Source organism: Dactylosporangium sp. NPDC051541 (assembly GCF_044454505.1).
Taxonomy (GTDB): Bacteria; Actinomycetota; Actinomycetes; order Mycobacteriales; family Micromonosporaceae; genus Dactylosporangium.
Map to the genome: position 1 here is coordinate 466834 of NZ_JBITDU010000003.1, position 104428 is coordinate 571261.

A 104428-nucleotide genomic window follows, 5' to 3' on the forward strand; every position below is an offset into this window, starting at 1 on the left:
CTCAACGGCGCCGCCGTCGCCGCGTCCCCCGACGAGCGGGTCGCCGAGCGGCTCACCGAGATGTGGGCGTCGCCGCAGGCCCGCACCGTCTACGGCGACTCCCTGCCCAAGCAGCTCGGCCGGTTCGCCCGCAACACCCACCTGCACTCACCGGCCCCGCTGCGCCGGATGCTGGAACTGCACCTGGGCGCGGACACCACGTTCGCCGACCTGCGGGTCCCGTTCCAGTGCTGCGCGGCCAGCATCGAACGCGCCGCCGAACACTGGTTCTCGTCCGGCCCGCTGATCGACGCCGTGCTCGCATCCTCCGCCGTGCCGGGGCTGCTCCCGCCAGTACACCTGGGGCAGGAGCATTTCATCGACGGTGGCATCGTCAACTCCGTGCCCGTCGGGCGGGCGGTCGCGCTCGGCGCCCGGACCGTGTTCGTCATGCAGGTCGGCCGGGTCGAGCGGCCCCTGCGCCCGCCGCGCCGCCCCTGGGAGGTCGCCCAGGTCGCCTTCGAGGTCGCGCGCCGGCACCGGTTCGCCCGCGAGCTGCGGGAAACCCCGGACGACGTGACCGTGCACGTCCTGCCCACCGGCGGTGGGTCCGCCAAGGACGACTCCCCGCTCTCCTACCGCAAGATCGAGCTGGCCCGCGGCCGCATCGAACGGGCCTTCGAGGCGACCTGCGCCTACCTCGAGGCGCTGGACTAGGGTCTGGTTTCTTCGATGCCACCCCGCTGGATCCGCCGCCTGATCATCACCCCCGTCGCCCTCGTCGTCATCGTCGCGGTGCTGGTCACGATGCCGGTCTGGCTCCTGCTGGCGGCCGCGCTGAGCCCCCTGGGCTCCGGCCGCCTGCGCGCGCTGCGGGTGACGTGGATGATCGCGGTATACCTCCTCATGGAAGCGGTGGCGCTGGTCGTCCTCTTCGCCCTGTGGGTCGCCAGCGGCTTCGGCTGGCGGCTGCGCGGCCCACGGTTCCAACGCATGCACTACGTCTTCATCGGCACGATCCTGAGGATCCTCTTCCACCAGGCGCGATTCGCGCTGCGGGTCAAGGTCGCCGTCGTCGGCACCGACCCCGACGTCGCCGCCCCCGGCCAGCCCGAGCTCGTCTTCTCCCGCCACGCCGGCCCCGGCGACTCCTTCCTGCTGATCCACGCCCTGGTCAACTGGTTCGACCGCGAGCCCAGAATCGTGCTCAAGGCGACGCTGCAGTGGGACCCGGTGATCGACGTCCTGCTCAACCGCCTCCCCAACCACTTCGTGGCCGTCGCCGCCGGCAGCGAGGAACGCATCGGCGAACTCTCCACCGGCCTCGACGAGAACGACGTCCTCGTCCTCTTCCCGGAGGGCGGCAACTTCACCCCGAGCCGCCGCGTCCGCGCCATCCAACGCCTGCGCGACCTGGGCCTGACCTCAATGGCCGAACGAGCCGAACGGATGCGCCACGTCCTGGCCCCCCGCCCCGGCGGCACCCTGGCCGCCCTGGACGCCGCCCCCGAGGCCGGCGTGATCTGGGTGGCCCACACCGGCCTGGACAATCTCCTGACCGTCGGCGACGTCTGGTCCCACCTACCCCTGGACCTGACGATCACGATGCGCTGGTGGTCGGTCGAACCGGACGAAATCCCGGCCGGCGAAGAGGAACGCGTCGAGTGGCTCTACGAGTGGTGGGCCAGAATCGACGACTGGATCGATCACCACAACCCCTGAACGGGCATCCGCCGGTTTCCGCGGCCCGGTCGGTGATCAGGGCGAACCGGCCGTGGGGGAGAATGGCCCGATGCGATTCGGCGTACTGGGCACGGGACACTGGGCGACGGTCACGCAGGCGGCGGCCCTCGCGACGCACCCGTCGGCGACGCTGGCCGGTGTCTGGGGGCGCAGCGCCGACAAGGCCAAGGACCTGGCCTCGCGCTACGGCGTGCCCGCCTACGCCGACGTCGATGAGCTGTTCAACGAGGTCGACGCGGTCGCGATCGCGTTGCCCCCGGACGTGCAGGCGCCCCTCGCGGTCCGGGCGGCGCGGGCCGGCAAGCACCTGCTGCTGGACAAGCCTGTCGCCCTGGCCCCGGCCGCCGCCGACGAGGTGGTCGCGGCCGCCGAAGCCGCGGGGGTGGCCACCGTCGTGTTCTTCACGAACCGCTTCGTCCCGTCGATCGAACGTTTCCTGAGCACGAACGCCGAGCTCGGCGGCTGGTATGCGGCCCACGGCACCATGTACACGTCGATCTTCCGGCCCGGCAACCCATACGCCGGGTCGGCCTGGCGCAAGCAGCACGGCGGCCTGTGGGATTTGGGCCCGCACGCTCTTTCGGTGATACTCCCACTGCTCGGCCCCGTCATCGACCTCTCCGCCGCCGAGGGCCCCCGCGACACGGCCCACCTGCTGCTGCGTCACGAGAACGGCGCGGCCAGCACCCTCTCCCTGACGATCGACGCCGCGCCGGACGCGTCGAGCTTCGGCTTCGCATACTTCGGCGAGCACGGCGCGACGACCCTTCCGGCCTGGGACGCCAACCAGGTCGAGGCCTTCGGCAGCGCGGTGGACGCCGTGATGGAAGCCGCCGCGACCGGCACGCCGCACGCCTGCGACGCCAAGTTCGGCGCTCGGGTGACCCACATCCTCGCCGCCGCCGAACAGGCCCGCACGACGTCGACGATCGTCCCCGTCTGAACGGGCGGGAGCGCGCCGCACAGCGTTGCCGCGGGCCCTCCGGAAACCGTCACCGCATCCGCCCCATCGCGGCGCGGATCCGGCCGAGGTCGCGGAGCCGCCGCTCGTACGTCACCGCGAAGCCGACGAGCAGCGCCCCGGCCAGGGCGAGCGGGGCCCACCGCGGCAGGTAGTCCCAGAACAGCAGTACCTCGTGCCAGGCGAGCACCGCGAGCACGACGCCGCCGGCCGCGATCGGCGCCTTGAGCCGGAACCGCGCCCCCGCGAGCACCACCGCGACCGCCGCCGCGCCGAGCAGCAGCCGCCGCACGGGCTCCCCGTCGAGCGCCGTGACCAGAGCCAGACTCGGCAGGAAGCCGAACAGCAGCGCCGGCCCGAACGCCACCCAGCTGGTCAGCGTGGCACTGCGCCGGGCCGCGAACCATCCGGCGGCGAGCGCGGCCAGCGCGACCGGCACCGTGTACGCCTCGGTCACCGACACCGCCCGCGACGCCAGCACCAGCTCGTAGGCGACGAGCTCGGCGAGCACCGCGCCCACCGCATAGCCGGTGCGCGGCGGCCCGGACAGGGCCCGGAGCCCGAGCGCGACACCCCAGAGCCCCGCGACACCGGCCCCGGCCGCGAGATCGGCCACGGCCAGCAGGAACGCCACCACGGCGACGGCGTGCGCGACGGCGTCGAGCACCCGCCCCTCGCCCGTGCGGGACATGGCGGCCGGCCGGGACGGTTCGCCGGGGTTGGCCGCGCCGCGCCGCACGAGGTGACCACCGGCGAGCGCGAGCCCGGCCACGGCGAGCACCAGGTACGCCGTGGTCCGCAGCGGCAGGTCCGCCGCCTGCCCGGCCGCGAACGCCAGCCACCCGCCGGCGGCCCCCGCGACCAGCCAGGCGATCACCCGCGCCGCGACCGCCCGCCCGGCGATCCCGACCACGATCCCGGCCGCGACGATGAGGCCGAGGCCGGCGATCGTCGACCAGGACGCGGCCAGGCACCCCGCCAGCCCGGGAACGATGCCGAACCAGCCGGTGACCGCCCCGACCGCGGTGCCCGGCGACGGCTTGCGCAGCCCGGCCCCGAGCGCGGTGACCAGCCCGCCGGCCAGCGTGACGGCCGGCACGACCGGCCACGGCGCCCCGATCGCCACGCACCCGAGCACCGATCCGAGCAGCACCGGCGGCGCGGCCAGCGTCCAGCGCGACCACCCGAACCGCCCGGCGACCAGCACCGCGAGCACCGCCAGCACCGCGAGGGTCACGGCCGAGGCCCCAGCCCCGAGCGCCGGCGGTTGCCGCTCCCACCAGGCCGTGCCGTCCGGCCCCAGCCCGACCCCGCCCGGCGCCCCCGCCCAGACCGACCCGAGCCAGCTCAGCGGCCGCAGCAGCGCCTCGAGCACCGCCGGCAGCAGCGACGCCGCCACGGCCAGCACCGGGACGACCGCGGCGACGACGTGCCTCGTACCGGCTCCGCTGCCCTCAGCCCGCCACCCGGACAAGTCACGGCCCGGCGTCGATGGGCCGGCCGGTGGGCGGAAGGCGCGGGCCGCGAGCCAGGTCGCGAGGAGGACGGCGGCACCGTACGGGCCGAACCAGGTGACCCCGCCGTTGGCCGCCGACTGGGCCAGGGCCGCAATCGTCACGCCGGCACCGGCCGTGGCGGTGGCGATGGTGCCCACGTTCCAGGCCCGGTTGCGCAGGACGATCGCCGCCGTCACGACCAGGGCGAGCCCGGCGGTCGCGCCGGCGAGGGCGGGCGGCAACGGGCCGGAGGTCGCGGTCCCGAGCGACGGCAGCCGGAACGCGGCCGCCCCCAGCACCGGCAGGGACAGCAGCGCCACGACGGCGGCCGGGAGGCTCACACCGCGAACGTCCACCCGGACCGCGACCAACGCCGACAGCGCGCCGAGCACGGCATACGAGACGAGCGTCGCGGCCGGCGTGACCAGGCCGGCGATGGCCAGGTGCGCGCCGACGAGCGGCATGGCCACGAGCGCGATCGCACCGTGGCCGAACGCCGCGGCCGTGGCTGGCGGTGCGGCGTCGACCGGCCGCCGGACCACGACCACGGCCATGACCACCAGGGCGGCGGCGTCCGCGATGACGGCCGTGGCCGGGCTGCTCGCGGTGAAGGCGGCCGGAGCGGCGAACGTCAGGAGCAGCAGTGCCGTCCACGGTACGGCCCGATGGCGCACAGCCAGCCAAAAGGCCACGGCCAGGATGGTCAGGGCGGCCGGCTCCGGCCAGCTGAACAGGCGGCCGGCCGCGGCCGGGACCGGGTGCCACGGCGGCAGAGCGTGCAGGGCGGAGCGGACGGCGGCCAGCAGGGCGAACGCGACGTACGGGGCGGCGAACACCGCGGTCACCACCAGCGCGCCGATCCGGGTGCCGCGGCGGAAACGCTCCGGGATCACGGACGCCGCGGCCACGAACAGCAGCGCCAGCACGGCGAACGCCGCGTAGCGCTGCTGCGGGAACACCTCCGCGACCAGCCGCGCACCGGCCAGGGCCAGGATGCCGGTCGCGACTCCGGCCGCCGGGTGGGTGGTGGCCGGGTGCATCGCCCCGGCCGCTACGACCAGCGCGGCCAGCAGGACCATGACGGCCGCGATCCGCAGCGCGGCCGCCACGCCGTCCACAGTGGCCAGTGCGTGCAGCGCGGGCGGCAGCGTGGCGAGCACGGCGGCGCCGGCGGCGAACCAGGCGACCGGCTCCACGGTGCGGGCCAGCAGCAGGCCGATCGCGGCGACACCGACGAACACCAGCGCCCAGCCGGTCGCGCCGAAACCGCGGTGCAGCGCGAGCAGCGGGAGTACCGGCTGGATCGCGAGGACGGCGGCCAGGCGGGGGGCCCGCAGCCGGGTCAGCGCCGCGTAGGCGCCGGCGATACCGGCGGTGACGGTGAACGTGAGGCCCGCGTAGGTCGTGGGGATCGTGGCGCCCGCGAGCCCGGCGAGGTTGACGTACCAGGCGGCGTATCCGTCCAGGGCGACCAGCAGGATGCCGAGCGCGGCGAACGTCTCCGCCGTGGCCCGCAGCCCGCGGCGCTGCACCAGCGGCGGCACGGCCAGGGTCAGCAGCGTGATGACGGCGAGGATGGCCGCCCGCCCGAGCACACCGAAGCTGGCCCACGCGACCGCGGTGAACACGATCGCCGCCGCGCCGAGCAGCAGACCGCCGAGAATGAACAGCAGGTTCTGCACGGTCCGCGGCTCCGCCTCCGGCCGCCGCTCAAAACCACCGTCCACCGGCATCGCGGCCGGCGTCGCCACCGGCACCGCTACGGCCGGCACCGGCACCGCCACCGGCATCGCGGCCTGGCCGGGTGCGGGGGTGGACGGTGTCGGGGGAGGGAGCGCTGGGGTGCGGGTGGCGGCGGTGGCGACCGCCGCCTTGATGCGGGCGGCGAGCAGGTTGCGCCTCGACACGGCCTCGTTGTAGCGCAGCACCGCGGAGCCGAGGCGGGTGCGGGCCGCTTCGACCTCGGAGTACAGCTGCCGGGTCTCCCCGTTGAGGCGGACGACCTCGGCGGCGTCGGGGAAGGGCGGCCGCCCGCAGCCGCCGCAGCCGGACTCCAGCCCGGCCGGCGCGCCGCAGAACGGACACGGATAGCTCACCATGCCAGTCAGCTTGCGGCACCGCGCCGCGCGGCGAATCGGGTTCGCTACTCAATCCGCGTCTGAGTATCCGGCCGTGTGGCCGGTGGGCCAGGGGCGGTGGCGCACCCCTCGCTTTGTCTTCCGGGCCGGGGACGGCATGCTGACCGGATGCGCTTGCTGAGCGAGGTCGAGTACAAGGCCACGATGGAGGCGGAACCGGTCCCGCTCGGGCCCGACGCCGATCCTCCGTTCGACTTCTGGCCCTACTTCGACCAGATTCCGGAAGGCGACCTGCAAGGGCACGACTTTTCCGAGGGTACGGTGACCTACGCCTGGCACATGCCGCTGGGCAACCTGCAGCACGTCCTGGTCAACTGCGAGCAGTCGACGGTGTTTCTGGTGCTGGTCCTGGACCTCACCCGCGGGCGGGTCCTCGGGCACTACCTGCTGGACATCCTGCGGGTCTGAGGAGCGCTACGCGTCCAGGCCGCGCTCGATGGCGTAGCGGACCAGGTCCACCCGGCTGTGCAGCTGCAACTTGCCCAGGGTGTTTTGCACGTGGTTCTGCACGGTGCGGTGGGAGAGGACCAGGCGTTCGGCGATCTCCTTGTAGGTCACGCCCTTCGCGACCAGGCGCAGCACTTCGGTCTCGCGCTCGGTCAGGCGGGGCGCGTCCGGGTCCTCGGCCCGCGTGACGCTGGCCAGCCGGCGGAACTCGCCCAGCACCAGACCCGCCAGGCCCGGCGTGAACACGGCGTCGCCCTGGGCGGTGCGCCGCACGGCGGCCAGGAACTCCTCGCGGGCGGCGGACTTCACCAGGTAGCCGGTCGCGCCGGCCTTCACCGCGTCGAGCACGTCCTGCTGCTCACCGCTGGCCGACAGCATCAGGATGCGGGCACCGGGGCAGGTCGCGAGAATCCCTTGAATGACCTCGACCCCCGAGGAGTCCGGCAGCTGCAGGTCGAGGACCACGACGTCGGGCCGCACCGACGGGGCGATCCGCACCGCCTGCGCGCCCTCACCGACCGCGGCCACCACCTCGTATCCGGCCTCGGCGAGATCCCGCGCGACCCCCTCGCGCCACATCGGATGGTCATCGACGACCATGACCCGCAACTTCGCCCCGCTCTCCACCCAAGCACCCTAAATCTTCGAGCGGGGCACGGTCAGTTCCACTTCAGTACCGGTTCCCGCGGTGGACGTCACGCTCACGGTCCCACCGAGATCGCGAATCCGGCCCTGGATCGACTGAGCCACTCCCAGCCGCCCATCTCGCTCGGCTTCGGCCAGCCGTCCGGCCGGGATGCCGCCCCCGTTGTCGCGGACCGAGACGGTGACCTGGTCGTCGAGGTCCTCGAGCAGGATCCAGGCCCGGGCGTCGGCACCGGCGTGCCGCTCGACGTTGTCCAGGGCCGCCCCGACCGCCGCCGCCACCTCGCCCGCGACCGACGACGGCAGCCGGACGGGTGTGGCCGGGGCGGCGAACGTCACCGTGGCCGAGGCGTAGGCGGACAGGAGCGGCCGGACGTCGACGAAGGCGTCCGCGGCGGCGACCGGCGGGGTGTTGGTGGCGACCAGGGCGCGCAGCACCGACTCCTGCTCGCCGGCCAGCCGGCCCAGCTCGGCCGCCTCGCCGCCGAGCTCGGCCCCGCGCCGCTGGACCAGGGCCAGGACCTGCAGGACCGAGTCGTGGATGCCGCGGGCCAGGCGCTCCCGCTCGCGGGTGGCCGCCTCGACCTCCATGGCCTGCTGGAGCCGGGTCTCGGCGTCGATGGCGAGCCGGGCGATGTGCCCGACGCCGATGCCGGCCAGGATCATCAGGACCGGGCCGTTGGCGGTGGCCTGGCTGAACCCGTCGCGCACGACCACGTCGGCCACGCTGAGCAGGATCGCGGCGATCGCGCCCCGGCGGCGGCCGCCGGAGATGGCCCAGGCCACGACCGGGCCGGCGACCCAGGCCATCGGCAGGGTCGGCGCGCCGACGCCGAGGCCGGCGGGGTGGACGATCCAGCGGGAGGCGAGCAGGCAGGCGGCGGCGACGGCCAGGTCGGCGCCGAGCAGAGGCCAGCCGCGCCGCTCGGGCCGCGCATAGGCCAGGCTGCTCACCACCGTCCAGACGGTCATCACCGCGATGATCAGCCAGCCGCCGAGCGGCCAGGCGTAGTCGCGGAAGTTGTTGACCATCAGGACGGCGGCGTAGCCGAGCGCGGTGATCCGGAACACGAGCAGCGCCCGCCACAGCGGCCACTCGAGACCCGGAAGCCCACGCTCACCCATCGAGCTACACCCAGTGCACCGGCGGCAGGCCGGCCTCGGCGAGGGCGGCGTCGACCTGGCTGAACGGCCGGGAGCCGAGGAAGCCGGCCGGGTTCATGGGGGAGGGGTGCCCGGCCTCGATGATCACGTGCTGCGGGTTGGTGACCAGCTCGGCCTTCTTGCGGGCGTAGCTGCCCCAGAGCACGAACACGACCCGCCGGTCGAACGCGTTGAGCGCGTGGATCGCCGCGTCCGTGAACTGCTCCCAGCCCTTTTTCGCGTGGGTGCCCGCCTTGCCGGCCCGGACGGTCATGATCGCGTTGAGCAGGAGCACGCCGTCGGCCGCCCACGGGGTCAGGTCGCCGTTGGCCGGCGGGGTCACGCCCAGGTCCTCGCGCAGCTCCTTGTAGACGTTGCGCAGCGACGGCGGGACGGAGACGCCCGGGCGCACCGAGAAGCTCAGCCCGTGGGCCTGGCCGGCCTTGAAGTAGGGGTCCTGGCCCAGGATGAGGACCCGGGCCTGCTCGGGCGGGCACAGCCGGAACGCGGTGAACAGGTCCTCCTGCGGGGGGAACACCGTCTCGGTCGCGTACTCCTGCTCGACGAACGTCTGCAGGCGCTGCACGACGTCGAGGTCGAGATAGGGCTTCATCACGTCACGCCAGCCGGCGGGGAGCAGCTCCAGCAGATCCAAGGACATGCCCGGCACTCTACGAGCCGGGTGCGACATTTTTAGTACCGGCTGTAATGCGGATTTATCCGGATAAAATCGGACTATGACGCAGGTGGGACCCGTGGGCGGCAACGGTGAGCCGCTGACCGTGCTGTGGTCCTGGCGGCAGCGGCTCGACAAAGGTGACGAAAAGCCGAAAACGAACCAACCCCCGCAACGACCCCCCAAAACCCCGGCGCCAAAGGACAGTGTTGCACAGGGCGGGCCGGTCGACGGGCCGAAACAGGGCGATCAGGGGTACCTCGCCCAGCTGCAGTCGCGGCTGCGCGACGCGATCGGGGACGTCCACGGTGCGATGCGCATCCTGTCGGCAGTACCACCGGAAAAGCGCACTGTTCTGCACACGGCGGTGGCCGAGGACCCCTCGGCGGCCGAGCGGGGCCTGGTGTGGTTGATCGAGCACTTCGACCAGCCCAGCACCGTCGTACCGGCCCTCGGCCGGCTCGCACCGGCCCTCGACGCGCTGATCGGGACCCGGGCCCGCCAGCTCGACCTGTTCGGCGACGCGCTGAGCGAGGCGATGCGCGCGGTGCGGGGTGAGCGCTGGACGGACGAGGACGCCGGAGCCTGGCGCGACGCCTGGCGGTTCGCGGTCGGCTGGCTGCGCCAGGGCGCCCAGCTGCACCACGGCGAGACCCCGTACTGGACCGGCACGATCGTCGCCCACGACCGGCGCCGCGACGACGTGGCCGTGCTGACCGTGCTGACCGACCTGCCGTACCCGTTCCGCGCCGGGCAGCGCGCGATCGTCGAGTGCCACGAGGTGCCGGGGGCGTGGCGGGCCTGCTGGATCGGCGACCCGCCGGCCGAGGACCACCACATCGAGATCCACGTCCAGGCGCTGCCCGGGGACAGGGCCACCGGCGCCCTCGTGCGCGACGGCGGGGTCGGCGACCCGATCCGCCTGCACCGGGCCGAGGGCGACTTCAAGATCGAGCCGGGCCGGGCCGGCGCGGTGCTCATCGTGGCCGAGGACGTGCACGTCACCCCGGTCAAGGCGCTGCTGAGCGAGCTCGCCGCGCACGACGACGACCGGGTCGTGCACCTGTTCTGGGGGGTGTCGACCCGCGACGACCTCTACGACCTGGAGTCGCTGCGCGAGCACGCCTCCCGCTGCGCGCACGCGTTCGTGCACGCGGTGGTGGCCCGCGGCCCGGCCCACCCGTACGAGAGCGGCTCGCTGCCGCAGGTCGTCGTCGACTTCGGCGAGTGGACGTCGCACGACGTGTACCTCAGCGGCAGCCCGCTCGCCGTCGGCGTGATGCGCAACATGTTGATGCAACGCAATGTCGATCCCCGCCGTATCCACACCGTCACGCTGGAGCCGATCAGCGCGCCGTGAAGTCATTCCGGCGGCGGCCGGGAAGTGTCGTTCGGGCGGCGGCCGGAAGTCATGAACAAGAGATGGTTCGGTGGCGACCTCTCTGCGACGATGGATTTTCGGGCGCGAACGGATGTCACGAGTAGGAAATATCGCAGTGACGCGCCCCGCCGCAGGGTGGGACGGGTGGATCTGTAATCCTGCGCGGAGGCGCCATAAGCGCCGGTCGCGGGCAATGAGGGTCGCGGCCAGGAGCCGGACTGCGGGACGAGACGGGAACGACGCGCATGAGTGAGTACAACATCACATACCCCGACGGCGAGCTCGAGCTCAAGGTACGCAAGGCGACCGAGGGCCCGGGCGGCCTGGAGATCGGCTCGCTGCTGAAGGAGACCGGCCAGGTCACCCTCGACACCGGTTTCGTCAACACCGCCTCCTGCGTCTCGTCGATCACCTACATCGACGGCGACGAGGGCATCCTGCGCTACCGCGGCTACCCGATCGAGCAGCTGGCCGAGGGCTCGACCTTCCTGGAGAGCTCCTACCTGCTCATTCACGGCGAGCTGCCGAGCGCGTCGCAGCTCGAGGAGTTCACCGGCAAGATCCAGCACCACACGCTCCTGCACGAGGAGATGCGCCGCTTCTTCGACGGCTTCCCGCGCGACGCGCACCCCATGGCGGTGCTGTCCTCCGCGGTCAGCGCGCTGTCCACCTTCTACCAGGACAGCCTCAACCCGTTCGACAAGGAGCAGGTGGAGATCTCCACCATCCGGCTCATGGCGAAGGTGCCGACGATCGCGTCGTATGCCTACAAGAAGGCCATCGGGCAGCCGATGCTGTACCCCGACAACTCCCTCGGCTACGTCGAGAACTTCCTGCGCATGACCTTCGGCGTGCCCGCCACGCCGTATGAGGTCGACCCGGTCGCGGTCAAGGTCCTCGACATGCTCCTGCTCCTGCACGCCGACCACGAGCAGAACTGTTCCACCTCGACGGTCCGCCTGGTCGGCTCCAGCCAGGCCAACCTCTTCGCCTCGGTCTCGGCCGGCGTCAACGCCCTGTTCGGCCCGCTGCACGGCGGCGCCAACCAGGCCGTCCTGGAGATGCTGCAGGAGATCCACGCCGACGGCGGCGACGTCCAGTCGTTCGTGCGCAAGGTCAAGAACAAGGAGGCCGGGGTCCGTCTCATGGGCTTCGGGCACCGCGTGTACAAGAACTACGACCCCCGCGCCGCGCTGGTCAAGAAGGCCGCGCAGGAGGTTCTCGGCCGGATGGCCACGCCGGACCCGCTGCTCGACCTCGCGATGCAGCTCGAGGAGATCGCCCTGGCCGACGACTTCTTCGTGTCGCGCAAGCTCTACCCGAACGTCGACTTCTACACCGGCCTGATCTACAAGGCCATGGGCTTCCCGACGACGATGTTCACGGTCCTGTTCGCCCTCGGCCGGCTTCCGGGCTGGATCGCACAGTGGCGCGAGATGATCAACGACCCGGAGACGAAGATCGGCCGCCCGCGCCAGGTCTACACCGGCTACGGCGCCCGGGATTACACGCCGATTGCCGCTCGGTAAAGACCCGCAGCGCCGAGTGCTGCTGGCTCGTTTGCCTACTTGACGGAGATCGACCCCGGCTGTCTCATACATGGGTCCGTCTGGGGCCGTCTGGGGTCGTTATCCGTTTTTGGGCATTTGAGCACATGGAGCGAACATGAGCGCGCCAACGTTGTCGCCGCTGTTAACCGCGGCAGTGCATGACCGCACGTCAGGTGCCACCGGCGTGGCCCGGCAGGTCCTGGACGGCCTCGCCGAGTTCGTGTCCGATCCGCAGGCGCTGCGCGCGATGGTGGCCCCGCTGCCGGGGCTGCTCCCGGGGTACGCCTCCATGTGGCACATCGCCCGGGCGGCCAACAGCGCCGACCCCGGCCCGGCCCTGCGCGCGATCCGCGAGCAGCTGGACCGCGACGTGGACCGCTCCGTCACCCTGGCCACCCGGCTGCTCGAGCAGCGCGGCGGCTGGGTTCGCACCGCCCCCAGCAGCGCCCTGGTCAAGGCCACCGTGGCCGGCCTGCCCGCCGGCACCGTCGACGCGCCCGGCACCGAGGGCCTGGAGCCGGTCACCGGCCTCGCGGGCGCGGACGCGATCAGCCCCACCCGGGTCCTCAACATCAAGGGCACGCTCGACCTGGCCCGGGCGATCCCCACGATCGTGGTCACCACCTCGCTGAAGCTGGTGCCCGAGGACGTCTTCGAGGGCCTGGGCTCGCCGCTGTTCGAGCGGATTCCGCTGGACGCCTTCTGGGCCGTCGTGCTCGACGGTGAGCTGCTCACCCCGGCCGAGGCGGGCCGCCGGGCCGCGCAGCTGGCCTGACGATCGACGGTGGGCCACGGATTCCTTGCCGCGGGCTCCGGCTTGATCAAATAGGCCGCGGCCGATCCGTGGGAGCGCTCCTGTCCTGCGGATGCTCGCCAGTCCGAGCCGCATCGTCTCCGGTGAATGTGTGTATCCCGGCAACATTCAGGAATCCTCAGCGAAGATCGACAACGGATTCCGAAGCCAGGTAACGGATGCGCGACTGTGTTCCACATTGGACAGTCGGGAAGACGGCACAGTTTGGGGCTGTGCAGAAGGTCTGCGGCGGAGTACATTTCGTGCAACCCAAGGACAGCCGGGGCCGCCGCTTCCCCCGTGGCGGCGGCCCCGGTCTTGGGTTTGTTTCGTTTCCAGACCAATGAGCGGCCCATTCGGGTCCGACCAATCAAGATCATCCAGGTTGCCCCGGGTCGATGTTTGCCCGCGTGAGCACCGGGAGACCAAAACCCCATGGCTTCCGTCGATACCAGGCCCAACGGGACGACGCCCGCCCCATCCGGGCCGCCACCCCGCACGGTCTACCTGGTCGGCGGCGTCATCCTCGTCGCGCTCGTCGTGGTCGCGGCCATAGCCGCCGTCGTCTGGCCCCAGATGCACGGCGGTGGCGCCGGCGACACCGCGCACACCGTCACCGGGGCGGTCGGCGGCCGCGACCACGCCACCCTCGACCTCGTCACCGGGGCCGCCTCCGTCAACATGCAGGCCGCCGACCTCGGCGACACCCTCTACCGGGTCGACACCCCGCAGACGGCCGCCGTCCACGACACCGGCGACCGGGTCGAGGTCCAGGTCACCGACGGCAACGCCGAAGTCACGATCCAGCTCAACCGCGACGTCACCTGGGCCGTGCGCTTCACCGGCGGCGCCCAGAGCAACACCGCCGACCTGCGCGCGCTCAACCACCTGGCGAGCATCGAATACGTCGGCGGGGTCTCCGCCATCGAACTGAGCCTCCCCGTCCCCAGCGGCACCGTCCCGGTCCGCATCGACGGAGGCGCGAGCGCTGTGCGGATCACCGCCCCCAGCGGCACCCCCGTGCGCGTCCAGGCGGCCGGGGGCGCGGGCCGCGTCACCGTCGACGGGGCCGACCACAACGGCGTCGGCGCCGGCAGCGCCTTCCCGTCCAACGGCTGGGAGGCGGCCCAGAACCGCTACGACGCGGTGGCCGCGGGCGGTGTATCAACCTTTACTGTCGAGCACGCCTAGACCGGTCGGTGCCCCGGACGTCGGCGCGTCCTCGGGGAGGTCGGGCAGGCCGAACAGCTCGGTCAGGCCGGTGATCTGCAGCAGCCGGTGCACGAACGGCGACGGGCTGCGGACCTCCATGCGGCCGCCGGCCTCCCGCACCTTGTTGTTCGCCGTCACCAGCGCCCCGATGCCGATCGAATCCATGAACGGCACCCGCCGCAGGTCCACCGCCAGCAGCTGCGGCCGGTACGTCTCCACGGTGTCCAGCACCACGGAGCGCAGCGCCCCCACGGTGGCGGCCTCGAGCGGGCCGAGCACCTCCACCACGACCGTGCCGCCGGGTACCTCGCCGGACTGGTGGGTCCGGACCATCGCGTCGCCCATTCAGACCGCGTACCCAGCCCGGGAAACCGGAAACGTCGGGCGCCACGCGCGGGTGGCCAGGTCAGGCGTTCGCGGAGATCAACAGCGGCAGCATGAGACCGTATGCGCACAGCAGCACGCAAGCCTCCGGCCGGGTGATCCGATTGCCGCGCTTCAGCAGCAGCCACGCCAGGACCCCGGCCAGGACCATCGCCGTCACCGCCAGAAACCCGAACGGCGCGATCCGCTCCGAGCCGGCCGCCAGCCCCACCACCGCGCCGCCGATCAGGCTGTTGAACAGGTTCGAGCCGAGCAGGTTGCCGACCATCAGATCGCCCCACCCGCGCCGCTGCGCCTGCACCGACGTCATCAGCTCCGGCAGTGACGTCCCGACCGCGACCAGCGTGAACCCGATGACGGTGTCGCTGACCCCCCACCGGTGCGCGAGCGTCGACGCGTTGGCCACCAGCAGCTGCGCGCCCCCGAGCGTCGCCGCCAGCCCGACCACGCACCGCGCCGCCTCCACCCACCAGCGGCCCGGGTCGGGTCGCGGCTCCACGAACGCGGCCACGTCATCGGGCAGAGGATCGTCCGGGGGTACCCTCGAAAGCCGCACCAGAAGCCACAACGCACCCAGACTCAGCAGGGCCAGCAGGACCCCGGCGATGAACTTGAGCCCGACCAGCGCGAACGCCCCGAACACGCTGACCCCGGCCACCATGAGCGGCGCCTCCCGCACCGGCACCGACGACCGGACCAGCACCGGCGAGACGACGGCGACGACACCCAGGATCAGCGTCACGTTCAAGATGTTGGAACCGACCAGGTTCCCCAGCGCCAGCCCGGCGTTCCCGCGCACCGCCGCCGTCCCCGACACCACGAACTCCGGCGCGCTCGTCCCCAGCCCGATCACCACCACGCCGACGATCACCGGCGCCACCCGCAGCACCGTCGCCAGCCGCCCGGCCCCGACCACCAGCTGATCGGCCCCGACGGTGAGCAGCACCAGGCCGACCAGGCCGAGGCCGGCCACCAACAGGGTCGACATCCGCCTCCTCCCAGCGCCGCCTGGCACGACACCCTACCGGTACGCCATCACACCCCCGCGCCTCAGGCACGGCGAACCGAAACCGGTTCCGGCGGATTGCCGCCCTCCACCCGCTGGCGCAAAAGCGCGGAGCACTCTACAGTTTTCATCGAGACCGGCGTCTTCCCCCGTGGATGCCGGTCTCACCACTTTTCCGGGGGCTGCTCCAAAGTGGACCGCCACCATAAACTGAGCCTCGCCGGCGGAGGGAGCAGTCAGGTGCGTTGTCCACGATGCGGGGCCGAGGGCGTCGACCCGGCCGGCTACTGCGTGCAGTGCAAGCTGTTCCGGGGCCAGGTCGCCCCGCCACCGCAGCAGCCGCAGCCGCAGCCGCAGGCCTTCTATCCCGTGGCCCCGCCACCGCCGCCGAAGTACCGCAACCCGCTGCTGATCCCCGGCATCATTTTCGGCGTCATCGCCCTGCTCCTCGCCGGCGGTGTCATCGTCTACGCCGCGACGTCCGGCGGCGACGACCCCGGCGACCAGGACCTCACCGGCGGCACCAACCCCGTCGTCGCCCCCAGCATCACCGCGACCGAAGCCGGCCCCACGCCGACCCCGGGCGCCACGCTCGGCGGCAACCCCGGCCCCAGCTCCTCCGCCTCCGCTTCGGCCAGCCCCACCGGCGCCCCGTCCTGCATCCTCGGCGTGTTCCTCGAAGAGCAGCACAACGAACAGGTGACCGTCCTCAACACCGGCACCTTCCCGTTCACCGGCAGCGGCGCCTACCACCGCTACAACGAGCGCGGCATCGTCACCATCGACTACGGCGACGGGATGCACCTGCGCGGCAGCAACGGCGCCAACCAGTACGAGTACATCTTCGAAGGCTTCATCTCCTACGTGTTCAAGTACGAGAACGGCGTCGTCACCTACTCCGCGCCGCGCCCCGACTCCACCGGCACCGAGACCTTCATCCGCAACGGCAACGTCGACTTCAAGGGCAAGCTCGAGGCCCGCATCCCCCCGCCGATGAAGGTCAACTGCGGCCCGGTCGCCATGAGCCTCACCAACCAGATCACCACGATCCAGCTCAAGCGCACCAGTAAGGCCCCCTGACCTCAGCGGTTGCTTTGCTCAGGTGAGCGGCGGGCGTGCCGATCATGCACGGCGGAGGAGGAGCCTGCATGGACAACACGCTCGCCATGGTCATCGACGACTCGCGCGCGATGAGGGGCATCCTGAAACGGATTCTGATACCCCTCGGCTTCGAGACGCGCGAGGCCACCAACGGCAAGGACGCGCTCGACCAGATCTGGGACCACGACCTGAAGCCGGCGCTCGCCCTCATCGACTGGAACATGCCGGAGATGAACGGCCTCGAGTTCGTCATGGCGGTACGCAAGCAGAAGCACCTGCGCCAGATGACGCTCATGATGGTCACCACCGAGAGCGAACACGGCCAGATCGTGCGCGCCCTCGCCGCCGGGGCCCACGAGTATGTGATCAAGCCGTTCACGTCGGAAGCGATCGTCGACAAACTGACCTACCTGGGGCTCGTCCCGCTGGCCGGGGCCGAGGCCGCGGTGAGTGCCTGATCTGGGGGTTGACCTGAAAGGCACGGCTCTGGGTCCGATAGGCGACGGAAGAACCCCAGGCGCCGAACTACCGTGCGACACATGACGATCGACTTCCCGCACGGCTGGTGGGGCACGGACCTGGGCGCCGCCCGGGCGAGCATCGGAACCTACGAGCTCTACTCCACCGAGAGCCTGCCGGCGGTGGACGAGTCACGCTCCGACGGCAGCTTCGCCTGGCTCGTCCCCGGCGCCCCGCACGATCCCCTCCGGGCCATGGAGGTCGCCGCCCTCGCCGAGCACATCGAGCTGCCGGTGCCGTTCGCCCGGTTCATGAGCAGCCAGGCGCTGATGGACGCCATCCCGTCCTGCACCGGCTGCGACTTCGACCTCGCCCCGCGCCCCGTCCCCAGCCCCGTCGAACCCGCGGCGCAGCTGGTGCGGTTCCTGCGCGACCAGCAGGATGCCGTCATCTGGTACCTCTACCTGCGCCCCGGCGCCGAGCCGTTCGTGATCGCCTCACCGTGGCTGCTGGAGATCGTCGGCCTCGAGGACGTCGACCGGACCACCCTCATCGCCAACATGGTCCACGTCGCCGACTCGTTCGAGCAGTTCGTCCACCGCTTCTGGCTGGAGAACGCGCTGTGGTTCAGCGTCAACGAAGGCGACGAGTCCACCGACGAGATGAACCTGTACCTCGCGCATTACACGGCCGCCATTTAATCTCTTGCGCGGGTGGCGGACCGGGCCTATCTTTGAATACGAAGACGAGAAACGAGCAGAGGAGATCGGAAGATGAACGGGCATCGCGAGCTACGACTGGAAGCGCCCAGCGCGGCCAGCGCCGCCGCGCGACGCTCTGCCAACGGCGGCGCAGGGCACCGTGCCGGCGGCCGGTCAGTGCTGCTCAGTGGCTTGTCGACGGGCTCGGGCAGGTGGTTTGACTAGAGGATCCCCTCGCGTCACACCAACCGCCCGCGCGTTTCGCCGGGCGGTTTCTTTATGCCCTAATGCATTTACCTCTATCAATTAAGCCGTGGTGGCCCAAAGGAAGAGGCGTCCCCCTCAAAAAGGGAATGGTGCGGGTTCGACTCCCGCTCACGGTACGCAAGGTCGTTTGGTAACCAGGCAGTGCAGATGAAGGAAGGAGGCCCGGTGACCGCAGTATTGGTGCTCAACGCCGACCTCGGACCCCTGCACCGGGTCTCAATCCGCCACGCCATCCGCATGATCCTGCGCGAGGTGGCCGTGATCCACGAGGCGGAGCCGGACCGGTTGATCGGGGTCTACCCGCTCCCGCGGGTCGTGCGGCTCGTGTCCTACGTCGTCACCCGCTGGCGCTTCACCGGCGGACCGGCCTGGTCCCGCGCCGGCGTCCACGCCCGCGACGGCCGCCGCTGCGGCTACTGCGGCACCGAGGCGACCACCATCGATCACATCCTGCCCCGCTCCCGCGGCGGCCGGAACACGTGGAAGAACACCGTTGCCGCCTGCACCGGCTGCAACCAGCGCAAGGGCGACCGCACCCCCGCCGAAGCGGGCATGGTGCTGCGCATCCAGCCGTCGACTCCGACCTGGGGCGCACTCGTCCGGCGCTGACACAGGACCCCGGCGGCGGGCACCTTCGCTACCGCCCGCCGCCGGGGTCACACAAAGCGTCACCAAGGGCCTCATAGCTCATCAGGTAGAGCGCCGCTCTTGCAAAGCGGAGGTGGCCGGTTCGAGACCGGCTGGGTCCACGCCCGGGTAGCCCAACGGAAGAGGCGTCTGGTTCAGAGCCAGGAGGTTGGAGGTTCGAATCCTCTGCCGGGTACGCGAAGCAAGGCTTGTTGGAAGGTTGGCCGAGAGGTAAGGCTGCGGCTTGCTAAGCCGTCGACGGGGGCGACCCCGCGGGGGTTCGATCCCCTCACTTTCCGCGACCGGCCCGCCACCCCCGTGGTGGCGGGTCAGCACGGCCTGGGAAGGCCAGCCGATAGGTGCCGGCACCCGTCTCGAAAACGGCGTTGGGTTAACGCCCGTGTGGGTTCGACTCCCACCCTTCCCGCCATCCCCTACGAGTACGCAAGCGACGGCCGTGAATGAGCCGCTGGGCGGTTTTCGCCAGCCGGCCTAGGCCCGCATCTACCTCGGACCGCTCCTGGGCGCTGAGCGCCCGCTCGTGCCACATCGGCAACATCTCGCGACTCCCTCGTCGACGTCCTTGTACCAAGACGACGAACGGGGACGCCGGAACCGGACAGCTCAGCGGGCCCGGCCGAACGCGTATTTCGTGAGCACCCGGACACTCTGCGGGCTGCGCTGCTTCGCCGCGGCCGGCAACATCGTGAGCGCGTGGATCCGCGACGACAGGTGCCAGCGGGCAGCCTTCGCGGCCCGCGGCCAGCCGTGCGCGTCCATCCGGTCGGCGGCCGCCAGGAAGAACGCCCGGGCCTCGCTGAACCGGTTGCCGGTCACCGCCGTGGACGCCGACAGACTCTCGTTGTGCCGCCGATACTGGAAGACGGTCGCGTCATCGGCGACCAGAGCACCGCCCCGCACGACAAGCTCCAGAATCAGCTTGAGGTCCTGGATCACCGACAGTTCAAGATCAAAACCAACGGCCTGGACTTCGGGGGTACTCCACACGAGCGACGGAAAATACAGCCAGTTCCCGCGCAGGAGGGACACCGCCAGCGCCTCACCCGAGAGCCGCACGGTGCCGTCGACCTTGGGGGAGTACACCCGTCGCTTCGTCGTATCGGCAAGTGTCTTGACGACCGCCCCGTCGGACCCGATGACCTCGACGCCCGGCTGGATCAGCACCGCGTCCGGGTGCCGCTCGATGAGGGCGTGCACGCGCTCGACATAGCCCGGCAGCATCACGTCGTCGCAGCCCATCATGCTCAGGAACGGCGCCTCGGCCCGCTCGACGCACTGCTGGAAGTTGCGGGTGATACCCAGGTTCTGGGGATTACGCTCGTACCGCACCGCCGGATGTCCGAGCGCCGCGAAGTACTCCGGCACCCCGGTCACCCGCTCCGCGGGATTGTCGTCGAACACCGTGAGCCGCCACCGATCGTCGGTCTGCGCCAGCACGCTCTCCACCGCGATCTTGAGCAGCGGCAGCTCACCGTAGTGCGGCAGCATGATGTCGAGCACCGGCCGATCCTAGCCGCGCCGCCCCGCCTTCCCCGACGCACGCCCGTCCCCACGGCGTTGCTCGGGCAGCGATATGTCGGGCGTTGCTCGGGCAGCGATATGTCGGGCGCTGGCGGGCAGCGATATGTCGGGCGCTGGCGGGCAGCGATATGTCGGGCGCTGGCGGGCAGCGATATGTCGGATTTTTCGCCCGACAGGGTATTCGCCGGATTTCGAGGCGCCTGGTCGCTGCACCGGAGGAGGAGATCGGGCGGGCGGCCGAAGTCGGCGGCGGCCGAAGTCGGCGGCGGGCGAAAAAAACCGGCCCGCTCGTGACAACGAGCGGGCCGGTCGGACGCGTTTACTTCAGTGCCGGGCGCGCCGCCGACCGGCCGGGGGCTGGCCCGCCGCGGCGCGCTTGGACGCCTGCTCGTCGGGGGCGGGGGAGTCCTCGTCCCACGCCTTCGCCTTGCGGATCTCGTCGAAGAAGCCGAGCAGCCGGTCGAGCTCCTGCGTGCTCGTCTTGTCGTCGGCCCGCACGGTCTTGCCCTTTTTGTTGTGCGAGCGGATCTCGCGGCCGGTGGCCATCGATCCGGTGTCGTCGCCTTCGCTCTCGTCGGACATCGGGGCCCGCGGCGCCGGCATGCGGCCCGTCGGGTCCTCGAAGTGCCGGTTGGGCGGCGGCGAGACCGGCTCGAAGTGGTGGTTGTCGTAGTCGGGGGCGTCGAAGCTGTACCCCTGCTGCGGTCCGGCCGGGTGCAGCGGCTGGTCCTCGCGGTGGAACGCGTGCGGGGGCGCGACGTGCACGTCCGGGTGCATGGGCAGCTGGCCGTTGAAGCCGCCGTTGTACCCGTTCGGCTGCGGCTGCCCGTTGAACCCCGCGGGCGCGGCGCCGTATCCGTTCCCCGGACGCTGCCCGTTGACGGGACCGTGCCCGTTCGTGTTGCCGTGCCCGTTGACCGGCGCGTGCCCGTTCGCCGAACCGTGTCCGTTGACCGGCCCGTGTCCGTTGACCGGCCCGTGTCCGTTCGCGGCACCGTGGCCGTTGACCGGTGCGTGGCCGTTGACCGGCGCGTGCCCGTTCACCGGTGCGTGGCCGTTGGCCGGGTGCTGCGGGCCCGGTACGACCGGCACCATCGGGGTCGTCGCGTCCGGTGCGCCATTGCGGAACGCCGCCGCCGGGAACGAACCCGTGGTCTCACCCGGCCGCTGTCGGGGCTGCTGCGGGGCCATCGGCGGCTCGGCCTGGTAGCCACCGGGCCGTCCGGGCCGCGCCGAGCCGCTGGGCGGCAGCGGGGCGAAGGAGCCCGTCGGCTCGCCGACCGCCGGGAACGCGCCCGTGTGGTGGGCACCGTTGCGCTGCGAAGGCTGCTGGGCGTGCGACGGCGCCGCGGCCGGCCGGTCGAACGCCGCGGTCGGCGGCTGCTGGGCGTGCGACGGCGGCTGCTGGGGCTGGGCGTGCGACGGCGGCGCCGACCGGTCGAACGCCGTGGTCGGCGCGTCGGCCGGCGGGAACGCCGGGAACGATCCGGTCCGGGAGCCGGCGCGGTCGGAGTAGCCGCGCTCGTAGTCCTGCTCCGGTGCGTTCGAGCGGGGGACCGTCGGGTGGGCACCGGACGGGTGCCCGTTGGCGGGCCGGCCGTCGACGAGGAACGGGCCGTTCGCGTCGCCGTGCCGCCCGTGCCGCGGTGCGTCGGACGCGGCCGGCGTGACCGCCGGGAACGAGCCGCTGGTCGTCGGCGTCGCCGGCGACACCAGCTCGACCTCGCCCGGCTCCGGCAGCGAGTCGAGCAGGCCGGTGGCGAGGATGAACACGTTGGGGGCGGCGCCGCGCGGCACGGCGATGTAGGCCCGCTTCCGCGCGTCGATCGGCAGCTTCTCGAGGACCTCGGCGATGCGGTGGGCCGGCGGCGGGATCTCGGCCGCGTTGGGCGCGCCCACGATCACCGCGCAGCGGTTGACGTCGACGGGCAGGCCGCGGACCCAGTCGGCCGGGTCGTTGAGGTGCTGCGGGCGGACCCACAGGCCGGCCTGCACGACCTCGAGCACCCAGCCGGAGCTGAGGTCGAAGATGGCCTGGCCGGCGGCCTCGCCGAGCACGTCGGGGCAGGGGTTGATCCAGTCGACCGGGCGGGGCGCGCCGGTGCGGGGCGCGTGCCACAGCTCGCGGGCGAAGGTCCGCCACCGGGGCAGGCCCTTGTGGTCGATGGTGACGACGGCCCGCTGGCCGGCGGGCGCGCACAGCGGCAGGCCGGTGCGCACGTGCACGGCCCGGCCGAGCACGTCGGCGACGACCGGGCCGACCTGGCCCTCGGCGATCGGGTTCTGCCCGTAGGGCGTGAAGACGCAGCGGTCCGCGGCGAGCGTCGGCACCGACGAGACGGCCCGGGCCAGCTCCTCGCGGTGCAGCGGCTCGTCGCCGGGGTGCCCGAGGATCATCGCCGGGTGCTCGTGGTCGGTCGGCACGGAGTAGGCCAGGTCGGTCACGCTGCCGACGCGGCGGCGGTGCAGCCACAGGCCGGCCGGGATCTGGTCGAGGACCAGGTCGCCGGGGAGCTCGGGGATCTCGCTGCACAGGTCCGACTCCCACGCGGGGGCCGGGAAGCGCCAGCCGACCCGGACCGCGGGCGCGCCGGTGCGGAACCGCCAGAAGCCGCCGGGTCGCTGCTCGCCCCGCCCGACCGGGGCGAAGAGGGAGCCGCCGGGCACGCCCAGCAGCGGGCCGGCCGCGGCGATGACGTCGATCCCGAGGCGCATGGCGATCATGTGGGCGGCGGCGGGTCGCTCGTTCGTGGCGCAGGCGCCGTCCCAGGCGACGAAGCGCATCGCGGCGAACCCGCGGGGCAGGCCGTTGGCCAGGACCTCGGCCAGCTCCTCGATCATCGCCGGCTGCAGCTTCACCGTGTGGGAGCTGATGACCACCGCGCACTCGGCCGACCCGTGCGGCGCGACGACCAGCGCCGCCGCGCCCGGGCTGGGCTCGTCACCGGAGTGGACGACCGCACCGGCACCGAGCCAGGAGACCTTCATCCCGGGCCAGTGACGCAGCCGCACCTGCATCGCCGTGCTCATGCGGACCTCTCAGCGCTATGGAGCCGTGCCCCGGAGAGGGCGGCTGCCGGCCGCGCGACCACCGTCCGAGCCGCCGGCCGCGAACGGCCCGGCGCGAACGGTGTGCAAGCTGCAAGCGGGCAGCAACGAGACAAGATTGCCCTCCGTCGGGTGTGCCACGGGCGGTGCGATGTGGAGGGGGTTCCACACCGATCACCGCACGGCGACTCTGCCGGATCGTACCGCGCTGAGTGACGGACGCAACCATCTCGTTTGTCCGCGAACGGGCTAGGAAACCCGAACCGACGGGAGGATTGCGCCCGATTTGCTAGGCTTGGTGGCGACTTCTCCGGAGAGTTGCTCATGCTTCGAGCTGCAGTCCGCCGAATACTGGCTGTCACCGTCGGCCTCCGTCGGCGTAGTGCCGTGATGGTCATCGGGATCGTGCTGGTCATCGCCGCCGCGTCGTCGCTGAGCGCCTGCAAAACCTCTCCAATCGGTACTTCCGGGACGGACCCGTCGCCGGGCCGTTCTCCTGCATACCCGGCAACCGGGGTCCTCGTCCTGTATGACACGACCGGGCAATACGGCTCGCTGGGCGAGCTGTATGCGGTCCAAGCAGGGAATCTGGCCTCCCACTTCGGATCATGGGACGCCGTGCCAGTGACGAAGTACACGCCTGGTTCTACCCGGAAGTACCGGTTGACTATCTACATCGGATCGACGTATGACGAGCCGCTCCCGGACGCGTTCCTGGCCGACGTGGCCGCCGGTGCCGAGGTGTTGTGGCTCGGCGGCAACCTGTGGCAACTGATCCGGAAGTACCCCGGAATGGGATTTCAGGCAGCGACCATCGACGATGCCGTCCCGTCCGGCGTCCGATACCGCGGCACCGACCTGACCCGCAGCGCGAGCGCCGGCGGTCTCGTTTCCACAACCTTGAGCCCCGGGGTGTACTCCAAGACGCTCGCCGAGGCCACGATGCCGGACGGCAGCTCACGCCCGTGGGCGGTGCGGGTCGGCGCCGTCACGTACATCGCCGAGGTGCCGTTCACGTACGTTTCCTTCGACGACCGCTACCTGGCCCTGGCCGATCTCCTGTTTGACCTGCTCGCGCCGCAAACGGCGGAACGGCACCGGGCCCTAGTCCGCATCGAGGACGTCGGGCCCCACTCGGATCCGGCCAAACTCCGCGAGATCGCCGATTATCTGCATTCACGTAATGTCCCGTTCGCCGCAGCGGTTTTCCCCGTTTACGACGACCCGGCCGGCGTGTATTCCGGCGGCGCCCCCGTGCACAGGACGCTGAGCGAATCCCCGCAGGTGGTGGACGCCTTGCGATACATGCAGCAGCAGGGCGGAACGCTGATCATGCACGGCTACACCCACGCCTTCGCGGGCGGCCCGAATCCGTACGGCGTGAGCGCCGAGGACTATGAGTTCTACCGCGCCCACGTCGACGGCACCGGCGCGGTGGTCCTGGACGGCCCCGTCCCGGAAGACTCGCCATCCTGGGCGCTGTCCCGCCTGGAGGGTGCCCGGGCGGAGTGGACGAAGGCCGGTCTCACGCCCCCTGACATCTGGGAGTTTCCGCACTACACGGCCAGTGCGACGGACTACCGCGCGATAGCCGGCGCCCCGGGCATCCGGGCCCGCTACGAGCAGGTCCTGTACTTCAACGGCATCCTGGGCGGAACGGGTACACGCTCAGTGAGCCAATATTTCCCATACGTCGTGAAAGACGCATACGGGACACCGGTCATCCCGGAATCTCTTGGAAACGTTGCAACACAAAGATTTAACCAGCACGGCGTCCGCCTGGCCCCCGACCTTCTCGCCTCGGCCAAGCGTCAACTGGCCGTCCGCGACAACGTGGCGAGCTTCTTCTACCACCCGTTCCTGGGTCTGGAGTATCTCCCGCAGTTGATCGAGGGCCTCCAGGCGATGGGCTACACCTTCGTGTCGGCTCCAACCCTCCTGCAGCCGTAGCGCAATCCGAAAAATGGATCAGTTCAAGTCTTTCCGTTTTAACTGACGACCATCGCTTCCCACCCCGCATCGCCGCACTCCAGAGCAGTCCGTAACCACCCCATCACGGAACCCGTCGCAGCGGAAGAGCGCTTTCCGGAGTCGACGCGGCGGCCACCCCCGGCCGCGGGATCAGGACGTGGCGGCGGTCGCCGGTTCCTGGGGTGCGGCCAGGGACGGGGACGCGGCCGGGGTGTCCAGGTGGCGGAACAAGAGCAGGACACCGGCGGCCAGGGCACCCACCAGGCCGACCGCCGCGAACCCCCACGCCGGCGAGCCCAGGTCGATCGCCCAGCCGGCTAGCGGGGAGCCGATCGCCAGCCCGACCGTCAGCGACGAGCCGTGCCAGCCCATCGCCTCGCCCCGCGCGGACGCCGGGACCAGGCGGCTCACCAGGTCGGCGCTCGCGCTCAGCGTCGGCGCGCACAGGGCGCCCGCCGGCAGCAGGGTCAGGAACAGCAGCGGCCAGGCGTCGCCGACCAGGCCCGCCGGGATCGTGCACACGGCCAGCGCGCCCAGCAGGGCGACCAGGGGCACGGCCCGGGGGAGGGCGCCGTAGACGAAGCCGCCGATCAGGGAGTAGACGGCCCACGCGGCCAGCAGGGTGCCGACGAGCTCGACCCGGCCCGCCTCGCGCAGCATGGCCACGATGCCCAGGTCGGTGCCGGCCAGGACCATGGTGGTGGCGGCGGTCGCGGCGCAGACGGCGACGAACCGCGGGGTCAGCCAGTCGCGGCGGCGGACCGGCTCGGCGGCGGCCGCGGCCGCGATTTCGGTGGCGGCGGCGACGGGCGGGTTGACGATGAAGAGGGCGAGGCCGGCCAGGACCAGAGCGCCGCCGATCGACCACAGCGCGGCGCGGCCCGACAGGGTGCTGGTGAGCAGGACGGCCAGGGGCGGCCCGGCCATGAAGCTGAGCTCGACCGACATCGAGTCGAGGGCGTAGGCCTGCCGGCGCTGGTCGTCGGGGACCAGGGCGGCGATCGACTGGCGGATGACGGAGAAGACCGGGAGCGAGAGGACGCCGGCGACCAGGGCGCCGACGAGCAGTACACCAAAAGGCAGGAACGGTGCGAAGGCCCAGAAGGCGGCCTCGGCCACGGTCGTGACGACGAGCATCGGGCGCAGGCCGCGGCGGTCCACGAAGCGGCCGTTGAGCGGGCCGCCCAGCGCCGTGCCGACCGTCAGGGCCGCACCGACCAGTCCCGCCGCGCCCCAGCCCCGGTGGAGGTCCTGAGCGACGTGCAGGGTCATGGTCACGCCGATGGCCGTGATGGGTATCCGGGCCAGCAGGGCGAGGACCATGAGGGGCCGCACGCCCGGTAGGGCGAGGACGCGGCGGTAGGGCTCGAGACGCATGCCGACATCATGGCGCGGGGGTACGACAAGAAATCGGCGCCCGGGCGGGTGACAATGCCGGGGAACCGATCGGCGTGCGCCGCAGTCCAATGAGCAAGACCTATGGATGGAGCTGAACCATGAAGTCCCGGATCATCGTTGCCGCCCTGCTCACGCTCACCCTGGCCGCCTGTTCGGACGAAGCCGGCACGGCCGACGCGGGCGCCAGCGGGGCCGCCACGACCGGTGGGGTGCCCGCGAGCAGCAGCAGCGCGGGGGCGGACGCCGGCAGCAGCGCCGGGGCCGGCACCAGCGCCGGGGCGCAGACGGACCCGAGCTCGAAGGCCAACTCGGGCGGCAACCAGACGGCCACGGACACGCTTGTGACGTTCACCCGGACCGGCGGGCTGGCCGGCAACAACGACTCGCTGGCCGTGCGGCCGGACGGTTCATACACCATCCAGACGAAGCAGGCCAAGAAGGACGGCAAGCTGACCGACGAGGAGCTGGGCGCGCTCAAGGCGGCCCTGGCCGCGACGGACTTCAACAAGCTGCCGACGAACAACGACAACGGCGCGGTGGCCGACGCCTACACCTACACGATCACCTACGCCGGGAAGCAGATCACGGCCAAGGACGGGTCGATCCCGCCCGCCCTCCAGCCGGTGATCAGCGCGCTAGGCGCCTTCCTCAGCAAGTAGCCCGTCGATTCGGGCCAGCTCCTCGGGGGCGAGGGCCAGGTTCTCGAGGGCCCCGAGGTTGTCCAGCAGCTGCTGGACGCTCGACGCCCCGATGATCAGCGAGGTGACCCGCGGGTCGCGCAGCGCCCAGGCCAGCGCCAGCTGGGCCAGGCTCTGGCCGCGCTCGCGGGCCACCGCGTCCAGGCCCCGGATCAGCCGGAGCCGGGCCGGGGTCAGGTCGCTCTCGTTCAGGAAGCGGCTGGTGCGCACCCGCGAATCGTCGGGAATGCCGTCGAGGTACCGGTTGGTCAGCAGCCCCTGCGCCAGGGGCGAGAACGGGATGCAGCCGGCCCCGGCCTCCTCCAGCGCGCCGAGCAGGTCGGCCTCGATCCAGCGGTCGAGCATCGAGTATCGCGGCTGGTGGATCAGCAGCGGCGTGCCGAGCTCGCGCAGGATGCGGGCGGCGGCGAGGGTCTGCTCGGCGCTGTAGTTGGAGATGCCGACGTAGAGCGCCTTGCCCGCGCGGACCGCCGCGTCGAGGGCGCCCATCGTCTCCTCGAGCGGGGTGTCGGGGTCGGGGCGGTGCGAGTAGAAGATGTCGACGTACTCGAGGCCCATCCGGGTCAGCGACTGGTCGAGGGAGGCGAGGACGTACTTGCGCGACCCCCACTCGCCGTAGGGCCCGGGCCACATGTCGTAGCCGGCCTTCGTGGAGATGATCAGCTCGTCGCGGTAGGGCCGCAGGTCCTCGGCGAGGATGCGCCCGAAGTTCTCCTCGGCCGACCCGGGCGGCGGCCCGTAGTTGTTCGCCAGGTCGAAGTGGGTGACGCCCTCGTCGAACGCGCGCCGCACGATGGCCCGCTGGGTGTCGAGCGGCCGCTCGTGGCCGAAGTTGTGCCAGAGCCCGAGCGAGATGGCCGGGAGCTTGAGCCCGCTGCGGCCGCTGCGCCGGTAGAGCATGTCCTGGTATCGGCTCGAAGCCGCCTCATACACCACGCCTTGATCCTAAACTGGCCGGATGGACGAGGAGCCCGTAGCGGAGCCCGCCGAAGCACCGCCCGAGCAGCCCCCGACGGTCGCGTCGATCCTGGTGGCCGAGGACGACGCCGACATCCGTGACCTCTTCACGATGGCCCTGCAAGGAGCGGGCGTCGCGGTCACCGCGGTCGAGAACGGCGAGGCGGCCCTGGCCGAGCTGGCGAGCAACACCTTCGACATGCTCGTCACCGACATGTGGATGCCCAGGGTGTCGGGCCTCGACCTGTGCAAGAAGCTGCGGGCGACCCCGGCGACGCACGACATGCCCGTGCTCATGCTCAGCGCCTACGGCCGCCTGCGCGGCCGGGAGGAAGCCAAGATGGCCGGGGCGAGCGATTATCTGATGAAACCGCTGCGCCCCAGCCAACTGATCAGCAAGGTCGACGCCATGCTCGGCGGCCGACTGGTGATGCGAACCTGAAAACCTGAGCGATCGGGAAACCTAGGCGATCGGCTCCGCGAACGGGTCCTCGGCCGTGTCGACCGGGATCTCGGCCGCCGCCGCCCGGGCCTGCTGCGCACCGCGGGCCGAGCGCTCCTCGTCGGTGATCGGGAAGTGGCAGGCCACCGTCTGCCCCGGCAGGAGCTCGCGCAGCAGCGGCTCCTCCTGGGCGCACAGGTCCTGCGCCTTCCAGCACCGGGTCCGGAACCGGCAGCCCGACGGCGGGTCGATCGGGCTCGGCACGTCGCCGGTGAGCAGGATCCGCTCCCGCTGAGCCTTGTCCCGCCGGCCCGGGTCCGGCACCGGCACCGCGGAGAGCAGGGCGAAGGTGTAGGGGTGCAGCGGCGTGGCGTAGAGCCCGTCGCGCCCGCCGACCTCGACGACCTTGCCCAGGTACATCACCGCGACCCGGTCCGAGATGTGCCGGACCACCGACAGGTCGTGAGCGATGAACACGTAGGTCAGGTTGAACTCGCGCTGCAGGTCGTCGAGCAGGTTGACGACCTGGGCCTGGATCGACACGTCCAGAGCCGAGACGGGCTCGTCGGCGATGATGAGCTTCGGCTGCAGGGCCAGGGCCCGGGCGATGCCGATGCGCTGGCGCTGGCCGCCGGAGAACTCGTGCGGGTAGCGGTTGTAGTGCTCCGGGTTGAGGCCGACCAGCTCCAGCAGGCGCTGGACCTCACGCTTCTGCCCGTGCGCGGTCTTGATGTTCTGGACCTGCAGCGGCGCGCCGACGATCGAGCCGACCGTGTGCCGGGGGTTCAGCGACGAGTACGGGTCCTGGAAGATCATCTGGACCTCGCGCCGCAGCGGGCGCATCTGGCCCACGTTGAGGTGCGAGATGTCCCGCCCCTCGAGCACCACCTGCCCGGCGGTCGGCTCCAGCAGGCGGGTCATCAGCCGCCCGGTGGTGGACTTGCCGCAGCCGGACTCGCCGACCAGGCCGAGCGTCTCGCCGGCCTTGACGGTCAGGTCGATGCCGTCGACCGCGCGGACCGCGCCGACCTTCCGCTTGATGAAGGCGCCCCGCATGATCGGGAAGTGTTTCTCCAGGCCTCGCACCTCGAGGAGGTTCTCGCCGCCGCGCTCGGGCGCCGCCGCCGGCTGGGGTTGGGTCGTCGTCGACACTGTCGTGCTCCTCAGAGGTTCGGGGCGATGTCCGACTTGAAGATGGCCAGCCGCTCCGCGGGCGGGATGTGGCAGGCGACGCCGTGCTCGGGCGTGCCCTCCGCCAGGGTCGGCTCGACCGTCTTGCAAGGGATGCCGTTGCGCTCCACGTAGGGGCAGCGCGGGTGGAAGGAGCAGCCGCTCGGGAGGTTGATCAGCGACGGCGGGTTGCCCTTGATGGGCACCAGCCGGTCGCGCACCTCCCGGTCGACGCGGGGCATCGACGAGAGCAGGCCCCAGGCGTACGGGTGCTCGGGGCGGCGGAAGATGGTCTCCGCGGTGGCGTGCTCGACGCACTTGCCGCCGTACATCACCAGGATGTCGTCGGCCACCTCGGCCACCACACCCAGGTCGTGGGTGATGATGATGACCGCGGAGTTGAACTCCGACTGCAGGTCGCGGATCAGGTCCAGGATCTGCGCCTGGACCGTCACGTCGAGCGCCGTGGTGGGCTCGTCGGCGATGAGCAGCTGCGGGTTGTTCACCAGCGACATGGCGATCATGGCGCGCTGGCGCATGCCGCCGGAGAACTGGTGCGGGTAGTCGTCCACGCGCCGCGCGGGCTGCGGGATGCCGACCCGGTCGAGCATCTCGATCGCGCGCTTGCGGGCGTCGTTCTTGGAGACCTTGTTGTGCACCCGGTAGGCCTCGACGATCTGGGCGCCGACCGTGTAGTAGGGGTGCATCGCGGTCAGCGGGTCCTGGAAGATCATCGCCATCTTGTTGCCGCGCAGCAGGCGGACCCGCTCGGGCGCGGCGCCGATGAGCTCCTCGCCGTCGAGCCAGACCTCGCCCGAGATCTTCGCCGAGCCCCGCCGGTGCAGGCCGAGGATGCCCAGGCTGGTGACGGACTTGCCGGAGCCGGACTCGCCGACGATGCCGAGGGTCTCGCCCCGCTCCAGCTGGAAGTTGAGCCCGTCCACGGCCCTGACCACGCCGTCGTCGGTGTTGAAGTGGATCCGCAGGTCCCGCACGTCGAGGAACGACGATGCGGTCTGCGGCCCGGGCCCGCTGGGGCTCGGGGTGCCGTCGGTGAGCAGGCTGCTGGACATGCTCACTCCTTTCCAGGAATGCCGTGGTGCCCGGTGACGGGCGTGGACCGGGGGGCGGGCCGGGTCATCCGAGCCGGACCCGCGGGTCGATCACGGCGTAGAGCACGTCCACGATCAGGTTGGCCATGACGATGAAGAACGAGGCGAACAGCGTGGCGCCCAGGATGATCGGGAGGTCCTTCTGGGTCACCGCGTCGACGCTGAGCTTGCCGATGCCGGGCAGGCTGAAGACCCGCTCGGTGAGGATCGCGCCGCCGAGCAGCGTGCCGAGGTCGAGGCCGAAGATCGTCACGATCGGTGTCAGCACCGCACGCATGGCGTGCTTGCCGACGACGACCCGTTCCTTCAGACCCTTGGCGCGGGCGGTGCGGATGTAGTCCTCACCCATGGTCTCGAGCATCTGGGCCCGCGTCAGCCGCGCGTAGGTGGCGGCGAACAGCAGGGCGAGGCTCACCCAGGCGAGGAACAGCTTGTTGGCCCAGCCCAGGGGGTCATCGACGAAGTTGATGTACTCGCCACCCTGGAAGATCTTCCACTGGTGGACGAACAGGGACTGGAAGACGAGGCCCGTGAAGTACACGGGGAGTGAGACGCCGGCCAGGGCGATGAACATGACAGTCCGGTCGGCGATCGTCCCGCGTTTCAGCGCGGATATGACGCCACCGGCCACACCGCCGAACAACCAGAGGATGGCGGCGCCGATGGCGAGGGAGATGGTGACCGGGAGGCGGTCCAGCAGCAGGGGCCAGACCTCGCGGTCGGTGCGGAACGAGTAGCCGAAGCAGGGGGCCGAGCAGTGGGTGACCGACGGGCCGCTGTTGTAGTCGCGGCCGGCGACGATGCCCTTCACGAACAGGCCGTACTGCTGGTAGATCGGCTTGTCGAGGCCGAGCTTGATCCGGGTCTGGGCCACGGCCTCCGGGGTCGCCGTCTTGCCGACGTACATCTCGGCGGGATCGGCGTGCGCCGCCTTCGGGATCAGGAAGAAGATCGCGAAGGTGACCATCGAGACGGCCACGATGAGCAGTGCCGCGGTGACCAGGCGGCGCAGGATGTAGTTGATCACGTGTGCGGCCTGACGCCGGCCGGTGTGACGGGGTTCCCGTCGCACCGGCCGGCGCCGTGGCCCTCACCTGCCTTCTGTACTCGTGAAGGGCGGGTTACCGGCTGTTCAGGCTGTGGCTGCTTCGGTGCTGGAGCGAGGGTCCGGACCCGGAGGTCAGGACGTGACGCCCATGCTGCCGAAGTCGTACATGCCGTAGTACTCCGTCACGAACACGTTCGAGACGCGGGGGTTGCGGTAGTTGAGCGCCTTGTCGTAGACGAACGGCACCATGACCGCCTGGTCCATGACCTTGTGGTTGATGTTCGTCCAGATGTCGGCGGCCTTCTTCGGGTCGCTCTCCGCCTTCGCCTGGTCGATCAGGCCGTTGATCTCCGGGTCGTTCAGCTCGGCGTAGTTGTTGTTGCCCGACGCCGAGATGTTGCGGCCGTCGACCAGCACCTGCAGGAAGCCGAAACCGGTCGGGAAGTCCGCGCCCCAGCCGGCGAACATCAGGCCGTAGCCCTTGGCCGCCACGTTCGACGGCGCACCGATGATCGAGCGGAAGTAGAGCGAGGGCTCCTGCGGGTCGATGCGGGCGTTGATGCCCACGTTCTTCAGCGCGGCCTGCAGGGCCTCGGCCGACTTGGCCTCCTTGCCCTGGTTACGCGAGGCGATGACGGTGTCGAAGCCGTTAGGCTTGCCACACGCGGCCAGCTCTTCCTTCGCCTTGTCGATCTGCGGCTTGCCCGACTTGGTGTTGTACGGGTCGTAGTCGTCGTGACCCGCGATGTTCGGGGGCAGCATGTTGGTGGCGATGTCGCCACCGGCCTCGGCGCCACCACGCGAGGTCTGCAGCGTGACCTTGTCGGTCGCGTACTGCACGGCCTTGCGGCAGTGGATGTTGTCGAACGGCGCGACCTTGGTGCTGATCGAGAAGTAGCGGATGAAGCCCGTGTTCGGGGTGTCCGCGTTCTTCTTCTTCTCCGGGTCGAGCAGGATCTTCGGCTGCGAGCCCTGCTGGACACCGGTCTGCGCGGTGTCGATGTCGACCTCGCCGCCGAGCAGCTGGTTGTCGATCTCCTCGACCGCGGTGCCGATGGTCAGGTCGATCTGGTCCGGCAGCGCCTTGCGCACGGTGTCGGTCTTCGGGTCCCACTGGTCGTTGCGGACCAGGACGGCCTTCTTGCCCTGGTCGTACGACTGGAACTTGTAGGGGCCGGTCGAGACGGGCTTCTCACCGTACTTGTCGCCGGTGTCCTTGGCCTGCGGGACCGGGCTGGCCGACGGCATGGCGAGCAGGTAGGAGAAGTCCGCGAGGGGCTCCTTCAGCTTGAAGACGATGGTGCTGTCGTCAGGCGTCGTGACGCTCTTGAGGCCCTGCTTGGCCGGGTCGGTGTCCTTGTACGGGCCGGGGTACTTCTGGCCCTGGTCCAGGACGTCCACCAGGTACGGCGGGCCACCGGAGAGGACGTCGGTGGCGAAGTTGCGCTCGATGCCGTACTTGACGTCCTTCGAGGTGATCGGCGAGCCGTCCTCGAACTTGACGCCCGACTTGAGCTTGAAGGTGTAGGTCTTGCCGCCGTCGGTGATCTCGGGCAGCGCCTGCGCCAGGTCGGGAACCAGCTTGAGCCCGTCCTCGCCCGGCTTCGCCTCGTTGGTCAGCAGCGAGCGGACGTAGAAGCCCTTCTGGAAGTTCCACACCCACGCGTAGTACGCGCGCACCGGGTCGAACGAGTCCGGGTCGGAGCTGTTGACGAGCTTGAGCGTGCCGCCCTTCTTGTCCGACGGGTTGACAACGCCCTTGGTGGCGGCGTTGAAGCCGGACACGCCCTGGGCGCCGCCGCTCTCGTTCGTCTTCGGGCTGTCACTGCCTGAGCCACAGGCGGACAGCACCAGGGCGACAGCGGCCGAACCGGCCACCAATGCCCCTGTCCTCATTCTCACTGGGTTTCCCTCCTTGTTTGGCGCGACCCGCCGAGGGACGGGCCGTCCGAGCTGTGCTGTCGTGCGAGTGAAGCTGGTGGTGTGCACAGGGGTGCCGACCGGGCTGCTGTCAGCCGGCCGCTCGACGCGATCGAGACGGGGCGACAGGCCGGGCGGTGGTGCCTGTGGTGCGTGACGGCCGAAGGCCACCGGTGTCCCTCGCGGGCTACCGGTTGGCCTTCGGGTCCAGGGCGTCACGCAGGCCGTCGCCGAACAGGTTGAAGGCGAGGACCATGAGGAAGATCGCGATGCCGGGCACGAACATGTACATCGGGTCGTACTCGTAGTACTGCACGGCATCCGAGAGCAGCCGGCCCCACGAGGGAGTGGGCGGCAGCACGCCGACGCCGAGGAACGACAAGGCCGCCTCGAAGAGGATGTTCGTCGGGATGATCAGCGTCGCGTAGACCAGGATCGGCGCCACGAGGTTGGGCAGCAGCTCACGGAAGAGGATGCGGGGCGCGCCCGCGCCGACGCTGCGTGCCGCCTCGACGAATTCGCGTTCTCGCAGGGAGAGAGTCTGGCCGCGGACGATACGCCCGATGTACGGCCAGCTGAAGAACGCGATCACCGCGATCACCACGCCGACCCGCCAGCCGGTGCTGGCCGGCACGACGGAGATCAGCGCGATGGAGAAGAGCAGATACGGGAACGCCAGGATCAGGTCCATCAGGCGGCTGATCGCGCTGTCGACCCAGCCACCGAAGTAGCCGGAGACCACGCCGAGGACCACGCCGATGGCCACCGCGACAATCGTGGCGGACAGCGCCACGAGCAGCGAGACCTGGGCACCGTAGATGATCTGGGAGAACAGGTCCCGGCCGGTGACGGGCTGGACGCCGAGCAGGAAGTCCTTGCTGACGCCGCCCCAGGTGCCGACGGGCGGGATGCCGCCCAGCAATGGGTCGATCTTGTCTTGGTGGAACTCGTTGACCGGGTGTCCCCACACCTTGTTGATGAGTGGGGCGAACACCGCGACCAGCACCAGGAAAATGATGAACCCGCCTCCAAAAAGCGCGACCTTGTCGCGCTTGAGCCGGGTCCACGCAATCTGACTGAGCGAACGGCCTTCGATGGCCTTCGCGGGAACACCGGCAGGCGTGGCGGTCGCCTCTTCGACCGTCGGCACCTGCTCGTCGCTCTTCGACGTGACGGGTCCCATAGTCATGGGCGTGGTGCCCCTCTCCCCGGCCGCCTGCCCGCCTTACGAAAGCCGCCAGCGATGGCCGTCGCACCGTGAAGCGAGCATGCGTCGGCCAGACCGGGGCCCGTCGCAGTCAGCAGCCGATCGGCTGTGTCTTCGTGGACTCCTGGTGCCCTATCCGCAGGTTCGGTCCACGGGCAGAGCGTGCACGAAGCCGACGGGTGTTGTCGCCTTCGTTGGACGAACCCTGTCTCCCGTTCGGCCGATCGTCAAGGGTCACCCCCTGTCCTGTAACCAAGTCCACGCCGCGCCGTGATGAGGGCGTGATCCAAGCACAACGACTTTTGGATCATACACCCCCTAATCGGGCGAATCTCTGGCGAATCGTAACGGTGTGGTCACGCTACGTAGTGGAAAGATGGCGCCAAGAACGGCGAGAACGGGCTATCCAGGACGATCGTTGATCGTTTCACACTTAACAGTACGGTCCGGTCAGGGCCCATCGTGACACAGCGTACTCAAATATCGAAATCAATAACGACCGGAGCGTGGTCAGAGGGCCCTTTGCCCTTCCTGGCCTCGCGGTCGATGTAGGCACCCTTGACCGCACCCGCGATTGCCGCGCTGACCAAGGCCAGGTCGATCCGCTTGCCCTTGTCCTGGTGGAACATACCGGCCCGATAGTCCCAATAGGTGAACGGATTCGGGCCTTTCATCGGCTTCGGGACGATGTCCGACAACCCGGCCGCCACCAGGGCCGCGACGGCGTCCCGCTCCGGCTCGGTCACGTGGGTCGAGCCGATGAACGCGGCCGGGTCGAACACGTCGGAGTCGGCCGGCGCCACGTTGAAGTCGCCGCACACGGCCACCGGACCACCACCGGCCAGGTCGGCCGCGACCGCCAGACGCAGAGCCTCGAGCCAGGTGAGCTTGTATCCGTAGTGCGCCGACTCCGGCGTCCGGCCATTGGGCACATAGACCGACCAGATCCGCACCCCGGCACAGACGGCCGAGATGGCGCGCGCCTCGGCGACGGGCTCGGGAAGAACCGGGTCCTCGCCGGCCCATCCTGGATCACCGGTGAACCCGCGGCGCACATCGTCCAGCCCCACCCGGGAGAGCAGGGCGACACCGTTCCAGCGCCCTTCGCCGTGGTGGGCGGTGTCGTACCCCAGCGCCTTGACCTCGTCCGCGGGGAACGCGTCGGTGGCCAGCTTCGTCTCCTGCAGGCACAGCACGTCGGGCGCCGACTGCTCCAGCCATTCCAGGAGCCGGGGCAGCCGGGCCTTGACCGAGTTCACGTTCCAGGTAGCAAGCCTCACGTCTGCCACCTTGCCACTTTCACGCCGATTCGCGCTTCACCAACTCGGTGGGCAGTAGCAGGACGGGCTCGATCTTCTCGCCGGACGCCATCCGCAGGACCTGGCGGGCCGCCATCCGGCCGAGGTCGGTGATCGGCTGGCGGACGGTGGTCAGCGGGGGTTCGGTGTCGCGGGCAAAGTCCATGTCGTCGAAGCCGACGACGGCCACGTCGTCGGGGACCCGCCGGCCGGCCTGGCGCAGGGCCCGCAGCGCGCCCTCGGCCATCGCGTCGGAGGCGGCGAAGACGGCGTCGAGGTCGGGGTCGTCGCCGAGCAACTGGCTCATCGCGAGGGCGCCGGACTGCCGGGTGAAGTCGCCGACGGCCACGATCGAGCGGCGGCCGCTGTCCTGCATCGCGGCCCGGTAGCCCTTCAGCCGGTCGATGCCCGCGCTCATGTCCTGCGGCCCGGCGATGGTGGCGACCCGCCGCCGGCCGGTGTCGAGCAGGTGGCGCACGGCGGCCCGGGCCGCGTCCTCGTTGTCGACGTCGACGTAGGGCACCGAGGACTGGATCAGCAGCCGCCCGTTGCACACGACCGGCACCCCGGCCCGGCTGAGCCGCTCCGGCAGCGGGTCGGCGCCGTGCATGGAGAAGATGATGGCCCCGTCGACGTGCCCGCCGGTGCAGTAGCGCTCGACCCGGTCGTGGCTGGGCCCGCTCGGCCCGACCATCATCAGCACGAGCTGCTTGTCGACGGCCTCGAGCTCCAGGCTGACCCCGCGGATGATGCTGGAGAAGAACGGGTCGTCGGAGAAGACGCGGCTGGCGGTCTCGGAGGCGACCAGCGCGATGGAGTCGGTCCGCTGGGTGACGAGGCTGCGGGCGGCCTGATTGGGCACGTAGCCAAGCGCTTCGACGGCGCTCAGCACTTTGTCGCGGATGTGCGGCGCGACGGACGTCGACCCGTTGACCACGCGCGAGGCCGTGGCGCGCGACACCCCCGCGCGCTGCGCGACGTTTTCGAGCGTGGGCCGGTCCCGCCCCGACATCACCATTGTGGCGCCCCCATATCTGTTCGCCGGACCATCATGACTGAAGTTCAGCAATGTGTATCGCACAAACAATGACGGGCGATGGAGCATGTCGCTCCATCGCCCGTCGCACCCTCACACCGGTTACACCCTGATCACGATTCGCCGTGCGCGATACGCCGGTCACCCAAGCCGCCGTCTCGGCCGGAGAGCGCTCTCAGAACTGCAATCAGACTGGCCCATGACTAGCCCGATGTCAATCACAGAATCGGTTGAGAGCGCTCTCCGGAATATGTTGTGGGAAACGCCAAAACCCGGTTAGACCAAACCGGCGGCCCCGGCCAGGGGAGGGCCGGAGCCGCCGGAAGCAGCGGGAGTGTGGCGCAAGTCGCGTTCAAGCCGCCTGACGTCGGCGGCAGGCCTCGAGATGGGCCGCGATCACCGGGGCATTGCCCGACCGCACGCACGCGTCGGCGCCGGCCTCGAGCACGTCGACCACGGCCTGGTGATCGCTGTACGGGCTGAGGATCGCCACGATCGAGGCGGCCGGGTGTCGCAGGCAGGCCGCCGTCACCGAGCGGGGCCCGGGGTCGTCCAGCAGCACGATGTCGGGCTCCCGGCACCCGGCCGGCATCTCGGCCCGGCGGGTGACCACCCAGTGTTCGGGCAGATGGCGGTCCAGGTCGGCCAGGCGATGGGCGGGGGCGATCAGCAGGACGTCGATCTGCTCGGCGGTGCCGGCGGCGGGGGAGCGAAGCGGCATGGTCACAATCGTCATGCCTCTTTTATCCCGTGCGGGGCTGGCATCCGGCTCGGTCCCACCTGCGAGAATCCTGGAAGCCCGTAGCCGCGAACGCCGGGAGGCTCCAGTGATCGTCTGGCTCAACGGCCCCTCGGGCGTCGGCAAGGCCACCGTGACGGCTGAACTCTGCCGCCGGGCGCCCCGGGCCAGGGCCTTCGACGCCGAACGCATCGGCTGGGTGCTGCAGCGCACGGCCGGTCTGCTGCGCCCGGCGCTGCCGTCGAAATCCGGGGTGCGCCCCGGGGACTACCGTGACCTGCCCGCCTGGCGTGCGGCCACGGTCGCCGCGGCGGCCCGGCAGGCCCGCGGGGCCGACCCGCTGCTGGTGCCGATGACGATGCTGCGCCGCGGGCACCTGGAGGAGATCCTGGGCGCGCTGCGCGACCGCGGCCACGAGGTGCGCCACGTGCTGCTGGACGTCTCGGCCCCGGCGCTGGTCGAGCGGGTCGAGGCCGACGACGGCCCGGACGCGCGGGGCTGGCGCCTGGAGGACCTGGGGGCCTACCTCACCGCCCGCCGCGACCTGCGCCCCCTCGGCGCGGTCATCGACACCGACGAGCTCTACCCGGACGAGGTCGCGGACGCGCTGGAAGACCTGATCAAGGGCTGGCGAGCACCATCCGGAACATGAATTGACCCGGGGCGGCCGGGTACGAAATTCTGGTCGCCATGCTCTCGTGGGGGCGCTTGCGGCGGTCGGCGCCGGATCTCGCCGCGGCCGGCCGCGCGCTGCTCTACCGCAGCGGCGTCGGCCTGGCCTACCTGGGCACCGTCCGCGCCGACGGCGGCCCGCGGGTGCACCCGATCAGCCCCCTGCTCGTCGAGGACGGCCTGTTCACGCTGCTCATGGTGTCGCCGAAGCTGGAGGACCTGCTCCGCGACAGCCGGTTCGCGCTGCACACGTTCCCGATGGAGGCCGGCGAGGAGGCGTTCTACCTCACCGGCCGGGCCGTGTTCCCCCGTGACCAGGCGCTGCGCCGCTCGGTCGCGGCCGCGTTCACCGCCGAGCGTTCCCTGGCCGCGCCGCCGCCCGGCTTCAGCCAGCACGTGCTCGTCGAGCTCCTGGTCGCCACCTGCGTGCTGAACCGGGCCGGGCAGTACATCACGTGGGCGGCCGCCGAGCTGCCCGCGAACGAGCTCCCCGGCGGCCGCCACCGCGCCACGATCTGACTAACTCCGGTAGATCTCGAACTCGTAGAGCGAGTAGCCGTAGGACGTGGCCCGGGCGACCCCGGCCATGCGCACGTACCGGGCCGTGACCGGCGCGAACGTGACCGTGTCGACCCCGCCGTTACCCGCGTCGACGGTCGCCGCCGTCGTCCACGTGCTGTTGTTCGACGACACCTCGATCCGGTAGCGCGTCGCGTACGCCGCCTCCCAGCGCAGGATCACCCGCCGGACGGACTGGGCCGACCCGAGGTCCACGGTGATCGACTGGCTGTCCGACCACCCGCTGGCCCACCGGCTGGTCGGGTTCCCGTCGACGGCGGCCCCGGTGGAGTAGCCGAGCTGCGTCGAGCTGGCGCTCACGCCGCGGCCCTGCGCCAGGTTCGTGAGGTCGTCGCCGCGCTTGGCCGGGAACGACACCACCTGCTGGTACGTCGGCCGGTTCTGCCACGAGATCTTGTCGTGGGTGATCCCGCCGAGCGGCGACTGGATGATCGTGTCCGCGCACCACTGGTCCCCGGCCGAGCAGTTCGCGTCACCCGGATAGGTGGTGTTCGCGGGCTCGGCGGCGGCCGTGGTCAGGGTCGCGGCCACGACCTGCTTGCACGCGGCGAGGGTTCCGTCGCCGCAGTACGTCTTGCCCAGGCCGCCGCTGACCGGGTCGCCGAGCACGGTGCGGAGGTCCTTGTCGAGGTACCCCCACCACCCGTACTGGAACGAGGACCCCTTGTGTGCCTGGTTCTGGTTCAGGGACCCGGCGTTCGTCGGCCCGGTGTATCCGGACGGCGACTCGTCGACCTGCAACGCCCTGGTCAGCGCCGCGTACACGTCGTCGCCGAGGCCGGGCCGGAACGTACCGTCGACGAGCTTGGGCCACCACGCGTCGAACAGCCGGATCGCCGTGGCGTGCTGATACACGTGCGACCCGGGGCTGGTCTCGACCCGCTTGGCGCCGGCGGCGAGCCAGTTGCGAAGCGCGACGACATTGGCATCGGTACTGCCCCCGCCCGGGTCGAGGATCCGCAGGAGCTCGGGCAGCAGGTTCTCGGCCCGCAGGTCGGTCACGGCGGCGTCCTCGACGATCCGCACCACCCCGGCCCGATCGACCTTGTTCCCGCCGCTCAGTGCCGCCTTCACCCTTTTGTCGAGCAGGTCCGCCCGCTGCACGGCACCGAAACTGAAGTTGCCGTCGGCCGCCGAGAAGTCCTTACTTTGCTTGTTATTCCAAGAGACGAAATAATCCTGTCCGGTCGACTGCGGATGCTGGGCCACCGCAATGTAGTCGGCCGTATTCGTATCCGCATTCCAGCCGGACCATTCATAGGCCGGCTCCGCCTTCGTCGGCAGATTCGGGTTGGCGCCGCTCTTGCGCACCGGGTCGCTGCCCGAGTTGAAGTACGCGGTGTCGGTCGCGTTGACGTAGAACCAGTTGAACGCGTAGCCGACGGCCGAGGCCGAGGCGATGAACTGGGCCGGGTTCGCCATCGCCGCGGGGTCGTTGAACGCCTGGAACCCGATGGCGGAGTCGGCCTCGTGGCGGTACGTCGACCGCAGCTGCGTGAACGCTGTCGGCTGCCCGCCCACCGTCCCGCGGTACCCCAGGAGCCCGAATTTTGTCCTGTATGTCACGAGTTGATAGGAGCCGGCCGCGGTGCCGTCGGCGACGGTGGGGGTCCAGGCGTTGGTCTGGGTCAGCGCCTCCATCGGCGTGCAGGTGCCGTGGAAGAGGTACGCCGTGGACTGCGGCGTCGCCGGTGACCCGTTGGTGTTGCACAGTGGCACCGCGTAGGTGTCGGTGATGTCCTGCTCGGCCGAGGTGGCGCTCCACGCGTAGTCCTGGCCGCGGCCGAGCAGCACGTAGAGGTTGAGTCCGGCGAACGCGACGCCGTGCGCGCTGATGCCCGGGCCCTGCAGCTCCTGCAGCATGAGCAGCTGTGGCGAGAAGTACCCGGTCTGCGGCCCGAACACCGCGATCGGATGCCCGGTCGCCGAGTGGGCGGCGTCGATGACGACCGCGTTGGACATCCCGCGCTTGGCGGCGCCGGCCGGGGCGATGCCGGCGGTGGTGGTCGCCGACCCGGTCGGGTTGTAGACGACCGGCTGCGCGACGACGCTGCCCTGGTCCGGCCACGCGACCCCGGCGGCGTCGGGGTCGGCCGCGCCGTACGGGAACGACTGGCCGTTGTGCAGCGTCAGGACGGTCTCCGGGTCGTTCTGCTCCCGGAACGCGGCCCACAGCCGGTCTCCCTCGGTGGCGCCGTAGCGGGCCCGCGCGGTGACCCGGACCAGCGCCGACTCCATCTCACCGCCCCCGCCGCCGCCGAAGAGGCCGCCGACGACCCCGGCGATCGCGATCAGGTCGGTCATCTGGAACGGCTCCGGCCCGCCCGCGTTGGTGATCGCGTCGAGATGTCCGGTGAGGACATACTCGCCCGGGCAGTTGCGCCCGTTCATGCACGCGGTGATGTAGGCGTTGATCCCGGCGACATAACTCTGCACGTCGTCGTACAGCTGGGCCCCGCGGGTGCCCTTGGTGCGCAGCGCGGCGACCTGGGTCTGCAGGTCGGCCTCGGTGTAGGGGGCCTGCCGCCAGATGCTCTGCTCCAGCTCCCGGTTGCCCGGCGCGCCGCCCGCGAACGGGGTCAGCTTCCCGCGCCCGACCCGCCGGAGCAGGTCCATCACGAACAGCCGGTCCTCGGCCCCGGCGTACCCGGCGCCGAACATCGTCCCGGTCCGGGTCGTGCCGGTCACGTGCGGGACGCCGAGCCGCTTGTCGCGCACGATCGTCACGTCGGCGCGGGGACTGTAGGCGCGGTCGACCTGCCCGGCCGGCACCCCGAACGACGCGTCGTTGTAGAAGTTCGCGATCTGCTCCTCGGTCAGCCCGGTGTAGGCCGAGACGAGGTTCGCGTAGGGGGCGAGCTGGTCGGCGGAGTGCGCCGGGCGGAAGCCCAGCGCCTTGTGGGCCAGGATGTCGGCGAGGGTGGCGTTGCCGTTCTGGCCCGGCGGCAGGATGTCGTCGCACTGGCCGAGGCAGTAGTCGTTGGGGGCGAGGACGGCCGCCTCGGCCGGCGTGGCGAGCGCGGGCGCGACGAGGACGGCGGCGGTGAGGAGTAACGCGCTCAGGGCGCGCCGGACGACGGGCAGGGACATTGGCGGATCCCCTCCGGTGGCGAGTCAATATGAAAATGACTCGGATTACCGGATCGTAACAACGACGACCTTCACTGAACAGAGGTGTCGCACCGTCGATACGCTGGGACTCCACTACGCTGCACCGGTGCTCGTGGTCCATGCGCTGTGGATTGAGGGCCGGGTCGGCCTCTGGGCTTCCGACGCCGGCACGCTCCTCGCGGGCCTCAACCTGGACGGCGACACCGGCATCGCGGCCGAGCGCACGCTGCTCCTCCCGACCCGCGGCCGCAAGCTCGAACCCTGGCCGGCGGTCACCGAGAAGGCGGCCCTGAAGCCCTGGACCGTCGCCACCGTCGAGTACACGCCCGACGAGGCTCTCGGTCTGCTGCCCGGACTGTGCGCACTGGCGGGCGACGACATCACCCTCGCGCAGTCCACCGAATGGTTCATCTCGCTCACCGGGTTCGCCGGTTCGCTGGTCGCCCGCGGCCGGATGCTCCCCGCGATCACCGGCGGCCGCCCCCGCTGGGCGCCCGTCCTCACCGGCCGCGACGCCGCCTACGCCCGGGCCCTCGCCCTCGCCCTGCCGACCGCCGCGATCCAGGGCCTGACCAGGGCCGCGGTCGTCACCGAGGCCCTCGACGCGTTCGTCGACGCCGCCGCCCGGGCCGACCTGCCCGCGGACGCGCAGACCTGGCTGGACGGCATCGCCGGTGTGGCCCCCGAGCGCCTCGCCGCCTGGGAGGCCGACGCCGTCGGGGGTGCCGTCCGGGCCTGCTTCCGCCTGGTCGAGCCGCCCGAACCCGAGATCGGCGAGGAGCCCGCCCCCGACCCGCACTGGACCCTGGAGTTCGCGCTGCAGGCGGCCGACGAGCCGACCCTCGTCGTCGACGCCGACCGGGTCTGGCGCTCCCGCGGCGCGCTCAAGGCCCTGCAGCGGCACATTCCGGCCCCGCAGGAGACGCTCCTCGCCGAGCTCGGCCGGGCCAGCCGCCTCTACCCGGCCCTCGAGGGCGCCCTGCGTGAGGCCCGCCCCGTCGCCCTGCCCCTGGACACGGACGGCGCCCACCGCCTGCTGAGCGAGGGCGCCCCGCTGCTGGCCGCGGCCGGGTTCGGCGTCGTGCTCCCCGGCTGGTGGCGCAAGGCCTCGGCCCGGCTGGGTGCCCGTCTGAAGATCAAAGACGGCTCCGGGGGTACCGCTCCCGGCACCGTCAACACCGACAGCGGACTCGGCCTGGGCGCCGTCGTCGACTACAACTGGGAGCTGGCGCTGGGTGACGAGCCGCTCACCGAGGACGAGCTGCGCCGCCTCACCGGCCTCAAGGCGCCCCTCATCCGGCTGCGCGGCCAGTGGGTCGAGCTGGACCCGCGCCGCCTCGCCGCGGGCCTGTCGTTCCTGGAGCGGCAGCGCGATCCCCTCACCGTCGCCGATCTCCTGCATCTCGCGGGCGGCACCGAAGAAGGCCCGGGCGGGCTCCCCGTCGTGGAAGTCGTCGCCGACGGCTGGCTCGGCGACCTGCTCAGCGGCGAGGCCGACCTGCGGCTCGGCGACGCCGACGCGCCGGCCGGGTTCCAGGGCACGCTGCGGCCGTACCAACGCCGGGGTTTGAACTGGCTCCGCTTTTTGGAGCAGGCCGGGCTCGGGGGCATCCTGGCCGACGACATGGGCCTGGGCAAGACCGTCCAGCTCCTCGCCCTGCTCTGCGGGGACGCGCCCGGGCCCACCCTGCTGATCTGTCCCATGTCGCTGGTCGGCAACTGGCAGCGGGAGGCGGCCAAGTTCGCGCCGTCCCTGCGCGTGCACGTCCACCACGGCGCCGAGCGTTTGCGTTCGCTCGATGCGTCTGCCTTCGACCTGGTGGTGACGACCTACTCCGTCGTGGCCCGGGACGGCGCGGTGTTGGGGGCCGTTCCCTGGCACCGAGTGGTGCTGGACGAGGCTCAGGCCGTGAAGAACGCGGCGACCAAACAAGCTTCGGCGGTACGGCAGCTGCCGGCCCGCCACCGCATCGCGGTCACCGGCACCCCCGTCGAGAACCGCCTCGCCGACCTCTGGTCGATCATGGAGTTCGCCAACCCGGGCCTGCTCGGCAGCGCGACGAAGTTCAAGGAGCGCTTCGCCGAACCCATCGAACGCGACGCCGACGCCGACGCCGCCGCCCGCCTGCGCCGCATCACCCAGCCGTTCGTCCTGCGCCGGGTCAAGACCGACCGGACGATCATCTCCGACCTGCCGGAGAAGCTGGAGATGGACGTCGTGTGCAGCCTGACCCCGGAGCAGGCCAGCCTCTACCAGGCCGTCGTCGACGACATGCTGGCCCGCATCGAGAGCAGCGAGGGCATCGAACGCCGCGGCCTGGTCCTGGCCACGATGACCAGGCTCAAACAGATCTGCAACCACCCGGCCCTGGCCCTGCGCGACGGCTCCCGCCTGCCCGGCCGCAGCGGCAAACTCGCCCGCCTGGAAGAGATCACCGAGGAGATCCTGGCCGCGGGGGAGCGGGCGCTCATCTTCACGCAGTACGCGGAGTTCGGTTCCATGCTGCGCAATGCCCTGTCCGCCCGCTTCGGCCGGGAGGTGGCGTTCCTGCACGGCGGCGTGCAGAAGGCGGGGCGGGACGCGATGGTGGCCCGCTTCCAGGAGGCGTCGCCGTCGTCCCCACCGCTGTTCGTCCTGTCCTTGAAGGCCGGCGGCACGGGCCTGACCCTGACCGCCGCGAACCACGTCATCCACGCCGACCGCTGGTGGAACCCGGCCGTCGAGGACCAGGCGACGGACCGCGCCTTCCGCATCGGCCAGCGCCGCGCCGTCCAGGTCCGCAAGTTCGTCACCGCGGGCACGGTCGAGGAGAAGATCGCCGCCCTGATCACCGACAAGCGCGGCCTGGCCCAGAAAATCGTCGGCACCGGCGAGTCCTGGCTGACCGAACTCTCCACCGCCGACCTCCGCACCCTCCTGACCTTGGACCCGACCGCGGCGGCGGTCTCCCCATGACCCCACCACGACACACCACCCCCGCCCTCCCGCCGCCCACATGTCCTTCCCGGTCCGCCGCTCTCCCTCCGACGGCATCTCTCCTTCCGGCGGCACCTCTTCCCCCGCGGGCCGCACCTCTTCCCCCGCCGGCCGCACCTCTTTCCCGGTCCGCACCTCCTCTTCCCGCCGCACCTCCGCTCTGTCCGCACCTCTCTCCTAAGGCTGCATCTCCTCCGAAGCCGACCGCCGAGGTGCACGGATGAGCGCACGATTATGCGTGTTCGTATGCCTAGTAGCCGACCCGACGATGCCCACGCGCGAGGAGTTGCACTGGCGCCTGCACGACGCGATCGAACAGGCAGCCGCACGAGCCGGAATCAACTTCCCGGACGTACAGCTCCAGATGCTCGGCGACGGAGCCTTGGCCGTCTACCCACCGGACGCGAATGAGCCAAGAGCCTTCGCCGCCCTGGTCCGAGTCTTCCGCGCCGGCCTACCACCCCCGGACCAGACCCCGGTCCGCATCCGACTGGCCGCCGCCGTGGGCCCGCCGTCGGTAGCGACGATGGAGGTAACCCGCCTGGTAGACGGCCCCGACCAGGGCGCGATCCTGCACGTAGTCCTGGGCCGCGAGGGCCTAGGCACCTAGCCGATTCCCAGCACCAGCTTCAGGCTTTCCCGTCGCCCCGTCGCCCCGTCGCCCCGTCGCCCCGTCGCGCGTTGCGTTGCGTGCTCACGGCGTTGCGTGCTCACGGCGTTGCGTGCTCACGGCGTTGCGTGCTCACGGCGTTGCGCGCTCACGGCGTTGCGCGCTCACGGCGTTGCGCGTTCGCGGCCTTGCGCGTTTGCGCGTTTACGGCGTTGCGCGCTGCGTGCTCACGGCGTTGCACGTTCACGGCGTTGCGCGTTGCGCGTTGCGCGCGCCTACGGCGTTGCGCGTTGCGTGCTCACGGCGTTGCACGTTCACGGCGTTGCGCGTTGCGCGTTGCGCGCGCCTACGGCGTTGCGCGTTGCGTGCTCACGGCGTTGCGCGGTTGCGGCGTTGCCCCGTTACCCAGTTGCGCAGGTCGCGCGTTGCCGGTCGCGTGTTGCGCGGTTGCAGCGTTGCGTGTTGCGCAGTTGCGGCTTGGCGTTGTGCGGTTGCGCTAGGCCGGGAGCGGGTTGGTGCCCAGCCCTTTGAGCGACTTGTGCAAGGTTTTCGCAGTGGACACGTTCAGGAAGCAGTGCGCGACCCGATCGCCGAGCTGCCACTGCGCCTGCGTGAGCCCGTCCCAGAACGTGTAGATGTCCTTTCGCTCAAACAGCTGCAGTTCACTCAGCCCGAGAAACCCGGCGACGAGCGTAAAGCACGCTTTCGAAACGGTAGCGTTGAGCGCTTGTGCATCCACCGGAAACGCCCCGGCGGGCGCCGTCCACACCCCGACGAACTCGGTGTCATGCGCCTCCGAACACCCAACCGGCATCACCGCGTCGACACTCTTGTAGAACCCGTCCGCCGTGAGCTCCCCGCCGTCGAGGTCAACACAAGTGAGCGCCATCGGCCCCGCATCTTTGAGCGACCCCTGCAAACTGCCAGTCCGCTCCTTGGGGGCGAACAGATCATCACTGGCCTCAGCCACCCCGCAGACGTACGTCCGCGCACCCCCGCTCCAAGCCGACGAGCTAGGCAACGTCAGGAACGGAAACACCTTCCCGGCATGCCAGTCCCCACCCACAAACTCCCCGACCCGCTGACTGCAAACCGCAAACGCGGCCCGCACAGCATCCGAGTCCCAACCAGGCAGCCCCCCGCCGCCCTGCCCAAGACCCCCGCCACCGCCCGGCTGCCCACCAACCCCGCCGCTCGGCTGCTCGCTCGCTCCGCCGCCCGGCTGCCCGCTCAACCCGTTGCCGCTCGATTGTCCGTTCGGCTGTCCACTCGCGTCGGCGCCGGGCTGTCCACTCGCCCCGTTGCCGTTCGCTTGTCCGTTCGCCCCGCCGCCGGGCTGTCCGCTCGACCCGCTGTCCCCGTTCGCGGTGGTAGCCAACGTGCCGGTCGCCACGACTTCGATCGTGTGCGCGTTCGTGCAGTTGGTCTCGACGAGTACGGCCTTGTCCGGCCGCTCGAACGCGCTGAACGGCCCGCCGGCGAGACACTGTCCCACGTCCGGCGGTTGGAAGGCCGCGGACGGCAGCATCGGCCACCCGTTGGTCAGATCCCGATCGGTCCCCGAGGGCGCGCTGCAGGCCGCCGCCGTGAGGGCGACGGCCAGAAGTAACGGCAGCCCTTTAGTCCGCAAGCCCATTGCTGCAAGGGGTTCCCGGCTCGAGGCTCGCGGTTTCGCGATACTTCTTGATGAACTGATCCACCCGCGGGTCGTCGGCTTTGTCGACTCGCAACTGGTACCCCCACGCCTGCAACGAAATCGCACTGGGCTGCCCGTCGTATGGGCTCATGAGCATGAAGTCGTTGTTGCGCACCTTCGCTGCGAGTTTGTCGACGTCGCTCTTGGCCAGGCTCGGCTGGTAGGTGATCCACACCGCCCCGTGCTCGAGGCTGTGCACGGCCCGCCCTTCGGAGACCGGCTCGGCGTACACGTCTCCGAGGCACCGCTGCCAGTTCCCGTAATGCCGCCCACCAGCCGCCGGTACCATCTGATATTGCGGCTTCTCGGTGTCCGCGAGGTGCTCCCGCTCCAGCCACTCGGGGTGCGTGGTCCGGTAGTCGATCAGCCCACTGATCTCCCCGGCCGTATCAGGCGACTGGGCCTGGTGCTCCTGGTCGACCAGGTAGAAGATCGAGACGATCCCAAGCACACACATGAGCCCGAGCACCCCGACGATGCTGACCGCGATGATGACACCACGGTTGCTCTTCTGCGCCGGAGGCTGCCCCCCACCCAGGTACGGCGGCGCCGGATACCCTCCCACCCCCGGATACCCAGAACCCCCTTGCACCGGCGGCGGCTGCGGTGCTCCATACGCAAAACCCGTTTGCGCAGGCGGCGGGATGCTCTCGCCCGGCGGCGGCTGCGGTGCTCCATGTGCAAAACCCGCTTGCCCGGGTGGCGGGAAGCTTTCGCCCGGCGGCGGCTGCGGCGCCCCGTATTGCACCCCCGGTTGCGCAGGCGGCGGAAAACCACCGTCACCCGACACGCCCGGCGCATAGGGCGTCACCGGAGGAGGCTGCTGCCCGTACGGTTGCGGCGCGCCGAACGGCGGCGGCTCAGGGTATGCGCCGGTCATGCCGCCGACATTACCGGAATGCGCGCATGCGCCCGCCAGCACCGTTTCCCGAAAGGAGCACACACCCGCAGCCACGACGCCCGACCCGCACAATGGCCACGTCTTGAAGCTCGCAGCCCACCCCAGCCGCGCACCCCGAACATGAAACAGACAAGCCACGCCAGGCCAGCGCTGCGCGTTGTGGAGCGCTCGCACGAGGGGCCACACCTCTCAGCCAGCAGCTCGTGACGCCGGCCGCGCACCGCCGAACACGACACCGACGATCGCCGCCCCGAGCTCCCGCTGCGCGTTGCCGATAAGACGGGCGCTTCGCGCCGCGACTTATCGATTTATCCGGCGTCGGGGTATATGCCGCTTTCGAGAGGTTCCCGCCCCCCTGTGGTGTGCTGCGGCGTTCAACAACGCGCGATAGGGTCGGCCGCATGGCGGCCGAGTGTGCGATCGATGGATGCGCGGTCCTCGCGATCGGGCGGTGCCGGGAGTGCGGACGCGCGTTCTGCATGTCGCACCAGGCCCACAATGAGATCACCGGCGAGGGGTACGCCGCGCTCTGCATCCAATGCCTCCAGCGCCGGCAGCGCGTGTCCGGTGGCAGCGATGCCCGGGCCGACGCGCGGGAGGCGCTCGAGCGCAACTGGGTGACGTCCGGCCAGGCCGCCATGGATTTGTACGCCGCCGGGATCGCGCCGCTCCCGGTGGTCGAGCGCCGCTCGCGATTCGTCAAGCAGCGGTTCGGCCGCCCCCGGGAGGAGATCGACGAGATCGAGGTCGGGGCCCTCTGGGTGATCGGCCGGTTCGAATGGACCGAAATGCAGGAGATCCCCGAGACCCGCGAGTGGACCACCGGCCTGCTCGTGCGCCCGTCCGGCGGCTATCCGGTCGCGATGGTCGCCCGGGCCGTGGCCCGCTGCAAGGTCACCGACGGCCTGGCCACCCTGATCCGCGACGCCCGCTACGGTGACAGCTTCACCCAGCTGGAACGCCGCGAAATCCCGCGCATCATCGCCGCGATCCGCGCCCTGGCCCGCTCAACAACGGGCGACGTCCCCGCACAATAGCTCCCCGTCGAGCGCCTGCCGCACAGCCTGCTGCCCGTTTCCCGCAAGCTTTGGTGCTCGTTTCCCGCGCGTCCGTGTTCTCAGTCTGCCGCGCTGCACTGCGGACTGTCGCTGCTGCGCGTCGGCCGCTGCTGGGGCGAGCGCATGTTCGTTTGCTGCGTGCGCGTGTGTTCGTTTGCTGCGTGCGTAGCGTGTTCGTCTGCCGCGTGCGCGAGTGTTCGTCTGCTCGCGCTGCACCGCGGACTGTCGCTGCTGCGCGTCGGCCGCTGCTGGGGCGAGCGCGTGTTCGTTTGCTGCGTGCGCGTGTTCGTCTGCCGCGTGCGCGAGTGTTCGTCTGCTCGCGCTGCACCGCGGACTGTCGCTGCTGCGCGTTGACTGCTCTCGGGGCGTGCGGGTGTTCGTTTGCCGCGTGCGCGGGTGTTCGTCGACGGCGCAATCTGGTGTTCGTTTATCGCGGCGAGCCGAGTCCGGCCAGTGCGTCGAGGTAGCGCGGCGGCACGACGTTCGGGCTGTCGCCCCTGAAAGCGGCTTCCACCTCGGCGTCGGTCGGCAGCACCGATACCTCCGCGGCCAAGGCCTTCACGATGGGGGAGTCGCGCCAATCCGGGTGCTCGGTCAGCAGCCGCAGCGCCACCAGCGACTCCTCGATCTCGCCCACGCACTCGAACGGCTTGTGCGCGGTCAGGCCCATCAGCTCGCGGTACCCCTCGAGCTGGGTCAGGTCCGTGAACACGTCCGTGCCGAAAATGTGCACCAAACGCTCACGGCCGGTGAACGGGGCGAGCGCCAGGAACACGAACCGGCACTTCGGGCAGTGCCCGCACCAGCGCTCGCTCGCATCGCGCAGTTTGAACGCGGCGTTGCAACTCGTCACGACATCGTCATAGGTCGTGTGCTTGGCGAACAGCCCCGCGATGTGCAGTTCGGACAGTCCGCGCAGCAGCGAGAAGTACGCATCTTGCAAACCGGCGTGCCCGAGCAGCGCGTCGCGCAGGTGCCGCTCGGCCGGCAGCCCCTTGGACCACTGGTGGTTGATGTCGCGGCCGAGCCAGCTGAGGTTCGGCACCGACGCCGAGCTTTCGTTCGACATCACGACCGGCCCGAGGCCGTGCATGAGCGAGGTGGCCACGGCAATGAGCGAGTTGATCGCGGTCACCGGAATGTGCCCGTTGTAGGCGCCCGCCTCGTTCAACTCGCGCATGCGCGGATCGAGCTGCCGGCGCACCGTGCGCACGGGCTGCGGCGAAACCGCCATCACCGAACGGATGATTGCGTTCGGGTTGACCGCGAACAGAACCGGATCGAGCCCCGCGAGCTGCAGCGCTTCCATGGTCACGATCGAGTCCTTGCCGCCACCGACGGCAGCCAGCGGCGCTCCGGAAGGCGTTCGCACAAGAGCCGGAGATTCCGCGTGTACTGCGGCATCGATCGGCAGTTCCAGGACGTACTCGAGCTTGTTCCGATACGCGAACTCGCCCAGCCCCTCGTGGAAGAGCGCCCGCACCCACGGCAAGGCCCCCTCGGCCAGCGCAAGCTCTCCGAGGTCCACCCGCCGCGGCGCCGCGATCTTGTAATACGAGGTGGATGCGGCGACATACAGCAGGTCGAGCACCCGATCGAGCGTCTGGCTCGGCGCTACCGAGGCCGGCCCGAAGTCGACGGTTTCGGTCAGCACGAGGTCACCGAGCGCATAGTGGAAGCGCGCCACCCCGGTCGCAGGATCGAACTCCCGCCCAGGGAACCGCAGCGCCTCAACCTGCTCCCACGCGTTCACAACCGCTCCGTCCTGACCGTCCGTCTACGACACCGCCGCGCAATGGTAGCCCGCACGTTCGAACACGACAGTTTGCAACCAGTACCCACATACAGGTTTACCGTTTGCATATGCCGCAACCACTTACCGGCCTGCGCTCGGGCGAGGTCGCCGAACGAGCCGGTGTCAACATCCAGACGCTGCGGTATTACGAGCGCCGCGGCCTGCTCGCCGACCCGCTGCGCAGCCCGGGCGGGCACCGCCTGTACCCGCCCGACACCGTGGCGCTGCTCACCGCGATCAAGGCCGCTCAGCGCCTGGGCTTCACGCTCGACGAGGTCGCGGACCTGCTGAGCCGCCACCGCCGGACCGGTGGCGGCCTGCAACTGCGCGCGGCCGACAAGCTGGCCGAGATCGACCGCCGGATCGCTGACCTGACCGACGTCCGCGACACCCTGGCCCGGGTCGTCGTGGCCGGCTGCGACAGCTTGACCAACTGCACGTGTCCGGACTGTCCGCTGCCCGATCCGCGCAAGATCCGCTGACGAACCGGTCAACCAAGCAGAACCGCACAGCAGGTGGGCGCCCGCACCAGGTCCGACGAAGCCAGACGGTCAAGTTCGCGTCCAATGCCGGTGCGGTGCGCGCCGCCGGCTTCGACCCGGCCCGTCCGGCGTCACGACCCGGCCCCAACACCGGCTGCGAGCGACGATCCAGCTCAGCGTCGGGCGCGAGCGAGGATCGGGCTCACCGTCGAGCGCGAGCGAAGATCCGGCTCAGCGCGGGGCCGGAGCGGCGATCGGCCTCGACACGGAGCGCTAGCGACGATCCGGCTCAGCGCCCGGGCCAGCTCAGCGCGGGGGCGGGAGCGGCGATCCGGCTCGACGTCGGATGTGGTGACGGTCCGGGTCAACGTCAGGTGCGGTGACGGATTCGCCACAGCATCAGTGCCCCGATCAGTGCCGTGAGCAGCAGATACAGCCCAGTCTCCAGATACTGGAAGGTCCAGAACCGCCCGTTGGGCTGGTACTCGATGTCCAGATGCAGATCGTGTGACTCCAGGCACGGGGACGAGTCGCCGAAAGTACCCGTGGCGCCCGTTTTTGGAGCTCGCATCAGGCAGTCGTCGAAGATCTTCGGGTCCAGCGGCCGGCCGTCGGCGGTCAGCAGTTCACTCACCGACGTCACCCAAACGCCGGGGATCTCGATGCCTTTGAGCACCGGCGCGCTGCCGAGCGTGCCCAAACCGTGCGCTTGATCGATCGCGGCCGCGGTCATCTTGCGCGACTCGTGGTGGGCGGGCATGAGGTGGGGTCGGATTGCGTTCGGCATCACGAAGAGTGCGACAAGTACGAGCAGTCCGGTGACCGCCATCGCCGGCAGGGTCCGCCGTGTGAACAGTCCGATCGCGGCGCCGGCGGCTGCGGCCAGTGCGGCCTGCCCAATGGGTGACAAACCACGGGCGCCGAAATTGACGGTACTGAAACGATCCTGCGCAATCGCATCGACCGGCGCGGCCGCCCAGCTCAGCAGCCAGCTCGAACAGGCCGCAACCACGATCGCGGCCAGCACCACCGTGGCCAGCCGCACCGCGAGCCATCGCCGCCGGCTGACACTCTGGTTCCAGACGAGGCGGTGGGTGCCCGCTTCCAGTTCCCGGGCGACGAGCGGCGCACCCCAGAACATGCCGATCAGCACCGGGACCAGGCCGAACACCCCGGCCAGGAGCAGCAGCCGGGTCCGGTAGTCCCCGACGAAGCGGATCATCGCCCCGGCGCAGTCGCCGGTGGCCTGGCATTGCGCGAGGTACCCGGCGTGCGCGTCGCGGATGTCGAACCCGGTCATGACGAGGTACGCCGCGAGGGCCCCGACCACCAGCCCGCCCACGAGCGCCTGGGTCCGGAACTGCCGCCAGCTCATCCAGATCATGACGCGGCCCGCCCGAGGTAGGCCAGCACCAGCTCCTCGAGCTCGACCGGAGCCGCACCGGCCGGAGCGACCGCCGCCCGCACAACATCACCGTGAATTCGCTCAACTTCACCCGGATCCGGATGCGCGGATGCACGATCCCGGGGCCGGCGGAAGTGCGTGGCGAGCAGTTCGGTGACGTCGCCGGACAGCTGGATCTGGGCGCCGGCCAGCACGATCAGGTAGTCGCAGACCCGTTCGACGTCGGCGAGAAGATGCGAGCTGAGGATCGCGCTCGCCCCGATCGCGGCCACGGACTCGAGGAGGCTGCGCAGGAACGTGTCGCGTGCGAGCGGGTCCAGCGCGGCGGCCGGCTCGTCCAGGATCAGCAGATCCGGCCGTTTCGCCGCGGCGAGGGTGAGGGCGAGCTGCGCACGCTGGCCGCCGGAGAGCCGACCGGCCCGTTGCGTGAGCGGCAGTGCGGCCTGTGCGACGCGGTCGCGGGCCAGCTCGTCGTCCCAGCCCGGGTTCAGCTTCGCGCCCATCCGGAGGTGCTCGGCGACCGTCAGGCCGGAGTACACCGGGGCGTCCTGCGCCACGAATCCGACCCGCGCCAGGTGCGCCGCGTCCGCCGCGGGCCGCGCCCCGAGCACCGTCAACGTCCCGGCACTCGGCTCGATCAGTCCGCACGCCAGCTGCAGCAGCGTCGATTTGCCGGCCCCGTTGGGCCCGACGAGCCCGATGATCCGCTGCGCCGGCACGTCGAGTTCGACTGCGCGCAACGCGCACCGGCGACCGTATCGCTTGTCCAGTGCGGTCGCCCGCAGCACCGCTTCTGTTTTCGCCATGTCCAAATGCTCAGCGCCGCGCGTCGTGTGAACATCGTGCCGAAGCAGGGCCGCACTCGTACTTCTGACCGGTTCGCGCACCCCGGTCCGTTCCTACCTTCGAGTCCATGAAGCTCATCGACCTCGCCCTGGCCGCGGTGTGCGCGGCCGCGCTGGCCGTCACCGCGTACATGCTCGCCGACAGCTGGGGCGGCACGTCCTGGCTCCTCGACACCGCCGCCGGCGCAGCCGTGCTGATCCTGGTCCTGCTCCGCCGCCGCTGGAGATCGGCTTCCGCCGCGGCCCTGGCCGTCGCCCTGGCCGCCACGGTCATCGCCCGCCTGACCGACAGCCCCCAGTTCCCCGGCCCGGGCACCGCCCTGGCGCTGGCCGCGCTGGTCGCGTGGTCGGTACCGCGATCCGCCTACTGGATCCCCGTGTGCGCCCTGTGCATCGTCCTTGCAACGTGGGCAACCGCTTGGCCGGATGACAACGGATTCACCGCCGTCACCGTCATCAACGCCGTCACCTGGACCGCCGGCCTGGTAGCCGGTCTGGCCGCCCGCTACGCGACCCCTCGTCCGGCGGCTTGAGCAGCGAGAACCCGGCCGATCAGGACTGTGCGCGGTACCAGCGGCGGAGGCGGCGCAGGGTTTCGGCGCCGCCCAGCTCCGGCGGGGGTGGCGGGAGCTGACGTAGCAGCAGGTCGCGCTCGGTGGCGAAGGACGGGGCCGGGTCCGTCAGCGGGACCGGGGACAGCCAGAATCGTTCGATCTCCACGTCCGGCTCGGGGAGGCTGGCCAGCGCACCGGCAGTACCAATGGGGGATGGCACTTCTGCTGCGGCCGGCTCCGGCTCCTCGGGCTCGAACAGCGAACCGGCCCGTAAAGTGCGCAGTGCGGACAGCAAAGCGTCACGGGATCGGCCGCGCCACAGGAGGATGTCGAACGGGTCGGCGTCGAAACGCTCGGCGAGCAGGTAGCACGTCGCGGCCAAATGCTTGCACGGAATTGCCTGATCCGGACAACTGCAGCGCATGGAAAGATCGGCCAGGCGGGCCGGGAACAGCGGTGCGCCGGCGGCCAGGCAGACGTCCTCCACGTGCGGCGGGAGCTCGCCGGCCAGCATTTTCGCGGCGCCCAGCGCTTCGGCGGCGAGGGCCTGCTCGATCGCGGACCAGGCCGGGTCCGAGAAAACGGACAGTGCGATCGTGACCTCGTACGGGCGTGGACGCGAACCCTGCACAGATGCGCGCACCGTGCCCGGCGCGATGTCGAGGCTGAGCACCTGGCCGGCGCGCGCGTAGTTGCGGCCCCGGGTCAGGCGCGTGCCCAGAGCGAACGATTCGAGCACGGCCAGGAAGCGTTTCGACCACCACGACTCGCCGATCGCGCCACGCGTGCTGCGCGCACGGATGCCGCCCTCCACGCGCACGGTGCGGGCGCCCCAGAATTCCGGTGTGGTCACCCCTGCAGGCGCTCCAGCCCGGCGGCGACCCGGCGCGGCGCGAACTCCACGATCTGGTACTCGGCCAGGCCCTTCTGCTGGAACGGGTCCAGCGCGAGCCGGGCCTCCAGCTCCGATCGCGGCAGGCCGGCGGCCAGAATGACACCACCCTCGCGCGGGATCATGGCACCGGATGCCACGAACACCCCGTCGTCGTACTGCCCGTCGACCCACTCGGTGTGCGCCTGGAGCGCGTCATCGATTTTGTCGATTTCGGCGGTGTACCGCAGCGTGATGACGAACATGCCGCGCAGTCTACGTCAGTCCCGGAACGCCGCGATGACCTGCGACATGGGCTCCATGCAGTCCGGATGCGCCAAACGAACCATCACTTCCTGCACGCCGCTGTCCGCCAGCGCGCGAAATCGTCCGATGTGGTCACCGACGGTCCCGGCGTGGACGGCCGCCGCGTACGTGTCGCGGGGCCGGCGGCCGCGGCCGGCCTCGACCAGCGCGTCGAGCGTCCGGTCATCCGAGGAGACCAACGCGGTGGTGAGGTGGGTGAGAGCGGTTTGGGAGTTGTACTCCCTGAGGACCGACGCTTTACGCCGAACGGTTTCCAGGTCGCCCATGACGTTGGCGGCGTCGGCGTACTGCGCGGCCAGGCGCAGTGTGTGCCGCTCACCGTTGCCGCCGACGATGATCGGGATGCGCGGCTGCACCGGGCGCGGGTAGCACATCGCCTCCGGGACGGTGAGCACCTGGCCCTGAAAACTCGGACTGCCCTTGCCCCACAACAGCGGCAGAAGCTGCAGGGCGTCTTCCAACAACGCGTAGCGTTCGCGCACATTCGGGAAGTCCCAGCCGTACGCCTTGTGCTCGTCTTTGAACCACGCGAGCCCGAGGCCACAGACGGCCCGCCCACCGGACAGGACGTCGAGGGTGGCGACGATCTTGCCGAGATGGGCGACGTTTCGGTACGTCACCCCGCTCACGAGCGTGCCGAGCCGGACACGTTCCGTGCAGGCCGCGAGGTACGCGAGGGTCGTCCAGCTCTCCAGAAAATCGTCCCAGGCCCGGCCGAGCTGCGGAATCTGGCGGAAGTGGTCCATCACGTAGATCGCGTCGAAGCCGGCCGCTTCGGCCGCCTGCGCGGTTGCGCGCACGTCGACGCCCTTGAACTCGCCGATGTGCAGGCCGAATCGCAGCCTGGTGGTCGGCTCGTCGGCCTGGCGCTGCACGGCGTTCGCCGACTCGGCGAACGCAGCGGGCGCGGTCCGGACGGCTGTTTCATGCAGTACCAGCGAAAAGCCTTCGGTTTGTAACAGGTCCCGGGTGCGTGTCCATTCGCGCAGCTGCCGGGTGAGGGCTTCGGCCGGGATGCGCTTGTGCGTGCGGGCTCGGTTGCGGGCCCGGCACTCGGCCGCGGGCGTGTCGAACCCGACAGCTACGCATGGGAGATTGTGCTCGCGGGCCAGCGCGATCCAGCGCCGCCGCCGTTCGGTGTCGAGGCCGAGCGTGTCGATGACGGTGGTGAGCCGCCGCCGTACCCGGCGCTCGACAACCATTTCCAGAATCTCGAACGCGTCGGCGCTGGCCGCGAGGTCGTCCTCACCCGCTCCGGCCAGTGCGCGCAACGCGTCGGACGACACGATCCGGTCACCCCGGAAGTGCGCGGCCGCCCAGGTCGACTTCCCGGCCGCCCCGGGCCCGACGAGCACGACCAGGCACGGCTCCGGCAACGTCAGCACCCCGCCATTGTGGCCCGCGATGCCTGAAACCACGCTCACCACGCGTAGGCTCACCGTACGAACGAGCACGATCACGACCTTGCACCGGACGCGTGCCGCGAACGAGCACTGCCCCGACCTGCATTGCGCGTCTTGCAAGCGAGCACCGCCGCGACTTGCGTTGCGCGCGTCTTGCGAATGAGCACTGTCACGATCCGCACTGCGCGCGTCTTGCAAGCGAGCACTGCCATGACTTGCGTTGCGTGCGTCTTGCGAATGAGCATTGCGACGATCCGCATTGCACGCGTCTTGCGTGTGCGCATGGTTCGGTGCGCGACGTCTGCGGACGGGTGTGTGCACGGACGCGCGCTGTGCAGCTGAGCGCGCGCATCCGTGCACCGTCCGCAGAATCTGCGTGCAGGCAGTCGTCGGTCAGTGCGCGGCCGCCATCCGGCCGCGGCCGGTGCGCTGGTGGGTGAGCTGGTACGCGGCGATGAGCAGGAGGACGCCGCTGACGATGGCGTACACGCCGATGGCCCAGGCGATGGCCAGGGCACCCGCGGCCGGGCGGATCATGATGAACAGGCCGGCCACGATCGCCAGGGCGCCGATCAGGGCCAGGGACCAGCCGCCGTGCTGACGCGTCGCCAGCCACAGGTCGGACAGGCCGGTGACGACCGCCCAGACCCCGACCAGAATGGCCAGGACCACCGCCGTCACCCCCGGCCACACGACCGCCATGACGCCGACGACCAGCCCGGCGAAGCCCGCCACGCCGCGCGCGATCCTCGGGCCCGTGCCGTCCGCGAAACCGGTGACCGGGTTCGACGGGCCGGGGGACGGGCGGATCGCGTGCACGAGTTGTTCGATTCCGGTGACGATGGCGAAGATGCCGAACAGCAGCGCCAGCGCGATCACGGTCACGTCGGGCCAGATGACCGCGAGGATGCCGAAGACGACGGCGAGTACGCCGCGAATGCCCAGCAGCCACGCTTCCCTTTTGAGCATGTGATCCCCTCTCCTGTGCTCACTTCTTGCGAGGGTTGAAAGCCGACTCTCGGGCGAGCGACACGAACAGCGCCCGCTCGCCGTCGGTGAGCCGATCGGGTATGACGATTCGCAACTCGGCGAACAGATCTCCGGGCGTACCGCGCGGATTCGGCAGGCCGTATCCCGGTAGGCGCAAGCGTCTTCCTGAAGGCGAGCCGGCCGGCACGTCGAGTTGCAAGTCACCACCGGGCAGACCCACCGCAACGACCGCGCCGAGAGCCGCTTCCCACGGACTGACAGGTACCGCGATCCGCACGTCGCGACCGGACACCTTGAGGTGGGGATGGGGAGCCAGGTGCACCTCAAGTACCAGGTCCCCCGCCGCACCGCCGCGGACCCCCGGCTCGCCGCGCCCCGGTAGCCGCAGTCGTTCCCCGTCAGCCACCCCGGCCGGCACGGCCACGTCGTACTGCCGCGGCCGCCCGGCCGGACCGGCGACGGTGACGATCTGCCGCCCACCGGCGTACGCGACGTCGACCCCGACCGTGACCTCGGCCCGGACATCGGCCCCGCGCGCAGCCCGGAACAGCCCGCCGACCAGATCCGGCCCACCCGATCGATCCGCGGCGGTTGAGCGGTCCGCCTCAGCTGAGCGATCCGCGCCGGTTGAGCGGTCTGTTTCCGGTGAGCGATCCGTCTCGGTCGAGCGATTCGCGTCAGTCGAACGGTCCGCATCGGTTGAGCGTTCTGACTCGGCTGAACGGTGGGCCTCGGCTGCGTGGAAGGTTTCGGCTGAGCGTTCCGCGCGGGTCGAGTGATCGAATCCGGTTGCGCGATCCGCTCCATCCGCTCCACCCGCTCCACTTGCGCTGGCTGAGCGTTCCGGACCGGCTGAGTGATCTGGCCCGGTTGCGCGATCCGATCTGGCTGAAGTTGAGCGATCCGTTCTGGTTGAGCGATCCGCTCGGCCCGCCCAGTTCGAGTTCGTCCCGGCGGAACGATCCGGACCGGTCGAGCGTTTCCGAGCCCGCGCCACGAGCACGCGGTACGCCGTGCTGATCTCCTTGAACCGCTCTTCCGCGCCCGCCTCGGCGCTGACATCGGGGTGGAACCGGCGGGCCAGGCGCCGGAAGGCGCGCTGCACCTCTTCCCGCCCCGCGCCCCGATGCAGGCCGAGTACCTCGTACGGGTCGCGGCCCACGGCGCTCATCGCCGGCCGTCCCGGCGCCCGGTAGCCCGGGTCCGCCTCAGGCCGTCGCGCTCCGGCCGACCTGCCCGGTGCTGCCGACCCCGGACGCCCCGGCCTGCTGACTCGCCGGTCCCGGCCGCGACTGCCCGTCCTTCATCTGCTTGGCCTGCGCCGCCGGCGTATCCGGAGCACCGGGCCGCACATTCGGAACGCCGGACTGAGCACCAGACGCCCGGGACTGAGGACCAGACGTGCTTGGCTGAGCACCAGATGCCTCGGACTGAGCACCAGATGCCCCGGACTGAACACCAGACGTGCTGGACTGAGCACTCGAAGCCCCGGAATGAGCACCCGAAGCCGCAGCCGAAGTACCGGAAGCCGTCGTAGAAGTGTCGGAAGCTGCAGCCGGAGCACCAGAAGCTGCAGCTGGTGGGCGCGAAGCTGCAGCCGGAGTGCCCGAAGCCGTCGTCGGGGTGCCCGAAGCTGCGGCCGGAGTGCTCGAAGTCGCAGCTGAACCGGCCGACACAGTGGCCGGAGTGTCCGAGCGGCCACCGATCGCGATCCGCCGAGCCGTCTGCTCGCGCAGTTTCGGCGCCATGATCGTGAGCACACCGCCATCGAGTGACGCTGAGACGGTGTCGGCGTCCACATCGCCGGGCAGTGCCACGAGGTACTCGAACTCGCCCGTACGCCGTGCGTGATGCCGCAGTGTCCCGTCCCGCTGTCGCTCCTTGAACGAGCCGCACACCCGCAGCTCACTGTCCCGCAATTCGATGTCCACGTCGCCCGGGTCAACGCCCGGCAGGTCCAGCTCGATCCGGAACGCCTCGCTCGTCTCCTCGATGTCGACGGGCGCGCCGCTCGTGACGGGCAGGCCCAGCGCCGGATACATGGCCAGTGACCGGCGGGGACGGGTGACCAGCAGTGTCATGGTTGCGCCTCCCAGAAGTGCGGGGCTGCCTGTGGTACTCCCCAATGCTGGGCGAGCATCGGGTGAGCCGGTTTCACCCGCAGGGGATGGCCGTCGGTGCGCTCGTTGCTTTGGAGTGATGGCCCTTCACCTCGGCCGCGGGCAGCGTTCAGCGCATGTACGAAGATGTGTTCATCGCGGAGGTACGCGACAAGACCGGCATCACCGACCCCGATCGTGCTCGCCGGGCCCTGCGCGGCGTCCTGCACGCCCTGGCGACCAGGCTGCCCGACGGCTGGGTCCACCAGCTGGCCGCGGAACTGCCGCCGACCCTCGCCGAGCCCCTGTGGTCCCACCAGCACCTGTACGACCAGGAGGTCCACCTCGACTTCCTCGCCGACGTCGCCGCCCGCGCCGCTGTGCCGCCGGCCGACGCGGAACGCCTGGCCCGGGCCGTCTTCGCCGCCGTGGCGAGCGCATGCGACCCGGCCCTGCTGCGCCGCGTCTACCAGCCACTGACCAGCGACGTCCTGGCGCTGACGGAGTCCCACTCGGCGCTGCTGCCGGCCTGACGGGATAGACCACCAACATCGTTCGGGTCCGAAAACTCGGGCGCCGCGCCACGCTGGCGCCCCAATTTCCGCCATATACCCTGTCGGGCGAAAAATCCGATATGTCGAGCGAAGCGTGGCGCGAAGCGCCCGACATATCGGCAAAGCCCCAGCTCAGCAGGCCAGAGTCCAGCCAGAGCAGAGTTCAGTGGAAACAGAGTTCAGCAACCCAAAGGTCAGAACTCAGAGCGCCGGGAGCTCACCAAGCCGAGAGCTCAGCAGGCGGGGAGCTCAGCCAGCCCCAATCGGCCAAGCGGCGGCTGGCCGTTGGGGCAGCTGAGCGAACCCGACTGCTGAGCACCTCAGCAGCGCAGTTAAGCGGCGGCCGCGGCCTGCAGTTCCGAGATGAGCGAAGGGCCGACCGGATTCCAGCCGAGGCCTCGAGCCTTGGCCCCGGAGGCCTGCTGATCGAGCAGCAACGCATCGGCGAACAACGAACCGAGCCGTCCCCGGGTCTCGTCCACGGTCTCAGCCACGACTCCGGCCTCACCTGAGACCGCGGCGGCCAGTTCGGCGACCGTCGGGTTGACGCCGGAGGCGGCCAGGACGCGGCCGAGCGGCGAGCCGAGTTCGAGCACGATTCGGTACAGCGAAGCTACGTCGTCGACGTGCACGGACGTCCAGTGTTGCGTGCCGTCTCCGATCAGCCGCACCCGGCCCTGCGCGTCGCGTGCAGGAGCGAGCACACCCGCGGGGATTCCGCCGCCGTGCCCGTACACGATGCCGGGCGCGATGATCGTCGACGTGATCGGCGCGTCGAGGAGGGTCTGCTCTACCGGCACGCGCCACTGGGTGAGAACCGGCGGCTGCAGCGGCGACTCCTCGGTGATGTCGGCGTTGTCGCCCCAGAGCCAGATGCCACTCGTGTGGACGAACTGTTTGGGGGTACCGCCGAACGCCCGCACCGCCGCCCCGACGATCGTCTTGTCGAAGTCGGCCGTGTCGGGGCCCCCGGTCGCCGCGAGGTGCGCGGCCGCGTCGCCCTCGGCGAAGCGGGCGGCGGTCCAGTCACCGTCGAACAGGTCGCCGACCACCGGTTCCGCACCGTGCTTGCGCGCCTTGGCGGCCGCCTCGTCGCTACGGACAAGCGCGGTGACGGCATGCCCGCCCGCGACAAGTTCACGCACGACAGCCGACCCGATGTACCCGGTTCCCCCGGTCAACACGATCCTCATGCGCTCACGCTAGTTCCCGCACCACCCCGCGCGCTCCGTGTGCAACACCATGCGCACAGTGGAAATAAGCCACCACGCAAACGAGTTGCAAAGCCGCCGCCCGACCGAATCACCGCGAGCTCGAACACAAAACGGGCACCCACCGCCGAGCCCCCGAGCGACACGAACACGAGCACGAAGCCGAGCGATACGAGCACGAAGCCGAGCGCGAAGCTGAGCGAACACGAGCACGAAGCCGAGCCCGAGCGAACATGAGCACGAGCACGAACACGAGCGACACGAGCACGAACACGAGCGCGAAGTTGAGCGAAAACGTAAACGCACACGCACACGAGGCCGAGCGAACACGAGCACGCACACGCCGCACACGCACACGCACACGCACACGAGCAGGAGCACGAAGACGAGCAGGAGCACGAAGACGAGCAGGAGCAGGAGCACGGGGAGCGTGAGCACGATCCTGAAACTGGCGCGCACGAACCGGACTTGTTCGTGCACCTCCGGCCGACGAGGCCTGTGTCGCCGGACAGCCCTTCTGCGAGGATGCGCACCGTGGACATCACGCGCAGGCTCGCGCGCGCCGGCCTGATCGCCGCGGGCGTCGCTGTGCTCGCCGGAGGTCTGGCGGGGTTGCTGGTGCGGGGGAGTGTCGAGGCCGCGTACGAGCTCGCGTACAGCGGCGGGGGCGGGACCTCCCGGGCCCGCACCGCGGTCGTCGCCGGAGTGCTGCTCGGGGGCGCGGCCGCCGGGTGCTGCCTCTACGCGGCCGGGCGGCTGCGTACGGCCCAGGGCGGGCGTGGGGTCGTGTGGCTGGTGTGCGCGCTGGTCGTGGGCGGGCTGAGCCCGGCGCTGTTCGGCGGGGGCACGATCATCGCGCCGCGGATCGTCGGGGCGGGCGCGTCGGCGGCTGAGATCGGGGCGGACATCGCGGCGGTCACGCCCCGCTGGTATGTGCCGGTCCTCGCGGTCCTGTCCATGCTCACCGTCTGTGTGGTGATTCTTGTCGCCATGCTGCTGATCGTTCCTGCACAGCGGGGCGACGATTCCGGATAGCGGCGTGGCAGAATCGCGCACGTGCAAATCGGGATTCTCGGGCCGTTCGAGGTGCGCACGGCCGCCGGCGAGGTGGCCGAGGTGCCGGGCGCGCGGCTGCGCGCACTGCTGGTGGCGCTCGCGCTCAGTCCCGGACACGTGGTCTCCAAGGCCGGGCTCGTCGACTGGATCTGGGACGAGCACCCGCCCGCCGACGCGACGAACGCCCTGCAGCGCCTCGTCTCCCGGCTGCGCAAGGCATTGCCGGACGGCGCGATCGAAGGGCAGACCGACGGGTACCGTCTGATGGTCCCGGCCGACGCCGTCGACGCTGTGCGGTTTGAGCGACTGCTGCAGGCCGGGCATGTCGCCGACGCGCTCGAACTGTGGCGTGGCGCCGCCCTCGAGGACGTCGGGCTGCAGGACAGCGCGGCGTTCGACGCGGCCGTCACCCGGCTCGAGGGGCTGCGGCTGACCGCGCGGGAGCAGCGGTTCGAGGCCGACATCGAGCGCGGGCGCGGCGCCGAACTGGTCGCCGAGCTGACCGACCTTGTCGCTGCGAACCCCCTGCGGGAGCGGCTCGTCGGCGCGCTCATGCGGGCCCTGGTGGCCGCCGGACGCAGCAGTGACGCGCTCCTGGTGTACCAGTCCACCCGCGAATCCCTCGCCGACGCCCTCGGCGTGGACCCGTCGGCGGAGCTGTCCGCGCTGCACACGGCGCTGCTGCGGGGCGAGGTCGGGCGCGGCGACGACGGGCCGCGCAAGACGAACCTGCGCGAGGAGCTGACCAGCTTCGTCGGCCGGGACGCCGAGGTCGCCGCCGTCCGGGCGCTCGTCACCGGGCACCGGCTCACGACGCTGACCGGGCCGGGCGGGGCCGGCAAGACCCGCCTCGCCACCGAGACCGCGCGGGCCATGCTCGTCGATGTGCCCGACGGCGCGTGGCTGGTCGAGCTGGCCGCCGTCGGCGCCGGCGGTGACGTCGCCCCGGCGGCCCTGTCCGGCCTCGGCCTGCGCGACGAACTGCTCGGCACCGCGTCCAACGCCGACCCCGTCGACCGGCTCATCGCCGCGATCCGTGAGCGCGACGCACTGTTGATCCTGGACAACTGTGAGCATGTGATCGAGCAAGCGGCCGCGTTCGCGCACCGGGTGCTCGGCGAATGCCGGCGGCTGCGCATCCTCGCGACCAGCCGGGAGCCGCTCGGGATCACCGGCGAGGCCCTGTGGCAGGTCGAACCTTTGGCGTCTCCCGCGGGCGATGCCAGTACCCCCCAAATCGAAAATGCGCCGGCCGTCCGACTCTTGCGCGACCGTGCGGGTGCGGTCCGCAGTGACCTCCTGGCCGATGTGCACACGCTCGCCACGATGGCGCGAATCTGCCGGGTCCTGGACGGGATGCCGCTCGCGATCGAGCTGGCCGCCGCCCGGCTGCGCACATTGACCGTCGAGCAGTTGGCCAACCGCCTCGACGACCGGTTCCGGCTGCTGACCGGTGGGAGCCGCACCGCCCTGCCCCGGCACCGCACGCTGCGCGCGATGGTCGACTGGAGCTGGGAACTGCTCAGCGACGCCGAACGCGTGGTCCTGCGGCGACTCTCCGTGTTCGCGGGCGGGGCGAGTCTGGAGGCGGCTGAGCGAGTGTGCGCGGGCGGCGTCGTCGAACCGCACGATGTGCTCGAACTGCTCACCGCGCTCACCGAGAAGTCGCTGCTGCGCACAACCGCCGGCGGCACGCCCCGCTACCGGATGCTCGGCACGATCAAGGAGTACGCCGCCGAACGGCTCGCCGAGGCCGGCGAGGAAGAGCAAATTCGCAAGACGCATCTGTGGTACTTCACCGCGTTCGCCGAAACCGCGGAGCCACACCTGCGCCGGGCCGAACAGCTCGAATGGCTCGCGGCGTACAAGGCTGAACACGACGAGATCGGCGCGGCACTGCGCGGTGCGCTCACCGCCGGTGAAGCGGACGCGGCGATGCGGCTCGCGGCCGGCGCCGGCTGGTACTGGTGGCTCGCCGGCTACAAGGCCGAGGGCCTCGAACTGCTCGTGGCCGCCACCGAACTGCCCGGCGACGTGCCCGCCGAGATCCGGGCTGTCGTCTACGGCATCGTCTCCATGTACGTGACGTCCGGGCGCTCCGGCGAACAGCAGGCCGCGGACTGGATCCTGCGGGCCGCCGAGGCCGACCGGGCCAGCCGGACCCACCATCCGCTGACCGTGCTCATCGCCCCGCTCGAACGGATGCTGGCCGCGCCCGACGACAGCCTGCCCGCGTTCGAGTCGTTGCTGGACACCGCGGACCCGTGGGCCCGCGCCCTGGCCCGGCTGCAGCTCGGCAAGATGCGGATCATGCTCGGTGTCGGCGGCGAGGACGCCGACACCTACCTCACGACCGCACTGAGCGAATTCCGCGGCATCGGTGAGCGGTTCGGCATTTCGTTCGCGCTGACCGAGCTGGCCGATCGCATCGCCATGCGCGGCGAGCTCGACCGGGCGTGCGACTACTACCGCGAGGCCATCGCCGTCATCGCCGAGATCGGGGCCAGCGAGGACACCATCCGAGTGCGGGCGCGGCAGGCGAAACTGTACTGGCTGCTCGGCGACCACGAGTCGGCCGCGGCCGCCGTCGCCGATTCCGACCGCGCCGCGGAGCGCGTGACCTGGCCCGACGCCCTGGCCGACCTGGCCCTGACGAAGGCCGACCTGGCGCGCTGGGCCGGCGACGCCGCCGAGGCCCGCCGCCAGCTCGCCGTCGCGACGGGCCTGGTGGGCGCCGATGCGGAGGAGGCCCACAACCGCCTGGCCGCCCACGACCTGCTCGGCTACCTCGCCGAGGACGTCGACGAGGCCCGGGCCCACCACGCGGCGGCGTGGCAGGCGGCGGAGGAGCTCGGGTACGGCCCCATGGTCGGCCTGGCTCTGCTCGGCGTCGCGGACCTGGCCGTGCGCCGCGGCCGGTTTCAGGCGGCGGCGCGGCTGCTCGGGGCGGTCGTGGCCGTGCGTGGGCTGCCGGACCGCTCGAACCCGGACGAAACCCGGATCGAGGCGGAAACACGACGCCGCCTCGGCGAGGACTTCACCGAGGCGGCGCGCGAGGGTGCGGAGGCGGACTGGTCGGAGCTGGTAGCGGCCGCGCTAGCCGCCTGACTTTCTGTCGCCAACCTGTGCCGGGCCCTGCTGGCTTCCGTGAGCGCTGTTCGCGGAACATGTCTGGTTGTTCAGTGTGTTCGTGGGCCACGCGCGGTGTTCGCGGGTCACGCGCGCCGGTTGAATGTCGACGACGCCCACAGGTAGCCGGTCAGGCCGATCCCCGCGCACCAGCAGACCGCCGCGATCGCGCTGCCCGTCGGCACCGAGCCGGCCAGGAGCCCGCGGAGGGTTTCGATGATCGGCGTGAACGGCTGGTACTCCGCGAACTGCCGCACCCCCGGCCCCATCTTCTCGGCCGGCACGATCGCGCTGCTGAAGAACGGCAGCATGACCAGCGGCACCCCGGCCATCCCGGCCGACTCCGGCGTCTTGGCGGCCAGGCCGAGCGCGATCGTGAACCAGCTGATCGTGAAACTGAGCAGCAGTACGAGCCCGATTACGCCCAGCCAGTCGGCAAAGCTCGCCGATGGCCGGAAACCCAGCGCGAAAGCCGTCCCGAAGATGCCCGCGATCGCGATGACATTCCCGAGCATGCTGGTGATGACGTGTCCGGTCAGCACGGCGCCCCGGGACACGTCCATGACCTTGAACCGGTTGATGATGCCCTTCGTCATGTCCGAGTTCACGGCGACGGCGGTCGAGCTGAGCCCGTAGCAGACCGCGAGCAGCACCATGCCCGGCGTGGCGTAGTCGACGTAGTCGGCGCCGACGCTGAACGCGTCTCCGAGGACATAAACGAACATCAGCATGATGATCACGGGGAACAGCAGCCCGTTGAACACTGCAACCGGGTTGCGCAAAACGTGCTTGAAGTTGCGGCGCAGCATGATCGTCGCGTTGGCGCTCACTGTGCGATTCCTTCCGTGCTGACGTTCGTGTTGGCGTTATCGGTCTGGGCGCTGGCGTGGCCGGTCAGGGCGAGGAAGACGTCGTCGAGGTCGGGGGTGTGCGTGGAGACCTCGAGGGCGTGGAGGTGGTGTTCGTCCAGGCGGTTCAGCAGGGCGTGGAGTGACTTGGAGTCCCCGTCGCCGGGCACCCGCAGGGCGAGGGCGGCGTTGTCGCGGGTGGCTCCGGCCAGGGTCCGGGCCGCCGCTTCGAGAGTCGCGGGGTCGGCGAAGCGCAGCCGGATGTGGCTGCCGGGGATCTGCCGTTTGAGCTCGTCCGGCGTGCCGTGGGCGACCAGGAGCCCCTGGTCGAGCACCGCGATCTGGTCGGCCAGCTGGTCGGCCTCGTCGAGGTACTGCGTGGTCAGGAAGATCGTCACCCCACCGGCGACGAGGTCCCGGATGATGTCCCACATGGTGCGCCGGCTGCGCGGGTCGAGGCCCGTGGTCGGCTCGTCGAGGAAGATGATCCGAGGGTCTCCGACCAGCGTCATCGCCAGATCGAGCTTGCGCCGCATACCGCCGGAGTAGGTCGAGACGGGTTTGCCCGCCGCTTCGGAGAGCTCGAACCGTTCGAGGAGCCCGTTCACCAGCCGCCCGCCGTCCCGTACCCGCTTGAGGTCGGCCATGAGCTGCAGGTTCTCCTGCCCGGTGAGCAGGTCGTCGACCGCCGCGAACTGCCCGGTGACCCCGATGGCGGCCCGCACCTTCTTGGTCTCGGCGGCGACGTCGTACCCGGCGACCCGCACCGTCCCGCCGTCCGCCTTCATCAGCGTGGTCAGCACGTTGACGGTGGTCGTCTTCCCGGCGCCGTTGGGTCCGAGCATCGAGAAGATCGAGCCCGCCCGCACATCGAAGTCGATGCCGCCGAGCACCACTTTGTCCTTGAATGATTTCCGCAGTCCCGAAACCGCGATCGCCGAACTCGTCATGCCGACAACGATCGCGACCGCCCCGAACACCGCCCTGTCACGGCGCTGACACGGCTATCCACCCATGTCAGCGAACCCCGCCCCGCCCACCGCGCACCCACGCACACTTACTCGCTCATCCGCGACGTCGCCCGGAAATGCATGGACGTTCGTTCGCTCGTCCGTGGCGCCGCCCAGGGATGTGCGGATGCTCGTTTGCTCGTCCGTGCGCTGTTCGGGGATGTGCGGATGCTCGTTTGCTCATTCGTGGCGCCGCCCAGGGATGTGCGGATGCTTGTTCGCTCGTCCGTGGCGTTATTCGGGATGTGCGGATGCTTGTTCGCTCAGTCGCATGTCGCTGCGTGCACGGGCATGGCGTCGGGCGGTGTCGATGTTCAGTGGGAGACGTGGGCGTGCACGATTCGCCAGCCTTCCGGGAAGCGGACCCAGGTCTGGGACTGTCGTCCGGGTCGGTCCGGGGACTGCGGGTAGTCGAACAGGGTCGTCACGGTGGCCAGGTCGGAGCCGAACGTCGTCACGTGCGTTTCGAACAGTCGTCGGCCGGGTGGGAGCGGCGGTTGGGCTGACCGCCAGGCGTGCAGTTCAGCGGCTCCGGTCTGACGATCGGCGATGCCGAACCTGGTTACCGCGGGCGAGTTCCAGAACCAGGAACCGAGCGCCCCGACGTCGTTGGCCACGAGCGCCTTCTCGTAGTCGTGGAACGCGGCCGTCACTTCGGCCACGACATCGGGGCGGTCGATATCCACAGTTCGTCCTCCGGGCGGTGGTGGACTCGGCGTCGTGTACCGGCGCCGAGCCCCGGCTGATTATGACGTCGTCGCTGGTCCGGATGCGGTGGCCGGTTGGGAGACGCTGACCGGTTCGGGCGTAGGTGCCGCGTCGGAGACGGAGACCGGGTCAGGCGTGGGTGCCGGGTGGGAGACGCTGACCGGCTCCGGCGTGCTGGGCGGCTCGGCGGTGGTGGTTGGTGCTCCGCTGTGCAGGCGATCCAGTTCTAGTTCGTCCGGGTCGAGTTCGCGGGGGGTGGGGCGGGTCAAAGCGAACAGGCCGCAGACGACCGCGATGAACAGGTAGCCGAGGGCCACCGGGCCGCTGGCGTTCCAGGCGATCTGCTCGGCGTGGATCAGGCCGACGAACGACAGTATCGACCCGCACGCGGCGAAGATGGCCGCGTGGACGAAGCGTTTGTCGATGATGAACGCGACGATCGAACCGAACACCAGGCCGGCCAGGATCGCGCCCTGGCCCAGTGTGAGCAGGCCCGAGTACACCACCCCGTTGCCCTCCAGCGCGGACTCGCCGACCTTGGCCGCGGTCGTGCCCGCGGCGGCGAGCGAATTGTCGATCTGGCCGGTCGCCCACTGGGCTATGTTCGGTACGAGCGCCGCGATGACCGCCGCTGCGTGCGCTCGCGGGGTGAACTGGAAGGCCTGTGCACCGATGAGCAGTCCGATGTACAGCAGGATCGGCACGATCGCCGGCATCGGCAACAGGGCGCCGAGCAAACCGAACATGCTCAGGAAACACAGGATGGCGATGACGATGCCGGTCGCCATGGAATACCCGTTGCGGCCACCGGCCTTCTTCCAGCCGGGGTGGCCGACGTAGACGGCCGGCGGGAACGGTGAGCCGAGCGCGGAGCCGATGATCGCTCCGGCCCCGTCGGCGAGCAGGACGCTGCGCAGGTTGTAGTTGTCGCCCGCGGCCGCGGCACTCTCCACGTTGGACATTCCCTCGGTGAAGTTGTAGACGCCGAGCGGAATGGCGGTGGCGAGCAGCGGTGCGACGTCGGAAAGACCGGAGAACAGCAGATTCAGGTGTACTCCCGGCAGCGCGAAGCCGATCTCGTGGACGGCTGTGCTCACGGCGTTGCCGTCCATGGCGCCCCCGATCCAGCCGATCGCGGTGCCCAGGAGCAGCGCCGCGAGGCCGATTGGGAAGTTGCCGGGCAGTTTCGTGTCCGTGAGCAGGCCGATGAGCAGCAGTGCGAACACCGGCAGCGCGACCCAGGCCAGGTCCCACATCCGGGCCGCGGGCAGCATCGAGATGAACGTGATCGAAATGCCCGCGAGGGTGCCCAAGAGTGCGGCCCGCGGTGCGTGTTTGCGGATATACGGGCCGACGAACGCGCCGATCAGGACAATGACGCCGATGATGAACGCCCACGCCAGGCCGGCTTTCCACGCTTTGGTGGCGTCCTGCGTCTTGAGGTACACCGGCAGCATGATGACGAAAATGACGATGAACATGTGCGGCACGCTCGGGCCGTATGGCAGCGCCGTGACGTCGGTGCGGTTCTCGCGCCGGGCCAGGCGGCGGGCCAGGAAGGTGTAGTAGACGTTGCCGGCCACGAGCGCGATGCCCAGGGCCGGCAGGATCGCGTGGAACACGTCGCGTTCGCTGAGCTTGACCACGCCCAGGCACAGTGCGGTCAGGGTGAGCACGTTGACCAGGACGTTCACGCCGAAGCCGAAGAACGCGTTGGTGTCGCCGCGGACCCACCACGGGATTTTCAGGGCTGAGGTTTCGGTTGCCATGTCGTCACGTCCTTTGCAGCGACGTCTGAAGAGCGGCGATGAACGCCGGGGACTCGGCGACCCAGCCGAAGATGCCGCCCTGCGCGGCGATCATCTGCAGGCCGGCCGCCTGAAACTCCGGGAAGTAGGAGCCGACGCAGTCGGCGAGCACGAGACACTCGTACCCGCGGTCGTTGGCTTCCCGGACCGTGGTGTGCACGCACACTTCCGTTGTGACGCCGGTGACGACCAGGCTGCGCACATTGTTCGCCGCGAGCAGGTCGCCGAGCCCGGTCGCGTAGAACGCGCCCTTCCCTGGCTTGTCGATGACTGTTTCGCCCGGGGCCGGGGCGAGTTCGTCGATGATGTCGTGGCCGCGTTCGCCGCGGATGAGGATGCGGCCCATCGGCCCGGGCGCGCCGATGCGCATGCTCGGATCGCCGCGGTTGAGCTTGGCCGGCGGGCAGTCCGACAGGTCGGGCAGGTGCCCCTCGCGGGTGTGGATGATCGGCAGCCCGGCCGCGCGGCAGGCCGTGAGCAGGGCCGCGGTCGGCGCGATGGTCCGGCGCAGCTGCTCGACGTCGTTGCCGAGGGTCTCGCCGAAGCCGCCGGGTTCGAGGAAGTCGCGCTGCATGTCGATGACGAGCAGCGCCGTGGAGTCCGGCTCGAAGGAGTACGGTACCGGTGCCGCCGGAAGAGTGGCCATTGTGGACGCTCCTAGCCGGCCGTCGCCGCGATCACGTCCTGCGACGTGGCGACACAGCCGAAGACGCCGCCCTGCATGGTGACCATGTGCAGCGCGGCCGCGTGGTTGCCGGGGTCGGTGGCGCCGGTGCAGTCCGACAGGATCAGGCACTCGAAGCCGCGGTCGTTCGCCTCGCGCATCGTGGTGTGCACGCAGACGTCGGTGGTGATGCCGGTCAGGATCAGGTGCGTGATCCCGTGGGTACGCAGGATCAGGTCGAGGTTGGTGGCGTAGAAGGCACCCTTGCCGGGCTTGTCGACGACGACCTCACCCGGCGCCGGCGCGACCTCGGGCACGATCTCCCAGCCCGGCTCGCCCTTGATCAGGATTCGCCCGCACGGCCCGGCCGAGCCGATCTCGGCGCCGATCTGAGCCGAGCGCCAGCGCTTGTTCGGTGGCAGGTCGGACAGGTCCGGGTCGTGCCCCTCGCGGGTGTGCACGACGAGCATGCCGAGGTCGCGGACGTGGTCGAGGAGTTTGGCGGTGGCCGGCAGACCGGCCCGGGTGAGCTCGATGTCGTACCCCATGCTGTCGACGTAGCCGCCGGGTCCGCAGAAGTCGGTCTGCCAGTCGATGCACAGCAGCGCCGTGCGCTCGACCGGGACGCGGCCGTCGTAGGGCCAGGCGTACGGCCGAGCGCCGACAACCGGGCCGATGCTTGCTCCGCTGGTCATGCTGTCGATTGTCGACAATCCTGTTACAGCAACGGCCGCGCTGTGTAACGCATTGATGTCCGGACGTTTCCAGCCTTTGTCGATGCACGAGCGAACAAGGTGCGCGTGCACGGGCGAGCGCACACTGTCCATATGCGCGCACGAGCGTGCACAGCGCTTGTTCGCGAGCGATCGTGCATGGTGTTCATGGATGTGCGCGCAAGTGTGCATGGTGCTCGTTGCTGAGTGAACGCGCACGGTGCGGCGGGGTGGGATGCGAGCGGGCACTGTGCGATGCGATGCGATGGTGAGCACGGTGCGGTGCGGTGCCGGCGTGCGCGGTGCGAGCGTGCGCGGTGGGGTGGGGTGCGAGCGTGCGCGGTGCCGGCGTGCGCGGTGCGAGCGTGCGCGGTGGGGTGCGGTGCGAGCGTGCGCGGTGCGGTGCGGTGCCGGCGTGCGCGGTGCGAGCGTGCGCGGTGGGGTGGGGTGGGGTGGGGTGCGAGCGTGCGCGGTGGGGTGCGAGCGTGCGCGCGGTGGGTGCACAGTGCGTGGGGTGCGCGCACAGTGCGTGTGTGCGGGCGTGTGCGGTGCGGGGCCGGCGTGCGGTGCGGTGGGGTCAGTTGTCGGGGAGGTAGGAGCGGGCTCCGTGTTCGGCCAGGGCGGCCAGGACCGTTTTGGAGTCGCGGGTGGCGAGGGCTTCGTGCAGGCGCTCGTGGCGGTGTACGCCGTCGTGCGGGCGGGCTATCTCGGCCTCGCGGCGCAGGTTGAGAGCCATGTACAGCTGGATCTTGAGTAGGACCGACTCGTAGACCGAAGTCAGCTGCCGGTTGCCGGCCAGGGCTACCACCGCCACGTGGAAGTCGCGGTGGGCGGTGGCCACGTCGAACTGGTCGCCTCGGGCGTCGGCTTCCTCGAGTGCTTTCATCGCGGCCGTGATGCCGGTCAGGTCCGCGTCCGGGGGAGTGGCGGTGACGGCGTGCTGTTCCAGGACGTCGCGGACCGTGTACAGCTCCCGGATGTCGGTGTCGGACAGGATCGCCACCCGGACGCCCCGGCGCGGCATGTGCTCGACCAGGCCCTGCTGCGCCAGCAGCCGTAGCGCCTCCCGCAGCGGCGCCCGGCTGATCCCGAACCGCTTCGTGAGCTGCTCCTCGACCAGGCGCTCGCCGGGTTCGGTGCCGCCGCCCAGGATCTCCCGGGTGAGGCGGAGCACCGCGAGCTCGACCAGGCTGGCGCTGGTCAGCTCCTCGGAGTCCCTCATCGCACCAGTCTCGCAGACGCGTCCACACGGACCGGCAGCCCGCCGAGCGCAGAACTGGCGAGCACGAAAGAACAGCCGACCGCACGAACAGGCGAGCACGAAAAAACAGCCGACCGCAAGAACAGCCGAGCACGAAAAAACAGCCGAGCGCACGAACAGGCGAGCACCAAACAGCCGAGCAGAAGAGAACAGCCCGATTTACACCGACTGCAGGCCGTGCAGGCGGGCGAAGAGGCCACCGGCGGCCAGGAGTTCCGCGTGCGTGCCGACCTCCGCCAGACGGCCGCCGGCCAGGACCACGATGCGGTCGGCGTTGCGGATCGTGGCCAGGCGGTGGGCGACGACGAACGTGGTGCGGCCGCGCATGAGCCGGGCCAGGGCCTGCTGCACCAGCGTTTCGGACTCGCTGTCCAGCGCCGACGTCGCCTCGTCGAGCAGCAGCACCCGCGGGTCGCGGACCAGGGCGCGGGCGATGGCCAGGCGTTGGCGCTGACCGCCGGAGAGCAGCGCGCCGCGCTCGCCGACCAGGGTGTCCCAGCCGTGCGGGAGGGCCTCGACGAAGCCGAGCGCGTTGGCGTCGCGCAGGGCCGCGGTGACCGTCTCCTCGGTGAGGTCCCGGCGGCCGTAAGTGACGTTATCCCAGATCGTCCCGTCGAAGAGGACGGGCTCTTGCGGTACCACCGAAACCGCTTGTCGAAATGAACGGAGGTCCAGATCCTCCATGTCGCGGCCGTCGAGGCGGATCCGGCCCTCGGTCGGGCGGATGAACCCGATCAGCAGGTTCAGCATGGTCGATTTGCCCGATCCGGAGGGGCCGACGAACGCGATCGTCTCGCCCGCCACCACGGTCAGGTCGACGCCGGTCACGGCCGGGGCGGCGGCCTCGGGGTAGTGGTAGCCGACGCCCTCGAGCGCGATCTCGCCCCGCACCCGCGTGATGCGCTGCTTGCCCTCGTTGCGCTCGAGGTCGGGCGCCGACAGTACCTCCCCGATCGAACGGATCGACTCGAGTCCCCTGGTCACGATCGGGGCGAGGCCGAACAGGCCGATGACCGAGCTGGTGAGGACCGCGAAGTAGGTGCTCAGCAGCACCACGTCACCGGCGCTGACCGGCGCGAACCCGGTCCACGCGGCCCAGCCCGCGGCGATCAGGCAGGCCGCGCCGAGCAGTTGGTACGTCACCCACGACATCGCCCCGAACCGCCCGTTGACCAGGTCGAGCCGCAGACCCGCGGCCCGGACCTCCTCGACCGTCCCGCGCATGCGGTGCACGGCCTCCTGCTCGAGGGCGTGCGCGCGGGTGATCGGCATCAGGTGCGCCATCTCGTCCACCCGCGCGGAGAGTGCTTCGACCCGCCGCCGGAACTCCTCGTTGCGCGCCCCCGACCGCCGCCGCACGGCCGCCACGAGCGCCGCCGTGCACGGGACGACCAGCAGGAACAGCGGTACGAACGCGGGCACGCGGATCGCGGTGAGCGTGAGCGCGCCCAGGAGCGTCAGGATCGCGGAGGTTCCGCTCGCGGCGACCTGCTGCAGCATCATCTCGACGTTCTCGACGTCGCGGACCAGTTTCGTCTGCAACAGGCCGGCACCGGCGCGCGTGTGGAACGCGATCGACAACTGCTGCAGCCGCCCGGCCAGGTCGGAGCGCAGGTCGGTGCCGAGGTGCCGCACGATGTGGCTCATCTGCCGCACCCACAGCATGTGCATCGGGACGTTCTGCAGCAGGATCGCCGCGAGCACGGCCGCGTTGAGCCACAGCTGCACGATCGGGCGGTGCTGGACGACGACGTCGATGATATTGGCCGTGAGCAGCGGCAGCAGCCAGATCGGGCTGTCCTTGACGGCGAACGCGAGCGCCGCCAGGACCAGGCGCCACTTCGACGGTGCGAGCAGGTGGAGGATCGTGCGCACCGGGCGCCGCCCGTCGAAGTCCATGCCGATCATTCTTTACCGTGCAAGCGGTCAGGCGGATTGCCGACTGCATCACACCCGGAACGGGGGCGAAATTGGTGGGATGCGCGTTGTAGCCTGCACGTCATGACGCAGCCACCGTATGGAACCCCCAATCCGTATGGGCAGCCGGATCCGTACGGGCAGCAGCCGCAATACGGACAGCAGCCCGCGTACGGCGGGCAGCCGGTGCCCTATGGCCAGTCCGACCCGTACGGCCAGCCGGCACTGCCGCCGCCCATGTCCAGCCCGCCGGCCTCGAGCCCGCCGTCGTCCGGTCAGCCCTACGCGGCGCCGTACCAGATGCCCCCGGTCTCCGGCGCGCCCGCGTCCGGCGGTGCCTACGACCCCTACGGCCAGGCCGCCTACGCCCAGCAGGCCGCATACGGCCAGCCCGTGGGCTACCCGGTCGTCCAGCAGGCGTACGACCCGCTGACGGGCCAGCCGTACTCCGACAAGAACAAGCTCGCCGCGGGCCTGCTGCAGCTGCTCCCAGGCCTGTTCTTCGCCCTCGGCGGCATCGGCCGACTCTACGCCGGCAACGTCGCCCTCGGCGTGACCCAGCTGATCCTGAGCGTCGTCGTCGGCTGGAGCTCCGTCTTCTGCGGCCTGTTCTTCCTGGGCATCCCGTGGCTGATCACCGCCGGGCTGTGGCTCTGGTTCATCATCGACGGCATCATGATGCTCGCCGGCCGCCCGGTCGACGGCCAGGGCCGCCCGCTGCGCCCCAACTGACGATGGGCCTGTTCAAACGCGCACCGGGGCCTCGCCAGGGGCCCCGGTCGCCGTTGTCGGACCTGATCGACGCGCACGCCGACCGGCCGGACCCGGCGCTCTACGAGCGGTTCCTGACCCTGTTCCGCGACTCGGTGATCGGCGTCGTCGCCGAGGGCACCCCGGTCACCACGCCCGACGGCCGGACCGTCTCCGGCTCGGACATGCGCGTCGGCAACACGACGCACGGCGACGGCCGCTCCCGCATCCTGGCCTGGGCCGACCCGGAGGCCGCGCGGGCCAACTTCGGGCCCCGGTTCAACGCCGGCATCGCGGGCGCGACCCTGCTGGAGATGGCGGGCGGCTCGGAGGGCTGCGCGGGCATCCTGGTCAACAGCGCCACCCGCGAGGTCAGCCTCATCATCTCGGCCGAGACCGCCGCGGAGCTCACCGCGTAGGGCGTCGTCGGTGCACCAGGATTTCCGTCGGGTCGAAGAACCGGTGCCCGGCCGAGACCGCCGCGGAGCTCACCGCGTAGGGCGTCGTCGGTGCACCAGGATTTCCGTCGGGCCGAAGAACCGGTGTCCGACCACGCACCGCAGATGCACATGTTCGATCGGGCCGGACGTGCTGTCGAGGCGCCCGCCGCTGCGGCGCGTGGCGGGCAGGCCGCATTCGGGGCAGTCCACCAGGGAAGTCGTCTCCATGTCAGCGCCCCACGCACCCCGGCCCGGCCCCGGCTCACCACCGTCGCCAACCCGACGGAACCCGGCCGCGGACGATGGTCGATACGGTGCCCGCATGGACATCATCGAGCGGCTGATCGCGCATCCACGGCTCGCGCTCGTGGCCGGGCTGGACGCGGTAACGCCGGCGGTGCACATCTGGGACTGCGCGAACGGACAGCCGCGGCCGATCGGCGTGCTCGGTGTGCGTTCGCGGCTGTCCGTGGCCTGGCATCCCACGGACGCCGTGCTGGCGGTGGCCACCGAGGCCGGCGTCGTGCGCTGGACGCCGGACGGGACCACGACGCAACCAGGGAGCACCCACCGCTGCATCGCGTTCAGCCCCGGCGGTCGTGCACTGTGGACCGACGCCGGCCGGCTGGACCTCACCACCGGCGAGCTCGACGCCGGGCCGGAGTGGGACACGGGACTGGTCGTCCATCCGTCCGGCCTGGTCGCGGCCGCGTTGCGCAGCGATCAGGGTGCGACGCTCGTGCTGTTCACGCGGTACGCCACGGACCAGCCGGAGCTGCGGTTCCGGAGCCGGGCGCTGATCATCACCGCCGACGGGTACCAGGCGCCGGTGTTCAACGCGGACGGGCGGCGCTTCGCGATCCGCGGCAACAACTACGAGAACTCGATCGACGTCTACGCGTTCCCGTCGCTCGAACACGTGCTCGCCGTGCCGCTCGGCGAGCCCGCCGCGGCCTGGAACGCACCGGAGCACGACGCGTGGTACGAGGAGTACCGGTCGTGGTCGCCGCACAACCTCGCGTTCGGGACGCGGCCCGCGGTCCTCTACGTCGGCACCCCGGCCGGGACGCTCGCCGCCATCGATGTGGAACGCGGCGAGCTGACCGAGCACCCCGCGCTCGACGGCTCCCGGGTCACGGCCCTGGCCGCCCTCGCCACCGGCGGGCTCGTCGTGGCCGGCAGCCGCGGTGAGCTGCGGCTGCTCGCGGACGCGGCGTGCGTGACGGTGCCGGATGCCGAAGGTGCCACAGCATTGCTCGGGGGTACTGCCCTGATGCCGGACGACGCCGACGAGCCGGACGAACTCACCGACGGCGTGCGCGGCTGGACCCAGGACGACCTGGACACCGTCACCGCGGCCGAGCCCACCGACCCGCCCTGGCTGCGGATCCAGGCGGCGATGAACACCTACCGGCCGCAGGCGCGGGAACAGTCAGGGGCGGACGCCGCGGATTGAGGCGTCCAGGACCTCGGCCGTGTGAGCCAGGCGGATCGTCGCGCCGGCTCGCTGTACCCCCGCCGAAATCTGCATCAGGCAGCCCGGATTCGCGGTCACGAGCAGCGACGCCCCGGTCGACAGGACATCGCGCGCCTTGCGGTCGCCCAGCTCCGCGGCCGGCCCGGGGTTGAGGACGTTCCAGATGCCGGCCGAGCCGCAGCAGATCTCGCCGTCCGGGATCTCGCGCAGGTCCAGGCCGGGAATCGCCCGCAGCAGCGCGCGGGGCTGGGCGCGGATGCCCTGGGCGTGGGCCAGGTGGCAGGCGTCGTGGTAGGCGGCGGTGACCGGCACCGGATGGCGGGGCGCGATCGGGCCCAGGTCGGCCAGGAACTCGGTGAGGTCGACCGCCCGGCCGGCGAACGGGCCGGCGGCCTCCTTGAGCGACGAGCCGCAGCCGGCCGCGTTCACGACCAGCGCGTCGACGCCGGCGAACGAGCGCCGCAACGCGGCGGCGAACCGGTCGGCCTCTTCCGCCCGGCCGCTGTGCCGGCTCAGGGCGCCGCAGCAGCCCTGGTCCTCGGGGATCACGACCTCGCACCCCTCGGCGGCCAGGACCCGGGCCGTGGCCGCGTTCACGCCGGGGAAGAACGCGTGCTGGACACAGCCGGTGAGCATCCCGACCCGGGCCCGGCGCCGGCCGATGGCGGGGACGACCGCGGGCAGCGCGACGGCGCGTCCGGCCGGTGGCGCCAGATCGAGCAGCGTGCGCAGCGTGGCCGGCAGCTGCCGTTTGAACGGCGTCCCCAGCATCCGGTACCCCCGCAGCGGTGCCTTGGCCAGGGAAAGCCGGCGCCGGTAGGGGAACAGGGCGAACACCGCGGCCCGCAGCGCGCGACCGGCCGGCGGGCGGACCTCCTCGACCATGGCCCGGGTCTCGGTGATGAGCTCGTCGTACTGGACCCCGGACGGGCACGCGGTCACGCAGGCCATGCAGCCCAGGCAGGCGTCGAAGTGCCCGGCCATGGTGGGCGTCAGCGGCTCGCCCTGCGTCTGCTGCAGCATGAGCTGGATGCGCCCGCGCGGGGAGTCCATCTCCTCGCCCCACAGCACGTACGTCGGGCAGGTCGTCAGGCAGAACCCGCAGTGCACGCAGTCCCCGATGAGCGCGCGACGGTCCCGGCCGGGCTGGGCGGTCATCAGATACCCCCTACGAAACGGCCCGGCGCGAGGGTGCCCTCCGGGTCGAACTGGTCCTTCACGCGGCGCATGAGGTCGAGCCCGTCGACGTGGCCCCACACGTCGACGCGGGCGCGGACCGGGGGCGGGGCGGTCAGCACCACGCAGTGCCCGGCGCCGGCCCGGGTCGCGGCCCGCAGGTCGCTGATCACGCCGGCGACGACGCCGGGGTCGGTGCCGCCCGGCAGGCCCGCGTAGAGGACGCCGGTGCCGGCCGAGCCGCGCACGCGCAGCGGGACGTCGTGCAGGCGCGCGGTCACGCCGGCCGCGGTGAGCAGGTAGGGGACCCGCGACAGCGCGCAGGTCAGCTTGATGCCGACGTCGCCGCGCACCCACGGGTAGGCGCCCCACGACGGCGGCGGCGCGATCGCCTGCTCGGCCTCGTCGCCGAGGAGCTTCTCCAGGTCCGCGGCCCGCCGTTCGACGCCCGCGGGGACGCCCTCGACCAGGGCCGTGACCGTGAGCGGGCCGTCGCGGGCGGCCAGGTCGACCTCCAGGGCGCTCGGCACGACCTGGGCCGCGAGGACGGCGGCGATCGCGCGGCCGGCCGCGTCCGGGCTGTCGGCGCGGGCCGACACGTAGCGGGCGGCGCCCGGCAGCGGGTGCAGGCGGAACGCGCACTCGGTGATGACGCCGAGGGTGCCGTAGGAGCCGGCGATGAGCTTGCCGAGGTCGTATCCGGCGACGTTCTTGACGACCTTCCCGCCGGCCCGGGCCACGACACCGTCGGCCCGCACGACGGTGACGCCGATCAGCAGGTCGCGGACGGTGCCGTAGAGCATCCGGCGGGGGCCCGAGGCGTTGGTGGCGACGGTACCGCCGATCGTCGCACCGGGGATGGGCTCGTCGAGCGCCAGCTGTTGCCCCGCCGGGCGGAGCGCGTCCTGCACCTCGCGCAGGGGCGTGCCGGCCCGCACGATCGCCACGAGGTCACCGGCGGCGTGCTCGACGATGCCGCACACGCCGCGCATCTCCAGGATCAGGTCGAGCCGCTGCGGCGGCAGCGCCCAGTCCTGCCGCGTGCCGGCGCCGCGCACGACGACGGCCAGCCCGTCACGAGCCGCGGCCCGCATGGTGTCCGCGACCTGCCCGGTCGAGGCCGGCGTGGCCACCCGCGAGGCCGGCATCCCGGCAATGTCATCGACGACCGTCACCGTCAGAACACCTCCACGCCCCGCTCGTGCCAGGGATTCGGGCCCCGATGGCGGCCGGGGACCTCGCCGCACAGCCGCGGGGTCGGAAACACCTTGCCGGGATTGGCCAGGCCCCGCGGGTCGAACGCACAGCGCAGCAACTGCATGGTGTCGAGGTCGGCTTCGGAGTACATCCGCGGCATGAATCTGGCTTTGTCCATGCCGACGCCGTGTTCCCCGGTGATCGATCCGCCGTGCTCGACGCAGATCTCGAGGATCCGGCCCGAGACCGTCTCGGCCCGCTCGGCCTGCCCGGGTACCGCCTCGTCGAACAGGACCAGCGGATGGAGGTTGCCGTCCCCGGCGTGGAAGACGTTGGCCACCCGGACCCCGTGCTCGCGGGCGATCTCGCCGATGCGGTGCAGCACCTGGGGCAGCGCGGTGCGCGGAATGACGCCGTCCTGCACGATGTAGTCGGGGGAGATCCGCCCGACCGCCGCGAACGCCGACTTGCGGCCCTTCCAGAACAGCGCCCGCTCGGCGTCGTCGGCGGCGATGCGGATCTCGAACGCGCCGTGCGCCCGGCACAGCTCCTCGACCGCGCCGAACTGCGCGTCGACCTCGGCCGCGGGCCCGTCGAGCTCGACGATCAGCACCGCGCCCGCGCCGCCGGGGTAGCCGCAGTGCACCGCCGCCTCGGCCGCCTCGATGGCCAGGGCGTCCATCATCTCGACGGCCGCCGGCACCACCCCGGCCGCGATGATCGCCGACGTCGCCGCACCGGCCTGATCGGGCCCGGCGAACGCCGCGAGCAGCGTGCTGACCGTCTCCGGCAGGCGGACCAGCCGGACCGTCACCTCGGTCGCGATCCCGAGCGTCCCCTCGGACCCGACGAACGCCCCGAGCAGGTCGTAGCCGGGCGCGTCCGGCGCCCGCCCGCCCAGGCGGACCAGGTCACCGTCGGGGGTGACGATCTGCACGCCGGTGACGTGGTTGGCGGTGAAGCCGTACTTGAGACAGTGCGCGCCACCGGAGTTCTCGGCCACGTTGCCGCCGATCGAGCAGATCTGCTGGCTGGACGGGTCGGGCGCGTAGTAGTACCCATGCGGGACCGAGGCTTTTGAGACCTGCTGATTGATCACTCCGGGCTCCAGGACGGCCCGCTCGTCCTGGGGTGCGACCTCGCGGATCGCCCGCAGCTGCGAGGTGACGATGAGCGCGCCGTCGGCGTGGGGCAGCGCCCCGCCGGACAGGCCGGTCCCGGAGCCGCGGGCCACGAACGGCACCCCGTGCTCGACGCAGGCCCGGACCGCGGCCGCGCACTCCTCGGCGGTGCGGGGCAGCACCACGATGCCGGGCACGACCCTGTACAAGGCCAGACCGTCGCATTCGTACGTCCTGAGCTGGGCCCGGTCCGTGATGATCTGGTCTTTTGCGAAGAGTGACCGCATCGTTGCGGCGAGCGCATTGATGCTCATGGCATCCGTTCGTAGGCGGGGATGGTCAGGAACTCCACGAAATCGTCCGCCACGGCCACCTCCATGAACAAGTCTTTCGCAGCGGTGAGGTCTCCGTCCAGCTTCGCCAGCTCCTCCGCGGTCACTCTTTGCACGAGCTCCTTCGTCACGAGCTCGCCGGTGTCGTCCAGCACGACGCCGTTGTGCAGCCACTGCCAGACCTGGGAGCGGGAGATCTCGGCGGTCGCCGCGTCCTCCATGAGGTTGTTGATGGCCACGGCGCCGGTACCGCGCAGCCAGGCATCGAGATACTGCACGCCCACGCTCACCGCCGAACGCAGCCCCGCCTCCGTGCGCCGGCCCGGCGTGGCGGCCACGTTGAGCAGGTCGTCCGCGGTCACGTGGACGTCGGCGCGGAGCCGGTCGAGCTGGTTGGGCCGGTCCCGCAGCACCCCGTCGAAAATTTCGCGGCACACCGGCACCAGATCGGGGTGCGCGACCCATGATCCGTCGAAGCCGTCACCGGCCTCGCGCGTCTTGTCCGCGGAAACTTTCTCGAACGCCGCCTTGTTGACGGCCGGGTCCCGGCGGCTGGGAATGAACGCCGCCATGCCGCCGATCGCGTGCGCGCCGCGCTTGTGACAGGTCCGCACCAGCAGCTCCGTGTAGGCCCGCATGAACGGCACCGTCATCGTCACCGAGTCGCGGTCGGGCAGCAGGAACTCGCGGCCGCGGGTGCGAAACTTCTTGATGACGCTGAACATGTAGTCCCAGCGCCCGGCGTTGAGGCCCGCGGAGTGCTCCCGCAGCTCGTAGAGGATCTCCTCCATCTCGAACGCGGCCGGGAACGTCTCGATGAGCACCGTGGCCCGGATCGTGCCGGTCGGGCGGCCGAAGCGCTCCTCGGCGAACGCGAACACCTCGTTCCACAGCCGGGCCTCGAGATGGGACTCCATCTTCGGCAGGTAGAAGTAGGGCCGGGTGGCGAGATGGTTGTGGAAGAAGTACAGGCCGAAGTCGGTCAGCGAGCCGGACGTCGGCCGCCCGTCGACCAGGATGTGCTTCTCCGGCAGGTGCCAGCCCCGCGGCCGCACCACGATCGTCGGCCGCGGCCCGTCGCTCAGCTGATACGTCTTGTTCTCCGGTGACGTGAACCTGAGGGTGCCGGCCACCGCGTCCCGCAGGTTGAGCTGCCCCTGCACGACGTTCTCCCACAGCGGGGTATTGGCGTCCTCGTGGTCGGCCAGCCACACCTTCGCACCCGAGTTCAGCGCGTTGATGGTCATCTTCGCGTCGGTCGGCCCGGTGATCTCGACCCGCCGATCCTCCAGCCCGGGCGCCGGTTCGGCCACCCGCCAGTCGCCCTCCCGCACCTCGCGCGTCTCCGGCAGGAACCCGAGCGAGCCGCCGGCCTGCAGGTCGGCCTGCCGCTCCCGGCGCCGCTCCAGGAGCTCCAGGCGCCTTTCGTCGAAGGTGCGGTGCAGTTCTGCCAGGAAACTCAGAGCTTCTTCGGTGAGGATCTCGGCGAAGCGGTCGCCGAGCGGTCCGGTAATCTCGACGCCCGTAGCGTTGCCCATACGACCGACCTTAGGGCATATCACGGCCCCTACCCCGGTGCTCGGCGCTGGGCGTGTGGTATGGGAAGCTCTGGCGAACGAAACTCAGGTCCGTCTGTGTGCGGGGCCTTCCACCAGGGGAGTCGACGAATCGTGAGCGATCGGGGCAGGAACCGCCGCCCGGCAAGGTCGACCAAGGCCACTCCGCCTTCCGCGGCGGCTTCGTCTTCGTCGGAGGCCTCGACCGGGGCCTCGTCCTCGGCCTCGTCCTCGGCTTCGCCGGCGGACGATGTGGTGGAGGCTTCGGCCACGCCTGCGGCCACCGACTCGTCGGCCACCGACTCGTCGGGCGTCGGCACGTCGGGCGCTGATTCGTCGGGTGCTGGCACGTCTAGCGCCGGCTCGTCGAGTGCCGACTTCGTTGCTTCCGCTAGCCGGCTCGGCGTTTCCGACAAGTCGGATTTGTCGGACGTCTCCGCTTCTTCCGCGGACGTCTCTGCGGCTTCCGAGGACGTCGACGGGGACGCTGTTGCGGATTCGGACGCCGCTGCGGCCGACGCCGACGCCGACGCCGCCGCCGAGCCCGCACCGGCCGCCCGGAAGTCGCGGTCCGCACGCAAGCCAGCCGGCCCGGCCAAGCCCGTCACCGCGGCCAAGACGGAGACCGACGCGGACGCCGAGGCCGATGCCGACGCGGACGCCAAGGCCGACGCGGACGCCGATCTCGACGCCGACGCGAGTGACCCCGATGCGAGCGACCCCGACGACGGCGACGAGCCCGGCGAGGGCGATGACGACGACGCCGACAAGCCGGCCGAGAAGAAGGTCAAGAGCAAGGGCCCGGCCCCGCTGACCAAGGCCGAGAAGCGCGCCGCCGCCCGGGTCGCCGCCCACCGCGCCGCCCGCCGCAAGCGCGTCGGCCAGGCCATCGCCGGCACGGTCATCGTCCTGCTGGCCATCGGCGGCGCCTTCGCCGGCGTCTGGTACTTCGGTGACCGCGCCGAGCAGCAGAAGACCGAGTGCAAGAAGGCGGACCAGAGCTCCTACCCGCCGTTGCTGGGCGGCTTCGACAAGCGCCTGGCCGAGGAGCCCAAGACCGAGGCCGGCAAGGAGCAGAGCGTCCCCGTCCGCCAGGTCACCACCCTGATCCAGGGCAAGTGCAAGACCGTCAAGGCCGGCGACACGGTCGTCGTCAACTACATCGGTCTGACCTACAAGGACGGCAAGAAGTTCGACTCGTCCTGGGACCACAAGCAGACGTTCCCGGTACCGGTCGGCATGCTGGAGGAGAAGCAGCAGGCGCAGGTCATCGAGGGCTGGGACCGGGGCCTGGTCGGCCTGAAGGTCGGCAGCCGGGTCATCCTCGACATCCCGGTCAAGGAGGCCTACAACAACGCCGAGGGCTACCCCCAGGGCGACCTCCGCTTCTACGTCGACATCCTGGACATCCAGGACCCCAACGCGAGCGGCGGCCTGCAGGTCCCTGGCAACTGATCCCCGACCGTCCAGAAGCCAAAGCAACAACAAAGCCAAAGCAAGCGCAAGAGGATTCCGAGGCCGCTTCGCTCCCGCCCCGGGCAGGGGGCTCACGCCCCCTGCACCCCTGCGACGCACAACTTGCAGCAATCCGCACAACGGCCCCGATTGCCTGATCGGGGCCGTTCTGCCGTCACCGCCCCCAGCCGCACCAACCCCAATCCGAACGCGCAACGCCAATCCACGTGCCGAACGGTTTCCAGGCCCCACGTAGCCGGGCCGTGCCGAACGGTTTCAGTCCCCACGTAGCCGGGCCATTCCGCACCGACCCCACCCGTTCGCCACCCGATCGTCCGAATGCGCAACGGAAGCCACTCGCAGAAGCGGTTGCAGCCCGTGCGGTCCGGCTTGTTCACATCGAGCCCGCCCGCTCGCCACCCGGCTCAGGCGTTCCCGGTTGCGAGTCGCTGGTCCCCGGTCGCCGGTCTCCGATCGAGCTATGTTGCGGAGATGAGCGAAGTACTCCTGACCGGCGCCACCTCAGGCCTGGGCCGCTGGCTGGCCCCAAGACTCGGCAAGTCCGGCCTGACCGTCCTGCTGCACGGCCGCGACCAGGCCAAGGTCGATCGCGGTGTGGCCGAGGTGGAGGCGTCCGGCGGCCGAGCGGAGGGTTTCGTAGCCGACCTGGCCAGCCTCACGGACGTGGACCGGCTGGCCGCAGCCGTACGCAACCGCCCACTGACCCATCTCGTCAACAACGCCGGCGTGGGCTTCGGCGAGCGAGGCGGCCCCCGCGAGCTCTCCGCCGACGGCTACGAGCTGCGCTGGGCCGTCAACCTCCTGGCCCCCGTCCACCTGACCCGAGCCCTGCTACCGACACTCAAAGCCAACTCGCCGGCACGAATCGTGAACGTAGGCTCACTGGGCCAGGAGCCGATCGACTTCGACGATCTGCAACTCGAGTCGAACTACGACGGCATACGCGCCTACCGCCGCAGCAAACTAGCCCTGGCCGCCTGGACCTTCACGCTGGCCGAGGACCTGGCCGGCACCGGCGTAACCGCAAACTGCCTGCACCCAGCGACGTTCATGGACACCGAAATGGTCCGCCAGGCCGGCCAGCGCCCCTTCTCCACGGTGGACGAGGGCGGCGAGGCAACCTTGCGCCTGATCCTCGACGAACCCCGCACCGGCCTCTTCTTCGACGGCATGCGAGTAGCCGACCCCCACCCCGACGCCAAGAACCCCGCCGTACAGTCCCGCCTCCGCGCGACCCTCTGACCCCCCACAGCACCGCCGTCCCCAGCTCCGCCCCGCACTGCTCGCGAGCCGCACGACGGCAACGCTTCAGCCGTAGCCGCGATCACGCGTCCAGGGCGCCGGTCATGCTGCAGGCGCTCCCGCAACCCTGCTGCAAAGCTCGCGCCGGTCGTGCTGCAGGCCCCCCGCCATGAAGCTCCCCGATGCTGTAGCAGCGCGCTTCAGGGCTTCCCGGCAACTTTCCGCAGTCGCTCCACTACACCCGGATGAGGCCAGGTCCGCAGCCGATATCGTTCGGGCGTCAACTCAGGCTCCGGCTCCAGGTCGACCTCGCGGGCCACGTCGTCCCAAGCCACGAAGAACGGCTCAGCATCATCCGACGGGAACGCCACGTAGTCGGCCCGCGGCAGCAGCGTGTCAACACCCTCGGCCCAACTCGCCACCGTGAACACCGTGCCGTCCTGGCGCTGCGCACTCGTGCACGAAGCGACAAAAGCGTCCGTCTCCAAATGCGCGGCCTGCGCGGCGTACTCGGACGACGCGATGATGACCTCACTGCGATGCGTGATCTCGTACATCGGATGCTCCCGCGGCACCACGAACGGCACGACAGCGCCGGAGTCGTCGACCGTGAACGCCATCGGCGAGATGGGGCGGGCCGCTTCCCGATACTCCTGTTCCACGAGCTCGAACACCTTCCCGAGGCTCTCGGGGGTGTCGCCTTCACCGCGGCCGACGAGCAGCATGCCGGTCGTGTCGGGGATGAACGCGAGGGGCGGCCCGCCGAGCTGCGGCTGCTGTGCGGCGAGCCAGCCGTCGACGAGCAGGTGCGAGGCCCAGTACGCGTCGCCGTCCTCGACCATGCGGACCAGCGCACGCCGTCCGGGCGCGCCGGTCGTGTCCGTCCCGACCTTGGCCAGGCCGCTCATGTTGCGCCGGGCCCGGTCGAAGATGCTGTTCTCGGTGACGCCCCACTCCTGGGCCTGCTTCTCGGTGACGTACATGACCGACGTGGGCTGGTCGATGACGACGAACTCGGCCAGGTACGCCCAGGCCGGCCGCCGCAGCGGGCGCGGCGCGGCGGCGGGCATCCCGGCACCGAACGTGACCGTGCGCAGGAGCGGCCGCAGCAGCGGTGCAACGTCTTCCCAGTGCGTCGGCGCCCCCGGGTTGAACACAACAGCACTCAGGAACGACGCAATCCGCTCGCGCCGCTCATTGCGCCCGGAACGCTCACATTCGCGAAAAATATTGCCGAGGTACGCGATGGCCGGCTGCCCCTGCGCCGAGTCCCGGCGAACCTCGATCGCGAACTGTTCGGGCAGATACCGTGCCGACGCCACACCCGCGTCACGCATCGCGGTGAGCACCCGCCGCGCGAAGCGCTCCTGCGGCGTCCCGCGGAACCGTTCGAGCATCCCCATGCGGCCGTACGGTACCCGATACGGACCAGCACATCCTCGCACCATGCAACCCAAACACCCGCCACCCGCACCCCGCACGTCCAGTGCCCGCAGCCGCACGTTTCGCAACGAACGCAGCCCGCCCGTCCGGTGCACCCAGCCCGCACGTTTCGCAGTGCATTCAGCCCGCACGTTTCGCAGTGCGCGCAGCCCGCCCGTCCGGTGCGCGCAGCCCGCCCGTTTGCATGGCCGGCGCCCGCACGTCCGGTGTACGCAGTTCGCTCAGCAATGCGCGCAGCTCGCACGTCCGGTACGCGCAGCCCGCACGTCCGTGTTGCCCAGCCCGCACGTCTTGCAACGGCCGGTCCGGATGTTCGACGCCCGACGGGATGTTTTGACGCCCTTATTCCGGCAAAGCGACTGGTATGTCCATTCGGACTATGGGTGACGCGTCTATCGCGCAGCCGGCCGCCCGGTGCGCCGACCGGGTTCTCGGCGGCGGTGGCGACGGCCGCTGCGCACACGTGTGACCGGCCCTGAGCTTCGATCCGGTCCGTCACGACAGGAAGGGACGACGCCGATGCGCTCCCAGCGCCGAAGTGCCCGCGGAACCGTCGGGCACCCGTACTCCGCCCTGAACCTTCGCCTGGTCCTGGCCGTTTTCGGCTTCTTCACCAGCGCCGTGCTGGGCGCCCTGGCCCTGGCGGCCGGTTTCACCTGGCTGGCCGTGATCCTGTGGGTCCTGGCGGCGACAGCGCTGGTCGACTCGGTGGTGGTGGAGCTGCGCCGCCGCGCCCGCATCCGCGAGGGCGGCGGGCGCGGTTCGCTGTTCGAATGAGAAACCGCGGCCAGAGTCTGCCGACCGTCACGCAGCCGCCCAACCGCCCGTTGCGAGCAATGTCGCTTGTCGTATTCCCAGTGCGATGCCTGCCCGTTTCGCCACCGATGCGCTCACCCAACTCGGTAACGCGCCAACACAGCTCGCACAACGCCCGCCCGCTCGCGATGCGCTCAGGCAGCTCCCGACGCTGACCCAGCTCGCGACGCTGACCAGCTCGTAATGCTGACCAGCTCGTGACGCTGACCAGCTCGTGATGCGCTTGCTCGGCTGGTGATGTGCTCGGCCCGCAATGTGCTTGCCCGGCCGGTCAGGTGTGGGGCCCGAGCACACCGGCGCCAGCTGCGGTGCCGACATTCACTGCCGGCTCCTCATGGGTATGCCCGGCGCCAGATTCGCTTGCCCAGCTCGTACTGCCCTTGCCCGGCCGGTCAGGTTTGGGGCCCGAGCACACCGGCACCGGCTGCGGCGCCGCCGTTCGGTGCCGGCTCCTTGAGCTCGACGAAGATGGTGTGCGTCGGCGTATCGCCCACGTTGTGGCCGGCGTGTTCCTGTGCGCCGACCCAGCGCACGGCACCGGCTGGGATGTCGACGTCGACGGCCCGGTCGCCGTTCGTGATGCGACGGCGGAAGGCGGTCAGGGTGTACATCACGCTGTCCGGATGGCGGTGCGAGTGGGTCTGGTCGCCGGGGCTGTCGCGGTACTCCAGCACGCGGACCCGCTCATTCTCGAAGATCACTGCGTAGTGCTCGGGATCGGTGACGGCTGGATCGTCGCCGACTTCGTGGGACTCCAGTACCATGGGATTACGGTACCATGATGGTGATGCCAGTACCATATGAGGCGACCGGGCGCACGCAGCAGAAGTCGCGAACCCGTCAGGCCCTCGTCGACGCCACCCGTGAGCTGCTGGCCGAGGGAATGACCCCACGGGTCGAGGACGCGGCAGTGCACGCGGGCATCTCCCGGACGACGGCGTACCGGTACTTCACCAACCAGCGCTCCCTGCTCCTGGCCGCACAGCCGCAGATTCAGCCGGACTCGCTCCTGGGACCTGACGCGCCGACCGATCCCCAGGCTCGGCTCGACGCGTTCATGACGGCCTTCACGCAGTACAACCGGGAATGGGAACCACAATTGCGCTCCGCGTTGCGCCTTTCGCTGGAGGAGCAGCCGGAGCGCCCGCTCCTGCGCCGTGGCCGGGCCATCGGTTGGGTGGAGGACGCCCTGGCACCGCTGGAACGAACCCATCCCGGCCTCGACCGGCGCGCCCTGGCCGTGGCGATCCGCTCAGCGACCGGCATCGAGGCGCTGATCTGGCTCCTGGACATCGCGAACCAAACCTGGCCCGAAGCTGCCGAAACGGTACGCCGCACCGCCCAAGCAATCCTCGCCGCCGCGCTACGCGAACACACCGACCCCCACCCCGCCCGAACACGCTGAGGTCCACATGACGCACGACCACGCAGGGCGATGCATGCGCGAACGTGCACCCGAGCGCCGTGCGCGAACCTGCACCCGAGCGCCGTGCGCGAACGTGCACCCGAGCGCCGTGCGGTTCACATTCAACGGACACGTTCGGCGAAGCGTTGCGAACGTGCACCGGAGCGCGGCAGTTGCCCGGCACCAAAGGCACGCTGCCCGGCGCACTGCACGAACATGCACCGGAGAGCGGCGCGGATCGCGTTCAACGAACACATCGGGCGGTGCGTTGCTCAACCGTGCACGTGAGCGCGATGAGGCCGCACTCAATGAACACGTTCGGCGGTGCCTTGTTCAACCGTGCTCCTGAGCAGGCGGGGCACACGCGCCGACACGCGCGACCGTCCACTCGTGCACGATGAGGGCGGCCCTCTGCCGGCGTGCTGAGGGCCACCCTCTTCAGGCACGTGACGGCCGCGCGACGTGAGCACGGCTGCGCGACGTGAGCACGGCTGCGCGACGTGAGCACGGCTGCGCGACGTGAGCACGGCTGCGCGACGTGAGCACGGCTGCGCGACGTGAGCACGACCGCGCTACGTGAACACGCTGACGAACAGGATGAGCACTATCGAGACGACGGAGATGATGGTTTCCATGGCCGACCAGGTTTTGAACGTCTGGCCGACGGTCATCCCGAAGTACTCCTTCACCAGCCAGAAACCGGCGTCGTTGACGTGCGACAGGAACAGCGAGCCGGAGCCGATCGCCAGCGCCAGCAGCGCCGTGTTCGTGCCCGGCAGTTGGGCCAGCAGCGGCGCCATCAGGCCCGCCGCGGTCACCGTGGCCACCGTGGCCGAGCCCGTCGCCAGCCGGATGCCGACCGCGATCAGCCAGCCGAGCAGCAGCGCCGAGATGCCGCTGGCCGCGGCCGCTTTGCCGATCGCATCGCCGATGCCGATGCCGACCAGGACCTGCTTGAAGCCGCCGCCCGCGCCGATGATGAACACGATGCCCGCGATCGGCAACAAACTTCCGGCGACCATGTCGCTCACCCGGGCGCGGGAGAAGCCGCGCAGATAGCCGAAGGTGAACAGCGCCAGGAGTACCGCCAGCAGCAGCGCCACGAACGGGTCGCCGATCGAGTCGAACACCTTGCGCACCGGGTTGCCCTTGTCGTCCGTGGCGACGTCGGAGATCGCCTTGCCGAGCATGAGCGCGACGGGCAGGAGCACGGTGACGAGCGTGAGCACGAATCCGGGCCGGGTCGTGGCCCGGGCTTGGACGCCGCTCTCCACAGACTCGCCATCGCCGGTGCGAGTTCGGGCATCGCCTTCCACAGACGTGCGGCCAGCGGTGCGCGTCTGGACGCCGTCCTCCGCGAATGTGCCGTCGGTGGTGCGCGTCTGGGCATCGCCTTGCACGGACGTACCGTCGGTGGTGCGCGTCTGGACATCGTCTTCCGCGGACGAGCTGTCGGTCGTGCGCGTCCGGGCATCGCCTTGCGCGGACACGCCACTGGTGGTGCGTGTTTGAGCATCGCGTTGCAGCGGCGCGCCGTTCGCCGGTCGTTGCCGGGTGTCGCCTTCTGCGGGTGTGCCGTCGGCGGGTGTGCCGTCGGCGGCGGCCTCGCCGGCGGTCCGGGCCGAGGCGCCCTCGAACTCGGCGATCAGGCGGGCGGGCGGTTCGGGGGAGACGAAGCGAGCGATCCAGATGCCGTACAGCGGACCGGCGATGATGACCGTCGGGATCGCGACGATCAGGCCGAACGCCAGAGTCTGGCCCAGATCGGCGTGCAGCGCGTCGATGGCGATCAATGGCCCCGGGTGTGGCGGGACCAGGCCGTGCATGACCGAAAGGCCGGCCAGCGCCGGAATGCCGACCCGCACAATCGACGTCTTCGCGCGCCGAGCGACCAGGAAAATCACCGGGATCAGCAGTACGACGCCGACTTCAAAGAACAGGGGAATGCCGATGATCATGGCGATCAAGGCCATTGCCCACGGCAGGCGCGCGCGCCCGGACCGGCCAACGATTGTGTCCACCACCTGGTCGGCACCACCGGAGTCGGCCAGCAACTTGCCGAGAATGGTGCCGAGGGCGACAAGAATGCCGACTCCGCCCAGGGTGGTACCAAATCCGGATTCAAAACTGCTGATTGATTTCCCGGCGCCGAGCCCCGCGCCCAGTCCGACGACGGCACTGCCGAGGATTAAAGCCAAGAACGGGTGGATTTTGTACCGTGTGATGAGGACGACGACCACCGCGATCGCGACAGCGGTCCAGATCACCAGCGCCGTGTCGTGCAACGTCCAGTGCATTGACGGGCTCCTCTCCGAGGGCGCCCGGCGGCCGGCTCACACGTCGGGATGCGCCCGCAGGATTTCCGCGACGATCACGCCGGGCGGCGGCTCGACCGACACCACGGTCGCGCCCTCGTCCGGCGTCGGCGGTTCCAGGTCAGCGAACTGGCTGTCGAGCATTTCCACGCGCATGAAATGACCGTGGCGGGTCGCGAGCCGGCGCGTGATCAGCTCGCGGGATCCTTCGAGGAACACCATGCGCACTTGTGGCCGGCCGCGGCGGAGCTGGTCGCGGTATGCGCGTTTGAGCCCCGAGCACGTCACGACCCCGGACTCGCCGGCCGCCCCGCGCTCGTCGATCCACTGTCCGATCGCCGTCAGCCAGGGTTCGCGGTCGGCGTCGGTGAGCGGAATGCCCGCACTCATCTTCTCGACGTTCGCGGGCGGATGAAAATCGTCGGCCTCCGCGTATTGCCAGCCCAGCCGCCCGGCCAGCATCCCGCCCACGGTGGTCTTCCCGGTCCCCGCGACTCCCATGATCAGGAAAACCGGCGGCGCGTCTGACATGGCCACACGGTACCCCTGCAACACCGCCACCACACTTCGTGACAGCGGTTCCGCTCGCGAACCGGTCGCGCAGTGCACTGCGTCGCCGCGAAACTCCCCGCCGACCTGGAGCCGGCCGCCGGCCGAGCAGCAAGGAACGGCCGATGTCGAGCGGGAGGAGTTGCTTCCACCATCACCGGCGCGACCGGTTCGCTCGGCCGCCGACGCCGACGTGGTCCTCGGGTCGCAGTACGTGAAGGGCGGCAAGACGATCCAGGCCAGGTTGACGGTGGCGGCGTTGTCGAGGTCCTTGTTGATGTTCCAAACGTTCGGATCGCAACGGCCGTTTGAGAGCGATAGGTGCAGCGAAATGCGCGTTTGTTGCAGGCGACGGGGGTACTGGGTGTTCGCTGCGGGCAGGCCGTTGCGCGAGCGGTGCGGACGTTACCGTACTGGGTGTTCGCTGCGGGCAAGCCGTTGCGCGAGCGGTGCGGACGTTACCGTACTGGGTGTTCGCTGCGGGCAAGCCGTTGCGCGAGCGGTGCGGACGTTACGGTTCCGGGCATGATGGTGCGCGCGGTCGACGACGCTGACCGGACCTGGATGCGTGAACTGCTGATCGAAAGGTGGGGCGAGAGCCGGGTCGTGGTCGGCGGGGTCGCGCGGGACGCGGCCGCGCTCCCGGCGCTCATGGCGGTCGGGGGCGATGGGCGGCCGGCCGGACTGCTGACGTACGACACGGGACCCGCCGGGCTGGAAGTCGTCTCCTTGGATGCGCTCGAACGCGGCGGCGGCGTGGGTACCGCGCTGCTGGCCGCGGCCCGTGAGGTCGCGGCCGCGCTGGGGCTGCGCCGCGTCTGGCTCATCACGACCAACGACAACGTCGACGCGCTGCGGTTCTACCAGCGGCGGGGGATGCACATCACGGCCGTGCACCCGGGCGCCGCGGACCGCGGGCGGCTGATCAAGCCGGCGATCCCGGTCGAAGGGGAGTATCGAATCGACATCCACGATGAGATCGAGCTTGCGCTGTCCGCAGCCCCCGTGCGCATTCGGACGGGCGGTTTGCGCGATATCCCGGTGGTGCTCGCCCTATTGGACGCCGCGACCGCCTGGCTCGCCGCGCGCGGCCGGACCGGGCAGTGGGGCACCGAGCCGCACTCCACCAATCCGCGCCGACTGGCCGCACTGGCCGCCTGGGTACCGCAAGGTCATCTGCACATCGCCGACCTCGACGGCCGCCCGGTCGGCGCGCTCGTGGTCGGTGCCGCACCGGACCACGTGCCGGCGGCATCCGGCCCCGAGCTCTACGTCAATCTCCTGGTCACCAGCCGCACTCACACCGGAAAGGGCCTGGGCGGCGCGCTGCTCGACCACGCCCGTTCACTGGCACTGCACCGCGGACTGCCGCTGCTGCGCGTCGACTGCTATCGCGGCGACGACCGAGCGCTGGTCGGATGGTACGAGCGGCAGGGCTTCACGGCCACCGCCCCCTTCACCGTCACGCTGCCCGACGGTGCCGAATGGCCGGGCCAGGTCCTCGAACAGGATCTGACCTCGCGCGTTTGAGCACCGACGCTCGCCCGGGCAGTCGTCGCTGTCGCTGTCGCCGTCCGCTGTCCACGTCCGCTGTGCGCTGTCCACGTCCGCTGTCCACGTCCGCTGTCCGCTGTCCACGTCGGCTGTCGCTGTTCGCGTCTGCCGTCGCCGTCCGCTGCCGCTGTTGTGTAGTTGTCCCTGCTGCAGCTTCGCGCGTCCAAATGCAGCCGAACGCCAATGCACGTTCGGTCGATGCGCGCGGTGCACGGTGCATGAAATGCGCAGGGCGCGCGGTTAGGGATGTGGTGGTAGCGCGGCGTGGGCGGCGTGCATGGGCGAGGGTGCGGGCGGTGCAGGCGGTGCGGGGTGCGTGGTTGTGCTTTGCGTGGTTTGGGTGCGGTGGTCGCGCGGCGCGGGCGGCCGAGCTGGCGAGTATGAGTGAGGTGTGCGGTGGGGTTGTGTTCAGTCGTGCAGTCCCAGCAGGTCGGCCTTGTCGGTTACGTGGCGGATTTTGCTCACTGCGGTCATCGGCAAATGGGAGTACAAATGCGGAAATGTCCCGTGGTTGTTGGTTTCCCATTTGAGCGACTCGCCGAACGGTTCCGGGTCGATGGACAGCACGATGAGGTCGGGCTCGTCGGCGAAGAAGCGTGTCGCCGTGCGGTGGACTTGTTCGCTCGTTGACAGGTGTACGAATCCGTCGGCTTGGTCGAGCGGCGAGCCCGCGAATGAGCCGGTCGCCTCGAACGCGGCCCACTCGGCCGGCAGCAGGATCTTGTAGATCGGCGAGGGCATGGGTGCTACCGGTCGCCGCGGATTCGGCCATAAACGAGCACGTCGCGCCAGGCGCCGTCGCGGAAGTCGGCTGAGCGCAGGATGCCCTCGCTCAGAAAACCGACCTTTTCGAGCGCTTTCTGCTCGGCGATGTTTTCCGGCTGGATGCGCGCCTCGATGCGCTGCGTGGGGGTGCTGGCGAACAGGTAGTCGCACAGTAGTGTTTGCGCCCGCCAGCCGACCCCGCGGCCGCGCCACTCGGGGAGCAGGACGATGCCGATGCCCCAGTACTGCGCCAGGCCCGAGCCGATCGCGAACCACTGCACGAATCCGGCCGCGGTCTCGTCGGCCTCGACCATGAGCCGGCCGTCCTCGGCGCCGAGGTACCCGTCGCTGGCGAACCGGCGCGCCGGCCCGTTCGGCTCCTGGTAGCCCGTCCACGCCGAGCCGGCCAGCCCCGGCTCGGTCGCGAACCGGCGGAACATGGCGAGGTCCCCCTCGACCACCGGCCGCAGCCGCACCCAGGTCTTGTTGTTCACACGCCCCCACCTCTCGACCGCAAGATCGCCAGCCATCTTCGCCGAAGATGACGCCCCACGCCATCCGGCGTCACGCCGTCAATCGCGTGACGCTACCGCGCGCCGCCATGCCCGTCGATGTCCCGCCCCGCGCGCCGCCGCACGTTTCCCGGCAAGTCACGTTCGGCGGCTGCAAGTCACCGTCAGCGGCCTGCGCGTCACGTTCAGCGCGCCGCGCGTCATGTTCGGCGGGCTGCGCGTTACGTGCGGCTCGCTGCAGGTCGCGTTCGGCTGGCTGCGGGTTATGTGCGACTCGCTGCGCGTCATGTTCGACCTGCTGCAGGTCGCGTACGGCGCGCTGCACGCCATGCTCGACTTGCTGCGCGTCATGTGCAACGGGCTGCACGTCATGTTCAGCGCGCTGCGGGAGACGTTTAGCGCGCTGAACATCACGCCCAGCGGGCTGCGGGACATGTTCGGCGGCTGCACGTTATGTTCGGCGGGCTGCGGGTCGCGTTCGGCGCGCTGCACGTATGCCCAGCGGGGGCTGCAGGTTGCGTTCGGCGGCTGCATGTTACGACCGGATGATGGAAGATCACTTGCTCAGGGCGGGAGCGACTTCCTTGCGAATGAGCTCGAACGATCGGGCCCGGGCGTCGATGTCGTACACCATGCACGTCAGCATGAATTCGTCGGCCTGTGTAGCCGCGAGCAGGTCGCTGAGCTGCTGCCGGACGGTCGACGGCGAGCCGAGCGCCTGGCCTTCGCGGCGGGAGAGGACGAACTCGCGTTCGCGGTCGCTGTACTGGTACGCGGCCGCCTCCTCAGGGGTGGCCATCGGCTCGGGGCGCCCGGAGCGCAGGCGCAGGAACGACAGCGCGCTCGGCCCGGACAGGAACTCGGCCTCTTCGTCGGTCTCGGCGGCGATCGCACTCACCGCGACCATCGCGTACGGCTCCTGCAGCCACTGTGAAGGGCGGAAGTTCTGGCGGTACAAACCGAGCGCCGGCAGCGTGTTCTGAGCGCTGAAATGGTGCGCGAATGCGAACGGTAGCCCGAGCAAGCCGGCCAGTTGTGCACTGAATCCGCTCGAGCCGAGCAGCCAGACGTCGGGTTTGGAGCCTTTGCCGGGGGAGGCGAGGATGCGGGTGCCGCCCTCGAAGTAGGCGATGAGGTCCTGCAGCTCCTCGGGGAAGTTTTCGGCGGAGAGCCCTTCCATGGAGCGGCGCAGGGCGAGCGCGGTGTACTGGTCGGTGCCGGGTGCGCGGCCGATGCCCAGATCGATGCGGCCCGGGTGCAGCGCTTCGAGGGTGCCGAACTGCTCGGCGACGACCAGCGGAGCATGGTTGGGCAGCATGACGCCGCCGGACCCGACGCGGATCGTGGAGGTGGCGGCGGCGAGGTGGGCGAGCAGGACGGCCGGCGACGAACTGGCGATGGCGGGCATGTTGTGGTGCTCGGCCACCCAGAACCGGCGGTACCCCAGCGCCTCGACCCGGCGGGCGAGCTCGGTGGTGTTCCGCAGCGCCTCCCCGGTCGATCCATTGACGGCCACGGGCGCGACATCGAGCACTGAAAGCGGAATTTCACTCACAGACCAAGGTCAACACGCGTTTTCGCAAAGATATTCCCATGGAAGATGCAACTAGGATCCTAGGACGCATTGGGTGCGGTTGTCCGGCATGGACTACCGCACATCGACAACGTAAACGCACAGAACGTTGCAGACACGAACTGACGCTGCTGCGCGCCGGACTCGTCTTGCAGGTTACGGGCTGCGACGATGCGGCCGGAGCCGGAGCCGGAGCCGGAGCCGGAGCCGGAGCCGGAGCCGGAGCCGGAGCCGTGGCCGTGGCCGTGGCCGGAACGGAGCCGTGGCCGGGGCTGGAGCCGGAACGGAGCCGTGGCCGGGGCTGGAACGGAGCCAAGCCGGAACTGGAGTTGAGCTGGAGCTCGGACGGAGCTTGGACCGGAGTCGGTTCCGGAGCGTCGGCCCGGCTCAGAGGCGAGATCACCGCAATGGCCGACTGCGGCATCCACCCGGCTCGGCGGGCAGAATCGGCGTAGATCGCTCACGACGTTGACCGTTCAGACGTACACGCTCACGACGTCGACCGCCCCGACGTGACCGAGTGACACCGGACTGCGACTCCGACATGAGCGAGCGACATCGAGCGATACGAGCGACACAGAACGACACCGAGCGACACCGGACTGCCCGCTCCGATGACAGTGCCGTGCAACTGGTGACAAGCCGGCCTGCGCGTTTGTACCCTGCTCAACGTGACAGCTGACCCCACTGTGTGGCGGGTCAAGGGCATGCCGTTGGCGCCGGCCACCGGGCATGGGGCGCTGGACGGCGTGCGGCTCGCGGTCAAAGACCTGTTCGCGGTGACCGGTTTCGCCGTCGGCGCCGGGAATCCGGCCTGGCTGGCCGAGGCCCTTCCGGTCGCCGAGGACGCGCCGGCCGTCGCCCGGCTGCGCGCCGCGGGTGCGGTCGTGCAAGGTATTGCGCACACCGACGAATTCGCGTACTCACTGTCCGGCGCGAACGTCCACTATGGTGCGCCGCCCAATCCGGCCGCTCCGGACCTCGTCACGGGCGGGTCCTCGAGCGGCCCCGCGTCGGCCGTCGCCACCGGTCACGCCGATGTCGGCCTGGGCACGGACACGAGCGGATCGATCCGGGTCCCGGCCTCGTGCTGCGGACTGTTCGGGTTTCGCCCAACGCACGGCGCCGTGTCCGCGGATGGGGTGATGCCGCTCGCGCCGTCGTTCGACACTGTCGGGTGGATCACCCGCGATGCGCAAACGCTCACCGCGGTGGGTGACGTGCTCCTGCCTCCGGAAACGCCGACGATTCCCAAATCTTTTCTTGCCCTCGGGGGTACTGCGCAAGCCGTCTCCCAGTTCCGCCGGCCGGTCCGCGAGATCAGCCTGTCCACGTGGGACGATCCCGATCCGTTGCTGCTGGCGTTCCGCCGGGTGCAGGCGGCCGAGTCCTGGCGGGCCCACGGGTGGTGGGTCGAAACCCATCCGCGCAGCCTTGCCGGTGACGTCGAGGCCCGGTTCCGTTTCGGTGCACAAGTGAGCGCGGACGAGGAAGCGGACGCACGTTCGCGCATCGCGGCCTGGCGCGGCGAACTGCTGGACTTGCTCGGCGACGACTCCTGGCTGGTACTGCCCGCCGGTGGCCCCGGCCACGCGCGCAACCTGGGGCTGGCCGGCCGCGACCAGTGGCGGCGGGAGACGCTGCGGTGTTCCGTGCCGGCGAGCGCGTACGGCCTGCCGAGTGTCTCCGTCCCCACCGGCTCCACGCCGCCGGCCGGGATCGCCCTGGTCGCCCCACCGGGCCGTGACCGGGCACTTTTGGACCTCGTCGCCAGCGCTTTCCCGGCGGCCTGACCCTCGATCCCGATGACTTGGCGGTGTCGGCTCGTGCTCGGTGCGGCTGGCCGAGTACACGAACGCGCGGCGGTGGACGGTGCGCTCGACGACACTCGGGCGTCAGCTCGCGCTCGTAACGGCCGGTCGAGTGCACGAACCCGCAGCGGCGGTTGACGTGTTCGACGAAGCCGTGCTGCTCAGGCGGCCGACCGCGCGTAGCGACGTTCGAGTCGGCCGAACCCTGCGCGAGGCGGCGACGTCCAGCCGGCCCAACCCTGCGCGAGGCGACGTTCGAGTCGGCCCAACCCTGCTCGAAGCCTGCGCAGCCTGCGCGCCGGATGGTCAGGGTGTGAACGCGGCGCGCACCGCCGCGGCCGGCGTGGTGAGCGAACCGTGCACGAGGTCCGTGCGATGCACCAGGCGGGGCTCGGTCACCGGGACGCCGCGCAGGCCCGGGGTCAAAGCCGGCTCCGGCACCAGCGCCAACCCGGCACCGGCCGCGATCAATGCCCAGAAGACCGCAGCATCGGTACCAGGATAGGCGAGCCCGTTCCGGAAACCTTCCGCCCGTGCAAGCGCCCGCAACTGTGCCGGCGGCGTGGCGACCTCGGGTGCGTCCAGCCACACCGCATCGGCCAGATCGGCCAGCCGGAGCCCACGCCGGCCCGCGAGGGGGTGGGACACCGGCAGCGCGACGACGGCCGGTCGTTCACCGACGACCACAGTGGACAACTGCCCGGTGTCCGGCAGGGACAGCGGGTCGCTCGGTGCGGTGACCCCGTCCACGAGGCCCAGGTCCAGCGTGCCCACGGCGACGCGGGTGGCGATGTCCGAACGACCAGCGACGTGCAGCGTGAATGACACCCGCGGCATCGCCCGCTGCACGGCGACCAGTGCGGTGACGTCCACACCGGACAGCGGGGTCGCTCCCAGTACCACTGCCGCCGGTGGGGGACCGGACAACCGGGCGACGTCGGCCCGGGCCGCGGCCAGCCGCAGCAGGATCGGGCCGGTGTGTTCCAGCAGCCGGGACCCCGCGTCGGTGAGGGCGACTGGGCGGCGGCGCAGCAGGGCGGCCCCGACGTCCTGCTCGAGCGCGGCGATTTGTTGCGACACGGCCGATTGCGTGTACCCGAGTTCGTCCGCGGCCGCCGAGAACGAACCGAGGCGGGCGACGGCGGCGAACGTGCGCAGCAGATGGGGTTCCACGACATCATCGTTCCTTATGTCAGTACCATAAACAGTCGTTGGACTTATTTCATGTGCACATCGCAAGCTCTTTGCATGACGACGACTCGCACCGCCCGGATCGCACTTGTCGGCGACCGGTCCTCGCATGTCCGTTCCCATGTCCGCATCCCCGGCCTCATCGAGGTGCTCCGCGAGCAGCACGGGCTCGCGCTCGACGCGTACTGGATTCCATCCGAGGATGTCGATCCCGCGGCACTGGCCGGGTTTGACGGGATCTGGCTGATTCCGGGTTCGCCGTATCGCTCGGAGGTCGGCGCGCTCGCCGCCGTCCGCGCGGCCCGGGAGTATCGTGTCGCGTTCCTCGGCACCTGCGGCGGCTTCCAGCACCTGATGCTGGAGATGATCCGCGACGTCGCCGGGGTCCGCGACGCGGCTCACGCGGAGAACGAACCGGACGCCGAGCGGCCCGTCATCGTGCCGTTGTCCTGCTCGCTCGTCGGTCATGAAGGTGCGGTACACCTGCGCAAAGGCAGTCTGGCTGAGCGTATCTTCGGCGTCGAGCGTTCAGTCGAGCGGTACCACTGTTCACATGGACTCGATCGCGCATACCTGCCGGTGCTGGAGGCGCACGGGCTGCGCTTCACCGGGCACGACGACGACGGTGAGGTCCGCGTGGCGGAACTGGACGGGCATCCGTTCCTGGTCGGTACCCTGTTCCAGCCCGAACTCGCCGGCGACGGCACCCGCGTGCACGCCGTGATCAGGGCGTTCGCCGAGGCGGCGGTGGCCGTGGGAGCGGCTCGGGAAACGGCGGCGGTCTGAGTCACTGCGGGCACGGCATTCGCAGCGCCGGCCACGACGTGCAGGTTTCGAGCAGGCGCTGGGCTTCGAGGGCATCCGCACCTTCGGCTGGCTCATGGTCGAGGTCCGTCGCATTGCGCAGGATCACTGGCGAACTCTGCGGTACGCCGGGCGCGCCGACGTGCATGACGTGCATACGTGCATGACGTGTATGACGCCGCCGGACGTGCCGGACGTGCCTGACGTGCCCGACGTGCCCGACGTGCATGATGTGCCGGACGTGCAATGACGTGCATGATGTGCCGGACGTGCATGACGTGCATGACGTGCTAGTCCACTGTGGAGCGGTCCCAGAAGCGCCAGGCCCGGTGGTTCCAGGCGATGATCCTCGAGCGGCCATGGACCGGGGAAAGCCTGGCCACCGGTAGATCGCAGTACCTACCGCCGCCGCAGACTCCAGTCGAAGCTGCCCCGGCACACGACCTCACCGTCCGCGTCGCGGATCTCGGCCTCGGTCATCGCCCGCGCGACGTCCGCCTCGCCCGCGAACAGCGCCTTGAGCCCGGCCAGCTCCTCGGCCTCGAGGCGGCACGACGCGACGAGGCGGCCGCGCGCGGGCGCGAGGAAGCGCAGTTCGGCGGCGGCGCCCAGCGGAATGACGCCGGCGAAGTCGTCCGGCTTCTCGATGGCGCCGATGAGCGCGGCCAGGCCGGCCGCGTCGACGAGCGTCATGAGGCCGCTGGAGTGCAGCGAGCCGATGACGTTGGTCAGCGCGTACGGTACCTCGGCGGCCACCTCGGCCTCCCCGTCCGCGGCCCGCACGACCTCGAGGCCGAGCGTCAGGTGCGCGGGGATCGGGCCGAGCAGCTGCCGGGCGAGTTCGGTCGCGTCCATGCCCGGACGTTAGCGCTGGTGGCGGCCCTACCGCATCCTACCGGCCGGTAACCGGAGCGTGAATACTCCTCCCGGGTTCGGCCGGAAAGGTTCCTGCGGCCGGCCCGGGCATAGATGATCTTTCCTTACTTCCCCGTGGGGACGTTGCCCAGGGCCGTACGCCCGAGCTTGGCCATGATCTCGTCGAGCTCGAGGGCGTTGAAGCGGTCGTGGCTGTACCCGTGGAAGGTGAATCTGAGGTAAGCGTCCTGGTCCAGGCACCACAGCATCGCGTCGGCGTTCTCGGCCGCCGGGTCGACCTTGTGGCCGGCGAACGCGCGCTTGCCGCACTCGACGGGTAGCCGCGACATCCCGGCCTGCTGCGCCCCCTCGAACTTCGCCGCAGCGCCGGAACTGACTTCCACGTACAGTTCGAGCCGGTTGCCCGTCGCCTCCGGACTGCGCGAATCGTGTTTGAACGTGTAGTTGCACACACCGTCGGCGCCCTTCGCGGACTTCTCCAGCGGCGCGCCGAGGTCCGTGCCGAACGCGTTCTTGTCCAGCAACTTGCACGGGTCTTGCGGCTGGCGGTGCGAAAGGCCCGTCGGCAGTACGTCCGGCAGGCCCTTCTCCACGATGAACGCGGCTGCGGTACCGCCGAGCAGGCACAGCGCGAACAGGCCACCGACGATCGCCAGGAGCGTTCCGGTCCGCGGCTGGAACGGCGTCGCCCGCGGCGGCTGGTACGCGGCCACGGGCGCCCCCACCGGCTGGTACGTGCCCGCCGGCGACCCGGGCTGGTACGCGGTCGCCGGCTGCCCCGGCTGGTACGCGGTCCCCGGCTGGTACGCGGTCGTCGGCTGCTGAAAATTCGCTGCCAACTGTCCCGACTGCTGGGACGTGGCCGGGCCAGGCAGCGCCGGCTGACCCGGCTGCGCCGCCGATGCCGATGCCGACGCCGGTGGCGCCGATGCCGGTGGCGCGGACGCCGGTGGCGCGGACGCCGGTGGCGCCGACGGGACCGCCGGGAGCGGCCCGGGCGTAGGTGCGATCGATGCCGAGCCCGGCACCGGTGACGCCGGTGCTGCCCAGGGCGCGGTCGAGGCGGGCGGCGTCGGCGCGTGCGGCCCCGGCGGCGGAGCGGGCTGCTGCGGCTGGAGCGGGTCATACTGCGGCGACGTCACGCGGGCAGTATGTCAGGCCCGGCCGCGCGGCAGGTCAGCCGATTGTCACCACCTTCGCCCACTCCGGGGGAGCGTCGGGCCGGTAGTCCGGGTCGTCCTCACGGTACGTGCGGCGATGCTCCCGCGGGAACAGCCCCACCACCGTCCGGCACGGCGGCTGCCGGACCGGCCACGGCGTCTGACCGTCCGTCAGGACCACCACCACGTCCGGCCGCGGGCTTTCCCGCAGCGCCCGATCGAACCCGGCCCGCAGATCGGTTCCACCGCCGCCGAGCAGCGCGATCCCCTCGCCCCGGCACAGCGGCACGGCCAGGTGCGCGGCGGCGTCGCACGGCACGACCGTGATCAGGTCCCGCCGCCCGCCGACCGCCCGGGTGATCGCCGCGACCTCGAGGACCGCGCTGCCGAGCTCGTCGTCGCTGACCGAGCCCGAGGTGTCGATGACCACGCACACCCGTGGCGGGCGGCGGCGCAGGCTCGGCAGGACCACACGGGGCAGTGCGGCGCTGCGCCGGGCCGGCCGCCCGTACACGTAGTCGTCCCCGACACCGGCGCTCGCGGCCGCTGTACGCACGGCCGCTCCCAGCAGTTGCCGCCACGGCTGGGCCGGGTGGAAAGCCTCTTCCGCCCAGCGCTTCCAGCCTTTCGGCGCGCTGCCGGGCGCACCGCGGATGCCCTCCGCCACCCGGAACCGTACCGCGTCCCGCTCCTGCGTGCTCAGCCCGTGCGCCCCGTCCGGCCCGAGATCCCACGGCCGCTCCAGCCCGTCGGCCCCGCTGCCACAGTCGAGCCAGACATGGTCCTGCGTGTGGGGCCCGAGCCGGAACAGCGGCAGATACTCCTCCATGAGCTGTCCCAAAGGCAATTGCAAACGCTCCGGGTGTACTGCTCCAGCCGGCGTCGGCAGCCCCGAGCCGAACGCGTCATCGTTGATCTCGCAGTCGGCGGCGATGTTCATCCGCAAACGGTCACCGGGTCCGTCGAGCCCGTCCCGCGCAGCCACCCGGTCCCCGCGCCCGTGGTGGTCGCGCAGCAGGTGCGACACCTCATGGACCCAGACGGCGGCCAGCTCCTCAAGGGGCGTGGCGTCGACGAACGCCGGGTTGACGTAACAACGCCAGTACATGTCGACACCCATCGTCGGCACAAGCCGCGACGGGACCGGATGCAGCGCAAAGAGCGCGGCGGCAAGGTACGGCCGCATGCGCGTCGCAAACAACCGCGCCGAAAACAGCTTCTCCTCATCGAACACGTCCACCGCCTGGTCCCCACCCGGCCTGTTCGCACCCCGCCTGTTCGAGCCCCGCCTGTTCGAGCCCTGCCTGTTCGAGCCGTGCCTGTTCGAGCCGTGCCTGT

The 104428-nt window shown here is 70.6% G+C and carries 92 protein-coding genes and 5 tRNA genes (1 of these 97 cut by a window edge); 40 read left to right on the forward strand and 57 right to left on the reverse strand.

What is annotated here, in order from left to right; genetic code table 11:
• The 3 genes from ACIA8L_RS16245 to ACIA8L_RS16255 all read left to right on the forward strand — a co-directional run.
• On the forward strand, window positions 1-696 hold the 3' portion of the coding sequence (locus ACIA8L_RS16245; protein WP_395905017.1) for a patatin-like phospholipase family protein. Its footprint begins 138 nt before the window's first position; only the last 696 of its 834 coding nucleotides appear in the window; its start codon lies beyond the left edge, outside the window; it ends in the stop codon at window positions 694-696.
• Window positions 697-711: 15 nt separating this feature from the next.
• Window positions 712-1701 carry a 1-acyl-sn-glycerol-3-phosphate acyltransferase gene (locus ACIA8L_RS16250; RefSeq protein WP_395905019.1) on the forward strand — a complete coding sequence of 330 codons (990 nt, stop codon included), beginning with the start codon at window positions 712-714 and terminating at the stop codon, window positions 1699-1701.
• 70 nt (window positions 1702-1771) lie between these two features.
• Window positions 1772-2665: a Gfo/Idh/MocA family protein gene (locus tag ACIA8L_RS16255; protein WP_395905021.1), complete on the forward strand. Its 894-nt coding sequence runs from the start codon at window positions 1772-1774 to the stop codon at window positions 2663-2665.
• A 49-nt stretch (window positions 2666-2714) separates the two neighbouring features.
• Here the strand turns inward: ACIA8L_RS16255 and ACIA8L_RS16260 are convergent, their stop codons facing one another.
• Complete coding sequence (locus ACIA8L_RS16260) at window positions 2715-6278, reverse strand: SCO7613 C-terminal domain-containing membrane protein (protein WP_395905023.1); 3564 nt, start codon at window positions 6276-6278, stop codon at window positions 2715-2717.
• 147 nt (window positions 6279-6425) lie between these two features.
• On the opposite strand from ACIA8L_RS16260, the gene ACIA8L_RS16265 reads away from it, so the two are divergent.
• Window positions 6426-6725, forward strand: a complete 300-nt coding sequence (locus ACIA8L_RS16265) for a hypothetical protein (protein ID WP_395905025.1) — start codon at window positions 6426-6428, stop codon at window positions 6723-6725.
• 6 nt (window positions 6726-6731) lie between these two features.
• On the opposite strand, the gene ACIA8L_RS16270 is transcribed toward ACIA8L_RS16265, so the two are convergent.
• Genes ACIA8L_RS16270 through ung form a run of 3 tightly spaced genes read right to left on the reverse strand, consistent with a single transcriptional unit; the run spans window position 6732 to window position 9213 of the window.
• Entirely contained in the window at window positions 6732-7364 is a 633-nt protein-coding gene (locus tag ACIA8L_RS16270; RefSeq protein ID WP_395906296.1) for a response regulator, read from the reverse strand.
• Window positions 7365-7400: 36 nt separating this feature from the next.
• Window positions 7401-8534, reverse strand: coding sequence for a MacS family sensor histidine kinase (macS, locus tag ACIA8L_RS16275; RefSeq protein WP_395905027.1), 1134 nt, complete (start codon window positions 8532-8534; stop codon window positions 7401-7403).
• Window positions 8535-8538: 4 nt separating this feature from the next.
• Window positions 8539-9213, reverse strand: coding sequence for a uracil-DNA glycosylase (gene ung / locus ACIA8L_RS16280; RefSeq protein WP_395905029.1), 675 nt, complete (start codon window positions 9211-9213; stop codon window positions 8539-8541).
• A 76-nt stretch (window positions 9214-9289) separates the two neighbouring features.
• On the opposite strand from ung, the gene ACIA8L_RS16285 reads away from it, so the two are divergent.
• From ACIA8L_RS16285 to ACIA8L_RS16300, 4 genes are all read left to right on the forward strand, one after another.
• Window positions 9290-10588: a hypothetical protein gene (locus ACIA8L_RS16285; protein ID WP_395905031.1), complete on the forward strand. Its 1299-nt coding sequence runs from the start codon at window positions 9290-9292 to the stop codon at window positions 10586-10588.
• 266 nt (window positions 10589-10854) lie between these two features.
• Window positions 10855-12138 (forward strand): citrate synthase, encoded by a 1284-nt coding sequence (locus ACIA8L_RS16290; RefSeq protein ID WP_395905033.1) that lies wholly within the window; start codon window positions 10855-10857, stop codon window positions 12136-12138.
• A 136-nt stretch (window positions 12139-12274) separates the two neighbouring features.
• Window positions 12275-12934: a hypothetical protein gene (locus tag ACIA8L_RS16295; protein ID WP_395905035.1), complete on the forward strand. Its 660-nt coding sequence runs from the start codon at window positions 12275-12277 to the stop codon at window positions 12932-12934.
• A gap of 453 nt (window positions 12935-13387) precedes the next feature.
• Window positions 13388-14143: a hypothetical protein gene (locus tag ACIA8L_RS16300; RefSeq protein ID WP_395905037.1), complete on the forward strand. Its 756-nt coding sequence runs from the start codon at window positions 13388-13390 to the stop codon at window positions 14141-14143.
• On the opposite strand, the gene ACIA8L_RS16305 is transcribed toward ACIA8L_RS16300, so the two are convergent.
• Window positions 14117-14509 carry an STAS domain-containing protein gene (locus tag ACIA8L_RS16305; protein ID WP_395905038.1) on the reverse strand — a complete coding sequence of 131 codons (393 nt, stop codon included), beginning with the start codon at window positions 14507-14509 and terminating at the stop codon, window positions 14117-14119. The two genes, ACIA8L_RS16300 and ACIA8L_RS16305, sit on opposite strands and share 27 nt — an antisense overlap.
• A 61-nt stretch (window positions 14510-14570) precedes the next feature.
• Entirely contained in the window at window positions 14571-15536 is a 966-nt protein-coding gene (locus ACIA8L_RS16310; protein ID WP_395905039.1) for a sodium:calcium antiporter, read from the reverse strand.
• Between the two features lie 258 nt (window positions 15537-15794).
• Between ACIA8L_RS16310 and ACIA8L_RS16315 the strand changes: the two genes are divergently transcribed.
• The 9 genes from ACIA8L_RS16315 (at window position 15795) to ACIA8L_RS16355 (ending at window position 19139) form a co-directional block, all read left to right on the forward strand.
• Entirely contained in the window at window positions 15795-16634 is an 840-nt protein-coding gene (locus ACIA8L_RS16315) for a hypothetical protein (RefSeq protein ID WP_395905041.1), read from the forward strand.
• 68 nt (window positions 16635-16702) lie between these two features.
• Window positions 16703-17113: a response regulator gene (locus ACIA8L_RS16320; protein WP_395905043.1), complete on the forward strand. Its 411-nt coding sequence runs from the start codon at window positions 16703-16705 to the stop codon at window positions 17111-17113.
• Window positions 17114-17194: 81 nt separating this feature from the next.
• Entirely contained in the window at window positions 17195-17815 is a 621-nt protein-coding gene (locus ACIA8L_RS16325; RefSeq protein WP_395905046.1) for a hypothetical protein, read from the forward strand.
• Window positions 17816-18125: 310 nt separating this feature from the next.
• Window positions 18126-18198: transfer RNA gene (locus tag ACIA8L_RS16330), tRNA-Leu, on the forward strand.
• Between the two features lie 49 nt (window positions 18199-18247).
• Complete coding sequence (locus ACIA8L_RS16335; RefSeq protein ID WP_395905048.1) at window positions 18248-18691, forward strand: HNH endonuclease; 444 nt, start codon at window positions 18248-18250, stop codon at window positions 18689-18691.
• A 66-nt stretch (window positions 18692-18757) separates the two neighbouring features.
• Window positions 18758-18831, forward strand: a tRNA-Ala gene (locus ACIA8L_RS16340).
• A 1-nt stretch (window position 18832) separates the two neighbouring features.
• Window positions 18833-18905, forward strand: a tRNA-Leu gene (locus ACIA8L_RS16345).
• Between the two features lie 18 nt (window positions 18906-18923).
• Window positions 18924-19008 (forward strand) — tRNA-Ser (locus ACIA8L_RS16350).
• A gap of 42 nt (window positions 19009-19050) precedes the next feature.
• Window positions 19051-19139: transfer RNA gene (locus ACIA8L_RS16355), tRNA-Ser, on the forward strand.
• 194 nt (window positions 19140-19333) lie between these two features.
• Here ACIA8L_RS16355 and ACIA8L_RS16360 read toward each other — a convergent pair.
• Entirely contained in the window at window positions 19334-20230 is an 897-nt protein-coding gene (locus ACIA8L_RS16360; RefSeq protein ID WP_395905050.1) for a glycosyltransferase family 2 protein, read from the reverse strand.
• 345 nt (window positions 20231-20575) lie between these two features.
• Complete coding sequence (locus tag ACIA8L_RS16365) at window positions 20576-23281, reverse strand: hypothetical protein (RefSeq protein WP_395905052.1); 2706 nt, start codon at window positions 23279-23281, stop codon at window positions 20576-20578.
• Between the two features lie 423 nt (window positions 23282-23704).
• Here ACIA8L_RS16365 and ACIA8L_RS16370 point away from each other — a divergent pair, with 423 nt between their 5' ends.
• Window positions 23705-25249, forward strand: a complete 1545-nt coding sequence (locus ACIA8L_RS16370; protein WP_395905054.1) for a DUF2334 domain-containing protein — start codon at window positions 23705-23707, stop codon at window positions 25247-25249.
• A gap of 171 nt (window positions 25250-25420) precedes the next feature.
• Here the strand turns inward: ACIA8L_RS16370 and ACIA8L_RS16375 are convergent, their stop codons facing one another.
• Complete coding sequence (locus tag ACIA8L_RS16375) at window positions 25421-26647, reverse strand: MFS transporter (RefSeq protein ID WP_395905056.1); 1227 nt, start codon at window positions 26645-26647, stop codon at window positions 25421-25423.
• A 119-nt stretch (window positions 26648-26766) separates the two neighbouring features.
• Here ACIA8L_RS16375 and ACIA8L_RS16380 point away from each other — a divergent pair, with 119 nt between their 5' ends.
• On the forward strand, window positions 26767-27327 hold the full coding sequence (locus ACIA8L_RS16380; RefSeq protein WP_395905058.1) for a hypothetical protein: 561 nt from the start codon (window positions 26767-26769) through the stop codon (window positions 27325-27327).
• On the opposite strand, the gene mgrA is transcribed toward ACIA8L_RS16380, so the two are convergent.
• Window positions 27304-28266 (reverse strand): L-glyceraldehyde 3-phosphate reductase, encoded by a 963-nt coding sequence (gene mgrA / locus ACIA8L_RS16385; protein ID WP_395906298.1) that lies wholly within the window; start codon window positions 28264-28266, stop codon window positions 27304-27306. The genes ACIA8L_RS16380 and mgrA overlap by 24 nt on opposite strands.
• A gap of 58 nt (window positions 28267-28324) precedes the next feature.
• Here mgrA and ACIA8L_RS16390 point away from each other — a divergent pair, with 58 nt between their 5' ends.
• Entirely contained in the window at window positions 28325-28765 is a 441-nt protein-coding gene (locus tag ACIA8L_RS16390; protein WP_395905060.1) for a PleD family two-component system response regulator, read from the forward strand.
• 21 nt (window positions 28766-28786) lie between these two features.
• On the opposite strand, the gene ACIA8L_RS16395 is transcribed toward ACIA8L_RS16390, so the two are convergent.
• The 8 genes from ACIA8L_RS16395 to ACIA8L_RS16430 all read right to left on the reverse strand — a co-directional run bounded on the left by ACIA8L_RS16395 (window position 28787) and on the right by ACIA8L_RS16430 (window position 38292).
• Entirely contained in the window at window positions 28787-29821 is a 1035-nt protein-coding gene (locus tag ACIA8L_RS16395) for an ABC transporter ATP-binding protein (protein WP_395906300.1), read from the reverse strand.
• Between the two features lie 107 nt (window positions 29822-29928).
• Window positions 29929-31008, reverse strand: coding sequence for an ABC transporter ATP-binding protein (locus tag ACIA8L_RS16400; RefSeq protein WP_395905062.1), 1080 nt, complete (start codon window positions 31006-31008; stop codon window positions 29929-29931).
• Between the two features lie 64 nt (window positions 31009-31072).
• On the reverse strand, window positions 31073-32074 hold the full coding sequence (locus ACIA8L_RS16405; protein ID WP_395905064.1) for an ABC transporter permease: 1002 nt from the start codon (window positions 32072-32074) through the stop codon (window positions 31073-31075).
• 153 nt (window positions 32075-32227) lie between these two features.
• Entirely contained in the window at window positions 32228-33991 is a 1764-nt protein-coding gene (locus ACIA8L_RS16410) for an ABC transporter substrate-binding protein (RefSeq protein WP_395906302.1), read from the reverse strand.
• 211 nt (window positions 33992-34202) lie between these two features.
• Window positions 34203-35204 (reverse strand): ABC transporter permease, encoded by a 1002-nt coding sequence (locus tag ACIA8L_RS16415; RefSeq protein WP_395905066.1) that lies wholly within the window; start codon window positions 35202-35204, stop codon window positions 34203-34205.
• Between the two features lie 494 nt (window positions 35205-35698).
• A complete protein-coding gene (locus ACIA8L_RS16420) occupies window positions 35699-36502 on the reverse strand; it encodes an exodeoxyribonuclease III (RefSeq protein ID WP_395905068.1) in 804 nt (267 codons plus the stop codon).
• A 19-nt stretch (window positions 36503-36521) separates the two neighbouring features.
• Window positions 36522-37532 (reverse strand): LacI family DNA-binding transcriptional regulator, encoded by a 1011-nt coding sequence (locus ACIA8L_RS16425; protein ID WP_395906304.1) that lies wholly within the window; start codon window positions 37530-37532, stop codon window positions 36522-36524.
• Between the two features lie 376 nt (window positions 37533-37908).
• Window positions 37909-38292: a hypothetical protein gene (locus ACIA8L_RS16430; protein ID WP_395905070.1), complete on the reverse strand. Its 384-nt coding sequence runs from the start codon at window positions 38290-38292 to the stop codon at window positions 37909-37911.
• Window positions 38293-38383: 91 nt separating this feature from the next.
• Between ACIA8L_RS16430 and ACIA8L_RS16435 the strand changes: the two genes are divergently transcribed.
• Window positions 38384-38947: an AAA family ATPase gene (locus tag ACIA8L_RS16435; RefSeq protein ID WP_395905072.1), complete on the forward strand. Its 564-nt coding sequence runs from the start codon at window positions 38384-38386 to the stop codon at window positions 38945-38947.
• Window positions 38948-38985: 38 nt separating this feature from the next.
• The gene (locus tag ACIA8L_RS16440; protein WP_395905074.1) at window positions 38986-39486 is read left to right on the forward strand and encodes a pyridoxamine 5'-phosphate oxidase; all 501 of its coding nucleotides are present in this window, start codon (window positions 38986-38988) and stop codon (window positions 39484-39486) included.
• Here the strand turns inward: ACIA8L_RS16440 and ACIA8L_RS16445 are convergent, their stop codons facing one another.
• Window positions 39487-42636 carry a penicillin acylase family protein gene (locus ACIA8L_RS16445; protein ID WP_395905076.1) on the reverse strand — a complete coding sequence of 1050 codons (3150 nt, stop codon included), beginning with the start codon at window positions 42634-42636 and terminating at the stop codon, window positions 39487-39489.
• A gap of 127 nt (window positions 42637-42763) precedes the next feature.
• On the opposite strand from ACIA8L_RS16445, the gene ACIA8L_RS16450 reads away from it, so the two are divergent.
• Entirely contained in the window at window positions 42764-45613 is a 2850-nt protein-coding gene (locus ACIA8L_RS16450; protein ID WP_395905078.1) for a DEAD/DEAH box helicase, read from the forward strand.
• Between the two features lie 241 nt (window positions 45614-45854).
• A complete protein-coding gene (locus ACIA8L_RS16455; RefSeq protein WP_395905080.1) occupies window positions 45855-46244 on the forward strand; it encodes a hypothetical protein in 390 nt (129 codons plus the stop codon).
• A 496-nt stretch (window positions 46245-46740) separates the two neighbouring features.
• Here ACIA8L_RS16455 and ACIA8L_RS16460 read toward each other — a convergent pair whose 3' ends face one another.
• Both ACIA8L_RS16460 and ACIA8L_RS16465 read right to left on the reverse strand, forming a co-directional pair.
• Entirely contained in the window at window positions 46741-47772 is a 1032-nt protein-coding gene (locus tag ACIA8L_RS16460; protein ID WP_395905082.1) for a septum formation family protein, read from the reverse strand.
• A 91-nt stretch (window positions 47773-47863) separates the two neighbouring features.
• Window positions 47864-48820: a DUF3105 domain-containing protein gene (locus ACIA8L_RS16465; protein ID WP_395905084.1), complete on the reverse strand. Its 957-nt coding sequence runs from the start codon at window positions 48818-48820 to the stop codon at window positions 47864-47866.
• Window positions 48821-49242: 422 nt separating this feature from the next.
• Here ACIA8L_RS16465 and ACIA8L_RS16470 point away from each other — a divergent pair, with 422 nt between their 5' ends.
• Window positions 49243-49878: a hypothetical protein gene (locus ACIA8L_RS16470; protein WP_395905086.1), complete on the forward strand. Its 636-nt coding sequence runs from the start codon at window positions 49243-49245 to the stop codon at window positions 49876-49878.
• Window positions 49879-50326: 448 nt separating this feature from the next.
• Here the strand turns inward: ACIA8L_RS16470 and ACIA8L_RS16475 are convergent, their stop codons facing one another.
• Window positions 50327-51652 (reverse strand): hypothetical protein, encoded by a 1326-nt coding sequence (locus ACIA8L_RS16475; protein ID WP_395905088.1) that lies wholly within the window; start codon window positions 51650-51652, stop codon window positions 50327-50329.
• 110 nt (window positions 51653-51762) lie between these two features.
• On the opposite strand from ACIA8L_RS16475, the gene ACIA8L_RS16480 reads away from it, so the two are divergent.
• Complete coding sequence (locus ACIA8L_RS16480; protein ID WP_395905090.1) at window positions 51763-52176, forward strand: MerR family transcriptional regulator; 414 nt, start codon at window positions 51763-51765, stop codon at window positions 52174-52176.
• A 370-nt stretch (window positions 52177-52546) separates the two neighbouring features.
• On the opposite strand, the gene ACIA8L_RS16485 is transcribed toward ACIA8L_RS16480, so the two are convergent.
• Both ACIA8L_RS16485 and ACIA8L_RS16490 read right to left on the reverse strand, forming a co-directional pair.
• On the reverse strand, window positions 52547-53560 hold the full coding sequence (locus tag ACIA8L_RS16485; RefSeq protein WP_395905092.1) for an ABC transporter permease subunit: 1014 nt from the start codon (window positions 53558-53560) through the stop codon (window positions 52547-52549).
• Complete coding sequence (locus ACIA8L_RS16490; RefSeq protein WP_395905094.1) at window positions 53557-54387, reverse strand: ABC transporter ATP-binding protein; 831 nt, start codon at window positions 54385-54387, stop codon at window positions 53557-53559. Before ACIA8L_RS16490 ends, ACIA8L_RS16485 begins: the two co-directional genes overlap by 4 nt.
• 107 nt (window positions 54388-54494) lie before the next feature.
• Here ACIA8L_RS16490 and ACIA8L_RS16495 point away from each other — a divergent pair, with 107 nt between their 5' ends.
• A complete protein-coding gene (locus tag ACIA8L_RS16495; protein ID WP_395905096.1) occupies window positions 54495-54959 on the forward strand; it encodes a hypothetical protein in 465 nt (154 codons plus the stop codon).
• 19 nt (window positions 54960-54978) lie between these two features.
• Here the strand turns inward: ACIA8L_RS16495 and ACIA8L_RS16500 are convergent, their stop codons facing one another.
• The 6 genes from ACIA8L_RS16500 to ACIA8L_RS16525 form a co-directional block, all read right to left on the reverse strand.
• Window positions 54979-55833 (reverse strand): SWIM zinc finger family protein, encoded by an 855-nt coding sequence (locus tag ACIA8L_RS16500; protein WP_395905098.1) that lies wholly within the window; start codon window positions 55831-55833, stop codon window positions 54979-54981.
• Window positions 55830-56117: a YciI family protein gene (locus ACIA8L_RS16505; RefSeq protein ID WP_395905100.1), complete on the reverse strand. Its 288-nt coding sequence runs from the start codon at window positions 56115-56117 to the stop codon at window positions 55830-55832. Before ACIA8L_RS16505 ends, ACIA8L_RS16500 begins: the two co-directional genes overlap by 4 nt.
• A gap of 15 nt (window positions 56118-56132) precedes the next feature.
• On the reverse strand, window positions 56133-57902 hold the full coding sequence (locus ACIA8L_RS16510; RefSeq protein WP_395905102.1) for an LLM class flavin-dependent oxidoreductase: 1770 nt from the start codon (window positions 57900-57902) through the stop codon (window positions 56133-56135).
• Window positions 57903-57974: 72 nt separating this feature from the next.
• Entirely contained in the window at window positions 57975-58550 is a 576-nt protein-coding gene (locus ACIA8L_RS16515) for an HdeD family acid-resistance protein (protein ID WP_395905104.1), read from the reverse strand.
• Window positions 58551-58569: 19 nt separating this feature from the next.
• Window positions 58570-59742, reverse strand: a complete 1173-nt coding sequence (locus tag ACIA8L_RS16520) for a DnaJ C-terminal domain-containing protein (protein ID WP_395905106.1) — start codon at window positions 59740-59742, stop codon at window positions 58570-58572.
• 37 nt (window positions 59743-59779) lie between these two features.
• Window positions 59780-60652 carry an Hsp20 family protein gene (locus ACIA8L_RS16525; protein WP_395905108.1) on the reverse strand — a complete coding sequence of 291 codons (873 nt, stop codon included), beginning with the start codon at window positions 60650-60652 and terminating at the stop codon, window positions 59780-59782.
• Between the two features lie 155 nt (window positions 60653-60807).
• Between ACIA8L_RS16525 and ACIA8L_RS16530 the strand changes: the two genes are divergently transcribed.
• Window positions 60808-61203 carry a DUF2267 domain-containing protein gene (locus ACIA8L_RS16530; protein ID WP_395905110.1) on the forward strand — a complete coding sequence of 132 codons (396 nt, stop codon included), beginning with the start codon at window positions 60808-60810 and terminating at the stop codon, window positions 61201-61203.
• Window positions 61204-61556: 353 nt separating this feature from the next.
• Here ACIA8L_RS16530 and ACIA8L_RS16535 read toward each other — a convergent pair whose 3' ends face one another.
• On the reverse strand, window positions 61557-62417 hold the full coding sequence (locus ACIA8L_RS16535) for an NAD-dependent epimerase/dehydratase family protein (protein ID WP_395905112.1): 861 nt from the start codon (window positions 62415-62417) through the stop codon (window positions 61557-61559).
• 552 nt (window positions 62418-62969) lie between these two features.
• Here ACIA8L_RS16535 and ACIA8L_RS16540 point away from each other — a divergent pair.
• Window positions 62970-63470 carry a hypothetical protein gene (locus ACIA8L_RS16540; RefSeq protein WP_395905114.1) on the forward strand — a complete coding sequence of 167 codons (501 nt, stop codon included), beginning with the start codon at window positions 62970-62972 and terminating at the stop codon, window positions 63468-63470.
• 21 nt (window positions 63471-63491) lie between these two features.
• A complete protein-coding gene (locus ACIA8L_RS16545) occupies window positions 63492-66599 on the forward strand; it encodes a BTAD domain-containing putative transcriptional regulator (protein ID WP_395905116.1) in 3108 nt (1035 codons plus the stop codon).
• 107 nt (window positions 66600-66706) lie between these two features.
• Here the strand turns inward: ACIA8L_RS16545 and ACIA8L_RS16550 are convergent, their stop codons facing one another.
• The 8 genes from ACIA8L_RS16550 to ACIA8L_RS16585 form a co-directional block, all read right to left on the reverse strand.
• The gene (locus ACIA8L_RS16550) at window positions 66707-67429 is read right to left on the reverse strand and encodes an ABC transporter permease (RefSeq protein WP_395906306.1); all 723 of its coding nucleotides are present in this window, start codon (window positions 67427-67429) and stop codon (window positions 66707-66709) included.
• Between the two features lie 17 nt (window positions 67430-67446).
• Window positions 67447-68418 (reverse strand): ATP-binding cassette domain-containing protein, encoded by a 972-nt coding sequence (locus ACIA8L_RS16555; RefSeq protein WP_395905118.1) that lies wholly within the window; start codon window positions 68416-68418, stop codon window positions 67447-67449.
• A gap of 374 nt (window positions 68419-68792) precedes the next feature.
• Window positions 68793-69164 (reverse strand): oxalurate catabolism protein HpxZ, encoded by a 372-nt coding sequence (gene hpxZ, locus ACIA8L_RS16560; protein WP_395905120.1) that lies wholly within the window; start codon window positions 69162-69164, stop codon window positions 68793-68795.
• Between the two features lie 60 nt (window positions 69165-69224).
• Window positions 69225-70955 carry a regulator gene (locus tag ACIA8L_RS16565; protein ID WP_395905122.1) on the reverse strand — a complete coding sequence of 577 codons (1731 nt, stop codon included), beginning with the start codon at window positions 70953-70955 and terminating at the stop codon, window positions 69225-69227.
• 4 nt (window positions 70956-70959) lie between these two features.
• On the reverse strand, window positions 70960-71640 hold the full coding sequence (locus tag ACIA8L_RS16570) for a cysteine hydrolase family protein (protein ID WP_395905123.1): 681 nt from the start codon (window positions 71638-71640) through the stop codon (window positions 70960-70962).
• A gap of 11 nt (window positions 71641-71651) precedes the next feature.
• Entirely contained in the window at window positions 71652-72353 is a 702-nt protein-coding gene (locus ACIA8L_RS16575; protein ID WP_395905125.1) for a cysteine hydrolase family protein, read from the reverse strand.
• A 595-nt stretch (window positions 72354-72948) separates the two neighbouring features.
• On the reverse strand, window positions 72949-73593 hold the full coding sequence (locus tag ACIA8L_RS16580) for a GntR family transcriptional regulator (protein ID WP_395905127.1): 645 nt from the start codon (window positions 73591-73593) through the stop codon (window positions 72949-72951).
• 198 nt (window positions 73594-73791) lie between these two features.
• A complete protein-coding gene (locus ACIA8L_RS16585) occupies window positions 73792-75531 on the reverse strand; it encodes an ABC transporter ATP-binding protein (protein ID WP_395905129.1) in 1740 nt (579 codons plus the stop codon).
• Window positions 75532-75633: 102 nt separating this feature from the next.
• On the opposite strand from ACIA8L_RS16585, the gene ACIA8L_RS16590 reads away from it, so the two are divergent.
• From ACIA8L_RS16590 to ACIA8L_RS16600, 3 genes are all read left to right on the forward strand, one after another.
• Entirely contained in the window at window positions 75634-76281 is a 648-nt protein-coding gene (locus ACIA8L_RS16590) for a TM2 domain-containing protein (protein ID WP_395905131.1), read from the forward strand.
• Window positions 76282-76334: 53 nt separating this feature from the next.
• Window positions 76335-76718, forward strand: coding sequence for a hypothetical protein (locus ACIA8L_RS16595; protein ID WP_395905133.1), 384 nt, complete (start codon window positions 76335-76337; stop codon window positions 76716-76718).
• 343 nt (window positions 76719-77061) lie between these two features.
• On the forward strand, window positions 77062-78195 hold the full coding sequence (locus ACIA8L_RS16600; protein WP_395905135.1) for a hypothetical protein: 1134 nt from the start codon (window positions 77062-77064) through the stop codon (window positions 78193-78195).
• On the opposite strand, the gene ACIA8L_RS16605 is transcribed toward ACIA8L_RS16600, so the two are convergent.
• The 5 genes from ACIA8L_RS16605 to ACIA8L_RS16625 are packed head-to-tail and all read right to left on the reverse strand — an operon-like array spanning window position 78172 to window position 84014.
• Entirely contained in the window at window positions 78172-79374 is a 1203-nt protein-coding gene (locus tag ACIA8L_RS16605; protein WP_395905137.1) for a (Fe-S)-binding protein, read from the reverse strand. The genes ACIA8L_RS16600 and ACIA8L_RS16605 overlap by 24 nt on opposite strands.
• Entirely contained in the window at window positions 79374-80567 is a 1194-nt protein-coding gene (locus ACIA8L_RS16610) for an FAD-binding oxidoreductase (RefSeq protein WP_395905139.1), read from the reverse strand. The genes ACIA8L_RS16605 and ACIA8L_RS16610 overlap by 1 nt, the downstream gene beginning before the upstream one ends.
• Window positions 80568-80569: 2 nt before the next feature.
• A complete protein-coding gene (locus tag ACIA8L_RS16615; RefSeq protein WP_395905141.1) occupies window positions 80570-82024 on the reverse strand; it encodes an FAD-linked oxidase C-terminal domain-containing protein in 1455 nt (484 codons plus the stop codon).
• Entirely contained in the window at window positions 82021-83580 is a 1560-nt protein-coding gene (aceB, locus tag ACIA8L_RS16620) for a malate synthase A (RefSeq protein ID WP_395905143.1), read from the reverse strand. The genes ACIA8L_RS16615 and aceB overlap by 4 nt, the downstream gene beginning before the upstream one ends.
• A 29-nt stretch (window positions 83581-83609) precedes the next feature.
• Window positions 83610-84014 (reverse strand): hypothetical protein, encoded by a 405-nt coding sequence (locus ACIA8L_RS16625; RefSeq protein WP_395905145.1) that lies wholly within the window; start codon window positions 84012-84014, stop codon window positions 83610-83612.
• Between the two features lie 7 nt (window positions 84015-84021).
• Between ACIA8L_RS16625 and ACIA8L_RS16630 the strand changes: the two genes are divergently transcribed.
• Both ACIA8L_RS16630 and ACIA8L_RS16635 read left to right on the forward strand, forming a co-directional pair.
• The gene (locus ACIA8L_RS16630) at window positions 84022-85053 is read left to right on the forward strand and encodes an FKBP-type peptidyl-prolyl cis-trans isomerase (protein WP_395905147.1); all 1032 of its coding nucleotides are present in this window, start codon (window positions 84022-84024) and stop codon (window positions 85051-85053) included.
• 492 nt (window positions 85054-85545) lie between these two features.
• On the forward strand, window positions 85546-86316 hold the full coding sequence (locus tag ACIA8L_RS16635; protein WP_395905149.1) for an SDR family NAD(P)-dependent oxidoreductase: 771 nt from the start codon (window positions 85546-85548) through the stop codon (window positions 86314-86316).
• 200 nt (window positions 86317-86516) lie between these two features.
• Here ACIA8L_RS16635 and ACIA8L_RS16640 read toward each other — a convergent pair whose 3' ends face one another.
• The gene (locus ACIA8L_RS16640; protein ID WP_395905151.1) at window positions 86517-87719 is read right to left on the reverse strand and encodes a hypothetical protein; all 1203 of its coding nucleotides are present in this window, start codon (window positions 87717-87719) and stop codon (window positions 86517-86519) included.
• A gap of 559 nt (window positions 87720-88278) precedes the next feature.
• Between ACIA8L_RS16640 and ACIA8L_RS16645 the strand changes: the two genes are divergently transcribed.
• Window positions 88279-88536: a hypothetical protein gene (locus tag ACIA8L_RS16645; protein WP_395905153.1), complete on the forward strand. Its 258-nt coding sequence runs from the start codon at window positions 88279-88281 to the stop codon at window positions 88534-88536.
• A 431-nt stretch (window positions 88537-88967) separates the two neighbouring features.
• Here the strand turns inward: ACIA8L_RS16645 and ACIA8L_RS16650 are convergent, their stop codons facing one another.
• Window positions 88968-89339 (reverse strand): cytoplasmic protein, encoded by a 372-nt coding sequence (locus tag ACIA8L_RS16650; protein ID WP_395905155.1) that lies wholly within the window; start codon window positions 89337-89339, stop codon window positions 88968-88970.
• A gap of 23 nt (window positions 89340-89362) precedes the next feature.
• Between ACIA8L_RS16650 and ACIA8L_RS16655 the strand changes: the two genes are divergently transcribed.
• Window positions 89363-89980, forward strand: coding sequence for a TetR/AcrR family transcriptional regulator (locus ACIA8L_RS16655; protein WP_395905157.1), 618 nt, complete (start codon window positions 89363-89365; stop codon window positions 89978-89980).
• A 572-nt stretch (window positions 89981-90552) separates the two neighbouring features.
• On the opposite strand, the gene ACIA8L_RS16660 is transcribed toward ACIA8L_RS16655, so the two are convergent.
• Together ACIA8L_RS16660 and ACIA8L_RS16665 are read right to left on the reverse strand one after the other, a co-directional pair.
• Window positions 90553-92277, reverse strand: a complete 1725-nt coding sequence (locus tag ACIA8L_RS16660; RefSeq protein ID WP_395905159.1) for an SLC13 family permease — start codon at window positions 92275-92277, stop codon at window positions 90553-90555.
• Between the two features lie 36 nt (window positions 92278-92313).
• Entirely contained in the window at window positions 92314-92856 is a 543-nt protein-coding gene (locus ACIA8L_RS16665) for a gluconokinase (protein ID WP_395905161.1), read from the reverse strand.
• Between the two features lie 513 nt (window positions 92857-93369).
• On the opposite strand from ACIA8L_RS16665, the gene ACIA8L_RS16670 reads away from it, so the two are divergent.
• Complete coding sequence (locus tag ACIA8L_RS16670; protein ID WP_395905163.1) at window positions 93370-94374, forward strand: GNAT family N-acetyltransferase; 1005 nt, start codon at window positions 93370-93372, stop codon at window positions 94372-94374.
• A gap of 432 nt (window positions 94375-94806) precedes the next feature.
• On the opposite strand, the gene ACIA8L_RS16675 is transcribed toward ACIA8L_RS16670, so the two are convergent.
• The 4 genes from ACIA8L_RS16675 to ACIA8L_RS16690 all read right to left on the reverse strand — a co-directional run bounded on the left by ACIA8L_RS16675 (window position 94807) and on the right by ACIA8L_RS16690 (window position 97230).
• Window positions 94807-95139: a DUF952 domain-containing protein gene (locus ACIA8L_RS16675; RefSeq protein ID WP_395905165.1), complete on the reverse strand. Its 333-nt coding sequence runs from the start codon at window positions 95137-95139 to the stop codon at window positions 94807-94809.
• A 5-nt stretch (window positions 95140-95144) separates the two neighbouring features.
• Window positions 95145-95657, reverse strand: a complete 513-nt coding sequence (locus tag ACIA8L_RS16680) for a GNAT family N-acetyltransferase (protein WP_395905167.1) — start codon at window positions 95655-95657, stop codon at window positions 95145-95147.
• 156 nt (window positions 95658-95813) lie between these two features.
• Window positions 95814-96209 (reverse strand): hypothetical protein, encoded by a 396-nt coding sequence (locus tag ACIA8L_RS16685; protein ID WP_395905169.1) that lies wholly within the window; start codon window positions 96207-96209, stop codon window positions 95814-95816.
• 22 nt (window positions 96210-96231) lie between these two features.
• On the reverse strand, window positions 96232-97230 hold the full coding sequence (locus ACIA8L_RS16690; protein ID WP_395905171.1) for an LLM class flavin-dependent oxidoreductase: 999 nt from the start codon (window positions 97228-97230) through the stop codon (window positions 96232-96234).
• A gap of 689 nt (window positions 97231-97919) precedes the next feature.
• Between ACIA8L_RS16690 and ACIA8L_RS16695 the strand changes: the two genes are divergently transcribed.
• Window positions 97920-99041, forward strand: coding sequence for an amidase family protein (locus ACIA8L_RS16695; protein ID WP_395905173.1), 1122 nt, complete (start codon window positions 97920-97922; stop codon window positions 99039-99041).
• Window positions 99042-99365: 324 nt separating this feature from the next.
• Here the strand turns inward: ACIA8L_RS16695 and ACIA8L_RS16700 are convergent, their stop codons facing one another.
• Window positions 99366-100232, reverse strand: a complete 867-nt coding sequence (locus ACIA8L_RS16700; RefSeq protein ID WP_395905175.1) for a LysR family transcriptional regulator — start codon at window positions 100230-100232, stop codon at window positions 99366-99368.
• On the opposite strand from ACIA8L_RS16700, the gene ACIA8L_RS16705 reads away from it, so the two are divergent.
• Window positions 100221-101036 carry a hypothetical protein gene (locus ACIA8L_RS16705; RefSeq protein WP_395905177.1) on the forward strand — a complete coding sequence of 272 codons (816 nt, stop codon included), beginning with the start codon at window positions 100221-100223 and terminating at the stop codon, window positions 101034-101036. The genes ACIA8L_RS16700 and ACIA8L_RS16705 overlap by 12 nt on opposite strands.
• Window position 101037: 1 nt before the next feature.
• On the opposite strand, the gene ACIA8L_RS16710 is transcribed toward ACIA8L_RS16705, so the two are convergent.
• The 4 genes from ACIA8L_RS16710 to ACIA8L_RS16725 form a co-directional block, all read right to left on the reverse strand.
• Window positions 101038-101163, reverse strand: a complete 126-nt coding sequence (locus ACIA8L_RS16710) for a hypothetical protein (RefSeq protein WP_395905179.1) — start codon at window positions 101161-101163, stop codon at window positions 101038-101040.
• A gap of 290 nt (window positions 101164-101453) precedes the next feature.
• Window positions 101454-101909: a PaaI family thioesterase gene (locus ACIA8L_RS16715; RefSeq protein ID WP_395905181.1), complete on the reverse strand. Its 456-nt coding sequence runs from the start codon at window positions 101907-101909 to the stop codon at window positions 101454-101456.
• Between the two features lie 125 nt (window positions 101910-102034).
• A complete protein-coding gene (locus tag ACIA8L_RS16720; protein WP_395905183.1) occupies window positions 102035-102769 on the reverse strand; it encodes a hypothetical protein in 735 nt (244 codons plus the stop codon).
• A gap of 337 nt (window positions 102770-103106) precedes the next feature.
• Entirely contained in the window at window positions 103107-104330 is a 1224-nt protein-coding gene (locus ACIA8L_RS16725) for a VWA-like domain-containing protein (protein ID WP_395905185.1), read from the reverse strand.
• Between the last annotated feature and the right edge of the window lie 98 nt (window positions 104331-104428).

Excerpts from the sequence above, each read along its gene's own strand:
- ACIA8L_RS16310 (WP_395905039.1), bottom strand. The coding sequence starts at position 15,536 with ATGTCGACCCTGTTGGTGGCCGGCCTCGGCCTGGTCGGCCTGGTGCTG.
- ACIA8L_RS16555 (WP_395905118.1), bottom strand. The coding sequence starts at position 68,418 with ATGACGAGTTCGGCGATCGCGGTTTCGGGACTGCGGAAATCATTCAAG.
- mgrA (WP_395906298.1), bottom strand. The coding sequence starts at position 28,266 with ATGCTCTACCGGCGCAGCGGCCGCAGCGGGCTCAAGCTCCCGGCCATC.
- macS (WP_395905027.1), bottom strand. The coding sequence starts at position 8,534 with ATGGGTGAGCGTGGGCTTCCGGGTCTCGAGTGGCCGCTGTGGCGGGCG.
- ACIA8L_RS16460 (WP_395905082.1), bottom strand. The coding sequence starts at position 47,772 with ATGCTGCCGTCCGCGGCCTTCCAACCGCCGGACGTGGGACAGTGTCTC.
- ACIA8L_RS16575 (WP_395905125.1), bottom strand. The coding sequence starts at position 72,353 with ATGACCAGCGGAGCAAGCATCGGCCCGGTTGTCGGCGCTCGGCCGTAC.
- ACIA8L_RS16325 (WP_395905046.1), top strand. The coding sequence starts at position 17,195 with ATGACGATCGACTTCCCGCACGGCTGGTGGGGCACGGACCTGGGCGCC.
- aceB (WP_395905143.1), bottom strand. The coding sequence starts at position 83,580 with ATGGGCAACGCTACGGGCGTCGAGATTACCGGACCGCTCGGCGACCGC.
- ACIA8L_RS16705 (WP_395905177.1), top strand. The coding sequence starts at position 100,221 with ATGGGGTTCCACGACATCATCGTTCCTTATGTCAGTACCATAAACAGT.
- ACIA8L_RS16645 (WP_395905153.1), top strand. The coding sequence starts at position 88,279 with ATGCGCTCCCAGCGCCGAAGTGCCCGCGGAACCGTCGGGCACCCGTAC.
- ACIA8L_RS16640 (WP_395905151.1), bottom strand. The coding sequence starts at position 87,719 with ATGGGGATGCTCGAACGGTTCCGCGGGACGCCGCAGGAGCGCTTCGCG.
- ACIA8L_RS16655 (WP_395905157.1), top strand. The coding sequence starts at position 89,363 with ATGCCAGTACCATATGAGGCGACCGGGCGCACGCAGCAGAAGTCGCGA.
- ACIA8L_RS16580 (WP_395905127.1), bottom strand. The coding sequence starts at position 73,593 with ATGAGGGACTCCGAGGAGCTGACCAGCGCCAGCCTGGTCGAGCTCGCG.
- ACIA8L_RS16445 (WP_395905076.1), bottom strand. The coding sequence starts at position 42,636 with ATGTCCCTGCCCGTCGTCCGGCGCGCCCTGAGCGCGTTACTCCTCACC.
- ACIA8L_RS16480 (WP_395905090.1), top strand. The coding sequence starts at position 51,763 with ATGCCGCAACCACTTACCGGCCTGCGCTCGGGCGAGGTCGCCGAACGA.
- ACIA8L_RS16390 (WP_395905060.1), top strand. The coding sequence starts at position 28,325 with ATGGACGAGGAGCCCGTAGCGGAGCCCGCCGAAGCACCGCCCGAGCAG.
- ACIA8L_RS16715 (WP_395905181.1), bottom strand. The coding sequence starts at position 101,909 with ATGGACGCGACCGAACTCGCCCGGCAGCTGCTCGGCCCGATCCCCGCG.
- ACIA8L_RS16300 (WP_395905037.1), top strand. The coding sequence starts at position 13,388 with ATGGCTTCCGTCGATACCAGGCCCAACGGGACGACGCCCGCCCCATCC.
- ACIA8L_RS16305 (WP_395905038.1), bottom strand. The coding sequence starts at position 14,509 with ATGGGCGACGCGATGGTCCGGACCCACCAGTCCGGCGAGGTACCCGGC.
- ACIA8L_RS16270 (WP_395906296.1), bottom strand. The coding sequence starts at position 7,364 with ATGGTCGTCGATGACCATCCGATGTGGCGCGAGGGGGTCGCGCGGGAT.
- ACIA8L_RS16440 (WP_395905074.1), top strand. The coding sequence starts at position 38,986 with ATGCTCTCGTGGGGGCGCTTGCGGCGGTCGGCGCCGGATCTCGCCGCG.
- ACIA8L_RS16515 (WP_395905104.1), bottom strand. The coding sequence starts at position 58,550 with ATGCTCAAAAGGGAAGCGTGGCTGCTGGGCATTCGCGGCGTACTCGCC.
- ACIA8L_RS16285 (WP_395905031.1), top strand. The coding sequence starts at position 9,290 with ATGACGCAGGTGGGACCCGTGGGCGGCAACGGTGAGCCGCTGACCGTG.
- ACIA8L_RS16430 (WP_395905070.1), bottom strand. The coding sequence starts at position 38,292 with ATGACGATTGTGACCATGCCGCTTCGCTCCCCCGCCGCCGGCACCGCC.
- ACIA8L_RS16660 (WP_395905159.1), bottom strand. The coding sequence starts at position 92,277 with ATGCACTGGACGTTGCACGACACGGCGCTGGTGATCTGGACCGCTGTC.
- ACIA8L_RS16685 (WP_395905169.1), bottom strand. The coding sequence starts at position 96,209 with ATGCAGCCGCCGAACGCAACCTGCAGCCCCCGCTGGGCATACGTGCAG.
- ACIA8L_RS16615 (WP_395905141.1), bottom strand. The coding sequence starts at position 82,024 with ATGAGCATCAATGCGCTCGCCGCAACGATGCGGTCACTCTTCGCAAAA.
- ACIA8L_RS16670 (WP_395905163.1), top strand. The coding sequence starts at position 93,370 with ATGATGGTGCGCGCGGTCGACGACGCTGACCGGACCTGGATGCGTGAA.
- ACIA8L_RS16465 (WP_395905084.1), bottom strand. The coding sequence starts at position 48,820 with ATGACCGGCGCATACCCTGAGCCGCCGCCGTTCGGCGCGCCGCAACCG.
- ACIA8L_RS16295 (WP_395905035.1), top strand. The coding sequence starts at position 12,275 with ATGAGCGCGCCAACGTTGTCGCCGCTGTTAACCGCGGCAGTGCATGAC.
- ACIA8L_RS16470 (WP_395905086.1), top strand. The coding sequence starts at position 49,243 with ATGGCGGCCGAGTGTGCGATCGATGGATGCGCGGTCCTCGCGATCGGG.
- ACIA8L_RS16380 (WP_395905058.1), top strand. The coding sequence starts at position 26,767 with ATGAAGTCCCGGATCATCGTTGCCGCCCTGCTCACGCTCACCCTGGCC.
- ACIA8L_RS16495 (WP_395905096.1), top strand. The coding sequence starts at position 54,495 with ATGAAGCTCATCGACCTCGCCCTGGCCGCGGTGTGCGCGGCCGCGCTG.
- ACIA8L_RS16525 (WP_395905108.1), bottom strand. The coding sequence starts at position 60,652 with ATGACACTGCTGGTCACCCGTCCCCGCCGGTCACTGGCCATGTATCCG.
- ACIA8L_RS16530 (WP_395905110.1), top strand. The coding sequence starts at position 60,808 with ATGTACGAAGATGTGTTCATCGCGGAGGTACGCGACAAGACCGGCATC.
- ACIA8L_RS16260 (WP_395905023.1), bottom strand. The coding sequence starts at position 6,278 with ATGGTGAGCTATCCGTGTCCGTTCTGCGGCGCGCCGGCCGGGCTGGAG.
- ACIA8L_RS16585 (WP_395905129.1), bottom strand. The coding sequence starts at position 75,531 with ATGGACTTCGACGGGCGGCGCCCGGTGCGCACGATCCTCCACCTGCTC.
- ACIA8L_RS16600 (WP_395905135.1), top strand. The coding sequence starts at position 77,062 with ATGGACATCATCGAGCGGCTGATCGCGCATCCACGGCTCGCGCTCGTG.
- ACIA8L_RS16375 (WP_395905056.1), bottom strand. The coding sequence starts at position 26,647 with ATGCGTCTCGAGCCCTACCGCCGCGTCCTCGCCCTACCGGGCGTGCGG.
- ACIA8L_RS16365 (WP_395905052.1), bottom strand. The coding sequence starts at position 23,281 with ATGAGCACGGCGATGCAGGTGCGGCTGCGTCACTGGCCCGGGATGAAG.
- ung (WP_395905029.1), bottom strand. The coding sequence starts at position 9,213 with ATGTCCTTGGATCTGCTGGAGCTGCTCCCCGCCGGCTGGCGTGACGTG.
- ACIA8L_RS16650 (WP_395905155.1), bottom strand. The coding sequence starts at position 89,339 with ATGGTACTGGAGTCCCACGAAGTCGGCGACGATCCAGCCGTCACCGAT.
- ACIA8L_RS16410 (WP_395906302.1), bottom strand. The coding sequence starts at position 33,991 with ATGAGGACAGGGGCATTGGTGGCCGGTTCGGCCGCTGTCGCCCTGGTG.
- ACIA8L_RS16485 (WP_395905092.1), bottom strand. The coding sequence starts at position 53,560 with ATGATCTGGATGAGCTGGCGGCAGTTCCGGACCCAGGCGCTCGTGGGC.
- ACIA8L_RS16605 (WP_395905137.1), bottom strand. The coding sequence starts at position 79,374 with ATGACCGCCCAGCCCGGCCGGGACCGTCGCGCGCTCATCGGGGACTGC.
- ACIA8L_RS16415 (WP_395905066.1), bottom strand. The coding sequence starts at position 35,204 with ATGACTATGGGACCCGTCACGTCGAAGAGCGACGAGCAGGTGCCGACG.
- ACIA8L_RS16570 (WP_395905123.1), bottom strand. The coding sequence starts at position 71,640 with ATGGCCACTCTTCCGGCGGCACCGGTACCGTACTCCTTCGAGCCGGAC.
- ACIA8L_RS16505 (WP_395905100.1), bottom strand. The coding sequence starts at position 56,117 with ATGTTCGTCATCACGCTGCGGTACACCGCCGAAATCGACAAAATCGAT.
- ACIA8L_RS16635 (WP_395905149.1), top strand. The coding sequence starts at position 85,546 with ATGAGCGAAGTACTCCTGACCGGCGCCACCTCAGGCCTGGGCCGCTGG.
- ACIA8L_RS16535 (WP_395905112.1), bottom strand. The coding sequence starts at position 62,417 with ATGAGGATCGTGTTGACCGGGGGAACCGGGTACATCGGGTCGGCTGTC.
- ACIA8L_RS16590 (WP_395905131.1), top strand. The coding sequence starts at position 75,634 with ATGACGCAGCCACCGTATGGAACCCCCAATCCGTATGGGCAGCCGGAT.
- ACIA8L_RS16550 (WP_395906306.1), bottom strand. The coding sequence starts at position 67,429 with ATGCTGCGCCGCAACTTCAAGCACGTTTTGCGCAACCCGGTTGCAGTG.
- ACIA8L_RS16675 (WP_395905165.1), bottom strand. The coding sequence starts at position 95,139 with ATGCCCTCGCCGATCTACAAGATCCTGCTGCCGGCCGAGTGGGCCGCG.
- ACIA8L_RS16265 (WP_395905025.1), top strand. The coding sequence starts at position 6,426 with ATGCGCTTGCTGAGCGAGGTCGAGTACAAGGCCACGATGGAGGCGGAA.
- ACIA8L_RS16250 (WP_395905019.1), top strand. The coding sequence starts at position 712 with ATGCCACCCCGCTGGATCCGCCGCCTGATCATCACCCCCGTCGCCCTC.
- ACIA8L_RS16320 (WP_395905043.1), top strand. The coding sequence starts at position 16,703 with ATGGACAACACGCTCGCCATGGTCATCGACGACTCGCGCGCGATGAGG.
- ACIA8L_RS16400 (WP_395905062.1), bottom strand. The coding sequence starts at position 31,008 with ATGTCCAGCAGCCTGCTCACCGACGGCACCCCGAGCCCCAGCGGGCCC.
- ACIA8L_RS16255 (WP_395905021.1), top strand. The coding sequence starts at position 1,772 with ATGCGATTCGGCGTACTGGGCACGGGACACTGGGCGACGGTCACGCAG.
- ACIA8L_RS16290 (WP_395905033.1), top strand. The coding sequence starts at position 10,855 with ATGAGTGAGTACAACATCACATACCCCGACGGCGAGCTCGAGCTCAAG.
- ACIA8L_RS16425 (WP_395906304.1), bottom strand. The coding sequence starts at position 37,532 with ATGTCGGGGCGGGACCGGCCCACGCTCGAAAACGTCGCGCAGCGCGCG.
- ACIA8L_RS16490 (WP_395905094.1), bottom strand. The coding sequence starts at position 54,387 with ATGGCGAAAACAGAAGCGGTGCTGCGGGCGACCGCACTGGACAAGCGA.
- ACIA8L_RS16520 (WP_395905106.1), bottom strand. The coding sequence starts at position 59,742 with ATGAGCGCCGTGGGCCGCGACCCGTACGAGGTACTCGGCCTGCATCGG.
- ACIA8L_RS16395 (WP_395906300.1), bottom strand. The coding sequence starts at position 29,821 with ATGCGGGGCGCCTTCATCAAGCGGAAGGTCGGCGCGGTCCGCGCGGTC.
- ACIA8L_RS16455 (WP_395905080.1), top strand. The coding sequence starts at position 45,855 with ATGAGCGCACGATTATGCGTGTTCGTATGCCTAGTAGCCGACCCGACG.
- ACIA8L_RS16565 (WP_395905122.1), bottom strand. The coding sequence starts at position 70,955 with ATGGCAACCGAAACCTCAGCCCTGAAAATCCCGTGGTGGGTCCGCGGC.